The sequence below is a fragment of the Streptomyces sp. NPDC048441 genome (assembly GCF_043200235.1).
GTDB lineage: Bacteria > Actinomycetota > Actinomycetes > Streptomycetales > Streptomycetaceae > Streptomyces.
This window is the reverse complement of the sequence record NZ_JBICXM010000002.1, coordinates 519,657-634,999: the sequence shown is the minus strand read 5'-3', so window position 1 is coordinate 634,999 and position 115,343 is coordinate 519,657. Positions and strand designations below refer to the sequence as shown.

Sequence of the window (115,343 nt, the reverse complement as noted above, 5' to 3'; positions counted from 1 at the left end):
GGGACCTCACGACCGCCGTGCAGAGGCTGCGCCGGCTCTTCGACCTCGATGCGGATCCGTACGCGGTGGACGAGCGGCTGGGTGCCGATCCGCGCCTGGCTCCGCTGGTCGCGGCCCGTCCCGGTCTTCGCTCGCCGGGGGCCGCTGATCCCGAGGAGTTCGCGGTGCGGGCGCTTGTGGGGTGTGCGGAGGCGTCGCTCCTGGTGGAGCGGTACGGGAAGGCCCTGGACGCGCCCTGCGGTTCCCTCACCCATGTGTTCCCCGAGCCGGGAGCGCTTGCCGGGGAGCCCGGCCCCTTGGGGGAGCTTGCCGCCGCGCTTGCCGATGGGCGGGTCCGGCTTGATGCGGGGGCGGACCGGGAGGATGCGGAGGCGGGGCTGCTGGCTTTGGGTGGGGTGGATTCGGGGGTCGTGGGGGCCATTCGGATGCGGGCGCTCGGGGATCCCGACGTGGGGTTGCCGGGGGTGGGTGTGTCTGAGGGGTGGCGGCCGTGGCGGTCGTACGGGGTGCGGCATGTGCTGGCTGCGGGGTAGGGCATTTTCCTTCCCCAACCCCGCCCCTTTCCCGGCTGTGACATGTGCGGCTCCGCCGCGGGCGTCCTCAATCTCCCCCAAGCTCTTGAAGAGCAGGGGGGACCCCCATGACGGCTGAAAGATTTCAGCCCGTCCGGCGCTTGAGGGCAACCAAGGCCCCCGCGCCAGAGCGGGTTCTCGGGAAGGGGTGGGGTTGGGGAGAATTACTGCTCCAAGCCCCAGCTATGGATCCGCCGAGGATGAATCCGGATCAGCTCCTCGCTGAAGTCAGGGCCCAAGTCATGCGGCCCCGTGAGGAGTTCCGCGACCCCCCGGATGTCGACCCCCCGCACCTTCCACGGCCGCTCGCTCACCACATCATCGACAACCAGCGACACCTTCGGATTCTTCTGAAGGTTGCGCCACTTCTTCGTCGTGCCCAGCGCATAGCCACCGATCAGGATCGTCCCGTCGTCCTGCGGGAAGAATCCGACAGGATTCGCCTGCGGCTGGCCCGTCGCGTCGACGCTGGCCATCCTGCCCAGACGCTGGGACTTGAGGTACGCCCGCTCGGCCTCGCTGAATTCGGTCATGGCGCGAGCCTAAGCCGCGGGCAAGCCCCAGCGCGGCGCCTCCTCGTTCGGTTCGACGGGGGCGATCCGCAGGTCGGGCCGGTCACCCTTGGCGGTGATCAGCGCCGAATCGCCCCGCCCGAGGGCGATCCGCACCGCGCCCCCGCCCACATCCTCGTACCGCAGCGGACGCCCACGCCCGTCCCGGACGTCGATCGCCCCCGCGATGCCGTGCCGCACGACGCACGGCGCTCCCGCCTCACTCACGAGCCGCACCCACCGGGTCGCCCCGACCTGCCGCACCGCGCTGAGCAGGAACGCCCCCTGCGTACGGAAGTTGTGCACGGTCAGCTCCGCCCAGGCTGCGGGCAGCGCGGGGAATACGCGGATGACGTCGCCCCAGGACTGGCAGACCATGTCGTGCAGGGACTGCGCGGCGGAGAGCGGGGTCTCGATGACCGGGCCCGATTCCTTGTACATGGTGTTGGGCTGGATGAACCGGGTCATCAGCTGGCCCAGATACTTCAGTGCGTCCTCGCCCTTGCCGAGCAGCGCCGACATGGAAGCGGCACCCGTGAACGTATAGCCCTGGAGGGCGCCTTCGAAGCCCACCCAGTGGGCCAGGGACTTCTCGATCAGGGCGCGTTCGCCCGCCGTGCGGCCCGTCACCTCGTACAGGGGGTAGACCGCGAGCATGTGGGAGTAGTGGCGGTGCGACTTCGCGAAGGGGATGTCCGCGCCGATCATGTAGCCGTTCGTGTCGGTCGGATACGCCGTCAGCTTGCTCCCCACCTCGCGCCAGCGCGGGGCCAACTTGTCGTCTACGCCCAGGAGTTCCGCCGCTTCGAGGAGCGTTCGGCAGCCCCACTTAACCAGCATCAAGTCGTAGTTGCAGTCGCGTGAGTTGCCGCCGTACTCGGGCGAGAAGGTCGCCGGGAGATGCAGTTTTCCGTCCGTGCCCGGCTCCAGGAAGTGCAGGTAGTAGTTGATCGCTTTGCGGAGGAGCGGGAAGAGGACGTCTCGCAGGATCGTCCTGTCCATCGTGTGGCGGTAGCTCAGCCACACATTGTGCAGCGCCCAAGTCAGGTTGCCCACCTCGGGAGTTGGCGGGTCCTGGCCGGGGATTCCCACTCCATAGCCGCCGTCCGTCACCGATGCGCCGTTCACCAGGGACGGGTCCGTGGTGCGCGGGATGCCGAGGGAGTCGGCGCGATAGGGGGCGGCCATCTCCTTGGTGAGGTTGGACCGGAATTCGCTCAACGCCCGTGTGACGGCGTCGAGTTCGAGATGGTTGGAGCCGTGGATCAGCCAGTACTCCAGCTGGACGTTCAGGTTCCACCACGTGTTGGGCCAGGGGGTGGGCTCGAGCCAGGGTCCTGACGTCGCCATCACGGGGGCGTCGCGGCGGGCGGCCGAAGCCGTCTTGTAGAGCTGGATCCAGTAGAAGCGCTGCATCCGGGCGTCGGGCACCGAGAGGAAGCTCTTGCGGTAGTACGCGTGCCACCAGGCGCGGTGCGATGCCGCGAGACCGTCGTACGAGAGGCCCGCCGCACTCCGCACCGTGCGCACCGCACTGCCCTGGGCCGTCGTCTTCGGGTACGAGTGCGCCACGTTCACGTACAGCGTCCGGGCGGCGCCCCGCGTCCGCTCCCGCCACGCGGTGACATGCTGCCCGCCCGCGAGCAGCGGCTGTACGGCGGCCATGACACCGTCGTCCTCCTTGAGCTCGGCCGGCGGGTTGCCCGCGTATCCCTCCGGCAGCGGCTTGAACGCGGCACGCGGGCTGATCGCCTCAGCGGGGTTGAACACCCAGCGGAAGCCGCGCTCGCCCGCGCTCGGGGTGACCTCGACGGCCAGGACGGAGCGCGTGTTGTGCACCTGCGCGCGGAGCTCCAGCGTGCCCTTGTCCGTGGTGAGGGTGCCGGTCAGCTCGGCGTCGCGCAGCCGCAGGCGCCAGTCGATGCCGGTGATGGTGCCGACGGGCTCCAGCGTGAAGTGGCCGATGGGGAGGCGTGCCAGGCCGAAGAGGGAGCCGAACTCGGGGCGGTGGTCCTGCACCTCGGAGTGCTGGATGTTGAAGCGCAGCGCGGTGGGCCCGGCGCCCGGCTGCGTGCTCGGCTCGGCGTAGATGCCCGAGCCGAGGAAGCCGTTGCCGAGGTAGGGGCCCTCGTACCAGGTCTTCGGCAGCTTCTGCCAGACCAGGTCGGCGTCGTCGAGGACGGTGCGCCAGGGGTCGCCGGGTGCGCTCACGTCCGCCGCCTCCCGGGGCGCGGCGGTGGCCTGCGCGGGGAGGCCGCCGGCCATCAGCGCGCCGCCGACCGCGGTTCCGGTGGTGGCGAGCACGGTTCTTCTGGACGGGCTTGGCATCGCTTCTCCCGGAGTCGAGTCATCGGAGCTTTACCTCGCTGAAAGTTAGAGAGGGTGCGGCATTCAGTCAATGCGTCGGGAGAAAGTCACGAGAAGGCCGGGAGAGATCCGATGCTGGGATATGTATGTGAACTCGATCCGGGTACTCGATCCCGGTACTCAATCTGGGTACTCGATCCGGGTACTCAGCCCCAGATCACCGCCCCCAGCCACGCCCCCGCGATCAACAGGCACGCGAACAGCTCCGTGAGGACGCTCCAGCCGCCCGCCCGCATGGCCGTCCTCGTCGCCGTCACGGCCTCCCCGTGCCCGCCGAGCCGCAGCCGCTCCGACAGGTAGATCCCGCCTATGAACCCCGGCAGCGACCCGATCACCGGCACGACGCAGAAGCCGACCAGCGCCCCGGCGCCCGCGTATACCGCGGTTCGGCGCGTGGCCCCGCTCTGCCGGAAGCGCCGTGGCGGCAGCAGCCAGCGGATGCCTTGTGCCACCAGGAGCACGACGGTCGCGCCGACCAGGACGCCCCAGGCGACCGGCTCCGGGTCCTTCAGCGCCCACCAGAGAACCGCGGCCCACACCAGCCACGGTCCCGGCACGCCGGGCACAAGCACCCCGCAGAGTCCGAGCAGCAGCACTACTCCGACCAGCAGGAGTTCCCACACTCCCATTTGCCAAGCGTGCAGGAAACAGTAGAAAACCGCAGGTCGCGCGAGTCACGGCGCACCCCGCCGTGAGGCGTCAGCGCGCCACCCAGCCCCGCTCGTACGCATGCCAGCCCAGCTGGAGCCGCGTCGTCACGCCCGTCAGCTCCATCAGGCGCTTGACCCGGCGCTGCACCGTCCGCAGACCCAGGTCCAGCTGCTTGGCGACGCTCGCGTCCGTCAGGCCCGCGAGGAGCAGCGAAAGGATCTCCAGGTCGGCGCGGTCGGGGCCATCGGGTGCGTCCTCGGTGAGCGTCCGGCCGCCCTCGCCGAGCCGCAGCGGCAGCGCGTCGCGCCACACCGCCTCGAAGAGCCCGGCCAGGGATTCCAGCAGGCCGCTCGCGTGCACCACGAGCGCGGCGGGCTCCGCCGTGCGCGAGGTCAGCGGCACCATCGCGAGGGAGCCGTCGGCGATCACCAGCTTGGTCGGGACGCGGTCCACGACCCGCACCTGTTCGTTGCGGCCGATCGCCGTCGAGAGTTCGAGGAGCCCGGTGGGGAGCGCGAGGACGGAGCGTTCGACGACCACGCGGTAGATGACGCCGCGCCCCGCGGCCTGCTTCTCCGCGTCGTTCTCCGTTCCGGTGACCACCACGGGGTTGCCCGTCACCAGGGCGCACACCTCGTCGCTCGCGCCGAGCTGGAGCTGGAGGAAGCGCTGCGAGACCGCGCCCGCGCCGGTCACCACCTCGACCAGGTCGTGCACCGCGGGCTCCGAGGCCTGGGCGCGGTACTCCTCGGCGAGCAGTTTCGCCGCGAGCTCGGCCTTCTCCAGCTCGTGCCGCTGCTGGGTCAGGAGCGCGCCGAGGGCGACGCCCGGCGGGGCCGCCACCCACCGGCCCGCCTTGCCGGACGCCTGGGCGGCGAGGCCGTGCAGTTCGAGGCGGCGAAGGGCGCGCACCGTCTCCGGCTCGCCCAGCGTGAGCCGCCGCGCGAGATCGGGCACGTCGGCGGCGCCCACCGCCACCAGAGCGCGGTACGTCGATTCGTGCGTCTCGTCCAGGCCTATCGCTGCCAGCATCGGTGACGTCCCTCCCCAGGATCCGTTCCGACGGCGCCCTGGCGGAAAACAGCCACGGCGTAAACCCGCCCCAGGACATCATCCCCGCACCACCCGGCTCTCTGCCAAGGTGACGCCACCGCAGCACCAACGGCAGCCGCGAATTCGGCATTTGATCCGATTTCGGCTGTGGTTCCGTATGCCCGACAACCTTGGGGAGAGCGATGCGCCCGATATCGCGTACGGCGTTGGGGGTGGCGTCCGCCGCCGTCCTCGCCGTCACCGCTGCCGTGCCGTCCGTGGCCGAGCCACGCGCGGGCACGGCGGACACGAGACCGCTGGTGGGAAGCGAGTCAAGCGCCGCACGCGACGGAGGGAGCTCCGTCGTCACCCTCGTCACCGGCGACCGCGTCCTCGTCACGTCCGACGGAAAGGACCGCGCGGGCGCCACCGCCCTGCCCGCGGCCGACGGCACCGTGCCGCTCATCCAGACACGGCAGTCCGGCAAGGATCTGTACGTCTACCCCGAGGGCGCCGTCCACGCGATCGCCGACGGCAAGGTCGACGAGGAGCTCTTCAACGTCACCGGGCTCGTCCGCCAGGGCTACGACGACGCGCACGCCAAGAAGCTGCCGCTGATCGCCGTGTACGACAAGTCCGTCGACGTCACGCGCTCCCTGCCCGCCACTCCGCGCGGCGCCGAGCGCGGCCTCGTCCTCGAGCCTGTCGACGGTGTCGCGCTGAAGGCCGACAAGAAGAAGGCCGGCGACTTCTGGGCGGACATCACGTCGACGAAGTCCCGTTCGGCCTCCGACCTGAAGAAGCTCTGGCTCGACGCCAAGGCCGAGGCGACTCTCGACAAGTCGACGAAGCAGGTGCACGCCCCCGAGGCCTGGGCCGCCGGCTACGACGGCAAGGGCACCAAGGTCGCCGTGCTTGACACGGGCGCCGACGCCGAGCACCCCGACCTCAAGGGCCGGATCGGCGCGACGAAGAACTTCACCGACTCGCCGGACAACGAGGACCGCCAGGGCCACGGCACCCACACCACCTCCACGGTCGGTGGCACCGGCGCGGCGAGCGACGGCAAGAAGAAGGGCGTCGCGCCCGGCACCGAGCTGCTGCACGGAAAGGTCCTCAACGACAGCGGCTCCGGCGCCACTTCGTGGATCATCGCGGGTATGCAGTGGGCCGTCGACGAGAAGGCCGACGTCGTCTCCATGAGCCTCGGCAACCCGGCGCGGACCGACTGCACCGACCCGATGAGTACGGCCACGGAGGAGCTCGCGCAGTCGAGCACGGGCACACTCTTCGTCTTCGCGGCGGGCAACACGGGCCCGAGCCTCAACTCCGTATCCTCGCCCGGCTGCGCGCCGAGCGTCCTCACCGTCGGTGCCGTCGACCGCGACGACTCCACGGCCTCCTTCTCCAGCCGTGGCCCCGCATACGGCTCGCACACCCTCAAGCCCGAGATCGCCGCACCCGGCGTCGAGATCTCCGCCGCGGCGGCGGGCGGCCGTGGTGTCTACGCCTACCAGTCCATGAGCGGTACGTCGATGGCGACCCCGCACGTCGCAGGCGCCGCCGCCCTGGTCAAGCAGCGCCATCCGGAATGGACCGCGCAGCAGATCAAGTCGGCCCTCGTGTCGTCCGCCGACAGCGGCATCCCCGGTGACGTGACCGAGACGGGCGGCGGGCGGCTGGACGTGAAGGCGGCCGTCGACCAGCAGGTGCTCGGCTCACCCGCCGTGCAGGGCGGCAGCTTCGGCTGGCCGCAGGACAATTCCGACCGTACGGCTGTCGACGTCCCCTACACCAACACCACGGCCAAGTCAGTGGAGTTGAAGCTGTCCGTGCAGGGCGTCACCGGCAACGACGGATCGGCCGTGGGATCGGGCATCGCCAAGCTCGGCGAACGCTCGGTGAAGGTCGCCGCCGGGGCCACGGTCAAGGTCCCGCTGAAGCTCGACCCCGACGCGGACCTCAAGAAGGCCCAGTACGGCGATGTGACCGGCCGTGTCCTGGCGAAGGCCGACGGGGGCATCGCGGTCTCCACGCCCTTCTCCCTCTACGTACAGCCGGAGACGGTCAGTCTTCGCGTCAAGCTCATCGACCGTGCGGGCAAGGCCGCTGACGGTCCGTCATCCGTCGACCTCATCGGCACGGACGACGCGAGCGGCGAGCGCCGCTTCAACGAGGGCGCGAACGACCAGACGTACCAAGTGCGTCCCGGTTCCTACTTCCTGACCGGTTTCGTCGCGACACCGGATGCGGACGGCGGCACGCTGACCGACTCGCTCACGCACCTCGCCCGCCCGCAGGTCGAGGTGAACAAGGACACGACCCTCACGCTCGACGCCCGCAAGGCGCATCGCCTCGCGGTCAAGACGGACCAGGAGTCCGAAGTGCGTGGCGCCACGCTCGGTTTCGCCCGCACTTGGGGCACCGACCACTGGGTGCACGCGGGTACGGCATCGGGGCCGCGCTCCATCCGAGGCTTCTACCAGTCCGTCGAGGGCAAGGCGACCGACGGCACCTTCGAGTCCGGCAGCTACTGGCGCGCGGCGGCTCCCCTCCTCTCCGAACTGGCCGTGGTGGGCGGCAAGCCGCTGCACGTCGTGACCGCGTCCACCGGCTCCGCCAACCTCGACGGCACGGGCAAGGCCGCTCTCGTGGACGCCAAGTCCGGTACACCGGCGGAGCTCGAGGCCGCCGGGGTCAAGGGAAAGATCGCCCTCGTCAAGCTCCCGGACAGCGGCAGCGCGAACGCCGTCGCGACGAACGCGAAGGCGGCGGGAGCGGTCGCCGTCATCGCCCACCGCGCGGCCCCCGGCCGCTGGTACCCCGCGACCGGCTTCACCGGCTCCCCGCTCCCGGTGCTCGGCATCGAGACGGCCGAAGCGACCTCCTTGCTCGCCCAACTGGGATCGGGCCCAGTCGAGTTGAAGTGGAAGGGAACGGCGAAGAGCCCGTACGTCTACAACCTCGCCTTCCCCGAGACCGGCCAGATCCGCGACGACCGCACCTACCGGGTGCGGGACAAGGACCTCGCGGCGAACGAGGCGACGTACCGCGCCATCGGCACGGCAACGGACTATGTGGACCTGCCGTCCGCCGTCCGCCCCTCGGGCCTCGAGGTGTACTTCGCCGACATCGAGTCGGTCCCGGCCCCCGGCAAGCGCACCGAGTACTACTCGGCGGGCACGACCGGCTGGGGCCACCAGGTGTCGAGCAGCTTCCCGTTCGGGGAGTTCATGATCGACCCGGTGCGGACGTACGAGAAGGGGGAGCGGCGCGGCGAGAAGTGGTACCACGGAGTGCTGACGCCGGCCGCGCCGCGTGACGAGAAGGGCGGGCTCGCGCTCGCCGGGGAGCGGCAGGGCAATCTGATCGGGGTCGCTCCCGGATTCTGGGGCGACAACGAACACGCCGGAATCCAGGGCGGGTTCGGGGACATCGGCAGTGTGCGGCTGAAGCGGGACGGCGAGGTCGTGGGCGAATCCGGCTGGCCGAACGGGGTGTTCTCGGTCCCGGCCGACGACTCGGCGTACGAACTCACCCTCGACACGTCCAAGATCGGCTCGAAGGTCTGGCAGCGGTCCACGAGCACGCAGACCACCTGGGCGTTCCGCTCGCACCTCGACGAGGAGGTCTACTCGCAGGGCATCCCGATGCTGTTCCCGCGCTATGAGCTGCCGGAGGACGGCATGAAGACGCTGGCGGCCAAGGACGGCCAGCGGATTGGAATCACGGCGACGGGGCACTCGGGCTACAAGCCGGGACCGCTCACATCGGCGGCCCTGTCCTACTCGTACGACGAGGGCAAGACCTGGACGAAGGCGGAGACCACCGCCGACGGCGATGCCTGGACCGCCACCGTGAATCACGCGGGTGCGGCGGGCAAGCAGGTCTGGCTGAAAACCGAACTGACGGATGCGAACGGTAGTTCCGTCACCCAGACAGTGGCTCGCGCCTACGACGTGCGCTAGACACACAGACACCGCCGGGCGGTCCTCCCGTGGGGGGTGGGCCCGCCCGGCGGCTCTCATCACTCTTCCGGTGGCCGGAATTTCCGGATGCACCGTTTTCGTACGGCCATCGCGGTGGACAATAGGGGCATGAGCCAGCAGGGGGAGAGGCACCCGGGGATCTCCGGCCAGGAGGACGACTGGTGGGGTCAGCTGTACGACGACTCCGCACCCGACACGGGGCCGGCCGATGTGGCCGACACCCTCGACGACAGATTCGCCTCGGCGGTCTCCGCGGCGGCGGGCGACAGCGTGGCCGATCCCGCCCCCGGGGGCGCCGGCCCGGAAGGAACGCTTCCGCGCCCCGGCCCCTTGCCGGTTCCGGAGGCTCCGGCTCCGGCCCCGCCTCCGCCCACACCCGCCGCCCGCATCCGCCCCGATGTCGCCCCCTGGGAGCCCACCGCGCCCGCGGGGCCCGTCACCTTCCCGGCGGGGCCACCCAAGCCGTCCGGTGATCCGAGCCGCACCACCGCCGTCCCCGTGCCGCGCTCGCCCGAGGAGTCCGCGGCCCCGGTCCCGCGACCGGCCCCGGAACCGCGGGCACCCGCCCCGGTGGAACCGGTGGAACCGGGGAAATCGGCGGAATCGGTGGACCCGGAGCCGTCCGCGGCGTCCGCACCCGTGCCCACCGTGTCGTACGTGGGCGACGGCCCGCCCACCTACGACGCCGAGCCCACCGTCCTGCCCGCCGCCGACCCCGACGACCTGGGCGATCTGGTCGCCGACACCGTGCTCGACGGTGCTCGCTACGGAGCCTTCACCTTGCGGGCCGTCTCCGTGCGCGGTGACTCCGCGCGGTATCGGGGCGAGCCGCGGCGGGATTCCATGCTCACCGCCCGCTTCGGAACCGGCGAGAGCGCCCTCGTCCTCGTCGCCATGGCCACCGGCGCGCGGGCCACGCCGGGGGCCCATCGTGCCGCCGCCGAAGCCTGTGCCTGGATCGGGCGGGCCGTCGGCCGCAGCCATCAGCGGCTCTCCGAGGACATCAGGGCCGCCCGGCGCGGAGACCTCAAGAGCGGCCTCCACCGGCTCACCGACCGCAGCCTCGGCAAGCTCCGCGCGCACGCCGCCGACCTCGGCATCGAGCCCGAGGAGTATGCCGCCTCCCTGCGGTGCCTTCTCCTGCCCGCCGACCCCGAGTGCCGTACGCGCGTCTTCTTCGGCGTCGGCGGTGGCGGGCTCTTCCGGCTCAGGGACGGGGCCTGGCACGACCTGGAGCCCAGCGTCAGCGATGCCGCCGGTGACGCGGGACCGCCCGTCGTCGGGTTCGGGTCCGTGCCGCCGGAGACCCTCGACGGCGACCGGCTCACCATGGACATGGGGATCATCACGCCGCCCAGTCCGTACGAGCCCGCCCCCGGACTCGCGCCCCGCGAGCCTTTCCGCTTCCGTGCGTCCGTAGCCCGCCCGGGTGACGCCCTGCTGCTCTGTAGCGGCGGCCTCGCGGAGCCCCTGCGCGGCGAGCCCGACCTCACCGGCCATCTCACGCAGCGGTGGTCCAAGAGCGGCCCGCCGGGGCTCGCGACCTTCCTGGCGGACGTCCAGGTCAGGGTCAAGGGATACGCCGACGACCGGACGGCCGCCGCTGTTTGGGAGGCGTGAGCGCCCGCACTGTGAATTCATGGACCCCAAGAGAATCAAGGGGACTGAAGGGTTCGTGAAGCCATGGCCAAGCAGAACGTCGCCGAGCAGTTCGTCGACATCCTCGTCCGCGCCGGGGTCCGCCGGATGTACGGAGTCGTGGGCGACAGCCTCAACCCGGTCGTGGACTCGATCAGGCGCACCAAGGGCATCGAGTGGGTGCAGGTCAGGCACGAGGAGACGGCCGCGTTCGCGGCGGGCGCCGAGGCTCAGGTCACCGGCAGCCTCGCCGTCTGCGCCGGTTCCTGCGGCCCCGGCAATCTGCATCTGATCAACGGCCTCTACGACGCACACCGCTCCATGGCCCCCGTCCTCGCGCTCGCGTCGCACATCCCGTCGAGCGAGATCGGCCTCGGCTACTTCCAGGAGACCCACCCCGAGCAGCTCTTCCGCGAGTGCAGTCACTACAGCGAGATGATCTCCAACCCGAAGCAGATGCCGCGGCTGCTCCAGACCGCCATCCAGCACGCGATCGGGCAGTCAGGGGTCAGCGTCGTCACCCTGCCCGGAGACATCGCCGACAAGGCCGCCCCTGACAAGTCCCCCGAGAGCGCCCTCGTCACCTCGCGCCCCTCCGTACGCCCCGGCGACACGGAGATCGACAAGCTCGCCGCGATGATCGACGAGGCCGACCGGGTCACCCTCTTCTGCGGCAGCGGCACGGCGGGCGCGCACGCCGAGGTGATGGAGTTCGCCGAGAAGATCAAGTCTCCGGTGGGCCACGCCCTGCGCGGCAAGGAGTGGATTCAGTACGACAACCCGTACGACGTCGGGATGAGCGGGCTGCTCGGCTACGGCGCCGCGTACGAGGCGACCCACGAGTGCGATCTCCTCATCCTCCTCGGCACGGACTTCCCGTACAACGCGTTCCTGCCCGACGACGTCAAGATCGCCCAGGTCGACGTGCGCCCCGAACGCCTCGGCCGCCGCTCGAAGCTGGACCTCGCCGTCTGGGGCGACGTACGCGAGACCCTGCGCTGTCTCACTCCGCGCGTCACGCCCAAGGCCAACCGCAAGTTCCTCGACAAGATGCTGAAGAAGCACGCGGACGCGCTGGAAGGCGTCATCAAGGCCTACACCCGCAAGGTCGAGAAGCACGTCCCGATCCACCCCGAGTACGTCGCGTCCGTGGTCGACGAACTCGCCTCCGACGATGCGGTGTTCACCGTCGACACGGGCATGTGCAACGTCTGGGCGGCCCGCTATCTCACCCCGAACGGCAAGCGCCGCATCATCGGCTCCTTCAGCCACGGCTCGATGGCCAACGCCCTGCCGCAGGCGATCGGCGCCCAGTTCACCGACCGTAAGCGGCAGGTCGTGTCGATGTCGGGCGACGGCGGATTCTCCATGCTGATGGGCGACTTCCTCACCCTCGTCCAGTACGACCTGCCCGTGAAGGTCGTCCTCTTCAACAACTCCTCCCTGGGCATGGTCGAGTTGGAGATGCTGGTGGCCGGGCTCCCCTCGTTCGGTACGGCCAACCACAACCCCGACTTCGCCGCCGTGGCCCGCGCCTGCGGTGCTTACGGCGTGCGGGTCGAGAAGCCCAAGCAGCTCGCGGGCGCCCTGAAGGACGCCTTCGCGCACAAGGGCCCCGCCCTCGTCGACATCGTCACGGACCCGAACGCCCTCTCCATCCCGCCCAAGATCAGCTCCGAGATGGTGACCGGCTTCGCGCTCTCCGCAAGCAAGATCGTCCTGGACGGCGGGGTCGGCCGCATGGTCCAAATGGCACGCTCCAACCTGCGGAACGTGCCACGCCCCTGACGGCGAATCAGTGAATCAGTGGATCAGGCCGGCCGCAGTCGTAGCGTCAGGATCTGGAACGGACGCAGCGCGAGCACGAGTCCCGCGCTGTCCGTGTGGGCCGGTTCGAGCGGACGCTCCAGGAGGTCGGTCACCTCGGCCGTGCTCACCGCGAACGACGTGGTGAGCACGGCAGCCGCGCGCCCGCCCCGCGACTCGTAGAGCCGCACGACGACATCGCCGCTCCCGTCGTCGGCGAGCTTCACCGACTCCACGGTCACCGCCGGATTGTCGACGCTCACCAGGGACGGCAGTACGGGCGCATCGGCCACCCGCAGCGGCAGGTTGAGGGCGAGGCCCTCCGCGACCGCGTCACCTGTCGTCGCGCCGGGCAGCAGCGCGTAAGTGAACCGGTGCACGCCCTGATCCGTCTCCGGGTCCGGGCTGTGCGGGGCACGCAGGAGCGTGAGCCGCACGGTGGTGCCGAGCCCTTCGCCGTGCGGCGCGCGCGTCACATCGTGGCCGTACGTCGAGTCGTTGAGCACCGCCACGCCGTACGACTCCTCGGCGACCCGCAGCCAGCGGTGCGCGCAGATCTCGTAACGGGCCGCGTCCCACCCGGTGTTGGCGTGCGTGGTCCGGTGCACATGCCCGAACTGGATCTCGGCAGCCGACCGTTCGGCGTGCACGTCAAGAGGGAAGGCGGCCTTGAGTACCTTCTCCGACTCCCGCCAGTCGACGTCCGTGACGACATCGATCCGGCGGCTGCCCGCCGCGAGCCGGATCTCCTGGGTGATGCGGGATTCCCCGAAGACCCGCACCACGCGCACGGCGACCCGCAGCGGCCCGTCCTCGACCAGCTCGACGGACTCGGCGTCCGTGAGGTCGGTGTGCGTATTGCGGTAGTGCTTGTCCAGGTCCCAGGCGTCGTAGTGCGTGGGGTGGTCGGGATGCAGTTGGAGGAGGTTGCCGCGCGAACCGGGGGAGAGGACCTCGCGGTGCGCGTCGATGTCGTGCACGGAGGTCAGAAGACCGTCCGAGTCGATGGCGACCCGCAGGTGTTCGTTCACCAACTGGATCTCACCGTCGGCAAGGAGCGCCGTCGCCCCGGTGTCCCGGGTGTATCCGGCGGCCTCCGTCAGGCTCTGTGTCCCCAGAGCCGGCACATTGACGTGCACCTGGGCGCCCTCGCCGGTCGTGACGACCTCGCTGCGCGCGTACGGCGACGCGTTGAGCGCGGCGGGCTCGTGCGTTTCGGCCCCTTCCGCGCTTTCCGCGCCGAGGGAACGTACGGCGTCGGAGGTGATCTCGTCGAGCTCGGCCAGCACGCGTGCGTAGGTGTCGCGGGCCTCCCGGTGGACCCACGCGATCGACGAGCCGGGCAGGATGTCGTGGAACTGGTGCAGCAGCACCGTCTTCCACAGGCGGTCGATGGCGTCGTAGGGATAGGCGTACGCGGGGTCGCGCAGTGCGGCCGCCGTGCACCACAACTCGGCTTCGCGCAGGGCGTGTTCGGTGCGGCGGTTGCCGCGCTTGGTGGCCGCCTGCGTCGTGTACGTCGCGCGGTGCAGCTCCAGATAGAGCTCGCCCGACCAGACCGGCGCCCCCGCTCCGTACTCCTCCTCGGCGGCGGCGAAGAACGCCGAGGGCTTCTCGATCTCGACGCGCGGCGACCCCTCGAGGGAGCGCAACCGCCGTGCCCTCTCCAGCATTTCGCGGGTGGGGCCACCGCCGCCGTCGCCCCATCCGAACGGCACCAGGGAGCGGGAGGCGCGGCCCTTCTCGGCGAAGTTCTTCTCGGCGTGGGCGAGTTCGGCGCCGTGGAACTGGGAGTTGTACGTATCCACCGGCGGGAAGTGCGTGAACACGCGGGTGCCGTCGATGCCCTCCCACCAGAAGGTGTGGTGCGGCATCTTGTTGGTCTGGTTCCAGCTCAGCTTCTGCGTGAGGAACCAGCGGACGCCGGCGAGCTTCGCCAACTGCGGGAAAGCGGCGGTGTATCCGAAGGAGTCCGGCAGCCAGATCTCCTCCGTCTGAACCCCCAACTCCTCGCGGAAGAACCGCATTCCGTGTGTGATCTGCCGGGCCAGCGCCTCACCGCCCGGCATATTGGCATCCGACTCGACCCACATGGAGCCGACCGGAGCCCAATTTCCGTCTGCCACCGCCTTCTTGATGCGCTCCCAGATGTGCGGTTGGTGCTCCTTCACCCAGGCGTACTGCTGGGCCTGCGAACAGGCGAAGACCAGCTCGGGGTAGTCCTTGGCGAGAGCCGTCACATTGGCAAAGGTGCGGGACGCCTTGCGCACCGTCTCGCGCAGCGGCCACAGCCAGGCCGAGTCGATGTGCGCGTGCCCGGCCGCCGACACGCGGTGCGCGCTGGCATGGGCGGGGCTCGCGAGGACGTCCGTCAGCTCCGTGCGGGCCGCTGCCGCCGTGCCCGACACATCGTGCAGATCGAGCGCGTCGAGCGCGCGCTCCAGGGCGCGCAGAATCTCGTGGCGACGTGGACGGGCGGCGTCCAGTTCGTACATCAGCTCGGAAAGGACCTCGATGTCCAGGGTCAACTGCCATACGTCCTCGTCCAGTACGGCGAGATCGGCAGACGCGAATCGGTAGATCGGGCGATGGCCCGCGGTCAGTACGTCGCCGAGCGGTGTCGGCTCGAAGTCGTGCAGGACGGCCGGATTGGCCGCGGCCTCCAGGAGGAGATGCACCGGCTCGCCGCCTTGCGCGCAGGCCGCCACGGGGATGTGCCGGTTGCGGGGGTGAATACCCTTGAGGGGTACGCCCTTCGCGTCGTACACCAGACCCTCCGCCTGGAAGCCGGGTCCTTCACCGGTGAAGCCGGGGTCGACGACCACCTCGACATGGCGCCCGCGCCAGGCGTCCGGCACCTGCCCCCGCAGCCGGAACCAACTCGTTGACCAGGGCTTTCCCCACTCGGTGCCGGTCTCGAAGGGTGCGTACGACGCGTCGATGGCCTCGGCGACGGGGACCGGTTCGCCCGGCGCGTGCCAGACGGAGAGGCTGAGCGGCACCCGGTCCGCGTACTGGGCGGGGCGGATGAACTGCCGCAGGGCGCGCTCCAGGCGTCCCTCCACCAGCAGTCGGTCGTCGTGCACGGCGGCTCCTCGGAAAGATCGAACGGGCTTCTGCGGGGCGGACCGGCTCCGTCAGTTCAATCCGTCGGGATCAAGCAGGAACGGTCCACCGCTTCACTTCCCCGACTGGCCGTGCCGCACCCGCGCCAATGGTTGATGAATGGACATGAGTGCCGCCAACCGGGTGGGGAATGCATTCCGTGAGCACGTTCGAGCAGGGAGGAATGAACTCGTTTGTGGGCGGGGGTCATGACAAGGCAGGTAAGAGGGGACGGTCCCATCCATCGTGGGACTTCTTCGTCGAAGACAAGAGACGAGCCGATCGACGGCGTACCGGTGGAGCTCCATCGAGCTCAACTCCGGCGCAGATTGGGGCGATCAGACCTGCGAGCGGTCTCCGAGGTCCGGAGCGCGCTGCGCGAACTGCTCCGGTCCTGGGGGAGGCCCGGAAGATCCGAGATAGCCGAGCTGCTGACCAGCGAACTGGTCACCAACGCACTGGTGCACACGGACCGTGACGCCTTTCTGACGGCGACCGTGGGGCCGAGGGTGCTGCGGGTCGAGGTCAGGGATTTCGTGGGGCGTCGCCCCAAGCTGCGCGTACCGAACGCCGACGACGGTACGCACGGCAGGGGCCTGCTGCTCGTGCAGTCCCTCGCCGACGCCTGGGGCGTTCGGGCGCACGGGGTGGGGAAGGTGGTGTGGTTCGAGCTGGACGGCGGCCCGGCGTGATCCGGCCCGCCGCCCAACTCCCGTCCTGCGCTGCTGACATCAGCCGAACTGCTGCTCCAGATCCTTGAGCTTCTGCTCGAGGGAGTCGAGCCGCGGCAGCGTCTGGGTGTCGTCCTCGGCGGTGAGGTCGACGGTGACGGGTTCAGTGCCGCCCTTGACGGCCTGGAGGGAGGGACGGGCGCGCAGTGGCAGCTGGTCCTGCGCTGCTATGGCAGGGTCCGCGCCGACCTGCGCGGACCCTGTGGGCGGTGCGACGGCGGGCAGGTCGACCTGGCGCCCTCCGCCGCGCCCGGGGGAGCCGCGGTGACCGCGGCTGATCGCCTTGAGCTGCGCACGCTCCAGCTTCTCCCTGCCCCGCCTGCTGATCCGGGTGCGCTCCTTCTCGCGCCGGTCCTCGCGGACCTCCTCGACAGCCTCATCCAGGGTGCGTACGCCTTCGAGGAGCATCAGCGACCAGGCGCCGAAGGTCTCACGGGGTGCGCGGAGCCACCGCACGATCCGGATCTGCGGCAACGGCCTCGGCACCAGGCCCTGTTCGCGCAGCGCCGCCCGGCGTGTCTGCTTCAGCGCGCGGTCGAAGAGCACCGCGGCCGAGAGCGACATCCCGGCGAAGAACTGCGGGGCGCCCGCGTGGGCGATCCCCCTGGGCGCGTGCACCCAGTTGAACCAGGCGGCGGCACCGGCGAACGTCCACACCAGGAGCCGTGAACCGAGCGCCGCGTCGCCGTGGCTCGCCTCGCGCACCGCGAGTACGGAGCAGAACATCGCCGCCCCGTCGAGCCCGAACGGGACCAGGTACTCCCAGCCGCCGGTGAGATTGAGGTTCTCCCGGCCGAAGCCGACCAGGCCGTGGAAGGAGAGCGCGGCGGCGACCGCCGCACAGCAGAACAGCAGGGCGTACGAGGCCGTTCCGTAGATGGCTTCCTTGCGCCTGCGGCGATCCTCGCTGCGTTCCCAGGTGTCGTCGCTGGAATCAGCGGCGGCAGCCTTCTGCCCGGCGCGCTTGCCGCGTGCGAGTACCGCCAACGCCACCAGCATGCCCAGGAGCAGGACGCCGCCCGGAAGCAGCCAGTCCAGCGATATATCGGTCAGTCTCATCTGGGGTCCCTTGCGTCGCGGTAGGGCGTTCGGGCGCCATAGTGGCCCACTCCCGGTCGCCCTCAGAGGGGTTTCGGGGCAAGAGAACGCCAAGGGGGGTGCAAGGGGGTGCGGCGTGCGCCGTTTTACTCGAACTCAGGGGGCGAGGGCGGGAGTTGAGTTCGATTAAACGCGCACGAAAGAGTGGTTCAAGGGGGAGGGGTTGGGGTTTCGGTCCGCGGTGCAGCAGGGGTCGGGCTCCCGGGGCGGGGTCCGGTCAGGCCGCGGCGGCGGAGCTGAGCCGCGCGACGCGGTCCGCGTCACAGGTGCGCGGACAGGTCACGCAGGTGTCCTCGGGGCGCAGCGTGTAGAACATGCAGCAGCTCGCGCGGTCGCGGGTCGGCAGGGCCTCGCCGTCAGGGCCCCTCAGCTCACGGAACCCCGCCGTCCCGACGTACGGCTTGGTGGCGCCGGGAAGCAGCCGCTCGAGCTCGGCCGTGGCGCGCTGCTCCTCGCCGAGGAGGTGGGCGATGTACCAGAGTCCCTCGACGATCTCGTCCGTGGCGACGCTCCACAGGGCGCGCGAGCGGCGCCGCATACGGGGCCCGAAGGCGTCCAGGAGCGGTCCCAGATGCTCGGCGACGGCGGCCCGCACCTCACCGCGCAGTGCTTCCTCGTCCGGCACGACGCGGGCACCCGGCAGTGCGGCCGCCGGATCGCCCGGCAGGCAGGCGAAGCCCTCGCTGCGGACGGCCATGCGGCCCAGGGTGCGCTGGAAGGTGACGTTCTGTACGGGGTAGCGCGGGACGCGGCGGTGCAGGAACCACGGCACGGTGATGAGGAGCGTCGCGGGCCACGCGTAGCGGTGCAGGGCGAAACTGGCGATGACGTCGGGGCGTCCCGGCTGCCCGTAGTCCTTCCGTACCTGCGCCTCGTCCCAGGCCAGAAAGCCGTCGAGGCAGGCCCCGCCCTCCGTGAGCCGGGACGCGGTGACCCAGCCGCCGCCCTGCGGGGCCCGGTCCTCGTCGCCGAGCTCGGTGACGCGCAGTCCGGGGAACACTTCGGTGAGGCGGGCGTAGGCATCCGCGAGGGGGCTCGGGGTGTGCTGAGCCGCGGTGAGGGCGGACACGACGGGCATATGGGGACCACCGAATCGCGATCGATTGCAGGTAAGCCTAACCTTACCCAACTTGATCGAGGTTTCAACTGCGGGCCTGTCCGCCTATGGTGCCTCTCGTACCTTTCGGACCGAGCGGACTTTGGGGTGGACCTCGTGGAGCAGGCCAGAGCGCATGACGCGTACCGCCTCGCTGTCCGTGTGCCGGAGCAGGCACAGGCCGCGGCGCGGGGTGAGCACACGCACGGCGAAGCGGTGGTTCCGGTGGCGCCGGCGGTGCCCCCGTCTCGCAAAGTGGTGCAGCGGAACTCTGTCCGCGGCCAGATATTGAACGCGCTGCGGGCCGCGCTCGTCGGCGGTGACCTCGCGCCGGGCGAGGTGTACTCCGCGCCCGTGCTCGGCGAGCGCTTCGGCGTCTCGGCGACTCCCGTACGCGAGGCGATGCAGCAACTGGCGACCGAGGGCGCGGTCGAGGTCGTACCGAACCGAGGCTTCCGGGTCACCGAGCGGAGCGCGCACGAGCTCGCGGAGCTCGCGGAGGTGCGGGCACTGATAGAGGTGCCGGTGATGCTGCGCCTCGCCCGCACGGTCCCCGCGGCGCGGTGGTGCGAGCTGCGGCCGCTCGCGGAGGCGAGTGCGGTGGCGGCGGCGGGCGGGGACCTGGCCCGGTACGCGGACGCGGACCGGGCCTTTCACGGGGCGGTGCTTTCCCTTTCGGGGAACCGGCAGTTGGTGCAGGTGGCGGATGATTTGCATCGGCGGTCGCAGTGGCCCCTGGTGAGCGGCCCCGTCCACGCCCGGCGCGCAGATCTTGTCGCTGACGCGGCGGAGCACATGGCTTTGCTGGAGGCGTTGGTGGTGCGGGACTTGGGGGTCGTCCAGTCCTTGGTGCGGGAGCACTTCGCGGGGGCGGGGGGCTGAGGTTCGGGCGGTCCTACGGGGCTTTCCCCAACCCCGCCCCTTCCCGAAACCAGAGGGCTCGGCCCCCTGGACCCCCGACAAGACGTCCTCAAACGCCGGACGGGCTGAAACCACTCAGCCCGTCGTGGGGGTCCCCCCTGCTCTTTAAGAGCTTGGGGGAGTTTGAGGACGAACTCGGCGGAGCCGGTGATGACGGCAACCAAGGCCGGAGGCCTACGCCGCAGGCGCCGGCGGCGACAGATGCTGTGCCAGCCACGACGGCACCCCGCCCATCAACCGGAACAGCCGAGCCGCCTCGGCCCGAAGGCGCCCCGCCTCAGGCTCCGGCTCCGCATCGGCCAACGCGGCAAGCGCCGGAGCCGTACCCACCAAGTACCCCAGCTCCTCCCGAATCCGCAGCGACTCGGCGAAGCCGTGCCTCGCCTCCGCCAACTCCCCTTCCCGCAGGGCGAGTCCGGCCAGGTGGCGCCAGGTGAAAGAGAGCAGCAGGGAATCCGCGTGCACCGTCGCCCCCGCATGTGCCCGCCGGTAGGCGGCCCGCGCCGCCTGGGGGGAATCCGCGATGTGCTCGGCGATGAGGCCCCGGCGGAAGTCGAGGAGAGGGCGACCGGAGGCGTTGGGGGCGAGGAGTGCCGCCGCCCGCCCCAGCGCCGTACGCGCCTCGTCGGCCCTGTCCCGCACGGAAAGCACCGTCGACGCGTAGGCGAGCTGACCCCGCTCGCACGCCGCCGCCCCGCGGTCGTCGTCCGCCACGGCGAGCGCCTCCGCCGTCCGTAGTCCGTCCTCCGCCTCGGCCCAGCCCTCGCCCGTGAAGAGGCAGCGCTCGACCAGGAGCGAGGTTCTCTGGAGGGCGGGCCCCGGCCCCTCTCGCGAGGCGAGGAGCGCGGCCGCGTCGGTCCAACAGCCGCGCGAGCGCAGCCGCCATACCGCGGTCTGGAGTGGATCGTCCCCTGCAGTCGTTCCGGAACCAGACATGGCGGTATGCGCCACGTTGCCCTCCCCGAGCACGCCATTGAGCTGTTGAGTCGTGGGCGCATCTCAGCATGGATCAGCACACCGGGCCAAGGGGGTGGGTGAAAGAATTCACAAAGGGTGGGCAATGGATGACGCCCGGCGACCGGTCCCCGCGTCAGCTCATCCGCAGTGCCAGGAAGAAATCCAGCTTGTCCTCGAGGCGGGAAAGGTCACGACCCGTCAACTGCTCGATACGGCCCACTCGGTAGCGCAACGTGTTGACGTGCAGGTGAAGCCGCGCCGCGCACCGCGTCCACGAACCGTCGCAGTCGAGGAACGCCTCGAGGGTCGGAATGAGCTCCGCCCGGTGGCGCCGGTCGTAGTCCCGCAGCGGGTCCAGCAGGCGGGCCGTGAACGCCTTGCGCACGTCGTCCGGGACGAAGGGCAGCAGCAGGACGTGCGAGGCGAGCTCCTGGTGCCCCGCGGCGCAGACCCGGCCCGGACGCGCCGCCGCGACCCGGCGTGCGTGCCGTGCCTCCTCCAGGGCGCCGCGCAGGCCCTCCGCCGAGTGGACGGAGGCGCTGACGCCGAGGGTGAGGCGGCCGTCGCCGTCCAGGCCCGCTGAAAGAGGGTCGCGGACGGACTCGAGGAGCGAATCGGCGAGGAGGCCCGTCTCCGAGCCGTCGTGCTCCGATGACACCGCGGGCAGCGGCACGAGCGCGATCGCCTCGTCACCCGTATGGGCTACCGCGATCCGGTCGGACGGCTCGGGTCCCGCCGACAGCGGGTCCACGAGGATCTCCTCCAGGAGGGACTGGGCCACCGGGCCACCCTCGATCTCGCCGCCGTCCCACTCGACGCGAGCCACCACGACCTGCCAGTGCGGTGCCGCCCCGAGGCCGGGAAGCAGCACCGGGGCGGCGACCCGCAGGCGTGCCGCGATCTCCGCCGGGGCCGCGCCCGTCTGGACCAGTTCCAGGACCTCCTGGGCCAGCCTGCGCCGCACCGTGCGGGCGGCGTCGCGCCGGTCACGCTCCACCGCGATCAGCTGGGTCACGCCCTGCAACAGGTCGAGCCGCTCCTCGGGCCAGTCGCCCGCGTCGGCCTCGACCGCCAGGAGCCAGTCGGAGAGGACCGTCTCCCGGACGTCACGCAGCGGGCCCGCGGCGGCGGAGGCAGCGGCGGAACCCGAAGCCGTGCCGCGCCCGCTGCTCCGAATGGGGAACAAGGAGTACGTCGTGCCCTCCACCTGGACCCGGTGGGGCCCCCGCCGCCCCGTGCGGGCCGCCGCCAGATGCTCGGCCGCCAGCCGCGCGCACACCGCCCTGGAGAGGGCGGGGCCCGCCGCGCTCGACCCGGCGATGGCCCGGCCCGCGGGGGACAGGACCCAGGCCCGCAGGTCCAGGTCGGTGCCGAGGAGGTCGAGGACGACGTCGGGGCCGCCGCCGGTGGGGCCCGACGTCATCAGGCGGCGGTGCCGGTCGACCACGGCGGCCAGGTCACCGGCTCGCTCGCCGGAGACCTGACGTACGACGTGCTCGGTGATCGTCGCGAAGGCGACCGACTCGTTGACGGCGAAGAGCGGCAGGCGGTGCCGCGCGCAGGCTTCGACGATGTCGGCGGGGACGTCGCCGAGCTCGGCCTCGCCCGCGGCGAGCGCGGCCACTCCGGCGCTCGCCAGGATCCGTACGAAGGGTTCCGCGTCCGAGGCGTCGTGGCGCCAGGCGAGACCGGTCAGGACCAGCTCGCCGCCCGTCAGATAGCGGCTGGGGTCGCGCAGGTCCGTGGTCATCACACCGCGCACGGTGCGGTCGAGCTCTTCGTCGCCGCCGAGCAGCCGCAGGCCCAGCGCGTCGGTGTCAAGGAGTGCGCGCAGCCGCATGGTCGTCGCCGCCGATCTTGTCTCGAATGGGATGTACAGGGAGTGCAGATCTGTCGACCCTCTGTGGGCTCGGGCCCTTGTGTCCTGGGGTCCCTCCGGTTTCCGGGGGGAAGCCGCGAGGTTACTGGGGCCCGTTCTTCATACGAATCTACAAGACTCGCGCCTTGGCCAGCCAACTCCTTCATGGTTTCGGTGACTGACCCAGGTGGAGGGCAGAGCGGTGTACTTGCCCCACTCCGCGTTAACAGCACGTGAACGAGCAGTCGAGAGGCCACCGGCCCGACTTGGCTGGATCCTCTCGAACGAACGACCCAAGATCACGATACGAAGAAGAGAGCCTCATGGACTTCCTTCGCCCCGCCAGCTGGGAGGAGGCGCTCGCCGCCAAGGCCGAGCACCCGACAGCTGTGCCGATTGCGGGTGGCACCGACGTCATGGTCGAGATCAACTTCGACCACCGGCGTCCCGAGTACCTGCTTGACCTCAACCGCATTGGCGAGCTGCGCGAATGGGCGGTTGGCGAGGACACGGTCCAGCTGGGCGCCTCGGTCTCGTACACCCAGATCATGGAGGAGCTGCGCACCGAGCTCCCCGGCCTCGCTCTTGCCTCGCACACCGTCGCATCGCCGCAGATCCGCAACCGCGGCGGCGTCGGCGGCAACCTGGGCACGGCGTCCCCGGCCGGTGACGCCCACCCGGCGCTGCTCGCCGCCGACTGCGAGGTCGAGGTGGAGTCCGTACGCGGCTCACGCCTCATCCCGATCGACGACTTCTACACTGGTGTCAAGCGCAACGCGCTCGCCGCCGACGAGCTGATCAAGTCCGTCCACATCAAGAAGGCGGACGGCCCGCAGCAGTACTCGAAGGTCGGCACCCGCAACGCGATGGTCATCGCCGTGTGCGCCTTCGGTATCGCCCTGCACCCCGAGACCCGGACGGTACGGACCGGCATCGGCTCCGCCGCCCCGACCCCCATCCGGGCGAAGGCCGCGGAGGAGTTCCTGAACGCGGCGCTCGAAGAGGGCGGTTTCTGGGACAGCAAGAAGATCATCACCCCCTCGATCGCCAAGCAGTTCGCGGAGCTCGCCTCCGGTGCCGCCAACCCGATCGACGACGTCCGCGGCACGGCGAACTACCGCCGCCACGCCGTCGGAATCATGGCCCGCCGCACGCTCGGCTGGACCTGGGAGTCGTACCGCGGCGAGGGTCGCAGCACTGAGGGAGTCGCATAATGCGCGTGAACTTCACGGTCAACGGCCGTCAGCAGGAAGCCGACGACGTCTGGGAGGGCGAGTCCCTCCTCTACGTCCTGCGTGAGCGCATGGGGCTTCCCGGTTCGAAGAACGCCTGTGAGCAGGGCGAGTGCGGTTCCTGCACCGTCCGTCTCGACGGCGTGCCGGTGTGTTCGTGTCTGGTCGCCGCCGGACAGGTCGAGGGCCGAGAGGTCGTCACCGTCGAGGGCCTCGCGGACTACGCCAAGCACCGCGAGGACTCCCACCCGGGCGGCGCCTGCGGCTCCGTCTGCGGCGGCACCACCCTTCAGGAGGCCCGCCAGTGGCAGGCCAAGGGAACTGACGGTCAGACCGGTGAGGGCCGCCAACTCTCCCCCGTCCAGCAGGCGTTCATCGACGCCGGTGCCGTCCAGTGCGGTTTCTGCACCCCCGGTCTCCTCGTCGCGGCCGACGAGCTGCTCGAGCGCAACGCCTCGCCGTCGGACGCCGACATCCGTGAGGCGCTCTCCGGCAACCTCTGCCGCTGCACCGGTTACGAGAAGATCCTGGACGCGGTCCGCCTGGCGGCCGCCCGTCAGGAAGAGACGGTCTGATCATGGCTGGAACCAAGACCACCACCGGCGCGCCCACCGACGTCACCCAGAAGCACACCAAGGGCGGCATCGGCGAGTCCACGCTCCGTCCGGACGGCACCCTCAAGGTCACCGGCGAGTTCGCCTACTCCTCGGACATGTGGCACGAGGACATGCTCTGGGGCCAGACGCTCCGCAGCACCGTGGCGCACGCCGAGATCGTGTCGATCGACACCGTCGAGGCCCTCAAGACGCCCGGCGTCTACGCCGTCCTGACGTACGACGACCTGCCGGCCGAGATGAAGAACTACGGCCTCGAGCTCCAGGACACCCCGGTGCTCGCCCACGGCAAGGTCCGTCACCACGGTGAGCCGGTAGCCCTCGTGGCGGCCGACCACCCGGAGACCGCGCGCCGCGCCGCCGCCAAGATCAAGATCGAGTACCGGGAACTGCCCCTCATCACCGATGAGGCATCGGCGACCGCTCCCGACGCGGTCCTGGTGCACGAGGGCCGGACCGACGAATACATGAACCACGTCCCGCACCCGAACATCGTGCACCGCCAGCCGATCATCCGCGGCAACGCCGAAGAGGCCGCCAAGAAGGCCGACTTCGTCGTCAAGGGCGAGTACACCTTCGGTATGCAGGACCAGGCCTTCCTCGGCCCGGAGTCCGGCCTCGCCGTACCGTCCGAGGACGGCGGCGTCGAGCTGTACGTCGCCACCCAGTGGCTGCACTCGGACCTCGAACAGATCGCCCCCGTCCTCGGTCTGCCCGAGGAGAAGGTGCGCATGACGCTCTCCGGCGTCGGCGGTGCCTTCGGCGGTCGCGAGGACATCTCGATGCAGATCCACGCCTGCCTCCTGGCGCTGCGCACCGGCAAGCCGGTCAAGATCGTCTACAACCGCTTCGAGTCCTTCTTCGGCCACGTGCACCGCCACCCGGCGAAGCTCTACTACGAGCACGGCGCCACCAAGGACGGCAAGCTCACGCACATGAAGTGCAAGATCGTCCTGGACGGCGGCGCCTACGCGTCGGCCTCCCCGGCGGTCGTGGGCAACGCCTCGTCCCTGTCGGCCGGTCCGTACGTCATCGAGGACGTCGATATCGAGGCGATCGCCCTCTACTCGAACAACCCGCCGTGCGGCGCGATGCGCGGCTTCGGCGCCGTCCAGGCCTGCTTCGCCTACGAGGCCCAGATGGACAAGCTGGCCAAGAAGGTCGGCATGGACCCGGTCGAGTTCCGCCAGCTCAACGCCATGGAGCAGGGCACGCTCCTGCCGACCGGACAGCCGGTCGACTCGCCGGCCCCGGTCGCCGAGATCCTGCGCCGCGTCAAGGCCCGTCCGCTGCCGCCCGAGCAGCAGTGGGCGACCGCGGGCGGCGAGGCGGACGTCCGCGCCCTGCCCGGCGGCCTCTCCAACACCACCCACGGCGAAGGCGTCGTACGCGGCGTGGGCTACGCGGTCGGCATCAAGAACGTCGGCTTCTCCGAGGGCTTCGACGACTACTCCACCGCCAAGGTGCGCATGGAGGTCATCAACGGCGAGCCGGTCGCGACCGTGCACACCGCGATGGCGGAGGTGGGCCAGGGCGGCATCACCGTCCACGCGCAGATCGCCCGCACCGAGCTCGGCGTCCAGCAGGTGACCATCCACCCCGCCGACACCCAGGTGGGCAGCGCCGGTTCGACGTCCGCGTCCCGTCAGACGTACGTCACCGGTGGCGCCGTCAAGAACTCCTGCGAGCTCGTCCGCGAGAAGGTCCTGGAGATCGGCCGCCGCAAGTTCGGCTCCTACCACCCCGCGTGGGCCACCGCCGAGCTGGTCCTCGAGGGCGGCAAGGTCGCCACCGACGGCGGCGAGATCCTCGCGGACCTGGCCGAACTCCTTGAGGGCGAGAGCGTCGAGGTCGAGGCCGAGTGGCGGCACCGTCCGACCGTGGCCTTCGATCTGAAGACCGGTCAGGGCAACGGCCACGTCCAGTACTCGTTCGCCGCGCACCGCGCGGTCGTCGAGGTGGACACCGAGCTCGGCCTGGTCAAGGTCATCGAACTGGCCACCGCCCAGGATGTCGGCAAGGCGCTGAACCCGCTCTCCGTGGTCGGCCAGATCCAGGGTGGTACCACCCAGGGCCTGGGCGTCGCGGTGATGGAGGAGATCATCGTCGACCCGAAGACCGCGAAGGTGCGCAACCCGTCCTTCACGGACTACCTCATCCCGACCATCCTCGACACGCCGACCATCCCGGTCGACTACCTCGAACTGGCCGACCCGAACGCGCCCTACGGCCTCCGCGGCATGGGCGAAGCTCCGACCCTCTCGTCCACCCCGGCGGTCCTCGCGGCCATCCGGAACGCGACGGGCCTGGAGCTGAACAGGACGCCGGTACGTCCAGAACACCTCACCGGTACCTGATCCCACGATCTCTCCGGGCGGCGTGTGCCTCCCTCGGAACGTCACACTTCCTGTCGCCCGCGCCGTCCGGAGAACAGCAGTACCGCACCGCTCGCGGTCATGCGCAGTACCCCCGCAGCACCCACGCTCTTCGGAGCCCCAGTTCGTCTCGGGCCGTCCCCCGGGTCGTGCAGCCAAACGCACCATCCCAAATCCCGCAGTCTCCACAGGCCCCACTGAGGGAACAGCCTGTTGCGGGTGCCCCTTTGAACCTTGGGAGTTAGGCACCATGACCCAGCAGTCAACGGAGCCGAAGACCACGGCAGAGGACGCGGGCAACGGCTCACGCGTCCCGGCCGGCAGGTCCTGGCTCGACCGGTATTTCCACATAACCCACAGAGGATCGACGGTCGGCAGGGAGGTGCGCGGCGGCGTCACCACCTTCATGGCGATGGCGTACATCATCCTTCTGAACCCCGTGATCCTCTCGGTGCCCGATGCCACGGGACACCGGCTCGACGGTGATCAGCTGACCACCGCCACCGTCTTCGCGGCGGCCGCCACCACCATCGTCATGGGGATCCTCGGCAATGTGCCGCTGGCCCTCGCGGCGGGACTCAGCGTCTCCGCCGTCATGGCCTTCCAGGTCGCCCCGGAGATGACCTGGGGCAACGCGATGGCGATGTGCATCATCTACGGCGCCATCATCATCCTGCTGGTCCTCACCGGCCTGCGGACCCTGATCATGGATGCGATTCCCCTGGCGCTGAAGCACGCCATCACCATGGGCATCGGCATGTTCGTCACGCTGATCGGCCTGGTCCAGGCGGGCTTCGTCACCTCCATGCCGTCCAAGCACGGCGACATGTACTCGAAGCCGATCCAGCTCGGCGTCGACGACAAGCTCATGGGCTGGCCCGTACTCTGCTTCGCCGTCACCGTCCTGCTGATCTTCCTGCTCCAGGTCCGCAAGGTCCCGGGCGCGATCCTCATCGGCATCGTCGGCGGCACCGTGTTCGCCGCGATCGTCAACCAGGTCGCGGGCATGAGCCAGCAGGACTGGGGCCTGAACGCCCCGGTGCTCAACGGCTCCGCCGTCTCGTCCCCCGACTTCGGGCTCTTCGGCGAGGTGTCCTTCAGCGGCATCGGCGACATCGGCGGGATCACCGTGGGTGTCATCGTCTTCACCCTGGTCCTCGCCGGCTTCTTCGACGCCATGGGCACCATCATCGGCATCGGCCAGCAGGCCAACCTGGCCGACAAGGACGGCAAGATGCCGGGCCTCAACAAGGCCCTCGCGATCGACGGTGCGGGCGGTGTCGTCGGCGGTCTCGCCGGAGCCTCCGGCCAGACGGTCTTCGTGGAGTCCACCGCGGGCGTCGGCGACGGCGCGCGCACCGGCTTCGCCAGCGTCATCACCGGCCTCGCCTTCGCGCTGTGCCTCTTCTTCACCCCGCTCGCCCAGCTCATCCCGACCCAGGTCGCGTCGGCCGCCCTCGTCGTCATCGGCGCGATGATGCTGAGCAACGCCCGGCACATCGACTGGACCGACCAGGCCACCGCCATTCCGGTGTTCCTGACCACGGTCCTGATGCCGTTCACGTACTCCATCACGGTGGGTATCGCGGCCGGTGTCATCGCCCACGTCCTGATCAAGGCCGTGCAGGGCAAGGTCCGTGAGATCGGCTGGCTGATGTGGGTGCTCGCGCTCGTGTTCCTCGCCTTCTTCGCGCTCCATCCGATCGAGAACTGGATGGGCGTCAAGTAGCCCATCCTGTAAACACACACCCGATAGGAGACGGACATGCTGGACATCGCCGAAGAGTTGAACCGGTGGGTCGAGCAGGGACGCGACTTCGCCGTCGCCACCGTGGTGGCGGTCGGCGGCAGCGCGCCCCGGCAGCCGGGAGCGGCGCTCGCCGTCGACTCCGGCGGTACGGCGATCGGTTCCGTCTCCGGCGGGTGTGTGGAAGGCGCCGTCTACGAGCTCTGTCAGCAGGCGCTCGAAGACGGCGAGAGCGTCCTTGAGCAGTTCGGATACAGCGACGAGGACGCCTTCGCGGTGGGCCTGACCTGCGGCGGAATCATCGACATCCTCGTCACCCCGGTCCGCGCGGACTCCTCCGCGCGGCCGGTCATCGCCGCCGCGCTCGCGGCGGCGGCGTCGGGCGAGCCGGCTGCGGTCGCCCGGATCACGTCCGGGCCCGCGGAGCTCGTGGGCCGTGCCCTTCTCGTACGTTCCGACGCCGATGCCCCTCATGAGGGCGGGCTCGGCGGCCATCCCGAGCTCGACCGCACCGCCGCGGGCGAGGCCCGCGCGATGCTGGACGCCGGGCGCACCGGCACGGTGGAGATCGGCGAGGACGGCTCCCGCTGCGGGCAGCCCCTCACGCTCCTCGTCGAGTCGAGCGTCCCGCCGCCCCGCATGATCGTGTTCGGCGCGATCGACTTCGCGTCCGCCCTCGTCACCATGGGCAAATTCCTCGGCTATCGCGTGACGGTCTGCGACGCGCGGCCCGTGTTCGCCACGGCCGCCCGTTTCCCCGACGCCGACGAGATCCTCGTCGAGTGGCCGCACAAGTACCTGAAGCGGACGGAGGTCGACGGCCGCACCGTCCTGTGCGTCCTGACCCACGACGCCAAGTTCGACGTACCGCTCCTTGAGCTCGCCCTGCGCCTCCCGGTCGCCTACGTGGGCGCGATGGGCTCGCGCCGCACGCACCAGGACCGCAACGAACGACTGCGTGAAGTCGGCGTGTCCGAGCTTGAGTTGACCCGCCTCCGCTCGCCCATCGGCCTCGACCTGGGCGCGCGTACTCCGGAGGAGACGGCCCTTTCCATCGCCGCGGAGATCGTCGCGAGCCGGCGGGGCGGCAGCGGGGTCTCGCTGGCGGGTGCGCACACGCCGATCCACCATGACGGCTCACGTCCGCCGGCCGGCCGTATCGGGTCGGTCGCCTGACAGATTGGGGCAATCTGTTACGTTGCGTCGCAAACTGACCATTTTGTGACGCAATGGGAGCACGTGTGAAGGTCGCCTGCGTCGGCGGCGGTCCCGCCGCCCTGTATCTCTCGATCCTGCTCAAGCGGCAGGACCCGTCCCACGACATCACCGTCCATGAGCGGAACCCGGCGGGGGCGACGTACGGCTGGGGGGTCACCTACTGGGCCGGCCTCCTGGAGAAGCTCCGCGCCCATGACCTCGAATCCGCGCTCGCCATCAGCGAGAACTCGGTCCGCTGGAGCGACGGCATCGCGCACGTCGGCGCCCGCACGACGGTCCACCACGGCGACGAGGGCTTCGGCATCGGGCGCCACCGGCTGCTCGACATCCTCTCTCGGCGGGCCCGATCCCTGGGCGTACACGTCGAGTTCGAGCGTGAGATCACCGACGCGGCGCAGCTGATGCCGGAAGCCGATCTGGTCGTCGCCGGTGACGGCGTCAGGAGCCTGCTGCGCGAGCGGCACGCAGGGCACTTCGGCACGGAGGTCGCGGTCGGCAGGAACCGCTACATCTGGCTCGGCACCACCAAGGTCTTCGACTCCTTCACCTTCGCCTTCGTGGAGACCGCGCACGGCTGGATCTGGTGCTACGGCTACCGCTTCAGCGGCGAGCGGAGCACCTGCGTCTTCGAGTGCTCCCCGGAGACCTGGACGGGCCTCGGCCTGCACGAGGCGAGCGAGGCCGATGGCCTCGCGCTCCTGGAGCGGCTCTTCGACGGGCCGCTGGAGGGGCACCGGCTCATCGGCCGGTCACCGAGCCGGTCCCAGAGCGACGGCAGTGCGCAGTGGCTCAACTTCCGTACGCTGACCAACCGGACGTGGCACCGCGACAATCTCGTCCTGCTCGGCGACGCGGCGCACACCACGCACTACTCCATCGGCGCGGGCACGACGCTCGCCCTGGAGGACGCGATCTCCCTGGCGGGAGCGCTGCGGGGGAGCCCGGAGCTGGCGCCCGCCCTCGCGGGCTACGAGCGGGAGCGCAGATCCGCCCTCCTCTCCGTCCAGAGCGCGGCCCGCTACAGCGCCCAGTGGTACGAGAATCTGCCGCGCTACATCCGCCTCGACCCGCACCAGATGTTCGCGCTCCTCGGCCAGCGCCACTCGCCGCTGCTGCCGCACATTCCGCCGCAGCTGTACTACCAGATCGACCGGGCGGCCGAGCAGTTGGAGCCGCTGCGCAGGATGAAGCGGTGGCTGGGGCCGAGGGTGGCGAGGACGCTGCACGGGCGGGCGCAGGCTTCGCGGGACTGAGTCGCAGGCTTCGCGGGACGGAGGCGGGGTAGGGAGCCGGGAGGCCTAGGATGATCTTGATCTACGACGTTCCGTCCCCCCTCATTCCCCCTTGCTGGAGCCCCCATGTCGCAGTCACCCGTGCCGCCGCAGCCCACGACCATCGACCCCGCAGGCCGCGATCTCCACGGGGAGGCGGACCGATTGCGGCTGCACGGCTGTGCCGCCCTGGTCGAACTCCCCGACGGCATAAGGGCCTGGGCCCCCACCCAGTACGACGTACTGAAGCAACTCCTCGCTGACGAGCGGGTGTCGAAGGACCCGAACCAGCACTGGCCCGCCTGGATCGAGGGTGAGTTCCGCGAGACCTGGGTCAACTCCTGGGTGGGCGTGACCAATATGTTCACCGCGTACGGCACGAACCACCGGCGACTGCGCAAGCTGGTGTCGCCCGCGTTCACCAAACGGCGTACGGATGCGCTGCGGCCGCGCATCGAGGAGCTGACGGCGGGGTTGCTCGACGCGATGGCGGAGTCCGCGGACGGGGTGGTGGATCTGCGGGCCTCCTACGCCCATCCGCTGCCGATGCAGGTCATCTGCGAGCTGTTCGGCCTTCCGGAGGACCGGCAGGCCGACACCGCCCGTCTCGTCGAGTCGATCATGGATACGACCTCGACGCCGGAGCAGGCGGCGGCCACTTGGCAGGAAGTGCATCAGCTGCTCGCCGGTCTCGTGGCCCACAAGCGGGCGGAGCCCGGCGACGACATGACGAGTGTCCTCATCGCGACCCGCGACGAGGAGGGCTCGGCGCTCACCGAGACCGAGCTGATCGACACGCTGCTCCTCGTCATCGGGGCGGGGCACGAGACGACGGTCAACCTCATCGGCAACGCGGTACATGCGCTGCTGAGTCACCCGGAGCAGTTGGCGCGGGTGCTTGGCGGGGATGTGCCGTGGAGCGATGTCATCGAGGAGACGCTGCGGTTCGCGCCGTCGATCGCGAATCTGCCGCTGCGGTACGCGGTTGCGGACATCGAGCTGCCGGATGGGACTGTCATCCCTCGGGGTGAGGCGATTCTCGCCGCGTACGGGGCGGCGGGGCGGGATCCGTTGCGGCATGGCGACTCCGCCGGGCAGTTCGATGTGGACCGTACCGACAAGGAGCATCTGGCCTTCGGCCATGGGGTGCACTACTGCGTGGGTGCTCCGCTGGCCCGCCTGGAGGCGGGGGTGGCGTTGCCTGCGCTCTTCGAGCGGTTTCCTGGGCTGCGGCTGGATTCGGGGGCGGGGGTCGCCACTCCCGTGGAGTCGTTCATCGGGGACGGGTTCGCTTCGATTCCGGTGCGGTTGAAGTAAACGCGTCCTTCTCCCCAACCCCGCCCCCAGTTACGCGAAGGAGTGGGGTGGGGGAGAAGAAAGCAGTCCATCCACCGCCCTCCCGAACATCCACCGCGCGGCAGCGCCAAGCACCCCGTCGAACACCCCCGGCAGCCCCCGCACCCGCAGATCCTCCCGCCAGGCGACCGTCGAACCGGACGAGCCCGCCCGGGGAGTCACCTCGATCTCCGCCCACCCCGTCACGAACGCCCCCCGCTTCTCCAAGCGGCACAGGCCCCCGCCCGCACCGCCCGGCGGCCGCCACGTCACGACCTCCATCACGTCGTCGAACCCGACAGGGCCGACGCCGGTACGGGCGACGAACACCGTCCCCTCCCCACTCGGCGGCGGCGTGCGGACGGACACCCGAGTCAGCGGCACCACCGACGCATGGCGCTCCCACGCCGTGAGCCTGCGCCAGGCCTCGGCGGCGGGCAGGGACGATTCCCGGTCGATACGGAAGAGAGCCACACCAAGATCCTGCCAGGCCCCAGCGGTGAAACCCGCCCGCTACGGGCGGTAGACCTTCCCCGGCTCCGCCTTGCCCGGCGCGAGCAGCTGCGGCACCGTCACGAAGACGTATCCGCGCTTCTTCAACTCGTCGATGATGCCCGGCACCGCGGGCACCGTCCCCTTGTAGATGTCGTGCAGCAGGATGATGCCGTCCCGCTTCGTCTGATCGACGACCCGCTTCTTGATCAGGGCGGAGTCGTTCGTCGTGTAGTCCTTGGCGGTGACGCTCCACAGGACCTCCGAGAGGCCCTCCTTGCGCGAGATCTCGTTGACGTCGGGGTTGGTGCGCCCCTGCGGCGGACGCATCAGCGTCGGCTTGTGGCCGATGAGCTTCTCTATCGCCTCGTCGGGCTTGCGCAGCTCCTCGCGCGCTTCGTCCGGCGTGATGTCGGTGAGGATCTTGTGCGACCAGGTGTGGCTCGCGACCTCGTGACCTTCGGCGTCCATGCGCTTCACGAGCTCGGGGCGCTTGGCTATGTGGTTCTTGCCGAGCAGGAAGAAGGTGGCGGGCACCTTCTCCTTCTTGAGGATGTCGAGCAGTCGCGAGGAGTTCTCGCTGGGCCCCGCGTCGAAGGTCAGGGCCACGCACTTGGCCTTGCGGCAGTCGACCGTGCCGAACTTCGACTGGTTCTTACTGCTCGCGGACGCCGCGTCCTTGCGGACGGAACTCGGCGCCGTGGTGTCCACCTTGGTGCATCCCGTCAGAGCGACGGCCATGGCCGCGGAGGCCACGGCCGTCAAAGAAGCGGCTCGACGGAACCTTTTGGCGGAATTCTTCATCTTGCTTTTCGCAGCGGGCATGGCTGCACTATACATAAGATGTATACACGTGGTGCATAGAGGGGCCGCCGAACCCGTGCGCCGAAGGTGAGGGGGTTCTACAGCCCGCCCGCCAGGCCGCTCATCCAGGCCTCCACCGCGTCCGCGGCACGCGGCAGCCCCGCCGAAAGGTTCTCGGTGCCGTCGGCCGTGACGAGGATGTCGTCCTCGATGCGGACCCCGATGCCCCGGTACTCCGCGGGCACGGTGAGGTCGTCCGGCTGGAAGTACAGGCCCGGTTCGACCGTGAGCACCATGCCCTCTTCGAGTACGCCGCCGACGTACTCCTCGGTGCGTGCCTGGGCGCAGTCGTGGACATCGAGGCCGAGCATGTGGCCCGTGCCCGCCATGGTGAAGCGGCGTTGCAGGGCGAGCTCGAAGACGCGCTCCGGGTCGCCGTCGAGGAGGCCCCACTCGACGAGCTTGTACGCGAGGTGCCGCTGCGCCGCGTCGTGGAAGTCGCGGTACGCGGCGCCCGGCTTCACGGCGGCGATGCCCGCCTCCTGCGCCTCGTACACCGCGTCGTAGATCTTCCGCTGGAGCGGGGTGAAGGTGCCGTCGATCGGGAGGGTGCGCGTGACGTCGGCGGTGTAGAGGGTGTGGGTCTCCACGCCCGCGTCGAGGAGCAGGAGTTCGCCGGGGCGTACGGGGCCGTCGTTCTGCTCCCAGTGCATGATCGTGGCGTGTTCGCCCGCCGCACAGATCGAGCCGTAGCCGATGTGGTTGCCCTCCAAGCGGGCGCGGCGGAAGAAGGTGCCCTCGATCCAGCGCTCCGATGTGGCGATGGCCGTCGCCAACTCCCGCACCACATCGGTGAATCCGCGGACCGTGGAGTCCACCGCCTTGCGCAGCTCGCCGATCTCCCAGTCGTCCTTGACCAGGCGCAGGCCCGAGAGCGCCTCCTCGAGCTCGGCGTCGCGCTCCTCGTCCGTCGGCACGGCCGCTTCGAGTGCGGGGTCGTGGCCGCGCACGATGCGGGTCGGTACGGGGGGCGCGGCGGCCAGCTCGGCCGGGGCGTCTCGGACGTCGCGGCAGGGCAGGCCGAGGAGCAGTTCGGACTCGGCGAGGCTGCGCCTGCGGCCCATCCACAGTTCGGCCGTCATGCCGGTCCAGAACTCGTCACTGTCCCTGCCGTCGCGGGGGAGTTGGTAGAGGTGCGCGTCGTGGCCCGTGCCACCGGCGCGCGGTTCGAGGACGAGGGCGCAGTCCCTCGCCTGGTCGCCGGTCATGTGTACGTAGCCGGAGTAGGGGCGGAACGGGTAATGGCTGTCGTTCGAGCGGGTCTTGAGCTTCCCGGAGGGGACCACCAGGCGCTCTCCAGGGAACAGCGCGGACAGCGCGACGCGTCGGCGCGCGGCGTGCGGGGCCTGCTCGGCGGGGCGCAGGTCGCGCTGCTCGGTGTCGGCCCAGCCCGTCCTCATCAGGGCGGAGAGCTCATCGGAGATCTCCGGGTACAGGCCGTTCTTGCGCGCCTTGGACTTGGCCATGTGCGTCTCTTCTCTCCCCTGCCGGGGTCTCTGGGATCCTGCCGGGATGTCTGGCGGGTGTGCTCCGTAAGCGGTGACGCCAGCCTAGATACCCTTGGCGCATAAGGGAACATGTGACATAGTACTGATGTGACCAAGCGGCTGACCTGCGATGTTGTGGTGATCGGCGCCGGAATGGTGGGCGCCGCATGTGCGCTGTACGCGGCACGGGCCGGGTGCTCCGTCGTCCTCGTGGACCGCGGTCCCGTGGCCGGCGGCACGACCGGATCCGGCGAGGGCAACCTCCTCGTCTCCGACAAGGAACCGGGCCCCGAGCTCGAACTCGCCCTGCTCTCGGCCAGGTTGTGGACCGACCTCGCGGCCGAGCCGGGCGTCGGCCCGAGCGTCGAGTTCGAGGCCAAGGGCGGTGTCGTGGTGGCATCGTCGGACGAAGGGCTCGCGGCCCTCGGGGAGTTCGCCGCCGGGCAGCGTTCGGCCGGGGTCGACGCGCGGGCCGTCACGCCCGGCGAGCTCCACGATCTTGAGCCGCACCTCGCTCCCGGTACGGCGGGCGGCGTCTTCTATCCCCAGGACTGCCAGCTGATGCCGTCCCTGGCCGCAGCCCAACTGGTGTATCTCGCCCGGCCCTTGGGGGTCGAGCTGCGTACCGGACGGACCGTCACCGCCGTCCTTCGCGCCGCCGGCGGTGAGGTGCGCGGGGTCCGGACCGACCAGGGCGAGATCCACGCGCCGTACGTCGTGAACGCGGCGGGCACCTGGGGCGGCGATGTCGCCGCCCTCGCAGGGGTGCGGCTGCCGGTGCTGCCCCGGCGCGGCTTCGTCCTGGTCACCGAGCCGCTGCCGCGCCTGGTCCGGCACAAGGTGTACGCCGCCGACTATGTGGCCGACGTGGCCAGCGGATCCGCCGCGCTCCAGACATCGCCGGTGGTCGAGGGCACGGCCGCGGGCCCGATCCTGATCGGCGCGAGCCGCGAGCGGGTCGGCTTCGACCGCTCCTTCTCACTGCCGGTCATGCGGGCGCTCGCGGCGGGGGCGACGCGGCTCTTCCCCTTTCTGGAGAGCGTCCGGGCGATGCGGGCGTACGTGGGGTTCCGGCCCTACCTGCCGGACCATCTGCCCGCCATCGGGCCTGACGCCCGGGTGCCGGGGCTCTTCCATGCCTGTGGGCACGAGGGGGCGGGGATCGGCCTCGCGGCGGGGACCGGGCACTTGATCGCCCAGGTGCTGAGCGGCGTGGCCCCTGACCTGACACTCGAACCGTTCCGGCCCGACCGATTCCCCGAGGAGGCGTCGTGAGCAAGCGCACCCCCCTGCGACTGGTCCGGGCCCGGCCAGGACCCGCGTACACCGTCACCTTCGACGGCCGCGAGATCCCGGCCCTGCCCGGCCAGACGGTCGCCGCCGCGCTTTGGTCGGCAGGCATCACCGCCTGGCGCACCACGCGGCGCGACGGTGAGCCGCGGGGAGTCTTCTGCGGGATCGGCGTCTGCTTCGACTGCCTGGTGGAGGTCAACGGCCGGGCGAACCAACGGGCTTGCCTGCTGCCGACCGCCCCCGGTGACGAGATCCGGACGCAGAGCGGGAGCGGGCACGGCAAGGAGGCGGGGGAGCGGTGATGAGTACCTCTCGCGTGCTCGCCGTGATCGGCGCGGGTCCCGCGGGCCTAGCGGCAGTGCTCGCCGCGGCTCAGCGCGGCGTGCGGGTGACGCTGCTCGACTCCGCCGTGCAGGCAGGCGGCCAGTTCTACCGGCAGCCCGCCGGAGCGCTGCGCGCGCGCCGCCCGCAGGCGCTGCATCACCAGTGGCGGACATGGGAGCGGCTGCGGGACGGGCTCGCGGAACAGGTCGCGGCGGGCCGCATCACGCACTTGACGGAGCATCACGTCTGGTTCGTGGAGCGCCGCACCGGGGAAGCGCCGCCCGGAGAGCCGCAACCACGTGGCTTCACCGTGCACGCGCTCCTCGGCCCCGGGCAGGAGGAACCCGTGGCCGTGCACGCCGACGCGGTACTCATCGCGACCGGGGGGTACGAGAAGGTCCTGCCGTTCCCCGGCTGGACCCTGCCCGGTGTCGTCACCGCGGGCGGCGCCCAGGTCATGCTCAAGGGTGGGCTCGTGCTGCCGGGGCGCACGGCCGTGGTCGCCGGAACCGGACCGCTGCTCATGCCCGTCGCCGTAGGGCTCGCGGCGGCCGGTGCCGAGGTGGCCGCCCTGGTCGAGTCCGCCGACCCGAAAGCCTTCGCACGGCACGCGACGACCTTCGCCGCCCACCCGGACAAGCTCACCGACGGAGCCAGGTACGCCATCCAACTCATGCGCCACCGCGTGCCGTTGATGTCCCGGCACGCTGTCGTCGAGGCGCACGGCAAGGACACGCTCGACGCGGTGACCGTCGCCGCGCTCGACGCGGCCGGGCGCATCAGGCCCGGCACCGGGCGCCGCATCCCCTGCGACACTCTCGCCGTAGGTCACGGCATGGTGCCGCACACCGATCTCGCCGGAGGGCTCGGCTGCCGCGTCGACGGCCTGAACGTGGCCGTCGACGCCGAGCAGCGCACCGACGTCCCCGGCGTCTGGGCCGCGGGCGAGACCACCGGCATCGGCGGCGCCGCCCTCTCCCTCGCCGAGGGCCACATCGCGGGACGCTCCGCCGCCGCCCGGCTCCAGGGCAGACAACCCGACCCGCGGGCCTGGGCCGCGGCAGCCAAGTCCCGTACGAAAATGCGGGAGTTCGCCGCCGCACTCGACGCCGTGTACGTGCCGCCCGCGCACTGGGCCGAGCAGCTCCACGACGACACCCTCATCTGCCGCTGCGAGGAGGTCCCGGCGTCGGCGGTCCGCGAGGCCGTCGAGGAACTCGGGGCCACGGACGCGCGGACCGTGAAGCTGATGACCCGGGCAGGCATGGGCTGGTGCCAGGGCCGGATGTGCTCGGCGGCCGTCGCCGGGCTCACGGGCTGCGAAGAGCGGTCCGCGCGGCGGCCGTTCGCCCGGCCTGTGCCGCTCGGCGTACTCGCGCGGGCTTCCGACGACGACGACAACGACGAACAGACCTCCTCCTAGTCACCGCACCCGCACCCGCACCTCTCCGAAGGGACCACCCCCATGGCCACGCCCGAACACCACCGCCCCTGGCACGGCGTCCTCGTCGCCACCGCGCTCCCGCTGAACGACGACCTCTCCGTCAACTACGGCAAGTTCGCCGAACACTGCGCCTGGCTAGTCGAGAACGGCTGCGACGGCGTCGTGCCCAACGGATCGCTCGGCGAGTACCAGGTACTCACCCCCGAGGAGCGGGCCAAGGTCGTCGAGACCGCCGTCTCCGCCATCGGCGGGCAGCGCGTCATGCCCGGAGTCGCCGCCTACGGCTCCGCCGAGGCCCGCCGCTGGGCCAAGCAGGCCAAGGACGCGGGCTGCGCCTCCGTGATGCTGCTTCCGCCGAACGCCTACCGCGCCGACGAGCGTTCCGTGCTCGCGCACTACGAGCATGTCGCCGAGGCGGGCATACCGGTCGTGGCGTACAACAACCCCATCGACACCAAGGTCGACCTGGTGCCCGAGCTCCTCGCGAAACTGCACCGCGAGGGGTACGTACATGCCGTCAAGGAGTTCTCCGGAGACGTACGCCGCGCCTATCGCATCACCGAACTCGCCCCGGAGCTCGACCTGTTGATCGGCGCAGACGACGTCCTGCTCGAACTCGCCGTCGCGGGCGCCAAGGGCTGGATCGCGGGCTACCCGAACATGCTGCCCGCCGCGTCCGTCGAGCTCTACCACGCCGCAGTGGCCGGCGACCTGGCCACGGCGAGCAAGCTCTACCGGCAGCTCCACCCGCTCCTGCGCTGGGACTCCAAGCCCGAGTTCGTCCAGGCCATCAAGCTGTCCATGGACATCGCGGGACGCCACGGCGGCCGCTGCCGCCCGCCCCGCGTGCCGCTCCTCCCGGAGCAGGAGAAGGCGGTGCGCGCTGCCACCGAGCGGGCCATCGCGGCTGGCCTGTCGTAACCCCCGGCCCCCGCCACCCGTAGGACTCGCAGCCCCGTCGGACTCGTAGCCCTCGTAGGCCTCGTAGGCCTCGTACGAAAGGCACCGCCCATGCGCAGCAAACTCGTCCTGCACGCGGTCGACTCGCACACCGAAGGTATGCCGACGCGGGTGATCACCGGTGGCATCGGCACCGTCCCCGGCGCGACGATGAACGAGCGCAGGCTCCACTTCCGTGAGCATCGCGACGACATCAAGCAGCTCCTGATGAACGAACCGCGCGGGCACGCGGCGATGAGCGGCGCGATCCTCCAGCCGCCGACCCGCCCCGACTGCGACTACGGCGTGATCTACATCGAGGTCTCGGGCTATCTGCCGATGTGCGGGCACGGCACGATCGGCGTCGCCACCGTCCTCGTCGAGACCGGCATGGTCGAGGTCGTCGAGCCGGTCACCACGATCCGCCTGGACACCCCGGCGGGCCTCGTCGTCGCCGAGGTCGCCGTCGAGGGCGGCGCGGCGAAGGCCGTCACGCTGAAGAACGTGCCGTCCTTCGCCGTCGGCCTCGACCGTAAGATCACCCTGCCGGACGGCCGTGCGGTGACGTACGACCTGGCCTACGGCGGCAACTTCTACGCGATCCTGCCCCTGGAACAGTTCGGCCTCCCCTTCGAACGCGGCCGCAAGGACGAGATCCTCGCGGCGGGCCTCTCCCTGATGGAGGCGATCAACGCCGAGGACGAGCCGGTGCACCCGCAGGACCCCTCCATCCGCGGCTGCCACCACGTCCACCTCTACGCACCCGGCGCTACCGCCCGCTACTCCCGGCACGCGATGGCCATCCACCCCGGCTGGTTCGACCGCTCGCCGTGCGGCACGGGGACGAGCGCGCGGATGGCCCAGCTGCACGCACGCGGCGAGCTGCCCCTCGACACCGAGTTCGTCAACGAGTCCTTCATCGGTACGAAGTTCAGCGGGCGGCTGCTGGGCACCACCGAGGTCGCGGGCATCCCCGCCGTACTGCCCAGCTTCACCGGGCGCGCATGGGTGACCGGCACCGCGCAGTACCTCCTGGACCCGGACGACCCCTTCCCCGCGGGCTTCGTCCTGTAGCGGGCCGGGATACTTGAAGCACATCACCCAGGAGGCCCACCCCATGACCGCCCAGCGCACCAGCGTCCCGTCCGCCGCACCCGCCGCCCTGCCCAGCCTCGGCGGGACCCGCAGCAGCTACCGCGAGCGGGTCGCGGACGCGCTCCGTGCCGCGCTCATCGCGGGCGAGCTGCGCGCGGGCGAGGTCTATTCGGCGCCCACCCTCGCCGTGCGCTTCGGCGTCTCCGCCACTCCCGTGCGCGAGGCCATGCTCGACCTCGCCAAGGAGGGGCTCGTCGACACGGTCCCGAACAAGGGCTTCCGGGTCACCGCGGTCTCCGAGAAGCAGCTCGACGAGTACAAGCACATCCGTTCGCTGATCGAGATCCCCACCACGGCCGAGCTCGCCACCACGGCTGACCCCGCAGCGCTCGAAGCGCTGCGGCCGGTCGCACAGGAGATCGTGACCGCGGCGGCGGACGGCGACCTCATCGCGTACGTCGAGGCCGACATCCGCTTCCACCTCAGCCTGCTCAAGCTCTCCGGCAACGACCATCTGGTCGAGGTGGTCGGCGATCTGCGCAAGCGCTCCCGCCTCTACGGACTGCAGGCGCTGGTCGACGCCGGCCGTCTCGAGGCGTCGGCCGAGGAGCACCTGGAGATCCTCGACGCGTTGCTCGCCCGCGACGAGGACTCCGTACGCGCGGTGATGACCCGCCACCTCGGTCATGTACGCGGCCTGTGGGCGGCCGAGTAGCGCGATCGCCCGGCCGAACAGCTCAGTGGTTGTTGCCCGGGATCAGGAACAGGTGGATCGACTGGTCCTTCTCGCGGAACCGCTCGCTTTCCGCGCCCTTCTTCGCCCGGTCGGACACGATCACCACATGGTCGGCCGAGACCCAGGACACGCCCTCGGGGTTGCCGTAGACCGTACGGCCCTTGCTGTCGGTGGGGAGGGGATGGACCGTGCCCTCGTCCACCTGCCACTTCTTGGCCGAGATGCGGCCCACCCACAGCGCGGACGACGCCTGCGACAGGACGGCGATCCGTCCGTCGCGCACGGACACACTGCTGTAGTCCTCGAAGGGCAGCCACTCGGGCAGCCGGATCGTGGCCGTGTTGATCCAGCGCTTGCCGCCACGCCGGAAGACCTGGATGCGTCCGCCGCCCGGCGTCCTGCCCTTCTTGCCGCCCGCGCACCGGTTTCCCTCACACAGCGCGAGGAGGTGACCCGTGCCCGAGCGCTCCACCCACTCCAGGCCCTCCATGCCCTTGTTGGCGGCCGCCACATCGAAGTCGAGGTGCGCGGAGCCGACCGGACGCAGCTTCGCGTCGTACTCATGGACGCGGGCACGGAAGCCCTTGGGCTTGACGGGTTCGGCCTCGCTCAGCGTGTAGTAGCGGTCCCGCAGCTCGTCGTGGGCGAGATCCTCGTACCCCTCGCCGGACTCCGGACTCCGGGGCTTCTTCCCCTTGCCGGCGTTGATGACGCCGTTCTCCGGCGCCTTCGGCGACAGCTCGCTGCTGACCCGGATCAGGGAGGTCAGGTTGTCGCAGACGATCAGGAACGCCCCGTCGCGGTAGAGGACGCCGCTCGCCTCCAGGCGGGTGCCCGCGCTGTCGCCGATCAGGTCCTGGATCTTGGCTTCCTTGACCAGACGCAGTTCGCGCGGCGCATCGAGCTCGATCTTGACCGTCATCTTGTCCGACTTCTTGTCTGCCTTCTTGGCTGCTTTCTTGGGTGCGGTCATGAGGGCAGTACCTCCATCGCGCCGGGGAACGCCGCCCCGCTGGCGCCGTTGGGATAGGTCTTGCGCAGCTCGGCGAGCTGCTGGCGTGCGTTGTCGTAGCGCATACGCGTGTAGTGGAAGATCCCGTACGTGAACTGCGAGCCCCGGCTCAGCTCCCCCGCCGCCGCGTTGGCCCGTCCGGCGAGCTGCCGCCCCGTGCCCGAAGGCAGCGCGGAGAGCGCCACGACCTGGTTCTTGAACGCGTCCCGGAACGTGCCTTTCCCGATGGTCCTGTCCACGACGGCCTCCCTGGCGTCCCTGGGTGAACCTTCCTCTCTACGCCCGGTGCCACATGACCGCCAGACCGAGAACCGGCCTGGCGGTCATGTGGTCTTTCAGGCCCTGACGATCAGACCCCGAAGATCAGACCCCGAGGATCCTGATCGCCGGATGGATCGCCGTGTTCAGATACAGCTTCTCCTTCTTGCGCTCCTGCTCCAGCTCCATCACGAGCCGGTAGCGGTGCACGCCGGGCTTGGCATTGCTCAGGACCGTGCCCGCCCAGTAGTAGTAGACCGGCGTGAACGGGTCACGCATACGGTCCGGCATCCCGTAGATCTTCAGCTCGGTGAAGATCTTCCGCTCGGCCACGTCCTCCTCGTCACCCAGTTCGGTGTCGAGGAAGGTGATGTTGTTGATCTTCGGCATGGGGGGCCAGGTGCCGTCCGGGCGCTTCTCCATGTCGAGCGGGCGCACGATCCAGTTCAGGACCTGCCCCTGCTTACACACCGTTTCGAGGGACGAAGTGCCCTGCCCCTTGCCGCCGATGCTGTTGTCCATCATGTAGATCGAGTCACTCAGTGAGCCCGTTTCCGTCGCCCGCTCCATGTTGATGAGCGTGACGATGTTGAGCTGGACCGAGTTCAGCTGTCCGGGGTTCTGCTTCTGCTGCACGCTGCTGGTCAACGCTCCTCCTTCGCGTACGCCGCCATGCCGGGCCCTAGCCGACGAGGGACGACGACAGAGTGGTGGCGATCGGTTCGTCCCTCGTGCCCAGCTTGAACTTGATCTGGTACGTGACGTCGGCCGCGTCCTTCTTCAACGTCCCGATCCAGTAGGCGACATCGGTGCCGGGATAGACCCTGCGCTCCGGTTCACAGATGTCGGTGTCGATCTCGATGCCCTCGATGGCGACATACGCCTCGCACTCCAACGCGAGGGCGTTCCAAAGGAGTTGGTCGCCCTTCTTCGCGTGCGTCCGCAGTTCCTCGGAGCCGAATCCGGTGGATCCCGCGGCCTTGTTCGTGTCGTACATGTACAGGTGGCCCCGCATGTTGCCGGCCGCCAGAGCGCCCACGCAGTCCACTACGGCGGTGATGGAGATGGGCCGCTTCGCGGCGCCGTTCTCCCGCTGCCTCGGCTTGGTGGTCATCTGCTCCTCCTTCTCGCTGAGAGTCCTTGCCGGGTTCCTTGCCGGGTTCCTCGCCGGATCAAGGTGTGCCGGGGCGCGCCCCAGCGTCCGGCGGGATGGGGAGCAGGCCCATGCCCGCCCCTGTGAAGCCGTTGCGCCGCGGCTCCGCGGTGATCTTGAGGGTGGAAGGGCAGGTCAGGTCGACCGCCTCCCAGCGCAGTTCGCCGTTGAGGCCCACCAGCTTGTGCAGCTGGATGCGCATCATGTACGAGTACGTTCCCGGCCGTGACGTGTCGACCGTCGCGGACCAGTACCAGCCGTCGGTGACCAGGTCCGGGGAGCCGTACTCCGCCGGATACATGATCTTCGAGTCGACCGCCTCGCCGTAGATGTCGGTGATCACCGGGGCGGGGTAGGTGTACGCGGCCGTGCTGTCCCGGCTGACGACGTTGCCGGTGACGTCCAGGATCTTCTGCCCGGACATCCGGCCGCGCGTACGCCGCGTGGTCTTGACCCGGGTGCCGACGGTCCTGCGGATCTGGGCCAGCTGCTCGGCCTGATCCGTGCTGGCGGCCGATGACTTGCCCGCGAGCTCCGTGAGGTCTTCCAGGGCCTTCTCGTCGCTCTGCCGCGCACGGTCGAACTCGTAACCGCGGGGGACCGTCGGCGGGATGGAACCCAGGCTGTACGGGAGCCAGTTGAGCACCTGCTCGCTGGCCTGCGATCCGTCACTCCAGTAGGAGCCGTTGATCGCGGTCACGAGATCGCCGGTGCCCTGGTTCGTGGAACCCTGCAACTTCATGTTGTCGAACAGGTAGGTGTTGCCGTCGAGTGTCTCGGACTCCAGCGCATGGCCGACGTCCACGAGCACGATGATCGCCAGTTGTTGGGGCATGATTCCGCCTTTGTCGCCGTTTCTGTCGTTCCCGGCCCTTACCGTCGTGCTCCGGCTGCTACTGACACATCAGCGCGGGTGTATCGATGTGCATGACGCTGTTCCCGCCCTCGTACATCTGGAATTCCAGGCGGTACTTGTAGGGCACCCCGGGCGTCAGCCAGTTGGGCACCACGCCCGACCAGACGTCGAGGTGTTGCTTGTCGTCCTCTGTGGAGTGCTCGCTCGCACTCTGCTCCGCGCTCTGGTCCGGTACGAACGAGATGCTCTTGATCTCGACCGGTGTCTGCAGGTCAAGGGCCAGCGCGGACCAGGAGACGACCTGTCCCGGCTTGACGATGGTGCAGAGGTTCGGCGTGCCCTGATGGGCGCTGTCGTGCCCGCCGTCGTCCATCATGCAGAGATTGCCGTCGAGCAGCGTGCTGCCCGAGAGCGCTCCGATGACATCGACGACCGCGACGATGTTCACTTGCGGCTTCATCCTCACTCCTCTGGTAGGTGCTAACCCCGGTCCCGCACCAGCGGGACCTTGCCGACGGCCGTCCGCTCGATCTCGGCCGTGAGGCGGGGCACGAACTTGAGCTGGAAGCTGTACCCGGTCTTCTCGATCGACGCGGGATTCGCCTCCCCGTGGTTGAACAGCGAGAGGGAGCGCGGCAGGGCGTTCACGAACACCTGCTGGACTCCGTAGGGGCCAAGGGTCGTGTCCGTCCGGTAGGTCAGTCCGAGCACGTCGTCGACCGACACGTACAGCGTGATGGTCTTGCCCTCGCGGTTGTTCACGAACTGGACCTCGTGCGCCACCGCGTCCAGGTCCACCGCCTCGACGGCCTTCAGTTCGTCGCGCAGCGATTCGTAGGCGCGGGCGGCGGAGTACTGGCTGTCGTTGATGTGCAGTACGTCGCCGGTGCGCCCTGCGAACTCGAACTGCTGCGTCTTCAGGCCCGGCCCGTCGGTCCTGGGACGCCGGATCATGCGGTCGCCCAGCTTGAGCCGGAGCAGCGGCGCCTCGTGGGCGTGCAGGCGGGTGACGACGAGCTCGCCCTCCTGGCCCTCGGGGACCCAGCGGCCGTTCTCGTCGACGATCTCGATGAAGTGCAGGCCCGGCACCGCGGACAGGAAGGGTGACGCGGGGTCCAGTTGCAGGCCGATGGTCTCCGCCTGGGTGGCGGCGAAGTAGCTGAGGATCGCCAAGTTCGGGTAGAGCGCCTGGAGTTCGACCCGCTTGCGCTGCGAGAGCACGCCGCTGCCGTACAGGGCGACGCGGAAGCTCTCCCTGGACTCCTGGCGCATACCCGCACCGAGCTCGCTCAGGATCCCGATGCCCGCGGAGATCCCCATCAGGGCCTTGGGGCCCTTGTAGGAGAACATGTGCTCCAGGACGGGAGCCGAGACAGGGCCCGCACCGACGTAGTTCACGCCGGGCACGTGCTGGAGCACGCCGCCGACCATCGTGCCGCTGCTCCACATCTGGTAGTCGGCCAGGGTGGTGAACAGCCACTTGGGGTCGGCGCCCGCGAGGTACCTGGCGAGCTGGTAGGTACCCATGAAGCGTCCGGCGATCTGGTACGTGTCCTTCAACTCCCGCAGGGAGTACACGACTTCGAGCGGCCGGCCGCCGCTGGTGCCGCCGCTGGCCACGATCTCGAACTCGCCGCGGGTGAGAGGCACCACAAGGCCCGGCCGTGACTCCATGAAGAAGTCACGCTGGATGTCCTTGTCCGACAGTGGGATCCGCTGCCACGCCTCGTACGTCTCGGGGGCGCGCACGGTGCCCGTGCTGCGCAGGCGGTCGCGCCAGAGCGGGTTGAGCATTGCCGTGCTCACCATTTGCTGGAGGCGGCGCAGTACGACCGCTTCCTGAACCTCGTGCGAAACCTCGCTGTACGGCGTCTGACAGACCCGTTCGCATTCAAGCAATTTGCTGGCGAACGAGGGAAGTGCGGTTACGGCTTCAACTGATTCCGGTAGCAACTCCCAGTCCGGAATGAGCCAGTTGGCCAGTTCACGGGCGCCTCCGGGCGCCGGTGCGATCGGCGGAACGTGCGTGGCCTGTGGAACATGCGATGTACTCAACATCCGTCCCCTCTAAGCTGTTTCTGTTCCCTTTTCGCTGCCGAGCAGGTCCTGACCCGTTCTTCTGATTTCGGAGATCAGCATCCGGAAATGCTCGCCGGTGATCTGGTGGTTCATCATGACCACGCGCAGGGCGGCCACACCATCGACGTTCACTTTGGAGATGAAGAAGTTTCCCCGAAGCTTCACGGCGTTGCGTATGGAGATCTGGAGGCGGTGCAGATCCCCCTTCCTGATCCCGGTCGGGTGATATCGGAAGCACAGGATGTTCGCTTCCGGACGGTGCAGTACCTCGAAGTCGGGATCGGCCCGTACGATTCCGTGGGCCTCCTCCGTCAATTGGCAGAGATACTCGATCTTCTCCGCGAACAGGGCCCGTCCGTACATGGCCCAGAGTGACCACAGAGTCATGATCATCGGCCGTTTTGTGCACTCGAAGTTCTTGCCACCGCTGTCGTACGCGGTGTATATGTCCGGTTCCTCGTCGAACACATAACTGGCCTTCTGCCGGAACGCGGTGAGGCCCGCTTCCTTGTCCCGGTAGAAGAGCATCGTGCACGGCGAGGGCACGAACATCATTTTGTGCGCGTCCCAGGTCAGGGAATCTGCCCTGTCGATTCCCCGCAGCTTCTCGCGGAGCGTGTCCGACACCAGGAGACTCGCTCCGTGCGCACCGTCGACGTGCAGCCAGAGGTTCATATCCCTGGCCAGGTCGGCCAGTTCGTCGAGCGGGTCGAAGGCGCCGAACGTCGTGCTGCCCGCCGACGCGACCAGGCAGAACACCTTCAGGTTCTGCCGCTCGGCGGCCTCCAGGGCCGGACGGGCGTCGGCCACACAGATCTGCCCCCGGCTGTTCAGCGGAAGGCGTACGAGCTGTGCCTCGCCGATGCCCATCACGCCGGCCGCCCGCGCGACGCTGTAGTGCACGTCGGCGCCCACCGCGATGGCGGGCCGCGGCTGGCCGCGCAGGGCGGAACCGCCCTCCGACCAGTAGCCGGGCAGCTTCTGGTTCCGGGCCGCGAGGAGCGCGGTGAGGTTGGCGAGCGACCCGCCCGACGTGGTCACCATGGTGAAGCGTGCGGGGTCCCAGCCGATGTACCGGTTCAGTTCGTCGGCCATGATCCGCTCCACGGCGTTGGGCAGCTGGGCCGCCTCGTAGAACGACGCCGGCTGGTTGACCACCGAGCTCACGAAGTCGATGACGCCGGCGAGCGGGACGACGCCCGAGAACTGGCGGCCCATGTACCCCGGCGAGTGCACCTGGATGCCGGTCCTGATGTACAGGTCGATGATCGCTGCCAGCTTCTCCTCGTCGAACGCCGCCACACTCTCGTGCTCCGACGTCATCAGGGCCTTGGCGGCCTCCGACAACGTCGTGGGATCGGTCAGCTCGAGCCCCCTGATCGAGTGATCGGAAAGGTGCTTCTCCAGCTTCGCAAGAGCGGTTTCGGAGCTTTCCCGGAACAACTGAGCATCGAACGCCTCAAGCAGTAACCCGCTCCCTTCGGAAGCGGGATTGTTCGACCGAGATTCCGTCACGGGGGTCTCCTTCGGAAAGTCCCTGTGTTGCCCGACATTGTTGTGTGGGCGGACGCAACCTGCGCAGAGTCCAGTTTTTGAGCATGACGACGAGCAGAAGGACTTCCATCTCGATGCGACGGGCCGACTGGTCAAGCCGGACGGCGACATCTGTTCCGGCGACCCGCGTTCAGCGGCAGCCGCACAGAACCCCCTCGAAAGAACAGCCTTTGGTGTAACAGGGTGGCGCGTACCCCCCGGCTTTCGCACCACCCCCACACGACCGGCGTCTCCCCCCTCGTGCCCCTCGTGTTTCCCCCCCACGCAGAGCAACCGTAGGGCCTCATGTTTCGAAGAAGTGACATTTTCAGCGGTCTGTCCAAAAATAGTGCGGTCAGCCTGACGGACCGTCAATAACTCTTGGCCACAACTGTATTCACAGGTACCTCACACGTGAGGCTCCGTCCTCCATTTTTGGCCAGGGGTCATGCGGCCCGAATCCAAGGCGGGTGGGATGTGAAGAGCGGTAACGCCGACAGGAACAAGTCAAGGGCAGATGATTCTTGCCATTGTCATGTGACTGGCAAGTTCGTCTTGTTGCGGGCAGGGCGGAGTGGCTCATTCTGGGTGGGTGAAATTCTTGCCATGGTCGAGTTCGCGCGAACTGATCGCGAATTGATCGCGGATTCAACCGGTGGGGTATACGAAAGCCCGGTACCGCCGCGTGGCAGTACCGGGCAGGGACCTGCTGTGTCAGTCGTCGATCGCGTCGAGCACACCGCCCAGATCCACGAACTTGAAGTCCGTGGAGGGCCGCTCGGGGTCGCCGGGAGCGTCGTGGCCGTCCTGCACGACGAGCAGCCCGTGGGGGTACTTGTGGCCGAGCGGCTCGTTGAGGACCGCGGCGCCGTCGCACTCCTCGGACCCGTCGAGCGTGGAGGAGGCGGGGGTGACGCGGAACCCACCCTCGTACTCGTTGTGGTCGGACAGCTCACGGTCGTAGGCGGCGAACGTGTTGTCGCCCTGGCTCGAAGCCAGCAGATAGCCGTCGCCGTCGCCCTCGTTCAGGAGCGTCAGACCCTCGACATCCGACTTCAGCCGCGTGCCGCCGTAGCCCGGGTCGGCGCCCGCGACGCATTCCCCGGTCGACTCGTCGTACGACCCTGGAATGCCGTACTCCCGTACCTTGTCGACCAGTTGGGCCTTGCCCGTCAGATCGGCGCGCAGCCGCCAGATGCCGACGTCCTCCTGGCCCGCATACAGCGTGCCGTTGGCCGGGTCCACGACCATGCCCTCGACCTGCGGCAGTTCGCCCGGCTCCCCGCACGGCGACCACGAAGTGCCGTTCGGCAGCCGGAAGCCCGTGGGCAGGCCGATCGTGCGGACCTTGCGGTAGCCGACCGTGCCGTCGTTCTTCGCGGTCAGCTCGAGAAGCGCGAGCGTGGTCCGCTCCCGTCGGCTGACCAGGGCGTACGAACGGCCCGTTGACGGGTCCGTCCAGGTCGCGAGGCCGTACGCGGTGCGCTGCTCGTTCACCTCGTCCTGCGAGGAGGAGAAGACGTTCGGCGCGTGCGGGTCGGTCACGTCGGTGAGGGGGCCGTCGGCGCGGTCGCGGTCGACGCGGTAGAAGCGCAGCCGGTCGCTGCCGCGGTCGCTGGTCACGGCCAGGTCCGTGCGGCCCGACGGCAGGCGAAGGCCGTGCATCAGATCTACGTTGTTGAAGCGGCCGGGTGCGTCGTCGGGTCCTGGCGCGGCGGGTGCGGGCAGGGACTGCACCTCGCGCGCGTCGAGGTCGTACACGCGAAGCCCGCCCTGCTTGGCGGTGGCGATGACCAGGCTGCGGTCGGGGTCGGCGGGGTTGCGCCAGATCGCCGGGTCGTCGGCGTCCGCGTCGCCGCCCGCGTCGTCGTCGTGCAGGGCGGGGGTCTCGGAGCGCGGGGTGACGGCGGGCAGTTCTGTGGCGGCGACGGCGCCGGAGTTGAGGGGCACGGCCGCGGTGATCGCCGCGAGGGCCGTGACGAGGGCGAGCCGCCCGAGGGCGGTGCGAGGTCTGCGGGGCTTGGGCATGAAGGGGATTCCTCTCCTGTCATGTGTCATGAAGGCTTGTCATGGACGCTGCTGTCATGAGCACTGCATAGCGAATCCACCCTGCGATCTTGCCGTGAAGAGTTTCCGCCGGGTAGTGCGGCGGGCAGCGGGCCGTGCGGTGAATGGACGGTGTCGCGCCGCGGACTCGGACGGGCAGACGGCCCCTGGGGCAGGTCCGCGAAGAACCTGCCCCAGGGGCCGTCTCGGTGTCGCCTCGACTCCCGCGACTACAGCTGTATCCACTCCTTGGCCGTGGTCACCCGCTCGATGATCTCGGCGACCGGCTCGACGCCGAGCCCCGGCCCGGTGGGGACGTCGAGGTGGCCGTCGGTGAGCTCGAAGGGCTCCGTGACGTCCGTGGCGAAGTAGCGGCTGGAGCCGGAGGTGTCGCCGGGCAGGGTGAAGCCGGGCAGCGCGGCGAGCGCCACATTGGCGGCCCGGCCGATCCCGGTCTCCAGCATCCCGCCGCACCACACCGGGACGCCGTGGGCCACGCACAGGTCGTGGATGGCCTTGGCCTCCAGATAGCCGCCGACCCGGCCCGGCTTGATGTTGATGACCGAAGCCGCGCCGAGCGTGATGGCCGCTGCGGCGTCCTCGGCGGAATCGATCGACTCGTCCAGACACACCGGCGTCCGCAACAGCTTGGCGAGCGCGGCGTGTTGGACCAGGTCGTCGTCGGCGAGCGGCTGCTCGATCAGCAGCAGATCGAAGGCATCGAGCTTGGCGAGCTGGCGGGCGTCGGCCAGGGTGTAGGCGGCGTTGGCGTCCACCTGGAGCAGCAGGTCGTCGCCGAACCGCTCCCGCACCGCGCGGACGGGGGCAATGTCCCAGCCGTGCTCGATCTTGAGCTTGATGCGTACGTAGCCCTCATCGATGAACCCGCCCACCGCATCGAGGAGTTCGGGTACGGAGTCCATGATGCCGACCGAGACACCACACGGCACCCGCTCGCGCGCGGCACCGAGGAAGGACCCGAAGGACTGCCCCGAAGCGCGCAGTTGGGCGTCGAGTACGGCCGTCTCCAGCGCCGCCTTGGCCATCTTGTGGCCCTTGAACGGCTTCATGGCGCGCTTGACCGCGTGGACGTCCGCCACGGCGGGCAGCGCCGGGATGAGGAAGCGGCGCAGCACATCGGCCGCGCCCTCGACGTACTCGGAGCAGTAGCGCGGCTCGGACATGGCGACGCACTCGCCCCAGCCTTCGCTGTCGGGCGTGACCACGCGTACGAGAAGGACGTCGCGCGCGGTCTCGACGCCGAAAGAGGTCCGGAACGGCGCCCGCAGGGGCATCGCTATCCGGCGCAGCTCAATTCCGTTGATTTTCATGGTGCTTGGCTCCTGGTGGGGCTCGGGTCTCACGCGGTGGTGTCGCGCTCGACGACGTAGGAGGTCCTGTCGTGGAAGCCGGTGACGCGGGCGCCATCGGCAAGGAGGCCGCCGAGCACCTCGCGCATCGCGAGGCGCCACGCCTTGGCCGCGCCGGCGTCGGTACGGCGCAGCCCCTCGATGTCCGGCGGGACCTCGACCAGCAGGGTCGCGGCGTCACAGCGGCCGACGGCGGGCAGTCCTTCGCGCACGGACAGCGCGGTCGCGGCATCGTCGGGCACGACCACGGGGGCGGGTCGCGAGGCCGCGGCGGCGATCACCGCGGAGTGGTCCAGCTCCCAGGCGATGAGGGCCCGATCGGAGTCGTCGCCGCCGTTGATGACGTCGTCCATCGCCCCGTAGAAGCTGGGGAGGTACTCCACCGGGCGCGCGCCGAGCTTGGTCAGGTTGAAGTGGGCATTGCGCCGCACCAGCGGATCGTAGGTCCAGGTGATCCGTTGCAGCCCGCGGGCAAGGGCCCACTGGCGCTGGTGGAGTTTGAGGGCCAGGCCCGCTCGATGACCGGGCAGCGCGCCCGTGACGTGCGAGTGCAGGGCCTCTCCGGCGGGGGCCGCGAAGAAGGCGACGGACGCGCCGACCAGTTGGCCGTGGCCGTCGTCGCCCTCTTCAAAGGCTCCGGCGACGTAGTTGCCCGCATAGGAGAGCGCTCGCATCTGCTCGACACCCATGGGAGAGCTGCCGGGGGCGCTGCCCCAGATCTTCCCGAACAGCGCGTCGACGCTCTCGAGCTCGCGCAGTTCATGCAGCTCACGTATGACGAGGCCATGCGGCGTGTGCGGCTTCCGTACGTCGGTGACGCTCACCGTGCGACCTCCTCGACCAGGGCGGCGAGCAGCCGGGAGCGGGGGACCAGCTCGGCGACGACCAGGTGCTCGTGGTCGGCGTGCGCTCCGCCGCCGACGGCACCCAGACCGTCGAGGGTCGGGCAGCCGAGCCCGGCGGTGAAGTTCCCGTCGGACGCTCCACCGACCGCCGCCGACGACAGCGGGCCCAGGCCCTGCTGCCGGGCGAGACGCTGCGCCCGCTCGAACAGGCCGGCGGAGGAAGTCTCCTCCAACGGAGGCCGGTTGGGGCCGCCGCGCACATCCAGACGCGCCCCGGGCACGGTGGTCTTCAGCGCACGCATCGCCGCGTCCACCCGCTCCTGCGCCGCGAGGGTCGGGACGCGGGCGTCCACCGAGACGCGCGCCTCCGCGGGCACCGTGTTGGTCGTCGTACCGGCTCCGACCACCGTGGGGACCACGGTGGTGCACCAGTCCCGCGGGGCGCCGATGTTGATCTCCTCGGCCAGTGCGTCGAGGGCGAGGACCAGATGTGCGGCCTCCACCGCCGCGTTGACGCCCTTCTCCGGTTCAAGACCGGAGTGGGCCGCCTTGCCGTGCACCACCAACTCGTAGCCCGATGTGCCCTTGCGGCCCGTCTTCAGCGCGCCGCCGTCCGCCGACGCCTCCAGGACGAAGGTCGCCGCGCACTGCCGCGCGGTCTCCTCGATCAGCGCCCGCGAGGTGTCGGAACCGACCTCCTCGTCGCCGGTCACCAGGACACAGACCCCCTCCAGGGAGGGCAGCGAGGCCAGGGCGTGGAACATCTGCACCAGACCGGCCTTCATGTCGAAGATCCCCGGCCCGCGCGCGATGCCGTCCCGCACCGACCACGGATGCGTGGCAAGTGAGCCCATCGGCCACACCGTGTCGTGATGTCCGAGCAGCAGTACCCGGGGTGCGCCGAACGACCACCTCAGGTGCGTGACGCCCTCGACGACGATGCGTTCGGGCGGGGCGCCGAGATGGCGGGTCCCCTGCGCGGCCACGACGTCCGCGCTGTGCGCCACCGCGTCCAGGTCGGCGGAGTAGGACTCGCACACCACCAGTTCCTCGAGGTCCGCGAGCATCGAGTTCAACTGATCCGCGGGTAGCTCCTCGGTCACGTTCGACTCCTCCTCCGTATACATGCGTATGACGCTATGCGAGTCGAATGGATCACAGTTCGTCGCAGGGTCCCAACATCGACGAGGCCTTCCGTATCCCCGGACAAGCCGCCCGGCCCGGGGCCCGGCACGGGGCGCCCGCCGAAGGTCTGGACCACGTGGTCGCACCGCGTCGACCGCCACACCGGTCCGGGGGTGCTCGAAACCGCCCGCCCGAGTAGGGTCGGTGGCTGCGTGACGGCTGATGGCTGCGACCCGGCCTGCCTGCCCTGTGAGGGCACATGCGTACGTGGCTTTTCCGGCCCCACCCGGGAAGGGCGCAAGGCATACGCGCGTACGGCAACCTTCGTATGCGTCGGGCACCGGGATGCGGCTCCTGACGTCTCGCGTGTACGTGCAGTACAGCGGACCCCCGGGTCCGTACCCCCCACACAAAGAGTCGCGCGTGCGCGGCCGCAGATCAGGAGCACCAGTGCAGGGCATCCCCCACATAGCCAGCACACCGCACGGCGGGCGATTGTCGTCCGTACCCCTGCCCGCTCGGGCGCGCTCGGGCGCCGGGTGCGGCGAGGCGCTGTCATGACGAGGCAGCCGACCGCGCGCAGGGCACCGCTTCCGGGGCGGGACGTGACGCAGCACATGCCACACCGGGTGGCGGCGCCGCACGTGACCCCGGCGGCACGGCGTCCCGACCCCTCCGACCCTCAACTCCCCATCTTCATCGACCAGTCGGGCTGGCGCAGGCGGACCCTGCAAGGCCTGGCGCTGGCCGTGGGCTGCGTCTGCCTCGGGTACCTGCTGTTCGTCGGCCTGCTGGTCAGCGGCCTCCGGCAGCCCGTCGGCACGCACCCGCCGAGTACGAACGGACCGGCGTCCACCGGCTCGGACGCCGGCAAGTCGCTGCGCGGCACCGGCGAACCGGCCGGAGCCGAGGCCAACAGGCCACCTGCCAAGGCCCACGCGGACCGCGACAACCGCCGCCCGTCGGCCGGCAGATCCGTTCCGCCGGCCGGAGGCCCGGGGCAGTGAGCGGGCGCGCCGCTGTCCGCCGCCCGCCGCGTGGACACTGGCTCGTCCTCCTGCTCGTCCTCCTCGTGGTCACCGTCGCCCTCCTCTTCGAGGGCTGGACGACCCATCAGGTCGATGCCGCGCGCACCAAGCCGCCGTGCACCCGGCCGATCCCGCGCGAGGCGGACGACGGGAAGCCGATCCTCCGATTCGGCCCGAAGGGAGTCTCCACCGCGGCCATGCCGCCGAGGACCGCCGCGATCACCTTCGACGGCGGGTTCGACCCGGTGTGGACGCCGCGCCTGCTCGACCTGCTGCGCAGACACCACGCGCGGGCGACCTTCTTCATCTACGGGAAGGACGCCGCCGAGCACCCGAAGCTGATCCGGCGCATTCTGCGCGATGGGCACGAGATCGGCTCGTACACCTACAGCGGTGGCGACCTCGGTGTGGCGTCCCCGCTGCGCGCGCACCTCGAGCTGTCGCTCACCCAGAGCGCGTTCGCGGGCGCGGCCGGCATCAACACCACCCTGCTGCGGCTGCCGCACACCACGGCGGCGGACACGCTCTGCGGCCCCGAGTGGCCGGCCGCGCAGCGCGCGGCGGCGCAGGGATACCTGGTGGTCGCGTCGGACCGCAAGGACCGCAAGCCGTGGCGTGGGGTGGTGACGCAGCACAGTCAGACCGACCTCGGCTATCACGAGGCCCAGGACCTGCTGGAGGACCGCGGGGTGAAATGGTTCACCACCGTCAGCGGCGGCCTCGGCCGCCCTCCCTTCGTCGAACAGGCCCCGCTCGCCCAGGAGGTCAAGGGCGAGGGTCTCATCTGGTCGCAGCGGCTCGGGCACGCCTTCCTCACCGTGATGGTGTGGACGCTGACCCTCACGGGTGTGCTCGGCGTCCTGCGGATGCTCCTGTTCATGCTCTTCGCCCGGCTCCACGTGCGCAGGCTGCACCGGTACCGGCCCGGCGCACCACGGCTGCGCGAGGTGCGGGACCCGGTGACGGTCCTGGTGCCCGCGTACAACGAGGAGGCCGGTATCGCCTCCACCGTGTACTCGCTCCTCGCCTCCACCCATCCGCACTTCCAGATCATCGTGATCGACGACGGCTCGACCGATGCCACCGCCGACATCGCCGAGGAGATCGACGACTCACGGGTGACGGTGATCCGGCAGCCCAACGGCGGCAAGCCGAGCGCCCTCAACACCGGTCTGGCACACGCCAGGCACGACATCGTCGTCATGGTCGACGCGGACACCATCTTCGAACCCGAGGCGCTTGCCCGCCTCGTCCAGCCGCTCGCCCACCCGGCGGTCGGCGCGGTCAGCGGCAACACCAAGGTCGGCAACCGGCGCCACCTCCTGGGCAAATGGCAGCACCTGGAGTACGTACTCGGCTTCAACCTCGACCGGCGGATGTTCGAGGTCCTCGAGTGTATGCCGACGGTGCCGGGGGCGATCGGTGCCTTCCGCAGGGACGCGCTGATGGGCGTCGGCGGTGTCAGCGACGAGACCCTCGCCGAGGACACCGACCTCACGATGGCGCTCTGGCGGGCCGGCTGGCGCGTCGTCTACGAACAGTCGGCGGTCGCCTGGACCGAAGTGCCGAGCACCGTCCGGCAGTTGTGGCGTCAGCGCTACCGCTGGTGCTACGGCACCCTTCAGTCGATGTGGAAGCACCGGCAGGCGGTGACGGAGGTCGGCCCCGCAGGACGCTTCGGCCGCCGCGTGCTGCTCTACGTCACGCTGTTCCAGATCATCCTTCCGCTGTGTGCGCCGGTCGTGGACATGTTCGCCCTGTTCGGGGTGCTGTTCCGCGACCCTGTGGAAGCCGGCCTCGTCTGGTTCGGATTCCTCTCCATCCAGCTGGTCACCGCCGCGTACGCGCTGAAGCTCGACCGCGAACAGAAGCGCGTGCTGTGGGTGCTGCCGCTCCAGCAGTTCGTCTACCGGCAGTTGATGTACCTGGTGGTCATCCACTCCGTGGTCACGGCGCTGCTCGGCACCCGCCTGAAGTGGCACAGCATGAAGCGGACCGGCACGGCCGACCCGTATCTGCTCGAAGCGCAGCCGGAAACACGGCGGGAAGCGCCGTCCGAGGACCCGCTCGACGAGCCGCCCCCGCGGCGGAGTCTGTCGTCGCAGTGATCATCCAGAGGCCTGAGGGGGAACCGGCGAGCGTCCGCGCGAGTCGGACCTGGGACGTGACCAAGGGAGTCGACCATGAGAGACCCGCTTGACCAGCGGGCCGGACGCACCATATCCACGGGGGATCTGTGGCGCCCGGAGCCACGCGTCGATCCGGAGGTGTACGCCGACCCGGACCCCGGCTCCACCGCGCGTGAGCGGTTCGCCGAGCGCCCCAGCTCCCGCTACGGGCCCCGGCGCGCCCACGCCCGGCATCCGAAGAAGCGCAGGAGGCTGCGGCGGGTGGTGCTCGGGCTGCTTGCCGTCGTGATTGTCGCGGCGGGCGGCACGTACGGTTGGGCCGAGACGCGGCTCAACCGTGACGTCGACCTCGGCGCGTACGGGGACCGGCCGCCGCCAGGCAAGGGCACCAACTACCTCGTCGTGGGCTCGGACAGCCGCGACGGTCTCTCCGGGGACGACGTGAAGGACCTGCACGCGGGAGGGGGCGGCGGGCGGCGCACCGACTCGATGATGCTGGTGCACACCGGGGCCAACGGAACCAGCATGGTCAGCCTGCCGCGCGACTCCTGGACCGTCGTGCCAGGCCGCCTCGACACGATGACGGGCAAGGTCAAGCGGCCCGAGGGAGACAAACTCAACGCCTCCTTCGCCTATGGCGGCCCCGAACTCCTCGTGCACACCATCGAGAAGAACACCGGGCTGCGCATCGACCACTACGCGGAGATCGGCTTCGCCGGGTTCGTGAACATCGTCGATGCCATCGGCGGCGTACGGATGTGCCTCGATCGGGACATCAAGGACGAGAAGTCGGGTGCCGACCTGCGCAAGGGCTGTCACACCCTGAACGGCAAGCAGGCGCTCGCCTTCGTCCGCCAGCGGCACCAGGAGAAGGAGGGTGACCTGGGCCGGTCGAAGAACCAGCAGAAGTTCCTGTCGACCCTCGCCCACCAGGCCGCGAAGCCCGACACCCTCTTCGACCCGATGGAGATCGGCCCGGCCATGGAGGCCGGACTCGACACGCTCATCGTCGACAAGGGCATGAGCCTGCGCGACCTCAGCAAGATGTTCCGCGCCGTGCAGAGCGTGACATCAGGACACGGCAAGCAGATCAACGTGCCCGTGTCCGGTATCGGCGTCCCCACATCCAAGGGCAACGTACTGAAGTGGGACGCCAAGAGGTCGGCCAAACTCTTCGACGATCTACGGCACGACCGGCGGGTGACGGAGACGGGGAAGACGCGCCGCTAGGGCGCTAGCCACCTGGGCCGGTAGCCACATGAAGCCGCCCGCGAAGCGGAGTTGACGTGGTCTCAAATGTTTCCTCGGGTTCCGGTCGCGGCGGTACAGTCCGGCAAGGTCGGATCGGTGACCAGGGGAGGGGCCGACGTGCTGGAAGTTGTGGCGCTGAGCGCGCTGACCGCGTTTCTCACCGCGGCGGGCAACGGTGCCGCAGGGGAGATGGGCAAGCAACTGCTCCTGACGACCGGGGCATTGGCGAGAAGGACCATGGGGCGGGAGGCACCGCTGCCGACAGGACCCGAAGGATGGCAGTCACTGGCGGGCCAGGTGCACGCGCGTCTCGGCGATGACCCGCAGCGGGCGGGGGAGTGGGCGCTGCTCGTCCGCAGCCTCACGGAGCAGTCCATGGCACTGGTCCCGATCGGTGGACTGCCGCCCGCGTCAAGGGACTTCACCGACCGCCAGGGGGTGCTGAAGCGACTGAGGCGGGAGGCGACACGGCCCGCTGCCGGGCGGCCACGCGTCGCGCTGCTCCATGGGCCGCCCGGGATCGGCACCACGGCGGTGGTCCTGCGCTTCGGTGCCGAGCTCTACGCCCGCTTCCCCGACGGGCAGTTCTATGTCGACCTGCGTGACGCCTCGGGTGGACACGGCCTGGAACCCGCCGCTGTTCTGCTCCGCCTGCTGCGGAAGATGGGCGTCGCGCCGGAGCGGATGCCGCCCACCGCCTCGGGGCGCGAGGAGCTCTACCGGCAGCTGACCGCGGGCCGCAGGGCACTTGTGGTGGTCGACCACGCGTCGTCCGCCGCCCAGGTCCGCAACCTGATCCCGGCCACGCCCGATGTCTTCCTGCTGGTGGTCGTGTCCGGCCGGCCCTTCGCGTTGGAGGCCGAACGCGTCCCCGTCGCTCCCCTGACCGACCGGTACGCCGTACAGATGGTGAGGAAGGTGGCCGGACGGCAGGAGGTGGCGCGAGCCAAGGCCCGGCTTCCGCGGCTCCTCGCACACTGTGCGGGCAACGCTTTCGCACTGAGGACCGAGGCCATGGTCCTGCTGGCCGCGGAGGGCTCGGAGGACCCGGAGGCCGATGAGGCCGAAGCCGAGCGGCGGGCCGGGAGGCCGGGGTCGGGGAGCCATCCGGTACGCGATGCCGCCCAGCTCGCCTGCGACCGTCTCAGGCCGGAGACGGCGCGGCTCGTCCGGTTGACGGCGCTGGGCGGCTGGCCGTCCGTCGACGCCCGGCTCGCCGCCGCGGCGGCCGATGTCGCCCCCGAAGAGGCGGCTCGGATGCTCGGCGAGGCGGCGGACGTCCAACTCCTCGACCCCCTGCCCGACGAGCGCTACCGCTTCCGCCCCGAGGTACGGCGCTACCTGGCCGACACCGCGGGGCCGGAGCACGGCATCCCCGCATGTTCCGCCGCCGTGGAGCGCACGCTCGACGCCCTCCTGAACCGTGCCCTGCGCGCGGCCCATGCCGCCCTGCCGCAGAGCTGGCGCACCGAGCCCGCGCCGCCGGACGGGGACGGGGACGCGTACCGCGACGAGGCACAGGGCGTGGCCGTGCTGGCGGCGGAGGTGGGCAACCTGGTCCGAGCGGTCTCCGTGGCGGAGGAGTACCAGCACATCACGACGGCGTTGCGGCTCGCGCGGGCCCTGTGGCCACTTCAGTTGAAGGCGGGCTACTGGGACGAGGTGCTGCCCGCGCTGCGTGTCGCGGCCCGGTGCGGCGAGGAGCACCAACCGCGGTCGCGCACCGCGGCGGGGCTCTCCTTTCAACTGGCCCACTGTCTGGGCGAACTCGGGCGTGGGGACGAAGCCGAGCGTGCGGCTCATGCCGCCGTCGAGAGTGAGCGCGCGGCGGGTCACGTACGGGGTGAGGCGTCGTCCGTCGAGCTGCTGGGCCTCTTGAATCTCTACCGATGGCGGTACGAGGCCGCCTACGAAAGGTTCATCGAGGCTGAGCGCATCTACCGGCGGATCACTCCCGGCGAGGAAGGGGCGCAGGACGTGGCACGCGCCCTCGCACTCGCCGAGCGCCACCAAGGGCGTGCCCTGCGAGGCATGGGACGTCTGGCGGATGCGCGGCGCCTCCTGGAGTCCGCGACGGATTTCTTCAAGGAACAGGGCGAGAACTACAACCGGGCGCGCTCTCTCACGGACCTCGCCGAGACCCTTCACGACGCGGGCGAGAACGCCGAGGCGCTGACGAAGATCACCGAGGCGGAGGGCCTGCTCACCCCGGCGGCTGCTCCGCACCTGCGGTATCTCGCGGGGCTGCGGCTGCGCTGCGAAGAGGGCGGCTAGGGGCCTTGGTCCTCACAGGGCTCCACGGCCACCGGGTGCACGCCCCCGGCAGCGTGCACCCGGAGCGTGCTGCCTGCGGGCGGCACGCTGCCGCCGCCTGCCAGCCATGCGTACAGCGAAGAGGCGTACGCCGCCGGATCGGCATCCGCTCCTGGGCCCGCTGACAGCCGGAACAGACCGTGTTCCCGGCTGCGTACGGTGCAGTGGTCCGGGCCGCTGACGTACGCGGCGAGGGCGCAGAGTGGATGCCGGTCCAGGATCTCGGCCGTCCACACTCGCGGGCCGCCCAGCCGCGGGTCGTCCGGGGACCCCTCGCGCACGATCACGTCGGCCAGCTCCAAGGTGCCCGGATCCCGCGTGTCCTCGTGCACCGCGAGGTGCGTGTCACCGTCCGCGTCGTAGGGATGCTCGGTGGATCGCTCGATCACGATGTCCGTGTCGCGTACGCGGGTGAGCACGCGCAGCGGAGCCGTCCGCCGCGGCGGATCGTACGGAGGCAGGGGCAGCGGTTCAAGCAGGGCGGGAGCGGCGGGCTCGGGGAGGTCCAACAACCTGTAGAAGTGGCGCCGCAGAAGCGCTGCCGAGGCGCGCGGAGCCGAGGTGACGAACTCGGCGGGGTCGGCGGCCGGGCGGTGACCGGCGACCAGTTGCTCCACCTGAGCCCGCAACGGGCCGTACGGATCGAGCCGCGGCGCGTCCCGGACGAACGCGGCCAGCGGTGTCTCGGGGTCGAGCCGGTCCTGCCCGGTGGCCGCGAGGAGCACGGGGACGCCGAGCGCGGACGCGTAGTAGGAGACGGCACCGAAGTCGCCGAACACCGCATCGGCCGCCAGCAGGGCTTGCCGCCATGTGTGGGCGGGGTCGATCAGGGTCAGTCCGCTGCGGCGGGCCCGGTCCAGCCAGGCCCGGACCTGACCGGGGCCGTGTCCGTGCCAGATGTTGGGGTGCAGCACGACGGCAAGGCGATAGTCGTCGGCCGGCAACTCGGCAGTGAGCCGGGGGAGAAGACCAGGCAGGACGTCATGGCCGCCGCCTCCACCGGCGCCGCTGCCACCGTTGCCGAAGAACCCCTCCGGGTTCCAAGTGGAGTTCAGTACGACGAGCCGTTGGCCTCGTCGTACGCCCAAGGCCCGCCGGAAGCGGTCGCGGTACGGGCGCGCGGCGAGCATACGGTCGAAGCAGGGGTCGCCCGCGAGTACGGAGACGTCCTCCGCCTCCGGGCAGACACGGCGCAAGCGCTCCAGCTGTTCCGGATGTGACAACACGAGGCCGTCCATGAACGGTTTGCCGTCCACCAAGAGCCACTCGGGCGAAAGCCCGAAAGTCGGCTCCCGGCTCCCGGCTCCCGGCTCCCGGCTCCCGGCTCCCGGCTCCCGGCTCCCGGCTCCCGGCTCCCGGCTCCCGGCTCCCGGCTCCCGGCTCCGCCAGCTTCTTAGTGTATCCAACTCCATGCGAAATAATGGATAGTTTGCCTGAAATGCGCGATATGTGACCACCGAAGCTGGCGGAAACCGCGAGATCCACCGGCGTGGAGAGCGCCTGATCCCACGGCAGTACCGGGAGCCCCAACTCGGCGAAGAGCTCGTCGACTCCGCCCTGGAAGGCGGAGGATCCCGTTGAAGTGACGAGCAGTTGAACGCGGAAGTCGTCATGGAACAGCGAAAGCACATCCACCAGGCGACCGGCGGAGGTGGCGTTGTGGACGACGATCAGGACCCGCCGCTGAGTCTCGCGGCTGGTCCAGCGTCCGGACTCATGCCCTACCGGCACGCGTATCGGCAGGGGTTCGGCCCGCACTTGTGCCCCTCCTGAGCGTGAACGTGTGGTGTCGTCGCGCGATCACCTTGGCTATCGCGCGATCACCCTAGCCGCCGTAGATCCCTTGGGGCCCCGCGCCTTCACAGGTCCGCGCAGCCCGTCACCACCCGCGCGTACCCGAGGATCAGCCTGCGTGCTTCGTCCGGCGTGAGGCGCGTATTGCGGCTGACGATGTGCAGGCCGTATCCGTCCTCCAGCGCCACCAGGTTGCGGGCGAGGTCGGCGGGTGACTCGGTGAGCGTGAACGCCTTTGCCGCCGCGCCGATTTCGAGCACCGTCGTGTAGAGCGCGACCTCGCGTGCGAACAGCGACGCCATCAGTGCGGCATGTCCGACGCTGCGGTCCGCCCGCCGGTGCAGCTCGTACAGCAGGCTGTGCTGCGGGTCGGCCGCCCCGGTCGGCAGCCCGCCGCCGATCAGCGCGCGCAGCCGCTCGACGGGGTCGGCGACGCCGTCCGAATCGTCCTGGCGGGCGGCGAGATAGCGCTCGACGGCGCCCCGGTGCACCTCCAGGACCAGTTCGTCCATCTCCGGGTAGTAGTAGAGGACCGAGCCTGCCGACATCCCCGCCTCGGCCGCGATGTCCTTGATCCGCAGCCCTTCGAGCCCTCGTTCCGCTATCGCGCGTCCTGCCGCGTCGACGAGGGCTTCGCGGCGTGCCGTCTGGTTCTTCGGTCTCCCCATGGAGTCGATTCTCTGTCACGCGATTCAAATAAGGCAAGTTTCTGTGCCCAAGGCATTGACGGCCCCTTAAGCCATTGTTTGAATCCGTCATCAAAGAACGACGGAGGTGGCCAGATGGCCCGCAAGAGCACGGAACCAGCCCCAGGACCACTCCCAGGACCACTCCCGGAACCAGTCCTGGAACGGCGCACCATCGACGCCGTCCCCGCATCGGAACGGCACGGCCGGACCCGCGACCTCTTCACCATCTGGTTCTCCGCGAACCTGGGCCCGCTCACGGTCGTCACCGGCGCCCTCGCCCCCACCGCCTTCGGGCTCTCCTTCTGGTGGAGCCTCGCCGCCCTGCTCGTCGGACATCTCGGCGGCGGCTTCCTCATGGCGCTGCACTCGGCTCAAGGGCCGCAGCTCGGGGTGCCGCAAATGATCCAGAGCCGCGGCCAGTTCGGATCGGTCGGCGCGCTCGCCGTCGTCCTGGTCGTCATCGTCATGTACCAGGGCTTCTTCGCCTCCAACCTGGTCGTCGGCGCCCAGTCCCTGAACCAGGTGGCCCCCGCGGTCGGCCGCGACGAAGGCGTCGTTCTCGGCGCGCTCGTCAGCCTGGTCGTGGCCGTCGTCGGCTACCGGCTCATGCACCGCATCGGCGCGCTCACCAGCTGGGTCTTCGGCGCCGTACAACTCGCGGGCGCCGCCTGGCTGCTCTTCGGCGGCCTGCCCGACGGCTTCCTCGACCGCGGCGGCTTCAGCCTCGCCGGGTTCCTCGGCATGGTGTCGGTCGGCGCGCTCTGGCAGATCGCCTACGCCCCCTACGTCTCGGACTACTCGCGCTACATGCCCGCCGACAAGGCCGGAATCCGCTCCACCCTCTGGTGCACGTACGCGGGCTGCGTGCTCGGCAGCCTGCTCCCGATGGTCGTCGGCGCGGCCATCGGCCTGGCCGACGGGGGAGACCCGATCGCGGCGCAGGGCGACCTGCTCGGCTCTCCCCTCGGCCAGCTCACGCTGTGGAGCTTCGCGCTGGTCACGATGCTCACCAACTCGATGAACCTGTACGGCGCGGTGCTGTGCGCGGTCACCGCCGTGCAGACCTTCGCGCACCGGTGGCTGCCGCGCGCCACGGGCCGGGCCGTCATCGGCGGCGTACTCACCGCGCTGTCGGTGGTGCTCGCCCTCGCGCTCGCCGACTCCTTCATGACCAGCTATCTGAACCTGATCTACGTACTCCAGTACGTCCTGATCCCGTGGACCGCGATCAACCTCGTCGACTTCTATCTGGTCCGCCACGGCCAGTACGACGTGGCGTCGTTCTTCGCCGACGACGGCGGCATCTACGGCCGCTGGAACGTCACCGCCCTGGCCGTCTACGCCCTCGGGATCCTCGCCGAGATCCCGTTCATGGCCCAGTCCCTCTACACCGGGCCGCTCGCCCACGCCCTCGGCGACACCGACCTCGGCTGGATCGCCGGACTGGTCGTCACCGTCCCGGCGTACCTGCTCGCGGCCCGCCTGACCGCCCGTACCCGTAAATCCAAGGAAGAGGGAGAGGCACTCGCTACCTCCCCCGCCCCGACCTCCGGAGTCCCCGCCCCATGACCACGATGGACAGCTACGCCACCTGGCAGCAGCACGCCGCCGCCCTCGACCTCCGCACCCGCGCCTTCATCGACGGCCACTGGACCGACGCGGCGGACGGCGCCACCTTCGCCACCGTCAACCCCGCCACCGGCAAGACGACCGCGCGGGTCGCAGACGGCGGCGCGGCGGCGATCGACAGCGCGGTACGCGCCGCCCGCCGTGCCTTCGACGACGGCCGCTGGTCACGCACGGACCCCTCCGCACGCAAGCGCGTCCTGCTGCGCCTCGCCGAGCTCATCGAGGCGAACGCCCGCGAACTCGCGCTCCTCGACACCCTCGACATGGGCAAGCCGATCACCGAGTCGTACGGCACCGACGTGCCCGGCGCGGCAGGCTTCTTCGCCTGGTACGCGGAGGCCGCCGACAAGCTGTACGACGAGGTGGCGCCGACCCCGCCAGGAAACCTCGCGGTCGTCCGTCGTGCCCCGCTGGGTGTCGTGGGCGCGGTCGTGCCGTGGAACTTCCCGCTCGACCTGGCCACTTGGAAGCTCGCACCGGCGCTGGCCGCCGGAAACAGCGTCGTGCTCAAGCCCGCCGAGCAGTCCCCGCTGTCCGCTCTGCTCCTCGCGGAGCTCGCAGCCGAGGCGGGCCTGCCCGACGGCGTACTGAACGTCGTTCCGGGTCCTGGCGAGACGGCGGGGCGGGCGCTCGGGCTGCACGGGGACGTCGACGCGCTCGTCTTCACCGGCTCGACGGCCGTCGGGAAGCGATTCCTGTCGTACGCGGCGGAGTCGAACATGAAGCAGGTGTGGCTCGAAGCGGGCGGCAAGAGCCCCAACCTGGTCTTCGCGGACGCCGACCTGGACGCCGCCGCCGAACGCGCCGCGTGGGGCTTCCTCTACAACGCGGGCCAGGTCTGCTCCGCCAACACCCGCCTCCTGGTGGATGCTTCGATAGCCGACGAGTTCACCGCCCGGGTGGTCGAGCACGCGGCGGCGTACGTCCCCGGCGACCCGCTGGACCCGGCCACGCGTCTGGGCCCGCTCGTCGACGAGCAGCAGGTCACCCGCATCGTCGAGGCGGTCGCGGGCTCCGGCGGGCACATCGTCTGCGGCGGAACGCGGCCTGCCCGCGACGGCGCGTACCTCGACCCGACCGTCGTCACCGGCCTCGCGCCCGACGCGCCGCTGGCCCGCGAGGAGCTGTTCGGGCCGGTACTGACCGTGCTCCCGTTCGCCGACGAGACGCAGGCCATCCGTATCGCGAACGACTCGCCGTACGGTCTTGCCGCCTCCGTCTGGACCCGCGACCTCGCTCGCGCGCACCGCGTCGCCGACGCCTTGCAGGCAGGGATGGTCTCGGTCAACACGGTGGACGCGCTCAGCCCCGCGACGCCGTTCGGCGGCTTCAAGCAGTCGGGCTACGGGCGCGATCTGTCCCTGCACTCCTTCGACAAGTACACGGGCCTGAAGACGACTTGGATCGCTTACGCATGACCACCATCCCTCATGTACTGGCCGAGATCGACCGGCGTACGGACGACGTCGTCCGCCTCACCACCGACCTGGTGGCCTTCGACACGACTGTGCGCGGCGACGCGGCCGAACCCGCACGCGACGAGGCCGACCTCCAAGAGCAGCTGGCCGACCGCCTGCGCGCCGCGGGCGCCACCGTCGACGTCTTCACGCCCAGGCCAGGCGACCTGCCCGCATCCCCGCAGACGCCGCCGGGCCTCGGGTTCGACGGCCGCCCGCAGCTGATCGCCCGCTTCCCGGGCACGGGCGGCGGACGCTCGCTCCTCTTCAACGGCCACATCGACGTCGTGTCCGCCGAACCGAAGCGGGAATGGGCGAGTGACCCCTTCCGCGCGGAGGTGCGCGACGGACGGTTGTACGGGCGCGGCACCTGCGACATGAAGGGCGGCATCGCGGCGGCCGTCGTCGCCGCCGAGGCCCTCGCCGCGCTCGGCATCGAGCTGCCCGGAGACCTGCTGATCAACACGGCGACCGACGAGGAGTGGAACGGCGCGGGCACCCTCGCCTCCGTCGGCCACGGCGTACGCGCCGACGCGGCGGTCGTCCCCGAGCCGACCGACCTCGACGTGGTCGTCGCCCAGCGCGGCATCCTCGGCGGCACGGTCACGGTCGCGGGCCGCCCCGGACACGCGGAGTACCCGCCCGGCGACTGGCGTACGGGCGGCGCGGTCAACGCCATCGAGAAGACGATGCCGGTGCTCGCCGCCCTCCAGCGGCTGCGCGAACGCTGGGCGGCCGACCCGTCCCACGCCCACCCGCTCCTTCCTCCGCCGTCGATCGTCCCGACCACCATCAAGGGCGGGGAGTGGTGGGTGACGTACCCGGCGTCGTGCGAAGTCGCCCTGGACGTCACCTACTTGCCGGTGCAGGGCGACAGCGGCGGATGGGCGAGCCGGGTGCGCCGCGACATCGAGCAGGCGGTACGGGAGGCGTGCGCCGGTGACGGCTGGCTGACGGCCAACCCGCCCCGGTTCGCCTGGGACACCGAACTCCCGCCCGCGGAAGTTCCGTCCACGCACCCGCTGGTGCGGGCGTTGACCGCGTCCGCCACCGCACTCGGCCGCACGCCCCGGCTGCTCGGCGAACCGTCCTGGACGGACGCCGCGACGCTGACGCGCATCGGCGGCACCCCGGCCGTCTGCATCGGCCCCACGGCAACACGCCCCGACGGCTCCCCGACCCTCCACACCATCGACGAATACATCGAGATCAGCGACCTGGTGGCCACGGCCAAGGCGCTGGCGCTCGCAGCCGTCGACATGACGGCACCCGCGACCGCCGCCCCCTGAAAGGACGTACGACCATGAACAACCCGCTCACCCACGCACAACTCGCCGCCACCGACCGGGCGCACATCATCCACCCCTACCTGCCCGGCACCGCGGAGGAGCGCGTCATCATGACCGGCGGTTCAGGCTGCCGCCTCACGGACGCGGAGGGCCGCTCGTACCTCGACGCGACGGGCGGTCTCTGGCTGGCGCAGATCGGGCACGGCCGCGAGGAGATCGCGCAGGTCGCGTACGACCAGATGAAGCAGCTGGAGTACTTCACCAGCTTCTGGGAGTTCTCGAACGACCGCGCGATCGCGCTGGCGGCCCGCCTGGCCTCCCTCGCCCCCGAGGGCCTGAACCACGTCTACTTCACGTCGGGCGGCTCCGAGGGCAACGAGGCGGCCATCAAGATGGCCCGCTACTACCACCACCGGCGCGGCGAGTCCTCGCGCACCTGGATCCTGGCGCGCGACAAGGCGTACCACGGCATCGGCTACGGAGGCGGATCGGCCACCGGATTCCCCGTCTACCACGAGGGATTCGCCCCGATGATGCCGCACGTCTCGCACCTGACGCCGCCGTGGCCGTACCGCACCGAGCTGTACGGCGGCCAGGACCCCACCGACTTCCTCATCCGGGAACTGGAGGAGCGCATCGCGGAGATCGGCCCCGGCAACATCGCGGCCATGATGGGCGAGCCCATCATGGGCGTCGGCGGGATGCTGGTTCCGCCGGCCGACTACTGGCCCCGGGTCCGCGAAGTCCTCGACCGGCACGGCATTCTGCTGATCTTCGACGAGGTCGTGACGGCCTACGGGCGGGTGGGCGAGTGGTTCGCCGCCCAGCACTTCGGCGTGACGCCCGACATCATCACCACGGCGAAGGGCATCACCTCCGGCTACATCCCGCTGGGCGCGCTCCTGGTCGCCGATCACGTCGCCGAGGCGCTGCTCCTCGACCACGGCTTCCCGATGGGCTACACGTACAACGGCCATCCGGTCGCCGCCGCGGTGGCCCTGGCCAACCTGGACATCATCGAGCGGGAGGGGCTGCTGGGGCGGGCGGTGACGATGGGGGACTTCCTGCACCGTGAACTCGACGCCGCGCTGGGCGACTTGCCGATCGTCGGCGAGATCCGCTCGGTCGGGATGATGCTCGCGGTGGAGCTGGTCACGGACAGCGCATCGCGTACGCCCCTGCCGCTGGACCCCGCGCGGATGCCGCACGACGTGATCCGCCGCGAGACGGGCGTGATCGTCCGCGACTCGGCACACAGCCTGGTCCTTTCGCCCCCGCTGATCATGACGGAGGGCGAAGCGAAGGAAGCGGCGACGGCGCTGCGTTCGGTCCTTGAACGGACGCTCCCGACCGGCGAGATCCGCTCGGCCGGCTGACATTTCGAGCGGGTGGGCGGGGCTGCCGCGCGGGGGTTTCCCCTGCCCCCGGGCGGCGCGCCTCGCCCACCCCGCACCACCACCCCCACGCGTACGTACGTCCCCGTCCCCTCCCAGCCCCAAGGACCGACCGTGCCCGACAAGACGTCCCCCACCGAGTCCGAGCTCCGCACCCCGCACCTGCGCCGCAGCCTCCGCCGCTTCGACATCACGGCGATGGGCGTCGCCGCGGTCATCTCCTTCGACACCATCGGACAGATCGCGACCGGCGGTGGCGAGGCGGTCACCTGGACCGGCGCGATCGCGCTCCTCTTCCTCGTCCCGTACGCGCTCCTGTTCGCCGAGACCGGCGCCGCCTTCCCGCAGGAGGGCGGCCCGTACGTCTGGGTGAAGCGGGCCTTCGGCAGGCTCCCCGCCGCACTCACCACGCTCTTCTACTGGGTCACCAACCCCATCTGGCTCGGTGGCTCCCTCGTCTTCATCGCCGCCGAGACCTGGGACGGCTTCGTCCTGCCACTCGGCCAAGGCACACTCGCCGACTACACCTTCAAGCTCCTCTTCATCTGGATCGCGATCCTGACAGCCGTCGTCTCACTGCGCCGCGGCAAGTGGATCACCACAGCGGGCGCGGCGGTGAAGGTCCTCGCGCTCACGGTCTTCACCGGTACAGCCCTCGCGTACGGTGTGGCGCACGGCTTCCGCGGCCTCGACTCCGCCTCCTTCCCGCCCACTACCGCCGGTTTCCTCACCCTGGTCCCCGTCCTGCTCTTCGCGTATGTCGGCTTCGAAGCGCCCAACGCCGCGGGCGAGGAGATGCACGACCCGCAGCACGACGTGCCCGCCGCGCTCGGCCGCTCGGCGGCGATCGCCACCGCCTGCTACCTCCTGCCGGTCTTCGCGATCCTCGCCGTCGTGCCGGCAGGCCAGGTCACCGGCATCGGCGGCTTCATGGAGGGCGCCCGGATGGTCTTCGACATCTACGGACCGGCGAGCGGCGGGGCCCTCACCACCGTCGCCGTGATGTTCGTCTTCGCGCTGCTCACGCAGGGCAGCGCGTGGATGATCGTCAGCGACCGGATGCAGGCGATGGCCGCGGCGGACGGCGGGTTCTTCAGCCGGTCGCTCGGCGCGTTCCACCCCCGCCTCGGCACCCCGGTCCGCACGAACCTGCTCTCCGGGGTCATAGCGACGCTCTTCATGCTGGCCGCGATGCGGCTGGCGGCGGGGGACGCGGCGGCGGTCTTCGGTGTGGTCCTCACGGTCGCCGTGACGACCCTGCTGCTGTCCTATCTGGCGATCGTGCCGGCCCTTGTGGTGCTGCGGTTGCGCCACGCGCAGGTGCCGCGTCCGTACCGGGTTCCCTTCGGGACACCGGGGTTCATGGTCTGCGCGGGGCTCGTCTACGTCTGGATCCTGGTCGGCTCGTGGGCGGCGCTCTTCCCGGGGACGCTGGAGACCGTGCTCTCCATCCCGTACGACTTCCAGGAGGTCTGGGGTGTCTCGCGACTGTCGTTCGAGGTCTTCACCCTGGGCACGGTGGGCGCGCTCCTGGTGATCGGCACGGTGGGCCACACGGTGGCGGCCCGCACCCGCCACACCACTGTCACTGCCACCGCCGCCGAGCAGGAGACGGCGCTCCTGGTCGACACGCCGGACACCGGCAGTCCGGACCGCCAGGTTCAGTGACGTACGTGCAGACTGTGGCAGATCCCCATACAAGGGACGAGTACCACAAGGAGTACGTCATGAAGGCCGTCCAGTACCGAACCGTCGGCGCCGCTCCCGAGGTTGTGGACCTCCCCGTCCCGGAGCCCGGCCCCGGGCAGGTGCTGCTCAAAGGTGACCGCTGCCGGCGTGTGCCATTCGGACATCGCCGTGATGAGTCAGGCCGCCGACCAACTCGGTTTCCCCCTGCCGCTCACCCTCGGGCACGAGGGTGCCGGAACGGTCGAAGCCCTCGGCGGCGGCGTCGGCGGACTGACCATCGGGGACCCGGTCGCCGTGTACGGCCCCTGGGGCTGCGGAACCTGCCACAACTGCGCCCAGGGCAAGGAGAATTACTGCCTGCGCGCCGCGGAACTCGGCATCCGCCCGCCGGGCCTGGGGGCTCCTGGCGCCCTCGCCGAGTACATGATCGTCGACGACCCGCGGCACCTGGTGCCCCTGGACGGCCTCGATCCCGTCAGCGCGGTGCCGCTCACCGACGCCGGTCTGACGCCCTATCACGCCATCAAGACCGCACTGCCCAAGCTCACGCCCGGCAGCACCGCCGTGGTCATCGGCACGGGAGGTCTCGGTCACATCGCCATCCAGCTGCTGCGTGCGCTGACTCCCGCCCAGGTGATCGCCCTGGACGTGGCCGAGGACAAACTGCAGCTGGCGCGGGAAGTCGGAGCGCACGAGGCGCTGCTGTCCACCGCGGACGCGCCCGTCAAGATCCGCCGGTCCACCGGAGGCCGGGGCGCGGAGGCCGTCTTCGACTTCGTGGGTGCCTCGCCGACCGTGGCCATCGCGACGGCCTGCGCCGCCATGGAGAGCGACATCATCATCGTCGGAATCGGCGGCGGCAGCGCACTCGTCGGCTTCGGAGTCACCCCCTACGACGCCGCGGTGCGGGCCCCGTACTGGGGCACAAGGGCCGAACTGATCGAGGTTCTCGACCTGGCGCGGGCCGGTGCCATCGACGTGCACGTCGAGACCTACGCGATCGACGAAGCGCCCAAGGCGTACGAACGCCTCCGCGAAGGCAAGATCAACGGGCGGGCCGTGATCCTCCCGCACAGCTGAATCAATCTGAATCAATAAATCAGATCGGCTGCAACTAAAACATCTGTTGGACAGTACTTCGGGGGCACTCCAGGATTTCTCCTGCGGTAGCACGGTCGGCGCGACACCGGGATCCATGCGCCACCGGGTTGGACTACCGCAGGAGCGGAGGCTGAAGTGCCTAGTGAAGAGACTGAAGTAGTCGTCGTCGGGGCGGGCCAGGCAGGTGTGGCCATGAGCGAGCACCTGGGCGCCCATGGTGTACCGCACGTCGTTCTGGAGCGGCACCGGATAGCCGAGCGGTGGCGCTCGGAGCGGTGGGATTCCCTGGTCGCCAACGGGCCCGCCTGGCACGACCGGTTCCCGGGGCTCGAGTTCTCCGAGGTCGACGCCGCTGCCTTCGCCTCGAAGGAGCAGGTCGCGGAGTACTTCACCACGTACGCCGAGAAGATCGGCGCCCCGGTGCGGTGCGGTGTCGAGGTGACCTCGGTGCGCAAGCACGCGGGCAGGACCGGCTTCCGGGTCGAGACGTCGGAAGGTTCCATCGACGCGCGCTTCGTCGTCGCGGCTACCGGACCGTTCCAGCGGCCCGTGATCCCGCCCATCGTCCCGGACGGGGCCGTCCCCGTGCAGATCCACTCCAGCGGGTACCGCAATCCGGGGCAACTGCCCGAGGGCGCCGTCCTCGTGGTCGGGGCCGGTTCCTCCGGGGTCCAGATCGCCGACGAGCTGCGCCGGTCGGGACGCCAGGTCTTCCTCTCCGTCGGTCCGCACGACCGGCCGCCCCGCGAGTACCGCGAACGTGACTTCTGCTGGTGGCTCGGTGTGCTCGGGCGCTGGGACGCGGAGACGCCTCCTGAGGGCGCCGAACACGTCACCATCGCGGTCAGCGGCGCCCGCGGCGGCCACACCGTGGACTTCCGTGCCCTGGCCGCCGACGGCATCGAGCTCGTCGGCATGACCGGGTCCTACGACGACGGCGTACTGCGCTTCGCGCCGGACCTCGCCACGAACATCGCGCTGGGCGACGCCAAGTACCTCGAACTCCTCCAGGCTGCCGACGAGTACGTCGAACGCAACGGGCTCGACTTTCCCGAAGAGCCGCAGGCCCACGTCCTCGGCCCGGACCCGGAATGCGTGACCGACCCCCGTCTCGAGCTCGACCTGGCCGGAGCCGGCGTCACCTCGATCGTCTGGGCGACGGGCTTCGCCGCCGACTACAGCTGGCTCGAGGCCGACACGTTCGACGAGAAGGGCCGACCGGAGCAGCGCCGAGGCGTGTCCCGCGAACCCGGCGTGTACTTCCTGGGCCTGCCCTGGCTGTCCCGCCGCGGGTCGAGCTTCATCTGGGGCGTCTGGCACGACGCCAGGTACATCGCCGACCACATCACCACCCGGCGTGGCTACCTCGCGTACGGCCGCACGGACCAGGTCGACGCGGCGCAGGCCGACGCGGCACAGACCCCGTTCGTCGCCGGCGGGCACACCCGGATCCGGCCGTTCAACACCCGCGACACCTATCCCGAGCAGAGCCTCTACAACGACCTCTGCCAGGCCGTCGTGGCCGGTGACACTGTCTATGTCCGCGGCCAGATCGGCCAGGATCTCGACACCAGCGAGTCGGTCGGTGTCGGTGACGCCGAGGCCCAGGCCGAGCAGGCGATGGCCAACATCAAGATGCTGCTCGAAGAGGCGGGCAGCCGCATGGAGCATCTGGTCAAGCTGACGATCTATCTGATCGACCCGCGCTACCGCGAGGCCGTGTACCGAACGGTGGGCCGCTGGACCAAGGGCGTGCACCCCATCTCCACCGGCCTCGTGGTGTCGGCTCTCGCCCGCCCCGAGTGGCTGTGCGAGATCGACGCGATCGCCGTGATCCCCAAGGAGGAGCAGGCATGACGTTCTCCCTGGTGGTACGCGATGGTGAGCGGTTCGGCATCGCGGTCAGCTCGTCGAGTCCGGCGGTCGCGGCCCGCGTCGTCCATCTGCGGCCCGGCGTCGGCGCGGCGGCTTCACAGAACGTCACCGACCCCACGCTCGGCACGAGTCTGCTGGCCGGACTCGCGGAACACGGTGACGCGGGGCGCGCACTGGCCGATGTCACCGGTGCGGCGCGGAACGCGAAGACCATCGAGCACCGGCAGCTCACGGTCCTCGGCCGCTCAGGCCCCGGATTCGCCTACAGCGGCTCGGGGACGCTGGGCACGCACGCGTCGGCCACCGCTGACGGTGCGGTCGCGGCGGGCAACATGCTGGCCGGTGAGCACATCCCGCAGGTACTTCTCGACGCCTTCGCCCAGGCCACCGGCGAGCTGGAGGAGCGTCTGACCGCCGCCATGCGCGCGGCCGTTGCCGCGGGTGGCGAGGCGGGACCGGTGCGCTCCGCGGGCCTTGCCGTCGTCGCGGACGTGGGCTGGCGGGTGACCGACCTGCGGGTGGACTGGGCCGACGACCCTGTCGACCGCCTCGCGGAGCTGGTCGGACTCTGGCTGCCGCAGCGCGACGACTACGTACGACGCGGACTCGACCCCGCTGCCGCGCCCTCGTACGGCGTACCGGGTGATCTGTGATGGGCACGCTGCGAGAGGCCGCGCGGAGTGAGATCGACCGGCACGCCGACGAGTTGATCGCCCTCTCCGAGCGCCTGCACGCCGATCCGGAGACGGCCTGGGAGGAGCACCGCGCCGCCGCCGTGGTGCCGGAACTCCTGGACCGCGCCGGCTTCGACGTCACCTCTTCCTACCTGGGTCTGGACACGGCGTTCTCGGCGACGTTCGGCAGCGGTCCGACGCGGATCGCGCTGTGCGCCGAGTACGACGCGCTGCCCGGTCTCGGCCACGCCTGCGGGCACAACCTCATCGCTGCGACCTCCGTCGGGGCCGCGCTCGGACTTGCCGCCGTCGCCGACGAGGCGGGCCTCACCGTGGAGGTCTACGGCACACCCGCCGAGGAGGGCGGCGGCGGCAAGATCGAGATGCTCGATCGCGGAGCTTTCGCCGGAGTGGACCTCGCCATGATGGTCCACCCGGCGCCGGTCGACGTCGCCGAGGCCCGCCCGTTCGCGGTCAGCCACTCCAAGATCTCGTACACGGGGAAGTCCGCTCATGCCGCCGCCTACCCGGAAGCCGGGATCAACGCGGCCGACGCCTTCACCGTGGCCCAGGTCGCCATCGGCCTGCTCCGCCAGCAGCTGCCTGCCTCGGCCCGGGTGCACGGCGTGGTGACCCATGCCGGGAGCGCCCCGAACGCCATTCCCGAGCGGGCGAGCGGACGTTGGTACGTACGGGCCGAGACCCTGGCCGAGCTCGCCGAGCTCGAGCCACGTGTCATGAGGGCCTTCGAGGCGGGGGCCCTGGCGACCGGCTCCACGCTGGAGATCGAGCCGGAGAGCAGGCCGTACGCGGAGTTCCGCACCGACGAGACGGCACTCGGCAACTACCGCCGCAACGCCGTCGCGCTGGGCCGCGAATTCGCGCCGCCCGGTCAGGCCGCCCGGATGAACCGCGCCTCCACCGACATGGGCAACGTCTCCCAGGTGGTTCCGGCCATCCACCCCTACATAGGGATCGGCTCGCTGCCCGCCACCAACCACCAGCACGAGTTCGCTGCGTTCTGCGTGGGCGGCCAGGCACAACGGGCGCTGCTGGACGGGGCGGTCGCGCTGGCCTGGACCGGTATCGACCGGGCTGTGCCAGGCGGGGGAGCACCGCAATGACGGGGGCGATGGCGATCGGCGCGGCCCCCTCGACCCCCGACGAACCGGAGGACACCGATGTCCCTGACTCCTCACCGCAGGCATCGGAGTCCTCACCGAGCACTGCGTGCGGGGCATCACCGCCAACCGGCACCGACTCGCGGAGATCGTCGCCGGTTCCACCGGCCTGGTCACCGCGCTCAGTCCCACCATCGGTTACGAGACGGCCTGCGCCATCGCGCTGGAGGCTCACCACACGGGCAGGCCCGCCCTTGACCTGATACGTGAGCGCGACCTGCTGACCGAGGCGGAACTGACCGTGCTCATCAGCCCGGCCTCCCTGACCGGCCTGCCCGCACTCTGACGGCAGGCGCCGACCGCTCCCCCCCCCGCACCACAAAGGAGGCCCGCGTATGTCCACCCACAACACCGGCGCCACGACGCCCGAGGCCGAGGTGGCCACCGACGTGGTCGCATTGCGCACAAGCGTTGCCGCGGGCGCCATCGGCGTGTTCGTGCACTGGTTCGACTGGGCTGCCTACGCCTATCTCGCCGGCACCGTCGCGACCGTGTTCTTCCCCTCCGACGACAGCACCACCGGACTGCTCGCCGTGTTCGGCGTGTTCGCGGTGTCGTTCGGTATCCGGCCGATCGGAGCCATGGTCTTCGGGCCGCTCGGCGACAAGATCGGCCGCAAGCGGACGCTGTCACTGGTCATCTTCATGATGTCGGGTGCGACCCTCGCGATCGGCCTGCTCCCCGGCTACGACACGATCGGCATCGCCGCTCCCCTGCTCCTGCTGGTGCTGCGCCTGATACAGGGCTTCGCCGCGGGCGGCGAGTTCGGCAGCGCGGCCAGCTTCCTGGCCGAGAGCGCCCCCCGGCGCCGTCGCGGATTCGGGGTCAGCTGGCTGGAGGTCGGCTCCCTGCTGGGCTTCCTCGCGGGCTCGTTCGTCTTCCTGCTGCTTTCGGCGGGCCTCGACGAGAACCAGCTGACCTCCTGGGGCTGGCGCATCCCCTTCCTCATCGCCGCGCCGCTGGGCATCATCGGCTTCATCATCCGCAACAAGATCGAGGACACCCCCGAGTACCGGTCGCTCGAAGCCAACGACACCGTCCCCCGCAGCCCCGTACGCGAACTGCTCCGCTCGGAGAAGCGCCAGCTGCTCCAGGCGGCGGGCCTGATGACCGCCATGCACGTGCCCTTCTACACCGTGCTGACGTACCTGGTCACCTACCAGACCGACCAGTTGGGGCAGTCGGCCGACAGCGCCGCCCTGCTGACCACCGTGATCTCACTGCTCGGCCTCGTGCTCGTCCCGGTGTTCGGCCACCTGTCCGACCGCGTCGGACGCAAGCCGGTCTTCGTCGGGGCGACAGCGGCCCTCCTGGTGGGCTCCGCCCCTGCCTTCCTCCTCATGCGGACCGGTCCTGCCGGGACCTGGATCGCGGGTCTGCTGCTCGGCGTCGTACTGGCGGCGATCCTCGGCACCTACGCGGTGTGGTCGGCGGAGATCTTCCCCACCCGCACCCGCCAGAGCGGCCTGTCCATCGCCTACAACATCACCGCCGCCCTCTTCGCGGGCACGGTGCCGTACGTGATGACCGTGCTGATCTCCGCGACCGGCAGCACCCTGCTGCCCGGCTTCTACCTGATGGTGTTCGCCGCCGTCGGGCTCGTCGCCGCTCTGACCCTCCGGGAAACCGTCGGTTCTTCCCTGCTGCGTCCGGAGGACATGTCCGAGGATGTGACCTCGGATGTGACCGAGGACGTGACCGAGGACGTGATCGAGGACGTCCCCGATCACACGCTGGACACCGCGACACCGACATCGGCATAAGGTCGAGGGCGGACACGGACCGCAAGGCGCAGGGATCACGCATGACGTCACCGGTGGGTTTCACCCTCGTACAGCTCCGCTACTTCCTCGTCGCGGCGGAGCGCGGTTCCATGACGGCGGCGTCGGCCGAGCTCAACATCGCGCAGTCCGCGGTGTCCACCGCCATCCACAATCTTGAACACGACCTGCGGGTACAGCTGTTCATCCGCCGCAGGGGCCGGGGGCTGATCCTGACACCGGCGGGGGAGCGGCTCCAGCACCAGGCCCGCGAGCTCCTCGCCCGTGCGCGCGAAGTCGAAGGGGAGGCCCGCGGCAGCGGGGAGACACTGTCGGGTCCCGTGACCGTCGGATGCTTCGTCACACTCGCGCCGTTCTACCTCCCCGCCCTGTTCAGCGAATCCACCAGCCGATACCCGGCCATAGAGATCGACGTGGTGGAGGCGGAGGCCGAACAACTCCTCCAGGCACTGCACGCGGGACGCATCGACTTCGCCCTCACCTACGACCTCGGCCTGTCCGCGGATCCGGGAACGCACGGGGAGACCATCGCCCGCTTCCCGGCCTACGCCATCGTCCACGCCGGTCACCCCCTGGCCGGCCGCGGCACGGTGGAGCTGGCCGAACTGACCGCCGAACCCCTGGTCCTGCTCGACCTCCCCTACACGCGCGACTACTTCCGCGCGCTCGTGGCGGACAGCGGCACCGCACCCGACGTGCGCTACCGCACCCAGAGCTACGAGACCGTCCGCTCCATGGTGGCCAACGGACTCGGCTACTCGGTGCTGAACCAGCGTCCGGCCACCGGACAGACCTACGGCGGCGGCGAGGTCGTGGAGCTGGAACTCAGGGACGGACGTACGCCACTGGAACTGAAACTGGCCACGGTGCAGGGCGTGACACAGACCCCCCGAGCCCGAGCCGTCATGGAACTGCTGCGCGAGATCGCCACCAGACGCAGCCCGGCGACCTGAAGCGGCCCGGCGACCTGAAGCAGGCCGCCAGGCCGAACGGAACGGGTCGCGCGACGTTCACCAGCTGATCCCGGCTGCCACCGGCAGATGGTCGCTGCCGGTGGCCGAAAGGACCCGCGAGCTCTTCGGCTCCACACCGCGGACCAGGATCTGGTCGATCCGCACCATCGGGAACTTCGCCGGCCAGCTGAAGCCGAAGCCGTCGCCCGCCGTGTCCTGGACCGAGCGCAGCCGTGCGGTGAGGCCGTCGAACGCACGGTCGTCCGTGGTGCCGTTCAGATCGCCGAGCAGCACCACCCGCTCGTTCCGCTCGGCGGCGACGGCCTCGCCGAGCGCCTGCGCGCCTCTGTCCCGCGAGCCCGTCCAGAAGCCCGACCTGGGATTCACGCGTACGGACCCCAGGTGGGCCACGTACACGGCGAGGCGCCCGTGGTCCGTGGCCACCGTGGCGCGCAGTGCCCGGTTGTAGGGCAGCTTGACCTCGGCCGACTTGGCGTCTCCCAGTGGCCCGACGTCCTGCTTGATGTCTACCGGCTCGGTGTCGGACAGCGGCAGCTTGCTCCACAGCCCGACCGTGCCCTGGACCGTGCGGTACGGGTACGCCTTCGCAAGACCCTTCTCGTACGCACTCCGAGCCTCGGGGGCCAGCTCCTCCAGGGCCAGCAGGTCCGCGTCGGAGGCGGCAAGGTCGCGTGCGGTGCCTGCCGGGTCGGGGTTGTCGGCGCCAACGTTGTGGCTGACCACGGTGAGGTCACCGGCCGATGGGGACATGCCGCCCAGCAGCCCGCCCAGCAGCCCGCCGAAGAGGCTCAGCCACACGGCGACCGGTAGCAGCAGCGCGGCCACCGCGGAGGGGGAGCGGCGCCACAGCGCCCAGGCGAGCAGCACCGGGATGAACAGGCCGAACCACGGCAGGAAGGTTTCCACCAGGCTGCCGATGCCCCCGGTCCGGTTCGGGATCTTCGTGTGCAGCAGCATGAGCAGGCCCAGCATCAGCGCGAGCACCGCGAGCACCGGGCCGCGCTTCCACGGCTCCGCCGTGTTCATCCACGTCACTTCCGCATCCTCGGGTCCTCGGTGGGGTCGGCGTACAACCGCGGACACCCGAGGTCGATCGCCTCGGTGCGCAGTTCGTAGTGCCAGGGTTCGTTCCGGTAGATCTGGCACAGCCCGAACTCGGTGCCGTGCTCGGACAGCCACGCCGTCGCATCGGAGCGCCCGATGTCGACCGCGTCGCCCGACACATGAGGAGACGTCGCCGAGGTGGCCACCCATCGGGCGGCCTCTTCCTCGGACCCGTACTTGGAGACCGCTTCCTGAAGAAGCCGGTCCTGGTACTGCGGGGAGCGCCAGCCGCTGTTCACGTAGAACTCGACTCCGTCGTCCGCGGCGTCCTTCGCGGCCCGGCGAAGGGCCTTGAGCAGATCCGGGTCGAGGTCGGCCACCGCCGGAGTCGCGTCATCGAAGACCGTCACGCCGTCGTCGACGACACCGTCCGCCTCGCCGAGCGCACCACGGTGCTCACCGCGATCGGTGGACGAGGGCGGTGCGGCCGAGAGGGACAAGGAGCCCGAGGGAGGTGAGGAGGAAGAGGACCGCGATCCCTCATAGCCGAGGACCGCGATGATCACTGCTAGGACGACCGCCGGGCCGATGACGAGGAACCGGCGGATCCAGGGGGTCGTTGTTCGTGCCGGTGGTGGGATGCGAGTCATGCCGCCAGTCAAGGCAGCGCGGTGTTGCCGGCCCGTATGCGGTTTTCGATACGCCGACGATATGGGCCGACTCGTAACCTCAGACGATGCGTGTACTGATCGTCGAGGACGAGCCCTATCTGGCGGAGGCCATCCGCGACGGCCTCCGCCTGGAAGCGATCGCCGCCGACCTCGCGGTTGACGGCGACACCGCTCTGGAGCTGCTGAGCATCAACACCTACGACATCGCCGTCCTCGACCGCGACATCCCGGGACCGTCCGGTGACGAGATCGCCCGACGCATCGTCGCCTCCGGCAGCGGCATACCGATCCTCATGCTGACCGCTGCCGACCGGCTCGACGACAAGGCCACCGGGTTCGAGCTCGGCGCTGACGACTACCTCACGAAACCGTTCGAACTCCAGGAGCTCGCGCTCAGACTCAGAGCACTCGACCGCCGGCGCGCGCACCACAGGCCGCCCGTGCGGGAGATCGCGGAGCTGCGCCTCGATCCGTTCCGCCGCGAGGTGTACCGCGCGGGGCGCTACGTCGCGCTCACCCGCAAACAGTTCGCCGTGCTCGAAGTCCTCGTCGCTGCCGAAGGCGGTGTCGTCAGCGCCGAAGAACTCCTGGAACGCGCCTGGGACGAGAACGCCGACCCGTTCACCAACGCCGTACGCATCACCGTCTCGGCCCTGCGCAAGCGTCTCGGTGAACCCTGGACCATCGCCACCGTGCCGGGCGTCGGCTACCGCATCGACACGCGACCAGCGGCCGGAGCCGAGGGAGAAGACCGTGGATAGGGCACCCGGCCTGAGCGTTCGCCTCAAACTCACCCTCAGCTACGCCGGGTTCCTCATGGTGGCCGGTGGACTGCTGCTCGCGGCGGTGTGGGTGTTCCTCCTCCGCTACGTCCCCAACCGCGCGATGCTCTACAACCCCGACGACAAGCCCACGAGTGGTGTCTTCCCCATCCGGTCCGCCCTCCTGGAGGTTTTCGCTCCGAGGGCAGCAGCGGTCATGGCATTCCTGCTGGTGTTCGGCCTCGTCGGAGGGTGGATCCTCGCCGGCCGTATGCTCGCCCCCCTGACCCGCATCACGGACGCCACCCGCATGGCCACGAGCAGATCACTCTCTCACCGGATCCGGCTGCCGGGCCGCAAGGACGAGTTCCGCGAACTCGCCGACGCCTTCGACATGATGCTCGTACGGCTCGAAGCGCACGTCGCCGAACAGCAGCGATTCGCGGCCAACGCCTCTCATGAGCTGCGTACCCCGCTGGCGATCTCGAAGGCCCTGCTCGACGTGGCCCGCACCGACCCGAACCACGACACCGGCGAACTCGTCGACCGCCTCCACGCCGTCAACACCCGAGCCATCGACCTCACCGAGGCGCTGCTCCTGCTCAGCCGCGCCAACCAGCGGTCCTTCACCCGCGAACACGTCGACTTGTCCCTCCTGGCCGAAGAAGCAACCGAAACACTCCTTCCCCTTGCGGAAACGCATGGCGTCACCCTCGAAACCAGCGGCGACATCACCCCCACCACCGGCTCGCAGGCGCTCCTGCTGCAGCTGACGACGAACCTCGTCCACAACGCGATCGTCCACAACCTGCCCGCACAGGGCACGGTCCGGGTGAATACCGATACCGGCGTCCGCCCGAACACGGTGCTGCTCACCGTCGAGAACACCGGCGAGCAGCTCACCCCACAGCAGGTCTCCACACTCACCGAACCGTTCCGACGCGGCATCGAGCGCACACACACCGACCATGCAGGCGTCGGCCTCGGACTGGCCATCGTCAGAACCATCACCCAGGCACACGACGGCACCCTCACCCTCACGCCGCGCCCTGCCGGCGGGCTCCGCATCACTGTGGAACTGCCCCGCGGTGCGTACGAGTCCGCCGTGGCCGACGCGTGACGGTCCTATACTGACGGTCCGTCAGATCTGGAGGATTCCCTCATGGCGCTCACCGTAGAGACCCCACTCGGAGAACTGCGGCTCAAGAAGGAGGCGGAAACAGAATTCACCGTGGATGTCCTCAAGCCCCGCTAGCGTGCGGAGCATGACGATGACGCCGGGGACGCCCCGCACACAGGCACAAGCCAGGCCGCAAGCCGCCGCCCCCGTACTCGGCAACCGCGCCCTCAACCGTGCCACCCTCGACCGGCAGCTCCTCCTGCGCCGCTCGGGTGACCTCTCCGTCGCGGACGCCGTCGCCCATCTCCTCGGGCTTCAGGCGCAGAACGTGAAGCCGCCCTACTACGCGCTCGCCGCCCGGCTCGAAGCGTTCGACCCGGAGGAGTTGTCCGGGCTCCTTGCCTCGCGCGACCTCGTACGCATCGTCACCATGCGCTCCACGATCCACCTGCACACCGCCGATGACGCCCTCACCCTGCGCCCGTTGGTGCAGGCGGCGCGCGACCGTGAGCTGCACGCCTTTCGCAAGGGCCTGGTCGGCGTCGACCTGGGAGAGCTCGCCTCGCTCGCCCGCGCCGCCGTCGAGGAGGAGCCGCGCACGATGAAGCAGCTCCGGGAGGTCCTGCTGCCCCGGTGGCCCGATGCCGACTCGCAGTCCCTCGCCGTCGCGGCCCGTTGTTCGCTGCCGCTGGTCCAGGTCACTCCGCGTGGCCTGTGGCGGCGCAGCGGTCAGGTCGCGCTCACCACCGCCGAGCACTGGCTCGGCCGCCCGAGCGAGCCGGTGCCCACGCCCGACGCCACCGTCCTTCGCTACCTCGCCGCCTTCGGGCCCGCCTCCGTCAAGGACATGCAGACCTGGGCGGGCCTGACCCGGCTGCGGGAGGTCTTCGAGCGGCTGCGGCCCCAGCTGCGTACGTTCCGGGACGGGAGCGGCGTCGAGCTCTTCGACCTGCCCGACGCGCCACTCCCCGACGCGGACACCCCGGCCCCGGCGCGCTTCCTGCCCGAGTACGACAACCTCCTTCTGTCGCACGCCGACCGCGGCCGGGTCGTACCGCCCGAGTACAAGGGCCGCACATGGAAGGGGAACTTCGCCTACAGCGTCTTCCTGGTCGACGGATTCCTGGCGGGCGTATGGCGCCTGGAGGAGGGCATGGGCGCGGACAAGGACGCCGCCGTCCTCACGATCGAGCCGTTCGGCACCCTCACCAAGGCGCAGCGGCACGAACTGACCGAGGAGGCCGAGCGGTTGCTGAGCGGGCCCATGAGCGGGGCGCGTACGTACGACATCCGCTTCGGCACCGTCATGGAGCGCTGAGCGGCAGCGGCAGCCATCGAGCGCTGAACCGTGAAGGCCTCAGTCCGCCCTGCCCGTCGCCGCGACCGTCACGCCGAGCCCGATCATCGTGACGCCCCCGGCTCCTCCGATCAGCGACAGGCGCCGGTCCGAGCGCGCGAACCAGGAACGGGCAGCGGACGCCGTAAGGCCCCACAGCGTGTCCGTGACAAGGCCGATGCTGATCGGGACGAGACCGAGGAGCAGCATCTGGGCGGGCAGATGTCCCGCCGAGTGGTCGACGAACTGGGGCAGCACCGCTGCGAAGAACACGATGCCCTTCGGGTTCGTCACGCCGACGAGCGCGCCGTCCAGGACCGTGCGCAGATCGGTGCGCGCCTCCCCGGGCGACGCCGCTGCCATGGACTCGGCTTGCATCTCCTTGCGGTGCCGGAAGGCCTGAACCCCGAGGAAGACCAGATAAGCGGCCCCCGCCAGCTTCACCGCCATGAACACCGCGGCTGACCGCTCGACGAGCGAGCCGACACCGAACGCCACCGCGAGGACGAGGACGTACGACCCGAGGACGTTTCCGAGCGCCGTCGCCACGGCCGTGCGGCGGCCATGGGCCAGGGCCCGGCCGATCACGAACAGGACGCTCGGCCCCGGGATCACGATCACCAGCAGCGACATCGCCGCGAAGGCGAGAAAACGGTCTGTGGACACCATGCCCATCACCCCCTCCGTGGCCCATTCAACCTCTGCGCCCATTCAATCCGCAGGCCGAGCCGCTGCGTAAGGTGCCTGTCATGGAATTGCGGCAGCTCAACCCACCGGCGACGAGGAGAGCGCGATGACGACGACGGGGACCAGCGGCACGGAACAGTTCCGCAGGGCTCGGGACTTCCTGCTGCGGCATCGTGAGGATTACGAGGCCGCGTACGAGGGGTTCAGCTGGCCCCGGTTCGAGCGGTTCAACTGGGCGCTGGACTGGTTCGACGCGATCGCCGAGGGAAACGACCGTACGGCGCTCCACATCGCCGAGGAGGGCGGGGCTGAACAGCGGTTCAGCTACGCCGAGTTGTCGGCACGCTCGAACCAGGTGGCCAACTGGCTCCGGCAGCAGGGCGTCACGGCGGGCGACCGAATCCTGGTGATGCTGGGCAACCAGGCGGAGCTGTGGGAGACGGCGCTGGCCGCGATGAAGTTGCGTGCGGTGATGATCCCGGCGACCCCGTTGCTCGGGACGGTCGATCTGCGGGACCGTATCGAGCGGGGCAGGGCGCGGTATGTGATCACCCGTGGTGAGGACGTCGAGAAGTTCGACGGCGTGCCGGGCACGTACACGAAGATCGTGGTCGGGGACGGCGCTCCGAGCGAGGGCTGGCTGTCCTATGCGGACACGGCATCGGCCCCGCAGACCTTCGAGCCGGACGGCCCCACGGCGGCCGACGACCCGCTGATGCTCTACTTCACCTCGGGCACGACCTCTCAGCCCAAGCTGGTGGAGCACACCCATGTGTCGTACCCCGTCGGCCACTTGACGACGATGTACTGGATCGGGCTGAAGCCCGGCGACGTACACCTCAACATCTCATCGCCGGGCTGGGCCAAGCACGCCTGGTCCAACCTCTTCGCTCCGTGGAACGCCGAGGCGACTGTCTTCATCTACAACTACACGCGCTTCGACGCGGGCCGCCTGATGGCGGAGATGGACCGGGTGGGCGTTACCAGTTTCTGCGCGCCTCCCACGGTGTGGCGGATGTTGATCCAGGCGGACCTGGGCCAACTGCGCAAGCCGCCGAGGGAGATCGTGGCGGCCGGTGAGCCGCTGAACCCCGAGGTGATCGAGGCGGTGAACCGCGCCTGGGGCGTGGTGATCCGGGACGGCTTCGGCCAGACGGAGACGGCGGTCCAGGTGGCCAACTCTCCCGGCCAGCGCCTGCTCCCCGGCTCCATGGGCCGACCGAGCCCCGGCTACCGGGTCACGCTCCTCGACCCGGTCACCGGCGAACCGGGAGCGGCGGAGGGGGAGATCTCCCTGGACCTGTCGGCGGGGCCCGTCGGCCTGATGACCGGCTACCACGGGGACGCGGAGCGCACCGCCGAGGCGATGGCGGACGGCTACTACCGCACGGGTGACATCGGCTCGGTCGACGCCGATGGGTACCTCACCTATGTCGGCCGCAGTGATGACGTCTTCAAATCCTCCGACTACAAGGTGTCGCCCTTCGAGCTGGAGAGCGCGCTCCTCGAGCACGAGGCGGTGGTGGAGGCCGCGGTGGTGCCCGCACCGGATGAGCTGCGGCTCGCGGTTCCGAAGGCGTACGTCGTACTGGCCGAGGGCTGGTCGCCGGGCGAGGAGACAGCGGAGGCGATCTTCGGGTACACGCGGTCCGTCCTTGCTCCCTACAAGCGCATCCGGCGGATCGAGTTCACGGAGGAGCTGCCCAAGACCATCTCCGGCAAGATCCGGCGGGTGGATCTGAGGGGGCGGACGGCGGAGGGGTCGGCGGACGAGTGGCTGGAGCGCGGTAGGCGGTGAGGTGAAGGGGTGCGGGGGTCGACGCGGCGTCGACCCCCGGGTCACACTGACGCCGTGCTTCATGTGACGGGAACGCGGATCGCGGAGAACGGCATCACTCTGCCACCGCCGGAGAGCTGGGGGAGTGTGGATCCGCTGTGAGCGTCAGCGAACTGTCGTATGCCCATGGTGTCAGTACGACGCCGCTGCTCGGTGACACCATCGGGCGCAACCTCGACCGGGCGGTCGAAGCCTGGCCGGAGCGGGACGCGCTGGTGGATGTGGCGGGGGGTACGCGTTGGACGTACGCCGAATTCGGCGCCGCCGTGGACCAGTTGGCGCGGGGTTTCATGGGGGCCGGAGTCGCCAAGGGGGATCGCGTCGGCATCTGGGCGGTGAACTGTGCCGAGTGGGTGCTCGTGCAGTACGCCACCGCGCGGATCGGCGCGATCATGGTGAACATCAACCCGGCGTATCGCTCACACGAGTTGGAGTACGTACTCAAGCAGGCCGGGATCACGGTCCTGGTCGCCTCACAGGCCCACAAGACCACCGACTACCGGACGCTTGTTGATCAAGTGCGTCCCAGCTGCGGCGAGTTGAGGTCGGTTCATTACATCGAGGACGGCTCGTGGGATGCGCTGCTGGACGCGTCGGGGGCGGTCTCCGCCGCCGAACTGGCCTCCCGTGAGGCCGAGTTGAGCTGCGACGACCCGGTCAACATTCAGTACACGTCCGGTACGACAGGCTTCCCGAAAGGTGCCACCCTCTCCCACCACAACATCCTCAACAACGGCTACTGGGTGGGGCGGACGGTCGGCTACACGGAGCAGGACCGAGTGTGCCTGCCCGTGCCCTTTTATCATTGCTTCGGGATGGTTCTCGGCAATATGGCCGCTACGACCCATGGTGCCTGCGTCGTCATTCCGGCGCCGTCCTTCGATCCGGTCGCCACGCTGCACGCGGTCGAGCAGGAGCGGTGCACCTCGCTCTACGGGGTGCCGACGATGTTCATCGCGGAGCTGAACCTCGCCGACTTCGCGACGTACGACCTGAGTTCGCTGCGTACGGGCATCATGGCGGGCTCGCCCTGCCCGGTCGAGGTGATGAAGCGGGTGGTCGCCGAGATGCACATGGCGGAGGTCTCCATCTGCTACGGGATGACGGAGACGTCCCCGGTCTCGACGCAGACCCGCCGCACGGACGACCTGGACCGGCGGACCGGCACGGTGGGGCGCGTACTGCCGCACATCGAGGTGAAGGTGGTCGACCCGGTCAGCGGTGTGACTCTGCCGCGCGGCGCCTCCGGTGAGCTGTGCACGCGGGGCTACAGCGTGATGCTCGGCTACTGGGACGAGGCGTCGCACACGGCCGAGGTGATCGACGCGGGGCGCTGGATGCACACGGGAGACCTGGCGGTCATGCGGGACGACGGCTACGTCCAGATCGTCGGCCGCATCAAGGACATGATCATCCGGGGCGGCGAAAACATCTACCCCCGGGAGATCGAGGAGTTCCTGTACGGTCACCCGAAGATCGCGGACGTCCAGGTGGTCGGAGTCCCGGACGAGCGGTACGGCGAGGCGGTGCTGGCCTGCGTGATTCCGAGGGACGCCGATGATCCGCTGACGCTGGACGAGCTGCACGCGTACTGCGGAGAGAAGCTCGCCCGCTACAAGGTGCCGAGCCGGCTCCGGCTCATGGACGCGTTCCCGATGACGGTCAGTGGCAAGGTGCGCAAGGTGGAGCTGCGCCAGGTGTATGGGGAGTAGAAGACAGGTGTACGGGGAGCAGGCAGCCGCGCTGAGCACCGGAGTTCCGCCCCTACCGCACCCCCGTGGCCATCAGCTCGTCCGCCGGTGAATTCACCGGCTGCGGAGCGCCCGTGAGGTCGATGACGAACAGGGGGACCGACAGGGACTCCGCGCGGGCATGAGCCGCATCCTCGTAACCGGCGAGCGAGAAACAGAGGCAGGCCGTCGAGTCCGCCATGGCGGTGAGCCAGACGCACTCCACGTCACGCGCGGACAGGGGGCGTACGGACGGCTCTATCAGGGCGACCACGCCCTTCGCGGTAACCCGTATGCCGGACGGCGCCCGTGCGACCGCCCTGCCGATGTCCCGGTACCCCAGCCACCGCAGGTACAGCGCCGCCACGGTCACCACGTCCCGCGCCGTACGGACAGCGATCGGCTGGAAGGCGGGGCGCGGCACCGGAGCCGTCCGGGGCAGCGGGATGTGCGCCGGACCCACTGGCGGAGTCCGCCCCGGCGGCGTCCCCGGCGGTGGCCCCACCGGCGGCTGCCCCACCGGAATGCGCAGCACCGCCCCGCACCCGCAGTCCAGCTCCGGCTGCGGCCACTGCCCCGGGCGCCCGCACGCGAGGCACAGCACCGTCACCCACTCGTCCGCCCACGTCAGGTCCGTGACCGGCGACACCGCCGCGCCGCGCGTCACCGGAGGGATCACGGGGGCGCCGCACACGCAGGGATACGCCGGCGGTGCGTACGCATGTTCGCGGCGGCAGACGGGGCACCGCACCGGCACGCTGCTCTGCGTCATCACCCTCACCGTCCGCAGGACCCCGGCCGTGGTCCCGGCCGTGGAGTGGAGAGTCCATCGTCCACCAAGGGGGCTCACAGGGGCAGCCGATTGACCGGACCCGGACCCGGACCCGGACTCGGACCCGGACTCGGACTCGGACCCGGACTCGGACCCGGACTCGGACCCGGACCCGGACCCGCGTCCCCGGCCCCGCCCGGCGCAAGCAGCACCCCCGCCAGGGTGAGCAGGGTGCCCGCCACGGTGAACGCCCGGCGCCTGCTGCCCGGCAGCGGAAGCCCCGCCATGCGGGCGGCGGTGCGCGGGGTGGGCCTGGCGCCCGGGGTCCTCGCGAGGCAGGCGCTGATCAGCGGCAGCAGGTCATCCGGGGCGCCCGCAAGGTCCGGCTCGGTGTGCAGGGTGCGGTAGCCGACCGCGTCGGACGGGCCGTTGCCGAAGGGGGCGCGGCCGGTCGCGGCGAAGGCGAGGACCGCGCCGAGCGAGAACACGTCGGCGGCGGGCGTGGCGGCACCCCGCGTCAACTGCTCCGGCGCCGCGTACCCTGCGGCCCCCGGCGCACCGCCGAAGCCGGTCACGCGGGGTCCGGCGGGGGAGAGGAGCACCTTCGACGGTTTGAGGTCACGGTGCACGAGTCCCGCCCGGTGGATGGCGCTGAGGGCTCCCGCCAGGGCGCCGGCGAGGGAACGTAACTCGGACACCTGGAGAGGGTCGCCGTCGTCGCCCACCCGTGCGGCCAGCGTCGGCCCCGGAACGTACTCCGTGGCGAGCCAGGGCACGGCGGCACCGGGGTCCGCGTCCACGAGCGCCGCGGTCCACGGCCCGCGCACCGCGCCCAGGGCGGCCACCTCGCGCGCGAAGCCGGCCCGGAACGTGTCGTCCCCGGCGAGGGAACGGTGCACGACCTTGAGGGCGACCGTGCGGCCCGCTCCGTCGTACGCGACATGAACTCTGCCGTCGGCGCCCTGCCCGAGGAGCGGTCCGGTCGTCCAGCAGCCAAAACGTTGCGGTGATGCGGCCACGCTCGCCCCCTCGATGGTGTGGCCCCAATTCACCGATGGGGACGCCGCGTCGTGCGGCCCGGTTCCCGGACATCTCTTGACGGTCTCCACCGCACCCCCCTACATTGCTTCCATATAGCAGAACATAATTTCCACAATGCGGAAAACCAAAGCTCGCCGCGGGGCGCGACGGGAGCCGGATCCGCCAGCCGTATCCGTCAGCCGAAAAGCTTTCGAAGCTGTCGAAGCTGTTGTCGAAGCAGGAGAACCCCATGGCTCGTATGACCGCTGCCCGTGCGGCAGTTGAGATCCTCAAGCGCGAGGGCGTCACCAACGCGTTCGGTGTGCCCGGCGCGGCGATCAACCCGTTCTACAAGGAGCTCCAGCAGGGCGGTGGCATCGACCACACGCTCGCCCGCCACGTCGAGGGCGCCTCGCACATGGCCGAGGGGTACACCCGTGCCAACCCCGGCAACATCGGTGTCTGCATCGGTACGTCGGGCCCGGCGGGCACCGACATGATCACCGGTCTGTACTCCGCGACCGGCGACTCGATCCCGATCCTCTGCATCACGGGCCAGGCGCCGACGCACCTGCTCCACAAGGAGGACTTCCAGGCCGTCGACATCGCGACGATCGCGACGCCGGTCACGAAGATGGCCGTCACGGTCCTGGAGGCCGCGCAGGTCCCCGGCATCTTCCAGCAGGCGTTCCACCTGATGCGCTCAGGCCGGCCGGGCCCGGTCCTGATCGACCTGCCGATCGACGTCCAGCAGACGGAGATCGAGTTCGACGTCGAGACGTACGCGCCGCTGCCGGTCTACAAGCCGGCGGCGAACCGCGCCCAGATCGAGAAGGCCATCGGCTTCCTCCTGGAGTCGGAGCGCCCGCTGATCGTCGCGGGCGGCGGCATCATCAACGCCGACGCGAGCGACCTCCTCGTCGAGTTCGCCGAGCTCACCAACACCCCTGTCGTGCCGACCCTGATGGGCTGGGGCACGATCCCCGACGACCACGACCTGAACGCGGGCATGGTCGGCCAGCAGACCGGCCACCGCTACGGCAACGCGACGTTCCTGGAGTCGGACTTCGTCCTCGGCATCGGCAACCGCTGGGCCAACCGTCACACCGGCTACAAGCTGGACGTGTACACCGAGGGCCGCAAGTTCGTGCACGTCGACATCGAGCCGACCCAGATCGGCAAGATCTTCGCTCCGGACTACGGAATCGCGTCCGACGCCAAGGTCGCCCTCGAGCTCTTCGTCGAGGTCGCCAAGGAGCTCAAGGCCGCGGGCAGGCTGCCCGACCGCTCCGAGTGGGTCGCATCCCACCTGGAGCGCAAGGAGACCCTCCAGCGCCGTACACACTTCGACAACATCCCCATGAAGCCGCAGCGCGTCTACGAGGAGATGAACAAGGCCTTCGGCCCGGAGACGCGGTACGTCACCACGATCGGCCTCTCGCAGATCGCGGGCGCCCAGATGCTGCACGTCTACAAGCCGCGCCACTGGATCAACTGCGGCCAGGCGGGCCCCCTCGGCTGGACGATCCCGGCAGCGCTCGGCGTCGCCACGGCCGACCCGGAAACCCCGGTCGTCGCCCTGTCCGGCGACTACGACTTCCAGTTCATGATCGAGGAGCTGGCGGTCGGCGCGCAGCACCGCATCCCGTACGTCCACGTCCTGGTGAACAACGCCTACCTGGGTCTGATCCGCCAGGCGCAGATCGGCCTGGAGATCAACTTCCAGGTCAACCTGGAGTTTGAGAACCAGAACAGCCCCGAGCTGGGCGTCTACGGCGTCGACCACGTCAAGGTCGCCGAGGGCCTGGGCTGCAAGGCCATCCGCGTCACCGACCCGAACGAACTGGGCGCGGCGTTCGAGCAGGCCAAGAAGCTGGCTCAGGAGCACCAGGTCCCGGTCGTCGTCGAGGCCATCCTGGAGCGCATCACCAACATCTCCATGAGCCCCACGGCCGACATCAGCGCGGTCAAGGAGTTCGAGGAGCTCGCCACAGAGCCGGGCCACGCGCCCACGGCGATCAGGCCGCTGAAGGTCTGACACCCGCCAGCCAAGCCAGGGGCGGTCCACCCGAGCGGGGTGGACCGCCCCTTTGGCATGGAGCGAGGCGCCCCGCAGGAGATGAGCCGGGCAGAGGCGCCCTTCAGGGGCGCGGGGAACTGCGCGACCAGCTACAGCGCACCCGCAGACATACACAGCGCACCCGCAGAGATACACGGGCCCCAGCAGAGATACACGGGCCCCAGCATGGGCCCCACAGCGCCGCCGCCAGGGCCCGCGCACGCGAAAGAGCGCCGAGTACGGGACCGTCCGTACTCGGCGCTCTGATTGAAGCCGTCCGACCGCGCGCGACTGGCGGAACATGCATACGCGCTGCCGGACGGAGTCATATGGGTCAAGGCCCAGGGGCCCGAAAGCGGCTGGGACCGCGGCGGCTGCGAATGGACCGGCGGATTTCCCCTCCCTCAGGTCGAGAAGGGATCCGCCTGACCTTCACCACCGCACTGGCTCGCAGAGCCGCCGCGGTCCTCGTCCGGCACCCGTTACATCATGGGACCACCCCTCATCCGGGTTCCATGATGGCGCGGGCACGGCGCCGGAGAATTGACCTCCCGTCAAATCCCCGGCGCAGTCCAGGAGTTCTAGTCCTCGCGCAGGGCGCGGACCGCCTCTTCCACGCGCTTGCCGTACTCGGCGTCGGCGGCGTGGAAGTGGGCCAGGTTCTTCTCGATGACGTCGTCGCGAGTGACCTGCGAGAGGCCGCCGGCGATGTTCGCCACCAGACGGGACTGCTCCTCCGCCGACATCAGGCGGTACAGCTCACCCGCCTGGAAGAAGTGGTCGTCCTTGGTGTGGAGCGGGGCCTCGTGTGTGCCCGTGTGGCCGTTGACGGCCAGCGGCGCGGAGAGCGCCTGACCGGTCTCGGCGGGGCCGTCGTACGAGTTGGGCTCGTAGTTCTTGCGGTCACGGCCGTACGCGTTGGATGCCATCAGGCCGTCGCGGCCGTAGTTGTCAGCCTTCCCCCCAAGGACGGCCTTCGGCGCGTTCACCGCGAGCAGCGTGTGGTTGACGCCCAGGCGGTAGCGGTGCGCGTCCGCGTACGCGAACAGGCGGCCCTGGAGCATCTTGTCGGGGGACGGACCGATACCCGGAACGAAGTTGTTCGGGGAGAAGGCGGCCTGCTCGACCTCGGCGAAGACGTTGTCGGGGTTGCGGTCGAGGACCAGGCGGCCCACGCGCTGCAACGGGTAGTCGCTGTGCGGCCACACCTTCGTCAGGTCGAAGGGGTTGAAGCGGTAGTCCGCCGCGTCGGCCGCCGGCATGATCTGCACGTGCAGCGTCCAGGACGGGTTCACGCCGCGCTCGATGGCCTGGAGGAGGTCCGTCTGGTGCGAGTTCGCGTCCGTGCCCGCGAGCTCGGCGCCCTGCTCGGCCGACAGGCTGCGTACGCCCTGGTTCGTCTTGAAGTGGTACTTCACGAAGAAGGCCTCGCCCGCCTCGTTCGTCCACTGGTAGGTGTGCGAGCCGTAGCCGTTCATGTGGCGGTACGACGCGGGGATGCCGCGGTCACCCATCAGCCACGTCACCTGGTGCGTCGCCTCGGGGGCGTGCGCCCAGAAGTCCCAGACGTTGTCCGGCTCCTGCTTGCCCGTGAAGGGGTCGCGCTTCTGGGAGTGGATGAAGTCCGGGAACTTGATCGGGTCCTTGATGAAGAAGACCGGGGTGTTGTTGCCGACGAGGTCGTAGTTCCCCTCCTCGGTGTAGAACTTCAGCGCGAAGCCGCGCGGGTCGCGGACCGCGTCCGCGCCGCCGAGGCTGTCGGCCACCGTGGAGAAGCGCAGGAACGTCTCGGTGCGCTTGCCGACGGTGTTCAGGAAGTCGGCCGAGGTGTACGCGGTGACGTCGTCGGTCACCTCGAAGTAGCCGTAGGCACCGGAACCACGGGCGTGCACGACACGCTCCGGGATGCGCTCGCGGTTGAAGCGGGCGAGCTTCTCGAGGAGGTGCTGGTCCTGGAGGAGAAGCGGACCACCGACGCCGGCGGTGGCGGAGTTCTGATTGTCGGCGACGGGGGCGCCGGACTCGGTCGTGAGCACACGCTTCGACATGGTGGCGAGGTTGACCTTCCGTACGGACTACTGAAACTGCTGAGGTGACGCGAGCGTAAGTACGCCTGAACAGCTACGTCAACAGTTTGTTGAAGTTTTGGGGTGCGGCGATGCGGCGATGTGGCTTGAGTTCCGGGCCGCGGTGACGCCTGGGCGCGACAGGACAGGTGTCAGCGCCACCGCGACCCGGAAGTTGAGGGGAGCTCCCGTTGAGGGGAGCTCTTAGAGCTCGGCGCCCGACAGGCGCTCCACGCCGCGAAGCAGCGCGGAGTGGTCGAGGCCGCCGTCACCCTGCGTGCGCAGCGAGGCGACGAGCTGGGCGACCACGGCGCCGACCGGGAGCGAGGCACCGACATTGCGGGCGGCGTCGGTGACGATGCCCATGTCCTTGTGGTGCAGGTCGATCCGGAATCCGGGCTTGAAGTCGCGCTTGAGGAAGTTGTCCTTCTTGCGGGTCAGTACGGTCGAGCCCGCGAGCCCCCCGTTCAGGACGTCGAGGGCGGCGGTCAGGTCCACCCCGGACTTCTCCAGGAAGACGACGGCCTCGGCGCACGCCTGGATGTTCACGGCGACGATCAGCTGGTTGGCGGCCTTCACGGTCTGCCCCGAGCCGTGCGGACCGCACAGCACGATGGTCTTGCCGAGGGCGTCGAGGAGGGGCTTGGCCTCGTCGAAGTCGGCCTTCTCGCCGCCGACCATGATGGAGAGCACGGCCTCGATGGCACCGGCCTCGCCACCCGACACCGGGGCGTCCAGAACGCGGATGCCCTTGTCCTTGGCGGCCTTGGCCAGGTCCACGGAGGTCTGCGGGGTGATCGACGACATGTCGACGATCAGCGCACCGGACTTCGCGTTCTCCAGGATGCCGTTCTCGCCGTACGCGATGGCCTCGACCTGCGGAGACGCGGGCACCATCGTGACGATGACGTCGGCGTCCTTGACGGCCTCGGCGATCGACTTGGCGACGGAGCCACCGGCCGCGGCGAGGCGGTCCAGCTTGTCCTGCTCAAGGGTGAAGCCGGTGACGGAGTAGCCAGCCTTGATCAGGTTCTCGGACATGGGGGATCCCATGATGCCGAGTCCGATCCACGCGATCTTGGGAAGGTTGCTCATGGTGAGAGCCTCTCTAAAAGCTTGTCTACTTCGACGAATCGGGTGCTGGGTGCCGGGTGGGCGGGTGGGAGACATCCGCCGCGAAGCGGCGGTCTAGCCCGCAGCTGGCAGCCAGCCGAAAGCCTCAGCACTAGGACGGTCGCCCGCCTTGTACTCCAGCCCGACAAACCCCTCGTACCCGGCCTTCCGGAGCTGATCAAGCAGCTCCTCCAGCGGAAGCGCCCCCGTGCCCGGGGCCCCACGGCCAGGATTGTCAGCGATCTGCACATGCCCGGTCTGGGCCACGTACCGCTCGATGACGGCAGGCAGGTCCTCACCGTTCATGGACAGGTGGTAGAGGTCCATGAGGAACTTCGCGTTACCGAGTCCGGTAGCGGCATTCACCTTGTCCACCACGGCGATCGCCGCATCCGCGCTGACGATCGGGCAGAGCGGCGACTCGGGCTTGTTGAGAGCCTCGATCAGCAGCACGGCACCGACGCGGTCCGCCTCGCGGGCGGCAAGCACCAGGTTCTCCAGGGCGAGTTCGTCCTGGACGGCGGGGTCGACCCCCTCCACCCGGTTGCCGTACAGCGCGTTGAGCGCCTCGCAGCCGAGGGACTTGGCGAAGTCCGCCGCGACCGCGAGGTTCGCGCGGAACTTCTCGCTCTCCTCGCCCGGTATCGACAGCGCGCCCCGGTCGGGACCCGGCAGCTGCCCGGCATAGAAGTTCAGGCCCACCAGCTGTACGCCGGCGTCCGTGATCGCGGCCCTGAGGGCGTCGAGCTCGGACTGCTCGGGGGTGGGGGCGTCGACCCAGGGCCACCACAGCTCGACCGCCGTGAAGCCCGCCGCGGCGGCAGCCGCGGGGCGCTCCAGGAGCGGGAGTTCCGTGAAGAGGATCGACAGGTTCACATTGAAGCGCTGGTCGGAGTATCCCATGGGGCTTCCGCGCTCCTTCCGTATAGCGGAAGTTAATTTCTGTCTGATGGAAGATTGCCGTCGAGGATCCGCCCTTGTCAAGAGGGGGCTGCCGGAAAATCACCACACGGCAGTAGGTTGTGCGCGTGCGATTGAGAGTGGAGTTCACGACCGAACCCTTCGACCTGGACGAGGCGCCGCCCCATGCGCTGGTGGCGCGTGACGTCATCCAGGGGGCCGATCTCGACGCCGTGGACGTCGGCCCCTTCGGCAATACCGCGGAGGGCGGCTCCGACGAGGTCCTGACCGCCGTCGACGCGCTGCTGCGCAAGGCCCTGGCGGCGGGCGCCACCCGCGTCTCGCTCCAGGTGAACGTGCTCGGAGAGTCGGGGGAGGCCATCGAATGACCGGTGCCAGAGACGACCACGGCCCCTTCGTGGCCGCCGTCAAGCCGCTGGTGGACGCCATGGGCGGCGAAATCATGCCCCCTGACCAGGCGGGCACCGACGACGTCGTGCTCGCCTGGCAGGGCGAGGACGTGGTCGCCGTACGCCTTCCACAGCTCGCCGACTCCCTCGACCACATCCTGGTCGCCCTGGAGCGCAAGCGGGGGATGCCCTTGTCGGACCTCGACCGCAAGGCCAAGCAGGAGGTCGTACGGATACTCGAGGCGCGCGGCGCCTTCTCCGTACGGCATGGCGTGGAGACGGTCGCGGGCGCGCTCGGCGTCTCACGCTTCACGGTTTACAACTACTTGAACCGCTCGACCTGACGCCCCAAGGCCTGTGCGGGCCAGGAGGTCACCGGGAGGCCGTCGTCCGTTAACCGGGCGGCGGCCTTTGTTACCCGAAGTTTTCAACAAAGTGTTGACGTGGTGTTTCGGCTGGCGTTAGCTATCCGCAGCCCGTCCAGCACAAGGCCGTATGGCCACGGAGGCACCCGTGACTTCGAGCTCGACGCCGGGCCTTGCCCGGTTCAACGCCTCACCGGAGAGCGCGGCCACCGCCGCCCTCCACGAGGCCTGCGCGTCATCGGCCTGGGGAAGCAGACTGCTTTCCCAGCGCCCCTTCTCCACCGTCGAAGCCCTCTTCGCCGCCAGTGACGCCGCCATGGCCGAGCTGACCGCGGAGGATCTCGCCGAGGCGATGGCGGGGCACCCGCCGATCGGCCGCCCGAAGCCCGGGGATCCCACATCGTCGCGCGAACAGCGCGGCATGGCGGGAGCCTCCGAGGAGCTCAAGGCCGAGATGCTCGAACTGAACCTGGCCTACCAGGACCGGTTCGGACATGTCTTTCTGATCTGCGCCACCGGGGCCACCGGTGAGCAGATGCGCGACGCGATGAAGGCACGGATCGGCAACTCGGCCGAGGCGGAGCGCGAGATCGTGCGCACCGAACTCGGGAAGATCAACCGCATCCGGCTGACCCGTCTCGTAGAAACAGAAGAGGACAACGACTGATGAGCACTGACACCACCGCCTCGGTGTCCACGCACATCCTGGACACCAGCGTCGGACGCCCCGCAGAGGGTGTCGCCATCTCGCTCACGGCCCGCAGCGGCCGTGACGCCGAGTGGGTGGCGCTCGGTGGCTCCGCGACCGACGCGGACGGGCGTTGCAAAGACCTCCCGGCCCTGCCGGAAGGCACCACTCACGTACGACTCGACTTTGAGGTCGAGGAGTACTTCGTAAAGAAGAAGCAAGCCGAGGCGCAGCAGGACGCCCCCCGCGTAAGGGACAGCGGTGCGTTCTTCCCGGAGGTGGCGATCACTTTCGCCGTCAACCCGGGCGAGCACTATCACGTACCGCTGCTGCTCAACCCGTTCGGCTACTCCGTTTACCGAGGGAGCTAGCAGACATGCCCACGATTCTCGGCCAGAACCAGTACGGCAAAGCAGAGAACCGCGTCGTCAAGATCACGCGGGACGGCGACACCCATCACATCAAGGACCTGAACGTCTCGGTCGCGCTCTCCGGCGACATGGACGACGTCCACTACTCCGGCTCGAACGCGAACGTCCTGCCGACGGACACCACCAAGAACACGGTGTACGCGTTCGCCAAGGAGTACGGCATCGAGTCCGCCGAGCAGTTCGGCATCCACCTGGCCCGGCACTTCGTGACGTCCCAGGAGCCGATCAAGGTCGCGCGCATCCGCATCGAGGAGTACTCCTGGGAGCGCATCGCGACCTCGGACAACAACTCCAAGTTCATCGGCTCGGACGAGGTCAACCACTCCTTCGCCCGCAAGGGCCAGGAGCTGCGCACCACGCAGATCACCTTCGACGGTGAGAACTGGGAGATCATCTCCGGGCTCAAGGACCTCACGGTCATGAACTCCACCAACTCGGAGTTCTGGGGCTACGTCAAGGACAAGTACACGACGCTGAAGGAGGCGTACGACCGTGTCCTGTGCACGGACGTCTCCGCCGCCTGGCGTTACAACTGGACCAGCGACGCCGACCGGATGCCCAACTGGGAGAAGTCGTACGAGCAGGCCAAGAAGCACATGCTGCAGGCCTTCGCCGAGACGTACTCCCTCTCGTTGCAGCAGACCCTCTACCAAATGGGTTCGCGCGTCATCAACAGCCGGAGCGAGATCGACGAGATCCGCTTCTCGCTGCCGAACAACCACCACTTCCTGGTGGACCTCGAGCCCTTCGGTCTCAAGAACGACAACGAGGTCTACTTCGCGGCGGACCGCCCCTACGGCCTGATCGAGGCCACGGTTCTCAGGGACGGCGTCCAGCCGAAGATCCCGGTCGACATGACCAACCTCTGACGCGGGTCGCGCGCCCCCGTCCGTCCGCAGCGGACGGGGGCGCGCCACACCGGAGGGAACAGCAGCAATGCCACAGCCTGCCAAAGGGCCGACGAGCGGCCCGTGTTCCACCCCATCGGACATAGCCGACGGCGAGTCGACTTCCGGCGAGTCAATACCCGGCGAGTCAACTCCCGCCTGTCATCCGGTGGATGAGAAGCTCCACCCCTCGCGGCTCGTCCCCGCCGCGCTCCAGCACATCGCCGCCATGTACGCGGGCGTCGTCACTCCGCCGCTGATCATCGGCCAGGCCGTCGGCCTGGACACGGTCGCGCAGACGCGCCTCATCGCCGCGAGCCTGCTGATCGCCGGACTCGCCACGATCCTGCAGACGCTCGGCGTCAAGGGGTTCGTCGGCAACCGGCTCCCCTTCGTGAACGCCGCCTCGTCCGCGGGCATCGCTCCCATTCTCGCCATCGCCGAGAACAGCGCCAAAGGTCATCAACTCCCGGCCATCTACGGCGCGGTGATGGTCGCCGGCGTCTTCTGCCTCGCGGTCGGCCCCTTCTTCGGCCGGCTCCTCCGCTTCTTCCCGCCGCTCGTCACCGGCGTCGTCATCACGCTCATCGGCGTGACGCTGATGCCCGTGCCCGTCACCTGGGCGCAGGGCGGCGACAAGACCGCCGCGGACTTCGGCGCCATGAAGTACCTGGCGCTCGCCGCCTTCACGCTCGTCGTGATCCTGATCTTCCAGCGCTTCGGGCGCGGCTTTCTCAGGCAAGTCGCCCTACTGCTCGGCCTGTTCATCGGAACGCTCGCCGCGATCCCGTTCGGCATGGCCGACTTCGGCGCCATCAAGTCCGCGCCGGTGGCAGCGCTTCCGACGCCCTTCGCCTTCGGCGCCCCGGAGTTCCAGCCCGCCGCGATCCTCTCGCTCTGCATCGTGATGCTGGTCCTGATGACCGAGTCGTCGGCCGGAATGCTCGCCCTCGGCGAGATCTGCGAGCGCAAGAGCGACGGGAAGACCATCACCCGCGGCCTGCGCACGGACGGCATCGCGACGCTCATCGGACCCGTCTTCGGCGGCTTCCCGACCTCGGCCTTCGCACAGAACGTCGGCGTCGTCTCCCTGACACGTGTACGCAGCCGCTATGTCGTGGCCGTCGCGGGCGGTGCCCTCATCGTGCTCGGTGCCTTCCCGATGCTCGGCGCGGTCGTCAGCCTCGTACCGATGCCGGTCCTCGGCGGCGCGGGCATCGTCCTCTTCGGCTCCATCGCGGTGAGCGGCATCCGTACGCTCTCCGAGGCGGGCCTCGACGACAGCTCCAACATCATCCTGGTGGCCGTCGCGCTCGGGGCGGGCATCATCCCGCTCGCCGCGCCCACCTTCTACGCCGAATTCCCGGCCTGGGCGCAGACCGTCCTCGGCTCCGGAATCAGTGCGGGAGCGCTGACCGCGGTCCTGCTCAACCTGTTCTTCAACCATCTCGGCACCCGCAGCCCCGCGGCCGCGGCACTCAAATCTTCCTAGGGTCATGCCGTGCCCACATCGCCACCTGTAAAAGAAGGAAGAAGCACCATGGCAGCACCGGCAGACCCGCAGCGCATCGTCATCGAGAACTGTGCCATCGCGACCGTCGACGCCGACGACACCGAGTACGCATCGGGATACGTCGTCGTCGCTGGGAACAAGATCGAGTCCATCGGCGCGGGAAAGGCCCCCGAGGGCCTGGCCAACGTCGTACGCCGCGTGGACGGCACCGGTCACCTGGTGACCCCCGGCCTGGTCAACACGCACCACCACTTCTACCAGTGGATCACCCGCGGCCTGGCCACCGACCACAACCTCTTCAACTGGCTCGTCGCGCTGTACCCGACGTGGGCGCGCATCGACGAGCAGATGGCCCGCGCGGCCGCTCAGGGTTCCCTCGGCATGATGGCCCGCGGCGGTGTCACCACCGCCATGGACCACCACTACGTGTACCCGCAGGGTTCCGGTGACCTGTCCGGCGCGATCATCGGTGCGGCGAGCGAGATGGGTGTCCGCTTCACCCTGGCCCGCGGTTCCATGGACCGCAGCGTCAAGGACGGCGGCCTGCCGCCGGACTTCGCCGTCGAGACCCTCGAAGGCGCGCTCTCCGCCACCGAGGAGACCGTCAAGAAGTTCCACGACGCGTCCTTCGACTCGATGACGCAGGTGGCCGTCGCCCCTTGCTCGCCGTTCTCCGTGTCGACCGAACTGATGCGGCAGGGCGCCGAGTTGGCCCGTCGCCTCGGCGTACGTCTGCACACCCACGGCAGCGAGACGGTCGAGGAGGAGCAGTTCTGCAAGGAGCTGTTCGGCATGGGTCCCACCGACTACTTCGAGTCGACGGGCTGGCTCGGTGACGACGTGTGGATGGCGCACTGCGTCCACATGAACGACTCCGACATCGCCGCGTTCGCCCGTACCGGTACGGGAGTCGCGCACTGCCCGTCCTCCAACGCGCGGCTGGCAGCGGGCATCGCCCGCGTACCCGACATGCTGAAGGCGGGCGTCCCGGTCGGCCTCGGTGTCGACGGCACCGCGTCCAACGAGTCCGGCGAGCTGCACACCGAGCTGCGCAACGCACTCCTCATCAACCGCCTCGGCGCGCACCGCGAGGCAGCCCTGAACGCGCGTCAGGCGCTGCGCCTCGGCACCTTCGGCGGCGCCCAGGTCCTGGGCCGTGCCACGCAGATCGGGTCGCTCGAAGCGGGCAAGCTCGCCGACCTGGTCCTCTGGAAGATCGACGGCATCGGGCACTCCTCGATCGCCGACCCGGTGACCGCCATCGTCTTCGGTGCGGCGGCCCCGGTCACGCTCTCCCTCGTCAACGGCCGCCCGATCGTCGAGGACGGCCGCCTGCTGCACGTCGACGAGGACGCCATCGCCCGGTCGGCGCGGGACGAGGCACAGCGCCTCGCGCGGATCACCGCCGAGAGCTGAACCCACGAACTCCGGTCAGGGGGGACGGCCCCTGACCGGACTTGAGCAGCCGAGCGGGTTGCTCAAGTGCCGCCCCGGAACGTGGCCCAAAGCTTCACGTTCCCGGGGCGGTCAGCACTACCTGGGCGCACCACTCACAACTTCACATCGAGCAAGCCCTTGCACCACGCACCACCTCCCTGAAGCGAAAAGTGCCGGCAGTCCTGCCCGCACTGGAAAACAACCGGAGGAGCCACAGTGGCCACTCAGCCCAGGTTCACCAAGCAAGGCACCACCCCAGAAACTTCCGAAACCGACGGTGAGAGCGACATAGCAAACGTTCACCCCGTCGACGAGAAGCTCCCGCCCCTGAAGATGGCGACCACCGGCCTCCAGCACGTGGCGGCCATGTACGCGGGTGTCGTCGCCCCGCCGCTCATCGTGGGCGCGGCGATCGGCCTCTCCCCGAAGGAACTCACCTTCCTCACCGGTGCGTGCCTCTTCACCGCGGGTCTCGCCACCTTCCTCCAGACGCTCGGCATCTGGAAGATCGGCGCCCGCCTGCCCTTCGTCAACGGCGTCACCTTCGCCGGTGTCGCGCCGATGCTCGCGGTCGTCGACTCGACCAAGGACAAGGACGACGCGCTCCCCATCATCTTCGGGGCGGTGATCGTCGCGGGCCTGCTCGGCTTTGTCGCGGCCCCGTTCTTCTCGAAGATGGTCCGCTTCTTCCCGCCCGTCGTGACCGGTACCGTCATCACCCTCATCGGTATCTCACTGATGCCGGTGGCCTTCGGCTGGGCCCAGGGTCCGGTGCCGGGCGCCGATGACTACGGCTCGATGAAGAACCTCGGCCTCGCGGGCATCACCCTCGTGATCGTCCTGCTCCTGCGCCGCTTCACGACCGGCTTCGTCAAGCAGATCGCCGTACTCCTCGGTCTCGTCGTCGGCACGCTCATCGCGATCCCGTTCGGCGTCACGGACTTCAGTCCGGTCGGCGACGCGGACGTCATCGGCTTCCCGACGCCGTTCCACTTCGGCGCCCCGCAGTTCGCGGCGGCGGCGATCGTCTCCCTGTGCGTCGTCATGGTCGTCTCGATGACGGAGTCGACGGCCGACATGCTCGCCCTCGGCGAGATCGTCGACCGCCCCGCCGACGAGAAGACCATCGCGGCAGGACTGCGCGCCGACACCCTCGGCTCGGCGATCAGCCCGCTCTTCAACGGCTTCATGTGCAGCGCCTTCGCGCAGAACATCGGCCTGGTCGCGATGACGAAGATCCGCAGCCGGTACGTGGTCGCCACGGGCGGCGGCTTCCTGGTCCTGATGGGCCTGTGTCCGATGGCCGCCTCGCTCATCGCCGTCGTACCGCGTCCGGTGCTCGGCGGCGCGGGCGTCGTGCTCTTCGGCTCGGTCGCGGCGAGCGGCATCCAGACGCTGGTCAAGGCGAACCTGGAGAAGGACAACAACGTCCTGATCGTGGCGGTCTCGCTGGCCGTGGGCCTGATCCCGATCGCGGCGCCGGAGTTCTACCACGCGTTCCCGGAGACCGCGAAGATCATCCTCGACTCGGGCATCTCGACGGGCTGTGTGGCGGCCGTCCTCCTGAACCTGGTCTTCAACCACATCGGCGGACGCAAGGACGACGACGATGTGACGGCTCCGATGGAGGCGGGGGGAGAAATAGCTGAACAGCGGGTGCACGAAGGGTCTTCCGCAGCGGGGGCCCACTGACGTGACGTGCGTGACGCCGGGCCGACCTCCTGCGTCACGCACTAGCTCTGCGCGGTGGGCCGGACGACGATGTCGCCCACGTCGACGCCGTCCGGCTGCTCGACGGCGAAGGCGATGGCGCGGGCCACCGCGTCCGGCGGGATCGCGACCTTTTCCATCTGGCCGGAGATCCGGGCCCGGATCTCCGGTTCCATGCGCTGTCCGAAGTCCGTACGGACATAGCCAGGTGAGACGACGGTGACGCGCAGCCGCTCACCCGCCTCCTGGCGCAGCCCCTCGGAGACGGTGCGGACGGCGTTCTTGGTGGCGGCGTACACCGACTGGAGCGGCACGATGCGCAGCCCGGCGGTGGACACGGTGTTGACGAAGTGTCCGAAGCCCTGCTCCCGGAAGACGGGCAGGGCGGCGGCGATCCCGTACAGCACGCCCTTGAGGTTGACGTCGATCATCTCTTCCCAGTCATCGACGCGCAGGTCGTCCAGGGGGGAGATCAGGCCGACCCCGGCATTGCTGACGAGGACGTCGAGCTTGCCGAACCGGTGGCGGGCGAGCTCGACAAGGGCGGGCAGGTCCGCGCGTCGCGTCACGTCCGTGCGGACCCAGGCGGCTTCGCCGCCGGCCGCTTCGATGCGGGCGGCCAGGTCCTCGAGGCGGTCCGGGCGACGTGCCCCGAGGACCACCTTCGCGCCACGCTCCGCGAGCAGGAGCGCGGTGGCCTCGCCGATGCCGCTGCTCGCGCCCGTGATCGCCACGACTTTGCCTTCGATTCCCGACATGGGGCAGTCCTTTCGTAGGGAGGGGTCGGGGCTTGCGGGCGTGAGATGCTCGAGCCCATGAGTGAAGTGGAGGCGCCGCCACTTCACTCAGCCTAAGTGGAGGCGCCTCCACTTAGCAACCGTGGAGTGAGGAGAGCCGCCCATGGCCCGAGAAGCAGGACGCCCGCTGCGGGCCGACGCCCAGCGCAACCGGGACAAGATCCTGGCCGCTGCGGTGAGCGTCTTTACCGAGGACGGGCTCGACGCGCATTTCGAGCGCATCGCCAAGGAGGCGGGCGTGGGAACCGGCACCCTCTACCGCAACTTCCCGACCCGCGAGGCCCTGATCGAGGCGGCGTACCGCAACGAGGTGGCCCGGCTGTGCGACGCCGTCCCCGGCCTCCTGGATACGCTGCCGCCGCGCGAGGCCCTCCGCGCATGGTTGCGCCGCTTCATCGACTACGCCACCGCCAAGCTGGGCATGGCCGAGGCGTTGCGCGCCGTCGTCGCCTCGGGGACCAACCCCTACGGCGACAGCCGCGAGCTGATCCAGTCCGCCCTCTCCGAGCTCATGGAGGCCGGTTCCGAAGCCGGGGCGATCCGGTCCGACATCCGGCCGACCGACATGTTCGCCGCCCTCGCCGGTATCGCCCTCACCTCGGCACGGCCCGAACAGCGGGAGCAGGCCGAACGCCTCCTCGACCTCGTCCTGGACGGACTGAGCACTACGCCGGGCGAACGTTGACGTCGAATTCACGCCAGACGGGGAAGGGGCTGTGCTGCTGAAGTCGGCAGTATGCCCGCACCCACCACATCGGCCTCGCCCGGCAACCCCGCCGCTCTCCCCACCCGTTCGCCCCTGGTCGGCTGGCTGGCCGTCCTCTCCCTGACCATGGGGATCTTCTCCATCGTCACCACCGAGATCCTGCCGATCGGCCTGTTGACCCCCATCGGCGACACCTTCGGCATCTCGGACGGCACGGCAGGCCTGATGATGACCCTGCCCGGCATCCTCGCCGCAGTCGCCGCACCGACTGTGACGGTCACGACCGGACGAATCGACCGGCGCCACATGCTCTGCGCCCTGATTCTGGTGCTCGCCCTCGCGAACTTCCTCGCAGCGGTCGCGCACGCCTACTGGCTGTTACTCGCCTCCCGGGTTCTGGTGGGCCTCGTCATCGGGGCCTTCTGGTCCATCGGGTCGGGCCTTGCGGCGCGCCTGGTCCCCGAGGCGCAGGCCGGCCGGGCAACTGCCGTGATCTTCTCCGCCGTCCCGCTGGGCTCGGTGCTCGGCGTACCGGCGGGGACGCTGCTGGGTCAACTGGCGGACTGGCGCGTGGTGTTCATCGCGATGGGTGTCCTGACGCTGGCCGTACTCGCCGCGCTCGTGCTGACCGTGCCACCTCTGCCGCCGGAGCAGGTCACCCGGCTGACGGTCCTCCGGGACCTGCTCGGCAGGCCCCGCGTCAGGGTCGGTCTGGTCGCGACCTTCCTCATCGTGACGGCCCACTTCGGCACGTACACCTACGTCACGCCGTTCCTGGCGGACGTCACCCACGCGGGCCCCCGGCTCATCACCGTATTCCTCCTGGCGTACGGCGTTGCGGGCATCGCCGGCAACTTCCTCGCGGGTGCGTGGGTGAGACGCAAGCCGCGCCTCACGTTCACGGTGGCCGCGTGCCTGCTGGCCACCGCGACGCTGCTACTGCCCGTTCTCGGCACGGGGAAGGCGGGCGCGCTCGCGCTGCTCCTGGTCTGGGGCGTCGCGTACGGAGCGGTGCCGGTCTGCTCGCAGACGTGGTTCGTGACGGCGGCACCGGGTGCGCCCGAGGCCGCGTCCGTGGTGTTCACATCATCGTTCCAGGCGACGTTCTCGTTCGGCGCGCTGGCAGGCGGAACGCTGGTGGACGCGACGTCCACCAGCGTGGTGATGGTCCTCGGGGGGATCGCCGCGGTGTTGGCGGCGACGGTTGTTGTGACGGGGTGACGTGCGGTCCTCAGCTCGCCGCCGCCGACGGAGCGCGATCCGTTGCCAGGTGGAGGGCCAGCGCCCCGAGCACCGTGCCCATCACGTACCGCTGGATCCGCAGCCAGGTCGGGCGGCGGGCCAGGAAGAGGGCGATGGTGCCGGCCGCCATGACGATGGCGAGGTTCACGCCCAGGCTGATGGAGATCTGGATGCCGCCGAGCACGAAGCCCTGCATGAGGGTGTGGCCGGAGGCCGGGTCGATGAACTGCGGTATGAGCGAGACGTACATGATGGCGACCTTCGGGTTCAGGAGGTTCGTCAGCATTCCCATGGAGAACAGCCGCCGGGGCGAGTCCGGGGTCAACTCCTGCTGGGTGAAGGCCGATACGCCGCCCGGCTTCAGCGCCTTCCAGGCCAGCCACGCCAAGTAGGCCGCCCCCGCCAGCTTCACGGCCACGTACAGCTGGGGGACGGCGAGGAAGACCAGGGAAAGGCCGAGGTTGGCGGCGCTGAGGTAGACGAGGAACCCGACGGCGACCCCCGCTAGGGAGATCGTTCCGGCCCGCCTGCCCTGGGTGATGCTCCGCGAGACGAGGTACATCATGTTGGGGCCCGGCGTGAGCACCATGCCCAGGGAGACCACTACGACGCCGAGGAACGCGTTCATTCCGATCATTGGGCAAGGATCGGTCGGCGGCGCCGTCGAGCACCAGCGAAGAGTTCTTCACGTATCGCGTTAGCGCTGCTACATCGGCGCGAGGGCGCGGGGTCGTGGCACCCCCGCGCCGATGAGGAGCACTCAGAGCCTGTGTCATATCCCCGGTCGGGCGCGCGGGGATATGACACAGGCTCTCAGCCGATCCGGTACGGATCCCCGTACACCTTCCACTCCAGCGGAGTGTCCAGGTTCAGGTTGCCCTTCTTCAGGAACACCCGCTGTGCCGTGTCGACGCGGCTGGTGTCCTCGTGGGCCTCCTCCTGCTTCATCGCCCAGACCCGCGCGTCCAGGAAGGCGTTCAGATAGTCCGTCTCGTCGCCGCCGTCGGCCGGCGTCTTGGCCGAATCGAGCGCGCGCTTGCGGATGTTGCTGAAGCCGGTGCTGTCGCCGCCGTCGCCGTGCATGACGATCGCGTCGTAGTACGCGAACTGGCCGAGTACGCCGATGCCGTCCGCCTTGCCCTGCTTGACCGCCGGGGTGAAGTAGACGCGGTCACGCTCGTCGTTCTGCGCCTTCTGGAATTCGGGGTCCTCGGCGGCCTTCTCCCAGTCGGGCTTGTAGTTGGGGTCCAGGCCCTCGTGGGAGTCCGTGCCGTCGACCTCGCGCAGTGCGGGCAGGTACTTGGCGAGGATGTTGTCCGGCTTGCGCTTGGTGTACAGCTCGACGAGGTCGAGCATGTCGCCGGTGCCGGAGCAGAAGCCGATGATCCCGGCGGTGTAGCCACGGCCGTCGCCGATGTCCTCGCAGTAGCGGTAGTAGTCCTTCCAGTTGAGGTCGGAGTTCTCCGCGCTGCACACGATCTTCATGGCGATGTCCTTCTTCGCCGGATCGTCGAGTCCGCCCGCCTTGGCGGTGGGGGAGGCGCCCGCCGTCTGGGAGGCGATCACCGGGCCCGCCACGAGGGCGGCGCCGACGAAGGCGAGCAGGGTGCGGCGCGAGGTGTGTATGCGGGGTGCGGGGCTGTGCTGGGGGGTGGGCACGGGACCTCCAGGGTGGGGGGAGTTCGTCGTTCCGATTTCTCTTCCGCGGGCTGCGCGTCGGAGTGCACGTACTGTTAGGAAAGTTTCCTACCAGAGTTTCGGAGTGACGTATACCCGTCAATGGAGGGCGAGTTGATGATCTTGGAGGCCGTGCCCCCTCCGGCTATCGCGTTCCGGTCAGCCGTTCGTGCACCTGAACAGCGATTTTGTACGTGTCTCCGGTCGGCCGGGTGGCCAGATCGCCCGGGTCACGAATCCAACCGTCTTCGAGCTCGAACCAGTCGATGGCCTTCGGCGCCCGGCCCTCGCCGAGCGCCGACCGCAGCTCCTTGAAGTACGTTTCCCAGCGCAGCCGGTAGAGCCCGCCGACAAGCCCGGCCCACTCCCGGTTGGCGTAGTCGCGCAGCCCCGCGTCCGCCCCGGAGCGCGTGCCCCAGACGGTGAGCAGCGACAGCTGGTCGTACGCGAGCCGGTCCCGCTCGGTCGCGTCGGCGCCCCAGGAGCGGGCATCGGCGACCCAACGGCCGAGGAGGTGGCGGGAGTCGGTGGCCACCAGCTTGTCGAGCAGGTCCATGTGCCCGAGCCAGCTGCGGGTCAGCTCGTCGAAGCGGGTGCTGTCCTCGGCGTCGTACGCCTGCTTGAGCTGGGGGAGGAGTACCCGGCTGCGGTTGGAGAGGGACTGCCGTGCCACGTCCAGTACGTCCTGGCGGTAGGCGCGCGAGTTGCGCAACTGGCTGCGCACCGCGAGGAGTTCGGCCAGCGCGGGCTCGAAGTCGGCGGGCTCGTACCGCATCGCCTTCGGCGACCAGGACGCCGCCGACTTCGCCGCCAGGTCGGGGCGCGCGCCGAAGAGGCCGTCCGCGCCCTCGGCCCACTCGTCGGCGCGGGTCGTGCCGTACGCGGTGCGGCGCAGGACGTCCCAGGCGGCGGCCGCGTGCGGGTCGGCCGCGCCGTAGCGGGACTCGGACCACTCGGTGAACCAGGCGTCGAGGTCCAGGTCGCCTGTGCGCCAGGCAAGTTCGGAGAACAACTCGAAGGCGGCAGGGTTGTTGTCGGCCGCCTCCGGCATCAGGGAGATGCCGCACTGCGTGCTGCCGTCCTTAGTGCGCCACTTCTCGTAGAGATCCGCCCAGTCGGGGGTGTTGGCGCCGAGGGTGGTGTGGCCGCCGAAGTTCCAGATCGAGCCGAAGGTGTACGGGGTCGAGTTCCAGTCGGACTCGCGGTCGGTGATCTTCGGGAAGCGGTCGGAGAGCCCGTCGACCACGAGCATCCTCGACTTGTCGATGGCGTCCACGATGGCCTTGGGTGGATTGCTCTGCCAGCCGAGGATCACCCAGGTGGCACCGGGATGCGCGGTCTGGAGGGCCTTCTCGACGGCCTTCGCCGCGTCCGGGACCGGCACGTCGCCCGGCTTCCCGCCCTCGTGGAGCAGGTCCATTTTGTACATGGTGGACGTGCCGAAGAGCTCGTCCTGGGCGCGGTAGAACGCTGCGGCCACGCGGGTGAAGTGCTCCGTGCGCGGGTCGAGCCAGTCGGGCCGGGTGAAGCCCACCCAGTCGCCCTGAGGCACGGTCTTCGCTCCGGGGTTCTTCGCGGCGAAGCCGGGCGGGACCGTCCCGAAGTAACCGGGGAGGACCGGTGTCATGCCGAGCTCGCGCACCCGGTCCGCGATACGGCGGCCCAACGCGGCTCTCTGGTCAAGGAGTTGGCGCGAGACGGGGTACGGGAACGCGGACATGTTCTGGAGCAGCCACCACGGCTGGTGCGCCGGGGCCGGTATCCATGCGCGCAGCTCCTGGTCGGAGTAGCCGAACTCCTTGAACAATCGGTGGTAGAGCGCGTCCGCGCCGACGTACACGAGGACTTCGTTGTAGCCGTGCAGCGCCAGCACGTCGAGCTCGCGCTCCCAGTACGACCAGTCGTGGTACGCCCCCGTGTAGCCGTCGTTCGTGTCGTTGAGCACGAAGCGGTGCGGGGCGTTCGCGCGTCCGCTCACCGGCTTGTCCAGGCCCGGCAGCCGGTCGGGAAGGTCCAGCTGGTCGCCGGCCCAGGTGATGTTCGCGTGCGCGGTGTGCTTCAAGTAGTGGCGGAGTCCGGTCAGTTGGGCGGCGGGGCCCGCACCGGTGACGGTGATGTGCCCGCGCCGCCCGGATATCCGGAAGGCGTCGGCCGGTCCCGCGGTCTCGAAGGTGAGCTGTTCCCAGTGCTTGGGGAGCAGCCGCCGGGCGGCTTCGAGCGCGGCCGGCTCCTTGGCGTGGGCGCCGTCCGCGGCGGCTCCGGAACAGGCCACGGCGGCGCCGGTCGTACCGGCGATGGCGGTGAGGAAAGTGCGGCGGGCCAAAGGCATGGTTGGGGGATACCCTCCCGGTTCGGCGGTGCACGACCAGTGCTGGACGGCGCCCCACGATGAACCGCGCGGGAATCATGGTCAAGATGGCCCGAGCGTCAGCGCCGACTCGGCAGTGGGTCGGCGATGAGCGCGTCGCGCATCTGGTGAACGGCGGTCGTCAGTGTGCCGAGTGGCCGGATCAGCAGGGTCGCTTCCACCAACTGCCCCTGCTCATCGACCTGTTGCACGAACGTGCCGTAGACGGACTCCTCCCCGACGCGGGCGGTGAAGGCGGTCACGCTGTGCGGCCCTTTCGGCTGCTCCTGCGCCGAGTCGGTGAACTCCCGCAGCGGTTCGATCCCGGTCAGGCACTGCCCGATCTTCGAGAACAGGTGCCCCACGTCGTCCCGCCCGGAGTAGTCGGCGACGGGACTGTGGAAGGCGACGTCCCGCGCGAGCAGGAGCCGGGTCTTGTCGGGGGCGCCGGGCGCCAGTACGTCACGTACGTCGAGGCTCATCGGTATCGCTCCTCCTGAGTACTGCCCTTGCTTCGGGTGATTCGATTTTCGAAGCGTACCGGCCTTCGGGACTTTGTCCCACCCCCGTGGGCCGATATCCCCGACCGGTCCGGCCCCATGTCCCGACGTCAGCGGCGGTCCATGCCCATAGATGGGCCCGGCACAGCTGACTTACGTTCGATTGCGGCGCCGGTGAAAGCAGTGGAGAGCACTGGATGCACTTGAACGCACGGTGCAGGCGCCCAGCGAACGGCGCCCGCTCGATGGCGCCCACCCCATCCGGAGGAATGCAGCACATGAAGCGTGTGCACAGGACCACGGTCAAGGCCGAAATAGTCCGTGAACCGGGAGCGAAGGAGACCACCCACCGGAAACTCATCGACACGCCGGACGGCGCCGACCGCTTCGTCCTCACCGAATTCGAGGTGTCACCGAACGGCTCCACACCGCCCCACTACCACGAGTGGGAGCACGAGATCTATGTGCTCGAAGGCTCGATGGGGCTCGTCATGCCCGAGCTCGGCAAGACAGAGGAAGTCGGCCCCGGCGACGCCATCTTCATCCCCCGCAACGAACCCCACGGCTTCGTCACGGGACCTGACCAGACCTGCCGGTTCCTGGTCGTCGCGCCGTGCGAGCGGCCCCCGGTACGGAACGTGTTCCTCTCCGAGGACCCGTACGAGTACACACAGAATCCCGAGTACGTGAGCCTTCTGGAGGGCGGCAAGTGAGTGCGCCGACGGAACAGCCGATGGCACAGCCGACGGAGGAGTCCTCCCGAGTCCACTCCATCCTGACCGCCTACCTCCAGTCCAAGGCCGTGTTCACGGCACTCGAGCTCGGCGTCTTCGAAACCCTTGAGGAAAGCCCGCGCACGGTGCCGGAACTGGCCGCGCGCCTTGGGCTCGAACAGCGCCCCACCCGTGCTCTCCTGACCGCGCTCCGCGGCCTCGAACTGGTACGGACCGAGGGCGTGGAGTACGGCAACACCCCGGAGGCCGCCCGCTTCCTGATCGCCGGGCGGCCCGAGTACATGGGTGGTTTCGCCGAGCACCAGAACGCGCACTTCGGCCACTTCGCCCGCCTGGGAGATGCCGTACGTACGAACGCGTCCCTCAATCAGCGGGTCCTGAAGAAGGGATACCGCGACCAGGGCGCGGCGGCCGGCGAGGGCCGGGAGGGCACCGGACGGCTGATCCAGGCCATGCGGGTCAGCTCCCGGCTCCAGGCGGACAAGCTGGCCGCCACGGTTCCGCTGGACGACGTGCGCAGCGTCATCGACCTGGGCTGCGGCTCGGGCGACTACTCCATCGCCCTGGCGAAGCACCACCCCGAGCTGCGGATCACCTCCCTCGACTATCCGGCCGTATGCGACCTGACCCGCGCCAATGTGCGGGAGGCCGGGGCCGGGAACCAGGTCGAGGTCCGGCCGACGGACATCATGGAAGACCCCTGGCCGGAGAGTGACGCCGTCCTGCTCTCGCACGTGCTCGACGGATACGGCCCGGAGCGCGCCACCCATCTGATCCGGCGTATCCACGCCCATCTGCCCGACGGCGGGCGGCTGTTCGTGCACGCCCATATGCCGTCCCTGGCGACCGGCGTCTTCCCGTACCTGTTCGGCCTGATCCTGCTCGTCAACACCGAGGAGGGCGAGGTCCGCGACGAGGACGACATTCGCGGCTGGGTGAACGAGGCGGGCTTCCGGAAGGTCGAGACCCGCAATGTGTCGCTGCTCTCGGGACTTCTCGTGGCGACCAAGTAGGCGACCAAGTAAGCGGCCCGGACTGCTAAGTGACCAAGTATCAGGTAAAGGCTCCAATGACGAAGACGAACGTGAACGTGAACGTGCCCGACAAACACGCACTCGCGCGCTACGAAGACGCCCCCGACCCCGGCCCGTTGCTCGCGCTCAACTTCGGGTTCGCCCGCGCCAGAGTCCTTGGCACGGCCCTGGAACTTGGCGTGTTCACCGGGCTCAGCCGGGGCCCGCGCGACGTGTCGGGCCTCGCCGCCGAGCTGGGCTGCGAAACAGCGGCCCTGCACGGACTGCTCGCCGCGTTACAGGAGTTGGGCCTGGTGGCGGGCGGCGACGAGGAGAGCTGGACGCTCACCGAGCTGTCCCGCGCCTATCTGGTCGAGGGCGGCCGGGGGTATCTCGGCGACCACTTCGCCGAGGTGCTCGACGAGTGGGACCAATGGGCGGGCCTGACGCCGCTCATGCGCTCGGGCGGGCACGGTGACGGTCAGCTGGGGGCGCTCGGGGACCGGGGGCGGTATCCCGGCATGTTCTGCGGGATCTTCCCGGTCGCCGTGCGGACCGCCTTCCGTGTGGTGGACGAACTGTCACTGCCGGAGGCCGGCCGCGTCCTCGACTTCGCGGCCGGCGCGGGGGAGTGGGGGATCGCGCTCGCCGCCGCCGATCCCGAGGCGAGGGTGGTGGCCCACGACCATCCGGCGCTGCTCGACGCGGCTCGCGAGCGGGCGGCGGAGTTCGGCGTGGCGGAGCGCTTCCGCTTCGTTCCCGCCGACTTCGCCCCAGCCGACCTGGTCCCCGCCGACTTCGCGAGGGCCCCCTTCCCGGACGGCTGTTTCGACACCGTCGTCCTGGCGCACGCGAGCCGCTTCGCGGGACCGGCGACCGCAGAGCGGCTCGTCCCGGAGTGCGCCCGGCTGCTGCGCCCCGGCGGCACTCTGCTGCTCGTGGACGTCATGGGCCAGGAGCCGGGGAAGCCCGCCCTGCACCGCCCGATGATCGGGCTCAGCCTGCTCGTGAACACCGAGGCGGGCGGGGTCGAGCCGGAGGCCGCGTACCGCGCGCTCATGGAGAAAGCCGGTGTGACCGTCAAGGAGTCGGTGACGCCGGGCCTCATCACAGTCCTGACAGGAGAAAGGCGATAGTCGTGCGAGAAGTGGTGGTGACCGGGCTCGGCGTTGTGAGCCCCGGTGGAATAGGAACAGCGGCGTTATGGGAGACGATCTCCGCCGGTAAGAGCGTGACGAAGTCCCTCTCCGACATCACGAGTTCGGCGCTCTTCGGTGACTTCGACTTCGTGTCGGACTCGATCGCCGAGGTCTCCGGATTCGAGGACCAGATACCGGGTCTGCCGCCCGAGGTCCAACGGCTCGACCGATACACGCAGTTCGCCGTCGCGGCAGCCTTCCAGGCCGTCCGTGACGCGGGACTCGAGCAGGGCGGATACGACGCCGAGCGCGCCGGGATCTCGCTCTCCACGGCGATCTGCGGCACCCCGAAGATGGAGGAGGAGTTCCTCCGGGTCACGGACGGGGGCCGCAAGCCCATCGACCCGGCCAAGGCGGGCCGCGACCTGTACCTCGCCTCGATGTCGAACACCCCGGGGACGATCCTCTCCGCGCTGTTCGGTATGCAGGGGCCGTGCGTGACCTTGTCCACGGGCTGCATCGGCGGTGTCGACGCGGTCGGCCACGCCTATGACGCGATCCGCCACGGCGACGCCGACGTGATGATCGCCGGGGCCACCGAGGCACCGATCACGCCGGTGACCGTGGCGTCCTTCGAGATCATCAACTGCCTCTCGCGCGCCCATATGGACCGCCCGGAGGCGGCCTCACGCCCGTATGACGCGGGCCGCGACGGCTTCGTACTCGGCGAGGGCTGTGGAGTCCTCGTCATGGAGTCGCGCGAACACGCCGAGCGTCGCGGCGCGACCCCGTACATGACGATCAACGGCTTCTCGCACACCTCCAACGCCGCCCACATGACCGACCTGCTCTCGGACGGCGCCGATCTGACCCGCTCCATGACCCAGGCCATCGAGGAGGCGGGCCTGCGCCCCGACGAGATCGACCACGTCAGCTCGCACGGCAGCTCTACGCCGCAGAACGACACGTGCGAGACCAGCGCACTCAAGCTCGCCCTCGGCGAGCGCGCCCACGCCATCCCGGTGAACTCCGCGAAGTCCATGCTCGGCCACGCGCTCGCCGCGGCGAGCGCCATGGAGATCGTGCTCTGCGCACTGGCCTGCAAGCACTCCTTCGTGCACCCCACGGCCAACTACGAGAACCCCGACCCGACCTGCGATCTCGACTACGTACCCGGCGTCGGCCGCCCCTGGGACGGCGAGACGATCCTCAAGGGCGCCAGCGGATTCGCGGGACTGCACGCGGCCATGGTCGCCCGTGCCGTACGGGAAGTCGTACAGGAAGTCGTACCGGAAGGGGCGTCCTCATGAGCGCCCCCATGAGTGTCGTCATCACCGGCATCGGCGCGCGCACCCCGGCGGGCGAGGGCATCGAATCCCTCTGGGACAGCGCGCGCGAAGGCACCCCGCAGATCACCGCCATCGACCGCTTCGACGCCTCCGAGTACGCCACCGACGCGGCGGGCCAGGCAGACTTCGACGCGAACGTCGAACTGCCGTCCCGCTTCGTCAAGCGCACCGACCGCTTCACTCATCTGTCCGTGCACGCCGTGCGCCAGGCTCTGAAGGACGCCGGGGTCACGGTGGGCAGTGAGGTCGCCCCCGAACGGACCGGCGTCATGGTCGGCAACGTCCTGGGCGGCTGGGAGTTCGCCGAGCGCGAGCTGCGCCGCCTGTGGACGGACGGGCCGCGCGCGGTCAGCCCCTACCAGGCGACCGCCTGGTTCCCGGCCGCCCCGCAGGGCAACATCTGCATCGACCAGGGCATCAAGGGCCCGGCGCGTACGTTCGTCGCCGACCGGGCAAGCGGCGCGTACGCGCTGATCGGCGGCGCCGAGTCGCTCCTTCGCGGCCGGGCCGACGTGATCGTCGCCGGAGGGGTGGAGGCACCCCTCTCGCCGTACGGCTGGCTCTGCGTGGAGACCAGCGGTCTCGGCGCCAAGTCCCGTGCCTCCCTCGCCCCGCACGAGCTGTACCGGCCCTTCGACGCGGGCCACGGCGGCAGCGTCTTCGGTGAGGGCGCGGTCTTCCTGGTGATGGAGCTCCGCGAGCACGCCGAACGGCGCGGCGCCACCATCCTCGGCGAACTGGCCGGCTGGGGCGTCAGCACCGACGGCTACATGCCGTACTACACCGTCGAACCGACCGGGCAGGTACTCGGCCGCGCCATGCGGACCGCCACCGAACGCGCCGGGATCACCGGCGGCGACCTCGGCGCGGTCTTCGCGCACGGCTCGGGCATCCCCTTCGAGGATGTCACCGAGGGCTACGCACTGCACGAGGCTTTCGGCCACGCGGCGACCCAACTCCCCGTCACCGCACCCAAGTCGGGGTTCGGGCACCTCCTGGGAGCGGCGGCGCCCGCCGACGCGGCGCTCGCTCTGCGGGCGATGCGCGCGGGACTCGTACCGCCGACTGTGAACCTGGAAAGGACCGCACCCGGGATCGACCTGGACCTGGTGCGCCAGGAAGCGCGGCCCGCACCCGGATGGGAGCACACGCTGGTGGTCTCCCGCGGTCTGGGAGGTGTCAACGCATGTCTGCTCCTGAAGCGTTGACCGCTGCTGAAGTGCTGACCGCCGGGGCGGCCCTGCCCGCGTCGCTCGGGGTGCGCGCCGTAGGCATCGACGTCGTCGACGTCGAGCGGCTGCGCGCCATGGTGGAGCGGCGCGGACAGCGCCTGCTCGACCGCCTCTTCACCGTCCACGAACAGGCCCTGTGCGAAGGCAGGTCGGCGCGCTACCGGGCGTCCTGCATGGCAGGCCGGATCGCGGCCAAGGAGGCCGTGCGCAAGGCACTCGGCGGATACGGCGAAGGCTGCGGCTGGCTGGACGTGGAGATCTGCCGCGAGGCGTCGGGCGCACCGCTGCCGCGCTTCAGGGGCCGGGCCGAAGAGGCCTTCAGGCTCGCTTCGTACAGCGGTCTGCACCTGAGCATCACGCACGAGGCGGGCGTGGCCATCGCGATCGCCGTCGCCGACTGAGACAGCACAACCCCGGTGAGACAGCACGACTCCAGCAACTATCCGAAGGATTACGTGAGTTACATGGACGTACGAGAGAACGTGGTCACCGTCATGCGCGGTGCGGGCTTCGAGAGCGAGGAGCTTTCCGACGGCCAGCGCCTCGCCGCGGACCTCGACATCGACTCGACCGAGCTCGTGGAAGTGATCGTCGCACTGGAGCAGCACTTCGGCATCAGCGTCGACGCCGACGCCGAAGGCGGCTTCGCGACCTTCCGCGACCTCGTCGACTGCGTGGAGCGCCTGC

At 69.7% G+C, this 115,343-nt stretch carries 96 protein-coding genes and 1 pseudogene (2 of these 97 cut by a window edge); 58 read left to right on the top strand and 39 right to left on the bottom strand.

The window, feature by feature from the left end:
• Positions 1–533: the end of a DNA-3-methyladenine glycosylase 2 family protein gene (locus ACGFSB_RS07120; RefSeq protein WP_393395824.1), read on the top strand. It extends 820 nt beyond the left edge of the window; the window shows 533 of its 1,353 coding nt (coding positions 821–1,353); its start codon lies off the left edge, out of view; it ends in the stop codon at positions 531–533.
• 203 nt (positions 534–736) lie between these two features.
• On the opposite strand, the gene ACGFSB_RS07115 is transcribed toward ACGFSB_RS07120, so the two are convergent.
• The 4 genes from ACGFSB_RS07115 to ACGFSB_RS07100 all read right to left on the bottom strand — a co-directional run bounded on the left by ACGFSB_RS07115 (position 737) and on the right by ACGFSB_RS07100 (position 5,173).
• Positions 737–1,105, bottom strand: coding sequence for a PPOX class F420-dependent oxidoreductase (locus ACGFSB_RS07115; protein ID WP_393395285.1), 369 nt, complete (start codon positions 1,103–1,105; stop codon positions 737–739).
• Between the two features lie 9 nt (positions 1,106–1,114).
• The gene (locus ACGFSB_RS07110; protein ID WP_393395282.1) at positions 1,115–3,451 is read right to left on the bottom strand and encodes a Tat pathway signal sequence domain protein; all 2,337 of its coding nucleotides are present in this window, start codon (positions 3,449–3,451) and stop codon (positions 1,115–1,117) included.
• A gap of 185 nt (positions 3,452–3,636) precedes the next feature.
• Positions 3,637–4,119: a DUF456 domain-containing protein gene (locus ACGFSB_RS07105; protein WP_393395279.1), complete on the bottom strand. Its 483-nt coding sequence runs from the start codon at positions 4,117–4,119 to the stop codon at positions 3,637–3,639.
• Positions 4,120–4,189: 70 nt separating this feature from the next.
• Complete coding sequence (locus tag ACGFSB_RS07100; protein WP_393395277.1) at positions 4,190–5,173, bottom strand: helix-turn-helix transcriptional regulator; 984 nt, start codon at positions 5,171–5,173, stop codon at positions 4,190–4,192.
• Positions 5,174–5,376: 203 nt separating this feature from the next.
• On the opposite strand from ACGFSB_RS07100, the gene ACGFSB_RS07095 reads away from it, so the two are divergent.
• The 3 genes from ACGFSB_RS07095 to ACGFSB_RS07085 all read left to right on the top strand — a co-directional run bounded on the left by ACGFSB_RS07095 (position 5,377) and on the right by ACGFSB_RS07085 (position 12,588).
• Positions 5,377–9,141: a S8 family serine peptidase gene (locus tag ACGFSB_RS07095; protein ID WP_393395274.1), complete on the top strand. Its 3,765-nt coding sequence runs from the start codon at positions 5,377–5,379 to the stop codon at positions 9,139–9,141.
• Between the two features lie 129 nt (positions 9,142–9,270).
• Complete coding sequence (locus tag ACGFSB_RS07090) at positions 9,271–10,782, top strand: protein phosphatase 2C domain-containing protein (RefSeq protein ID WP_393395272.1); 1,512 nt, start codon at positions 9,271–9,273, stop codon at positions 10,780–10,782.
• Between the two features lie 63 nt (positions 10,783–10,845).
• Positions 10,846–12,588: a pyruvate dehydrogenase gene (locus tag ACGFSB_RS07085; RefSeq protein ID WP_393395269.1), complete on the top strand. Its 1,743-nt coding sequence runs from the start codon at positions 10,846–10,848 to the stop codon at positions 12,586–12,588.
• Positions 12,589–12,611: 23 nt separating this feature from the next.
• On the opposite strand, the gene ACGFSB_RS07080 is transcribed toward ACGFSB_RS07085, so the two are convergent.
• The gene (locus ACGFSB_RS07080; protein WP_393395266.1) at positions 12,612–15,692 is read right to left on the bottom strand and encodes an alpha-mannosidase; all 3,081 of its coding nucleotides are present in this window, start codon (positions 15,690–15,692) and stop codon (positions 12,612–12,614) included.
• A 228-nt stretch (positions 15,693–15,920) separates the two neighbouring features.
• On the opposite strand from ACGFSB_RS07080, the gene ACGFSB_RS07075 reads away from it, so the two are divergent.
• Positions 15,921–16,403 (top strand): ATP-binding protein, encoded by a 483-nt coding sequence (locus ACGFSB_RS07075; RefSeq protein ID WP_393395263.1) that lies wholly within the window; start codon positions 15,921–15,923, stop codon positions 16,401–16,403.
• A 39-nt stretch (positions 16,404–16,442) separates the two neighbouring features.
• Here the strand turns inward: ACGFSB_RS07075 and ACGFSB_RS07070 are convergent, their stop codons facing one another.
• Both ACGFSB_RS07070 and ACGFSB_RS07065 read right to left on the bottom strand, forming a co-directional pair.
• Positions 16,443–17,501, bottom strand: a complete 1,059-nt coding sequence (locus ACGFSB_RS07070; RefSeq protein ID WP_393395260.1) for a DUF2637 domain-containing protein — start codon at positions 17,499–17,501, stop codon at positions 16,443–16,445.
• Between the two features lie 256 nt (positions 17,502–17,757).
• Entirely contained in the window at positions 17,758–18,618 is an 861-nt protein-coding gene (locus tag ACGFSB_RS07065) for a (2Fe-2S)-binding protein (RefSeq protein WP_393395257.1), read from the bottom strand.
• A 135-nt stretch (positions 18,619–18,753) separates the two neighbouring features.
• Between ACGFSB_RS07065 and ACGFSB_RS07060 the strand changes: the two genes are divergently transcribed.
• Complete coding sequence (locus ACGFSB_RS07060) at positions 18,754–19,518, top strand: GntR family transcriptional regulator (protein WP_393395254.1); 765 nt, start codon at positions 18,754–18,756, stop codon at positions 19,516–19,518.
• A gap of 213 nt (positions 19,519–19,731) precedes the next feature.
• Here the strand turns inward: ACGFSB_RS07060 and ACGFSB_RS07055 are convergent, their stop codons facing one another.
• On the bottom strand, positions 19,732–20,508 hold the full coding sequence (locus tag ACGFSB_RS07055; RefSeq protein ID WP_393395251.1) for a hypothetical protein: 777 nt from the start codon (positions 20,506–20,508) through the stop codon (positions 19,732–19,734).
• 139 nt (positions 20,509–20,647) lie between these two features.
• Positions 20,648–22,354: a PucR family transcriptional regulator gene (locus tag ACGFSB_RS07050; protein WP_393395249.1), complete on the bottom strand. Its 1,707-nt coding sequence runs from the start codon at positions 22,352–22,354 to the stop codon at positions 20,648–20,650.
• Between the two features lie 341 nt (positions 22,355–22,695).
• Between ACGFSB_RS07050 and ACGFSB_RS07045 the strand changes: the two genes are divergently transcribed.
• The 7 genes from ACGFSB_RS07045 (at position 22,696) to ACGFSB_RS07015 (ending at position 32,146) form a co-directional block, all read left to right on the top strand.
• Positions 22,696–23,586, top strand: a complete 891-nt coding sequence (locus ACGFSB_RS07045; RefSeq protein ID WP_393395246.1) for an FAD binding domain-containing protein — start codon at positions 22,696–22,698, stop codon at positions 23,584–23,586.
• Entirely contained in the window at positions 23,586–24,179 is a 594-nt protein-coding gene (locus ACGFSB_RS07040) for a (2Fe-2S)-binding protein (RefSeq protein WP_393395244.1), read from the top strand. The genes ACGFSB_RS07045 and ACGFSB_RS07040 overlap by 1 nt, the downstream gene beginning before the upstream one ends.
• Positions 24,180–24,181: 2 nt before the next feature.
• The gene (pucD, locus tag ACGFSB_RS07035; RefSeq protein ID WP_393395241.1) at positions 24,182–26,575 is read left to right on the top strand and encodes a xanthine dehydrogenase subunit D; all 2,394 of its coding nucleotides are present in this window, start codon (positions 24,182–24,184) and stop codon (positions 26,573–26,575) included.
• 268 nt (positions 26,576–26,843) lie between these two features.
• Positions 26,844–28,322 carry an NCS2 family permease gene (locus ACGFSB_RS07030; protein ID WP_393395239.1) on the top strand — a complete coding sequence of 493 codons (1,479 nt, stop codon included), beginning with the start codon at positions 26,844–26,846 and terminating at the stop codon, positions 28,320–28,322.
• Positions 28,323–28,358: 36 nt separating this feature from the next.
• The gene (locus ACGFSB_RS07025) at positions 28,359–29,516 is read left to right on the top strand and encodes an XdhC family protein (RefSeq protein WP_393395237.1); all 1,158 of its coding nucleotides are present in this window, start codon (positions 28,359–28,361) and stop codon (positions 29,514–29,516) included.
• Between the two features lie 65 nt (positions 29,517–29,581).
• Positions 29,582–30,811 carry an FAD-dependent monooxygenase gene (locus tag ACGFSB_RS07020; RefSeq protein ID WP_393395821.1) on the top strand — a complete coding sequence of 410 codons (1,230 nt, stop codon included), beginning with the start codon at positions 29,582–29,584 and terminating at the stop codon, positions 30,809–30,811.
• A gap of 105 nt (positions 30,812–30,916) precedes the next feature.
• Positions 30,917–32,146: a cytochrome P450 gene (locus ACGFSB_RS07015; protein ID WP_393395234.1), complete on the top strand. Its 1,230-nt coding sequence runs from the start codon at positions 30,917–30,919 to the stop codon at positions 32,144–32,146.
• A 30-nt stretch (positions 32,147–32,176) separates the two neighbouring features.
• On the opposite strand, the gene ACGFSB_RS07010 is transcribed toward ACGFSB_RS07015, so the two are convergent.
• The 3 genes from ACGFSB_RS07010 to ACGFSB_RS07000 form a co-directional block, all read right to left on the bottom strand.
• A complete protein-coding gene (locus tag ACGFSB_RS07010) occupies positions 32,177–32,638 on the bottom strand; it encodes an SRPBCC family protein (RefSeq protein ID WP_393395231.1) in 462 nt (153 codons plus the stop codon).
• 39 nt (positions 32,639–32,677) lie between these two features.
• On the bottom strand, positions 32,678–33,460 hold the full coding sequence (locus tag ACGFSB_RS07005; RefSeq protein WP_393395819.1) for a polysaccharide deacetylase family protein: 783 nt from the start codon (positions 33,458–33,460) through the stop codon (positions 32,678–32,680).
• A 98-nt stretch (positions 33,461–33,558) separates the two neighbouring features.
• Positions 33,559–34,986, bottom strand: a complete 1,428-nt coding sequence (locus ACGFSB_RS07000; protein WP_393395228.1) for an aminopeptidase P family protein — start codon at positions 34,984–34,986, stop codon at positions 33,559–33,561.
• A 129-nt stretch (positions 34,987–35,115) separates the two neighbouring features.
• Here ACGFSB_RS07000 and ACGFSB_RS06995 point away from each other — a divergent pair, with 129 nt between their 5' ends.
• The 6 genes from ACGFSB_RS06995 to ACGFSB_RS06970 all read left to right on the top strand — a co-directional run bounded on the left by ACGFSB_RS06995 (position 35,116) and on the right by ACGFSB_RS06970 (position 40,817).
• Positions 35,116–36,282 carry an NAD(P)/FAD-dependent oxidoreductase gene (locus tag ACGFSB_RS06995; protein ID WP_393395225.1) on the top strand — a complete coding sequence of 389 codons (1,167 nt, stop codon included), beginning with the start codon at positions 35,116–35,118 and terminating at the stop codon, positions 36,280–36,282.
• Complete coding sequence (locus tag ACGFSB_RS06990) at positions 36,279–36,602, top strand: (2Fe-2S)-binding protein (RefSeq protein WP_393395222.1); 324 nt, start codon at positions 36,279–36,281, stop codon at positions 36,600–36,602. The genes ACGFSB_RS06995 and ACGFSB_RS06990 overlap by 4 nt, the downstream gene beginning before the upstream one ends.
• Positions 36,602–38,047, top strand: a complete 1,446-nt coding sequence (locus ACGFSB_RS06985) for an FAD-dependent oxidoreductase (RefSeq protein ID WP_393395220.1) — start codon at positions 36,602–36,604, stop codon at positions 38,045–38,047. Before ACGFSB_RS06990 ends, ACGFSB_RS06985 begins: the two co-directional genes overlap by 1 nt.
• Before the next feature lie 42 nt (positions 38,048–38,089).
• Entirely contained in the window at positions 38,090–38,989 is a 900-nt protein-coding gene (locus tag ACGFSB_RS06980; protein ID WP_393395217.1) for a dihydrodipicolinate synthase family protein, read from the top strand.
• Between the two features lie 90 nt (positions 38,990–39,079).
• Positions 39,080–40,081: a proline racemase family protein gene (locus ACGFSB_RS06975; RefSeq protein WP_393395214.1), complete on the top strand. Its 1,002-nt coding sequence runs from the start codon at positions 39,080–39,082 to the stop codon at positions 40,079–40,081.
• A gap of 43 nt (positions 40,082–40,124) precedes the next feature.
• Complete coding sequence (locus ACGFSB_RS06970) at positions 40,125–40,817, top strand: GntR family transcriptional regulator (protein WP_393395211.1); 693 nt, start codon at positions 40,125–40,127, stop codon at positions 40,815–40,817.
• Between the two features lie 22 nt (positions 40,818–40,839).
• Here ACGFSB_RS06970 and ACGFSB_RS06965 read toward each other — a convergent pair whose 3' ends face one another.
• From ACGFSB_RS06965 to ACGFSB_RS06910, 12 genes are all read right to left on the bottom strand, one after another.
• Positions 40,840–41,811: a hypothetical protein gene (locus ACGFSB_RS06965; RefSeq protein ID WP_393395208.1), complete on the bottom strand. Its 972-nt coding sequence runs from the start codon at positions 41,809–41,811 to the stop codon at positions 40,840–40,842.
• Complete coding sequence (locus ACGFSB_RS06960; protein ID WP_393395204.1) at positions 41,808–42,089, bottom strand: hypothetical protein; 282 nt, start codon at positions 42,087–42,089, stop codon at positions 41,808–41,810. Before ACGFSB_RS06960 ends, ACGFSB_RS06965 begins: the two co-directional genes overlap by 4 nt.
• Positions 42,090–42,213: 124 nt before the next feature.
• On the bottom strand, positions 42,214–42,756 hold the full coding sequence (locus ACGFSB_RS06955) for a hypothetical protein (RefSeq protein WP_393395201.1): 543 nt from the start codon (positions 42,754–42,756) through the stop codon (positions 42,214–42,216).
• Between the two features lie 34 nt (positions 42,757–42,790).
• A complete protein-coding gene (locus ACGFSB_RS06950) occupies positions 42,791–43,222 on the bottom strand; it encodes a hypothetical protein (RefSeq protein ID WP_393395198.1) in 432 nt (143 codons plus the stop codon).
• Between the two features lie 58 nt (positions 43,223–43,280).
• The gene (locus ACGFSB_RS06945) at positions 43,281–44,096 is read right to left on the bottom strand and encodes a hypothetical protein (RefSeq protein ID WP_393395195.1); all 816 of its coding nucleotides are present in this window, start codon (positions 44,094–44,096) and stop codon (positions 43,281–43,283) included.
• A gap of 58 nt (positions 44,097–44,154) precedes the next feature.
• The gene (locus ACGFSB_RS06940) at positions 44,155–44,577 is read right to left on the bottom strand and encodes a hypothetical protein (RefSeq protein ID WP_393395193.1); all 423 of its coding nucleotides are present in this window, start codon (positions 44,575–44,577) and stop codon (positions 44,155–44,157) included.
• A gap of 20 nt (positions 44,578–44,597) precedes the next feature.
• The gene (locus ACGFSB_RS06935; RefSeq protein ID WP_393395190.1) at positions 44,598–45,926 is read right to left on the bottom strand and encodes a hypothetical protein; all 1,329 of its coding nucleotides are present in this window, start codon (positions 45,924–45,926) and stop codon (positions 44,598–44,600) included.
• Between the two features lie 258 nt (positions 45,927–46,184).
• The gene (locus ACGFSB_RS06930; RefSeq protein WP_393395187.1) at positions 46,185–47,711 is read right to left on the bottom strand and encodes a pyridoxal phosphate-dependent decarboxylase family protein; all 1,527 of its coding nucleotides are present in this window, start codon (positions 47,709–47,711) and stop codon (positions 46,185–46,187) included.
• 732 nt (positions 47,712–48,443) lie between these two features.
• The gene (locus tag ACGFSB_RS06925; RefSeq protein WP_393395184.1) at positions 48,444–49,757 is read right to left on the bottom strand and encodes a phytase; all 1,314 of its coding nucleotides are present in this window, start codon (positions 49,755–49,757) and stop codon (positions 48,444–48,446) included.
• A 248-nt stretch (positions 49,758–50,005) separates the two neighbouring features.
• Complete coding sequence (menC, locus tag ACGFSB_RS06920) at positions 50,006–51,106, bottom strand: o-succinylbenzoate synthase (RefSeq protein ID WP_393395181.1); 1,101 nt, start codon at positions 51,104–51,106, stop codon at positions 50,006–50,008.
• Between the two features lie 29 nt (positions 51,107–51,135).
• Entirely contained in the window at positions 51,136–51,969 is an 834-nt protein-coding gene (locus tag ACGFSB_RS06915; RefSeq protein WP_393395178.1) for a GNAT family N-acetyltransferase, read from the bottom strand.
• A complete protein-coding gene (locus tag ACGFSB_RS06910) occupies positions 51,966–53,057 on the bottom strand; it encodes a M20 family metallopeptidase (protein WP_393395816.1) in 1,092 nt (363 codons plus the stop codon). Before ACGFSB_RS06910 ends, ACGFSB_RS06915 begins: the two co-directional genes overlap by 4 nt.
• Before the next feature lie 615 nt (positions 53,058–53,672).
• Between ACGFSB_RS06910 and ACGFSB_RS06905 the strand changes: the two genes are divergently transcribed.
• From ACGFSB_RS06905 to ACGFSB_RS06890, 4 genes are all read left to right on the top strand, one after another.
• Complete coding sequence (locus ACGFSB_RS06905) at positions 53,673–54,122, top strand: hypothetical protein (protein WP_393395175.1); 450 nt, start codon at positions 53,673–53,675, stop codon at positions 54,120–54,122.
• A complete protein-coding gene (locus tag ACGFSB_RS06900; protein ID WP_393395172.1) occupies positions 54,119–56,251 on the top strand; it encodes a bifunctional polysaccharide deacetylase/glycosyltransferase family 2 protein in 2,133 nt (710 codons plus the stop codon). Before ACGFSB_RS06905 ends, ACGFSB_RS06900 begins: the two co-directional genes overlap by 4 nt.
• A gap of 75 nt (positions 56,252–56,326) precedes the next feature.
• Positions 56,327–57,502: an LCP family protein gene (locus tag ACGFSB_RS06895; RefSeq protein WP_393395169.1), complete on the top strand. Its 1,176-nt coding sequence runs from the start codon at positions 56,327–56,329 to the stop codon at positions 57,500–57,502.
• Between the two features lie 138 nt (positions 57,503–57,640).
• Complete coding sequence (locus ACGFSB_RS06890) at positions 57,641–59,797, top strand: ATP-binding protein (RefSeq protein ID WP_393395167.1); 2,157 nt, start codon at positions 57,641–57,643, stop codon at positions 59,795–59,797.
• On the opposite strand, the gene ACGFSB_RS06885 is transcribed toward ACGFSB_RS06890, so the two are convergent.
• Positions 59,794–61,062, bottom strand: coding sequence for a hypothetical protein (locus ACGFSB_RS06885; protein ID WP_393395164.1), 1,269 nt, complete (start codon positions 61,060–61,062; stop codon positions 59,794–59,796). The genes ACGFSB_RS06890 and ACGFSB_RS06885 overlap by 4 nt on opposite strands.
• 633 nt (positions 61,063–61,695) lie before the next feature.
• The gene (locus ACGFSB_RS06880) at positions 61,696–62,298 is read right to left on the bottom strand and encodes a TetR/AcrR family transcriptional regulator (protein WP_393395161.1); all 603 of its coding nucleotides are present in this window, start codon (positions 62,296–62,298) and stop codon (positions 61,696–61,698) included.
• 114 nt (positions 62,299–62,412) lie between these two features.
• Here ACGFSB_RS06880 and ACGFSB_RS06875 point away from each other — a divergent pair, with 114 nt between their 5' ends.
• The 12 genes and pseudogenes from ACGFSB_RS06875 (at position 62,413) to ACGFSB_RS06820 (ending at position 77,342) form a co-directional block, all read left to right on the top strand.
• A complete protein-coding gene (locus ACGFSB_RS06875) occupies positions 62,413–63,888 on the top strand; it encodes a purine-cytosine permease family protein (RefSeq protein WP_393395158.1) in 1,476 nt (491 codons plus the stop codon).
• On the top strand, positions 63,885–65,366 hold the full coding sequence (locus ACGFSB_RS06870) for an aldehyde dehydrogenase (RefSeq protein ID WP_393395155.1): 1,482 nt from the start codon (positions 63,885–63,887) through the stop codon (positions 65,364–65,366). The genes ACGFSB_RS06875 and ACGFSB_RS06870 overlap by 4 nt, the downstream gene beginning before the upstream one ends.
• Positions 65,363–66,694, top strand: coding sequence for an ArgE/DapE family deacylase (locus ACGFSB_RS06865; protein ID WP_393395153.1), 1,332 nt, complete (start codon positions 65,363–65,365; stop codon positions 66,692–66,694). Before ACGFSB_RS06870 ends, ACGFSB_RS06865 begins: the two co-directional genes overlap by 4 nt.
• 14 nt (positions 66,695–66,708) lie before the next feature.
• A complete protein-coding gene (locus ACGFSB_RS06860; protein ID WP_393395150.1) occupies positions 66,709–68,070 on the top strand; it encodes an aspartate aminotransferase family protein in 1,362 nt (453 codons plus the stop codon).
• A 132-nt stretch (positions 68,071–68,202) separates the two neighbouring features.
• On the top strand, positions 68,203–69,756 hold the full coding sequence (locus tag ACGFSB_RS06855; protein ID WP_393395147.1) for an APC family permease: 1,554 nt from the start codon (positions 68,203–68,205) through the stop codon (positions 69,754–69,756).
• A 59-nt stretch (positions 69,757–69,815) separates the two neighbouring features.
• Positions 69,816–70,857, top strand: a pseudogene (locus tag ACGFSB_RS06850) (NAD(P)-dependent alcohol dehydrogenase).
• A 156-nt stretch (positions 70,858–71,013) separates the two neighbouring features.
• The gene (locus ACGFSB_RS06845; protein WP_393395144.1) at positions 71,014–72,735 is read left to right on the top strand and encodes an NAD(P)-binding domain-containing protein; all 1,722 of its coding nucleotides are present in this window, start codon (positions 71,014–71,016) and stop codon (positions 72,733–72,735) included.
• Positions 72,732–73,406 (top strand): DUF1028 domain-containing protein, encoded by a 675-nt coding sequence (locus tag ACGFSB_RS06840; RefSeq protein WP_393395141.1) that lies wholly within the window; start codon positions 72,732–72,734, stop codon positions 73,404–73,406. The genes ACGFSB_RS06845 and ACGFSB_RS06840 overlap by 4 nt, the downstream gene beginning before the upstream one ends.
• Positions 73,406–74,551: a M20 family metallopeptidase gene (locus ACGFSB_RS06835; RefSeq protein WP_393395138.1), complete on the top strand. Its 1,146-nt coding sequence runs from the start codon at positions 73,406–73,408 to the stop codon at positions 74,549–74,551. The genes ACGFSB_RS06840 and ACGFSB_RS06835 overlap by 1 nt, the downstream gene beginning before the upstream one ends.
• Positions 74,552–74,657: 106 nt before the next feature.
• A complete protein-coding gene (locus ACGFSB_RS06830) occupies positions 74,658–74,894 on the top strand; it encodes a hypothetical protein (protein ID WP_393395135.1) in 237 nt (78 codons plus the stop codon).
• A gap of 49 nt (positions 74,895–74,943) precedes the next feature.
• Complete coding sequence (locus ACGFSB_RS06825; protein WP_393395132.1) at positions 74,944–76,371, top strand: MFS transporter; 1,428 nt, start codon at positions 74,944–74,946, stop codon at positions 76,369–76,371.
• Positions 76,372–76,412: 41 nt separating this feature from the next.
• On the top strand, positions 76,413–77,342 hold the full coding sequence (locus tag ACGFSB_RS06820; protein ID WP_393395129.1) for a LysR family transcriptional regulator: 930 nt from the start codon (positions 76,413–76,415) through the stop codon (positions 77,340–77,342).
• A gap of 57 nt (positions 77,343–77,399) precedes the next feature.
• Here the strand turns inward: ACGFSB_RS06820 and ACGFSB_RS06815 are convergent, their stop codons facing one another.
• Together ACGFSB_RS06815 and ACGFSB_RS06810 are read right to left on the bottom strand one after the other, a co-directional pair.
• On the bottom strand, positions 77,400–78,389 hold the full coding sequence (locus ACGFSB_RS06815) for an endonuclease/exonuclease/phosphatase family protein (protein ID WP_393395813.1): 990 nt from the start codon (positions 78,387–78,389) through the stop codon (positions 77,400–77,402).
• Between the two features lie 5 nt (positions 78,390–78,394).
• Entirely contained in the window at positions 78,395–79,057 is a 663-nt protein-coding gene (locus tag ACGFSB_RS06810) for a M15 family metallopeptidase (protein ID WP_393395126.1), read from the bottom strand.
• Positions 79,058–79,143: 86 nt separating this feature from the next.
• Between ACGFSB_RS06810 and ACGFSB_RS06805 the strand changes: the two genes are divergently transcribed.
• The 3 genes from ACGFSB_RS06805 to ACGFSB_RS06795 all read left to right on the top strand — a co-directional run bounded on the left by ACGFSB_RS06805 (position 79,144) and on the right by ACGFSB_RS06795 (position 82,277).
• Positions 79,144–79,839: a response regulator transcription factor gene (locus ACGFSB_RS06805; RefSeq protein WP_393395123.1), complete on the top strand. Its 696-nt coding sequence runs from the start codon at positions 79,144–79,146 to the stop codon at positions 79,837–79,839.
• Entirely contained in the window at positions 79,832–80,959 is a 1,128-nt protein-coding gene (locus tag ACGFSB_RS06800; RefSeq protein ID WP_393395120.1) for a sensor histidine kinase, read from the top strand. Before ACGFSB_RS06805 ends, ACGFSB_RS06800 begins: the two co-directional genes overlap by 8 nt.
• 145 nt (positions 80,960–81,104) lie before the next feature.
• Positions 81,105–82,277, top strand: coding sequence for a winged helix DNA-binding domain-containing protein (locus ACGFSB_RS06795; RefSeq protein ID WP_393395118.1), 1,173 nt, complete (start codon positions 81,105–81,107; stop codon positions 82,275–82,277).
• A 39-nt stretch (positions 82,278–82,316) separates the two neighbouring features.
• Here the strand turns inward: ACGFSB_RS06795 and ACGFSB_RS06790 are convergent, their stop codons facing one another.
• Positions 82,317–82,964: a LysE family translocator gene (locus tag ACGFSB_RS06790; RefSeq protein ID WP_393395115.1), complete on the bottom strand. Its 648-nt coding sequence runs from the start codon at positions 82,962–82,964 to the stop codon at positions 82,317–82,319.
• Positions 82,965–83,088: 124 nt separating this feature from the next.
• On the opposite strand from ACGFSB_RS06790, the gene ACGFSB_RS06785 reads away from it, so the two are divergent.
• On the top strand, positions 83,089–84,780 hold the full coding sequence (locus ACGFSB_RS06785; RefSeq protein ID WP_393395112.1) for an AMP-binding protein: 1,692 nt from the start codon (positions 83,089–83,091) through the stop codon (positions 84,778–84,780).
• Between the two features lie 137 nt (positions 84,781–84,917).
• Positions 84,918–86,531, top strand: a complete 1,614-nt coding sequence (locus ACGFSB_RS06780; protein WP_393395109.1) for an AMP-binding protein — start codon at positions 84,918–84,920, stop codon at positions 86,529–86,531.
• Positions 86,532–86,583: 52 nt separating this feature from the next.
• On the opposite strand, the gene ACGFSB_RS06775 is transcribed toward ACGFSB_RS06780, so the two are convergent.
• Together ACGFSB_RS06775 and ACGFSB_RS06770 are read right to left on the bottom strand one after the other, a co-directional pair.
• Positions 86,584–87,321, bottom strand: a complete 738-nt coding sequence (locus ACGFSB_RS06775; protein WP_393395106.1) for a hypothetical protein — start codon at positions 87,319–87,321, stop codon at positions 86,584–86,586.
• 74 nt (positions 87,322–87,395) lie between these two features.
• Positions 87,396–88,340: a serine/threonine-protein kinase gene (locus ACGFSB_RS06770; protein WP_393395103.1), complete on the bottom strand. Its 945-nt coding sequence runs from the start codon at positions 88,338–88,340 to the stop codon at positions 87,396–87,398.
• Positions 88,341–88,600: 260 nt separating this feature from the next.
• On the opposite strand from ACGFSB_RS06770, the gene gcl reads away from it, so the two are divergent.
• Entirely contained in the window at positions 88,601–90,379 is a 1,779-nt protein-coding gene (gene gcl / locus ACGFSB_RS06765; RefSeq protein ID WP_393395810.1) for a glyoxylate carboligase, read from the top strand.
• Positions 90,380–90,981: 602 nt separating this feature from the next.
• Here gcl and ACGFSB_RS06760 read toward each other — a convergent pair.
• The 3 genes from ACGFSB_RS06760 to ACGFSB_RS06750 form a co-directional block, all read right to left on the bottom strand.
• A complete protein-coding gene (locus ACGFSB_RS06760) occupies positions 90,982–92,448 on the bottom strand; it encodes a catalase (RefSeq protein ID WP_393395100.1) in 1,467 nt (488 codons plus the stop codon).
• Between the two features lie 222 nt (positions 92,449–92,670).
• Positions 92,671–93,561: a 2-hydroxy-3-oxopropionate reductase gene (locus ACGFSB_RS06755; protein ID WP_383330381.1), complete on the bottom strand. Its 891-nt coding sequence runs from the start codon at positions 93,559–93,561 to the stop codon at positions 92,671–92,673.
• Between the two features lie 93 nt (positions 93,562–93,654).
• Entirely contained in the window at positions 93,655–94,482 is an 828-nt protein-coding gene (locus ACGFSB_RS06750) for a TIM barrel protein (protein WP_393395097.1), read from the bottom strand.
• Positions 94,483–94,607: 125 nt separating this feature from the next.
• Between ACGFSB_RS06750 and ACGFSB_RS06745 the strand changes: the two genes are divergently transcribed.
• The 8 genes from ACGFSB_RS06745 to ACGFSB_RS06710 all read left to right on the top strand — a co-directional run bounded on the left by ACGFSB_RS06745 (position 94,608) and on the right by ACGFSB_RS06710 (position 101,902).
• Positions 94,608–94,868, top strand: a complete 261-nt coding sequence (locus ACGFSB_RS06745; protein WP_393395094.1) for a hypothetical protein — start codon at positions 94,608–94,610, stop codon at positions 94,866–94,868.
• A complete protein-coding gene (locus ACGFSB_RS06740) occupies positions 94,865–95,233 on the top strand; it encodes a helix-turn-helix domain-containing protein (RefSeq protein WP_393395092.1) in 369 nt (122 codons plus the stop codon). Before ACGFSB_RS06745 ends, ACGFSB_RS06740 begins: the two co-directional genes overlap by 4 nt.
• 169 nt (positions 95,234–95,402) lie before the next feature.
• On the top strand, positions 95,403–95,921 hold the full coding sequence (uraD, locus tag ACGFSB_RS06735; RefSeq protein WP_393395090.1) for a 2-oxo-4-hydroxy-4-carboxy-5-ureidoimidazoline decarboxylase: 519 nt from the start codon (positions 95,403–95,405) through the stop codon (positions 95,919–95,921).
• A complete protein-coding gene (gene uraH / locus ACGFSB_RS06730; RefSeq protein WP_393395087.1) occupies positions 95,921–96,313 on the top strand; it encodes a hydroxyisourate hydrolase in 393 nt (130 codons plus the stop codon). The genes uraD and uraH overlap by 1 nt, the downstream gene beginning before the upstream one ends.
• A 5-nt stretch (positions 96,314–96,318) precedes the next feature.
• A complete protein-coding gene (gene pucL / locus ACGFSB_RS06725; protein ID WP_393395084.1) occupies positions 96,319–97,242 on the top strand; it encodes a factor-independent urate hydroxylase in 924 nt (307 codons plus the stop codon).
• A gap of 67 nt (positions 97,243–97,309) precedes the next feature.
• On the top strand, positions 97,310–98,752 hold the full coding sequence (locus tag ACGFSB_RS06720) for a nucleobase:cation symporter-2 family protein (protein ID WP_393395081.1): 1,443 nt from the start codon (positions 97,310–97,312) through the stop codon (positions 98,750–98,752).
• A gap of 48 nt (positions 98,753–98,800) precedes the next feature.
• Positions 98,801–100,189, top strand: a complete 1,389-nt coding sequence (locus ACGFSB_RS06715; RefSeq protein ID WP_393395078.1) for an 8-oxoguanine deaminase — start codon at positions 98,801–98,803, stop codon at positions 100,187–100,189.
• A 354-nt stretch (positions 100,190–100,543) separates the two neighbouring features.
• Positions 100,544–101,902: a nucleobase:cation symporter-2 family protein gene (locus ACGFSB_RS06710; RefSeq protein ID WP_393395807.1), complete on the top strand. Its 1,359-nt coding sequence runs from the start codon at positions 100,544–100,546 to the stop codon at positions 101,900–101,902.
• A gap of 41 nt (positions 101,903–101,943) precedes the next feature.
• Here ACGFSB_RS06710 and ACGFSB_RS06705 read toward each other — a convergent pair whose 3' ends face one another.
• Positions 101,944–102,678, bottom strand: a complete 735-nt coding sequence (locus ACGFSB_RS06705) for an SDR family oxidoreductase (RefSeq protein WP_393395075.1) — start codon at positions 102,676–102,678, stop codon at positions 101,944–101,946.
• Positions 102,679–102,820: 142 nt separating this feature from the next.
• Here ACGFSB_RS06705 and ACGFSB_RS06700 point away from each other — a divergent pair, with 142 nt between their 5' ends.
• Positions 102,821–103,402 carry a TetR/AcrR family transcriptional regulator gene (locus ACGFSB_RS06700; RefSeq protein ID WP_393395072.1) on the top strand — a complete coding sequence of 194 codons (582 nt, stop codon included), beginning with the start codon at positions 102,821–102,823 and terminating at the stop codon, positions 103,400–103,402.
• A 51-nt stretch (positions 103,403–103,453) separates the two neighbouring features.
• On the top strand, positions 103,454–104,644 hold the full coding sequence (locus tag ACGFSB_RS06695) for an MFS transporter (RefSeq protein ID WP_393395069.1): 1,191 nt from the start codon (positions 103,454–103,456) through the stop codon (positions 104,642–104,644).
• 10 nt (positions 104,645–104,654) lie between these two features.
• Here ACGFSB_RS06695 and ACGFSB_RS06690 read toward each other — a convergent pair whose 3' ends face one another.
• The 4 genes from ACGFSB_RS06690 to ACGFSB_RS06675 all read right to left on the bottom strand — a co-directional run bounded on the left by ACGFSB_RS06690 (position 104,655) and on the right by ACGFSB_RS06675 (position 109,171).
• Positions 104,655–105,302 (bottom strand): LysE family translocator, encoded by a 648-nt coding sequence (locus ACGFSB_RS06690; protein ID WP_393395066.1) that lies wholly within the window; start codon positions 105,300–105,302, stop codon positions 104,655–104,657.
• A gap of 176 nt (positions 105,303–105,478) precedes the next feature.
• Positions 105,479–106,324 carry a chitosanase gene (locus ACGFSB_RS06685; protein ID WP_393395063.1) on the bottom strand — a complete coding sequence of 282 codons (846 nt, stop codon included), beginning with the start codon at positions 106,322–106,324 and terminating at the stop codon, positions 105,479–105,481.
• A 163-nt stretch (positions 106,325–106,487) separates the two neighbouring features.
• The gene (locus ACGFSB_RS06680; protein ID WP_393395060.1) at positions 106,488–108,671 is read right to left on the bottom strand and encodes an alpha-N-acetylglucosaminidase; all 2,184 of its coding nucleotides are present in this window, start codon (positions 108,669–108,671) and stop codon (positions 106,488–106,490) included.
• A gap of 98 nt (positions 108,672–108,769) precedes the next feature.
• Complete coding sequence (locus tag ACGFSB_RS06675) at positions 108,770–109,171, bottom strand: hypothetical protein (protein WP_393395057.1); 402 nt, start codon at positions 109,169–109,171, stop codon at positions 108,770–108,772.
• A gap of 296 nt (positions 109,172–109,467) precedes the next feature.
• Between ACGFSB_RS06675 and ACGFSB_RS06670 the strand changes: the two genes are divergently transcribed.
• The 7 genes in view from ACGFSB_RS06670 to ACGFSB_RS06640 are tightly spaced (at most 56 nt apart) and all read left to right on the top strand, a layout consistent with a single transcriptional unit that may run on beyond the window.
• Positions 109,468–109,902, top strand: coding sequence for a cupin domain-containing protein (locus ACGFSB_RS06670; RefSeq protein ID WP_393395055.1), 435 nt, complete (start codon positions 109,468–109,470; stop codon positions 109,900–109,902).
• A gap of 20 nt (positions 109,903–109,922) precedes the next feature.
• Positions 109,923–110,936 carry a methyltransferase gene (locus tag ACGFSB_RS06665; RefSeq protein ID WP_393395052.1) on the top strand — a complete coding sequence of 338 codons (1,014 nt, stop codon included), beginning with the start codon at positions 109,923–109,925 and terminating at the stop codon, positions 110,934–110,936.
• 56 nt (positions 110,937–110,992) lie between these two features.
• Complete coding sequence (locus ACGFSB_RS06660) at positions 110,993–112,072, top strand: methyltransferase domain-containing protein (protein WP_393395050.1); 1,080 nt, start codon at positions 110,993–110,995, stop codon at positions 112,070–112,072.
• 2 nt (positions 112,073–112,074) lie between these two features.
• Entirely contained in the window at positions 112,075–113,385 is a 1,311-nt protein-coding gene (locus ACGFSB_RS06655) for a beta-ketoacyl-[acyl-carrier-protein] synthase family protein (RefSeq protein ID WP_393395047.1), read from the top strand.
• Positions 113,382–114,632 carry a beta-ketoacyl-[acyl-carrier-protein] synthase family protein gene (locus ACGFSB_RS06650; RefSeq protein WP_393395044.1) on the top strand — a complete coding sequence of 417 codons (1,251 nt, stop codon included), beginning with the start codon at positions 113,382–113,384 and terminating at the stop codon, positions 114,630–114,632. The genes ACGFSB_RS06655 and ACGFSB_RS06650 overlap by 4 nt, the downstream gene beginning before the upstream one ends.
• A complete protein-coding gene (gene acpS, locus ACGFSB_RS06645) occupies positions 114,611–115,057 on the top strand; it encodes a holo-ACP synthase (protein WP_393395041.1) in 447 nt (148 codons plus the stop codon). Before ACGFSB_RS06650 ends, acpS begins: the two co-directional genes overlap by 22 nt.
• 15 nt (positions 115,058–115,072) lie before the next feature.
• Positions 115,073–115,343, top strand: partial view of an acyl carrier protein gene (locus ACGFSB_RS06640; protein ID WP_393395039.1) — the 5' portion only. It continues 32 nt past the right edge of the window; 271 of the gene's 303 nt are visible here — the first part of the coding sequence; its start codon is at positions 115,073–115,075; its stop codon lies beyond the right edge, outside the window.

What these genes read in the sequence shown, in the direction of transcription:
- pucL (WP_393395084.1), top strand. Translation starts at nt 96,319, where the DNA reads ATGCCCACGATTCTCGGCCAGAACCAGTACGGCAAAGCAGAGAACCGC.
- ACGFSB_RS06710 (WP_393395807.1), top strand. Translation starts at nt 100,544, where the DNA reads ATGGCGACCACCGGCCTCCAGCACGTGGCGGCCATGTACGCGGGTGTC.
- ACGFSB_RS06945 (WP_393395195.1), bottom strand. Translation starts at nt 44,096, where the DNA reads ATGCCCCAACAACTGGCGATCATCGTGCTCGTGGACGTCGGCCATGCG.
- ACGFSB_RS06670 (WP_393395055.1), top strand. Translation starts at nt 109,468, where the DNA reads ATGAAGCGTGTGCACAGGACCACGGTCAAGGCCGAAATAGTCCGTGAA.
- ACGFSB_RS06840 (WP_393395141.1), top strand. Translation starts at nt 72,732, where the DNA reads ATGACGTTCTCCCTGGTGGTACGCGATGGTGAGCGGTTCGGCATCGCG.
- ACGFSB_RS06860 (WP_393395150.1), top strand. Translation starts at nt 66,709, where the DNA reads ATGAACAACCCGCTCACCCACGCACAACTCGCCGCCACCGACCGGGCG.
- gcl (WP_393395810.1), top strand. Translation starts at nt 88,601, where the DNA reads ATGACCGCTGCCCGTGCGGCAGTTGAGATCCTCAAGCGCGAGGGCGTC.
- ACGFSB_RS06715 (WP_393395078.1), top strand. Translation starts at nt 98,801, where the DNA reads ATGGCAGCACCGGCAGACCCGCAGCGCATCGTCATCGAGAACTGTGCC.
- ACGFSB_RS07025 (WP_393395237.1), top strand. Translation starts at nt 28,359, where the DNA reads ATGCTGGACATCGCCGAAGAGTTGAACCGGTGGGTCGAGCAGGGACGC.
- ACGFSB_RS07075 (WP_393395263.1), top strand. Translation starts at nt 15,921, where the DNA reads ATGACAAGGCAGGTAAGAGGGGACGGTCCCATCCATCGTGGGACTTCT.
- ACGFSB_RS06950 (WP_393395198.1), bottom strand. Translation starts at nt 43,222, where the DNA reads ATGACCACCAAGCCGAGGCAGCGGGAGAACGGCGCCGCGAAGCGGCCC.
- pucD (WP_393395241.1), top strand. Translation starts at nt 24,182, where the DNA reads ATGGCTGGAACCAAGACCACCACCGGCGCGCCCACCGACGTCACCCAG.
- ACGFSB_RS06665 (WP_393395052.1), top strand. Translation starts at nt 109,923, where the DNA reads ATGGCACAGCCGACGGAGGAGTCCTCCCGAGTCCACTCCATCCTGACC.
- ACGFSB_RS06810 (WP_393395126.1), bottom strand. Translation starts at nt 79,057, where the DNA reads ATGACTCGCATCCCACCACCGGCACGAACAACGACCCCCTGGATCCGC.
- ACGFSB_RS06925 (WP_393395184.1), bottom strand. Translation starts at nt 49,757, where the DNA reads ATGCCCAAGCCCCGCAGACCTCGCACCGCCCTCGGGCGGCTCGCCCTC.
- ACGFSB_RS06775 (WP_393395106.1), bottom strand. Translation starts at nt 87,321, where the DNA reads ATGACGCAGAGCAGCGTGCCGGTGCGGTGCCCCGTCTGCCGCCGCGAA.
- ACGFSB_RS06795 (WP_393395118.1), top strand. Translation starts at nt 81,105, where the DNA reads ATGACGATGACGCCGGGGACGCCCCGCACACAGGCACAAGCCAGGCCG.
- ACGFSB_RS07095 (WP_393395274.1), top strand. Translation starts at nt 5,377, where the DNA reads ATGCGCCCGATATCGCGTACGGCGTTGGGGGTGGCGTCCGCCGCCGTC.
- ACGFSB_RS06910 (WP_393395816.1), bottom strand. Translation starts at nt 53,057, where the DNA reads ATGCTCGCGGACCTCGAGGAACTGGTGGTGTGCGAGTCCTACTCCGCC.
- ACGFSB_RS06895 (WP_393395169.1), top strand. Translation starts at nt 56,327, where the DNA reads ATGAGAGACCCGCTTGACCAGCGGGCCGGACGCACCATATCCACGGGG.
- ACGFSB_RS06940 (WP_393395193.1), bottom strand. Translation starts at nt 44,577, where the DNA reads ATGAAGCCGCAAGTGAACATCGTCGCGGTCGTCGATGTCATCGGAGCG.
- ACGFSB_RS07000 (WP_393395228.1), bottom strand. Translation starts at nt 34,986, where the DNA reads ATGGCCAAGTCCAAGGCGCGCAAGAACGGCCTGTACCCGGAGATCTCC.
- acpS (WP_393395041.1), top strand. Translation starts at nt 114,611, where the DNA reads ATGTCTGCTCCTGAAGCGTTGACCGCTGCTGAAGTGCTGACCGCCGGG.
- ACGFSB_RS06905 (WP_393395175.1), top strand. Translation starts at nt 53,673, where the DNA reads ATGACGAGGCAGCCGACCGCGCGCAGGGCACCGCTTCCGGGGCGGGAC.
- ACGFSB_RS07065 (WP_393395257.1), bottom strand. Translation starts at nt 18,618, where the DNA reads ATGCCCGTCGTGTCCGCCCTCACCGCGGCTCAGCACACCCCGAGCCCC.
- ACGFSB_RS07090 (WP_393395272.1), top strand. Translation starts at nt 9,271, where the DNA reads ATGAGCCAGCAGGGGGAGAGGCACCCGGGGATCTCCGGCCAGGAGGAC.
- ACGFSB_RS06650 (WP_393395044.1), top strand. Translation starts at nt 113,382, where the DNA reads ATGAGCGCCCCCATGAGTGTCGTCATCACCGGCATCGGCGCGCGCACC.
- ACGFSB_RS06835 (WP_393395138.1), top strand. Translation starts at nt 73,406, where the DNA reads ATGGGCACGCTGCGAGAGGCCGCGCGGAGTGAGATCGACCGGCACGCC.
- ACGFSB_RS07045 (WP_393395246.1), top strand. Translation starts at nt 22,696, where the DNA reads ATGGACTTCCTTCGCCCCGCCAGCTGGGAGGAGGCGCTCGCCGCCAAG.
- ACGFSB_RS07030 (WP_393395239.1), top strand. Translation starts at nt 26,844, where the DNA reads ATGACCCAGCAGTCAACGGAGCCGAAGACCACGGCAGAGGACGCGGGC.
- ACGFSB_RS07040 (WP_393395244.1), top strand. Translation starts at nt 23,586, where the DNA reads ATGCGCGTGAACTTCACGGTCAACGGCCGTCAGCAGGAAGCCGACGAC.
- ACGFSB_RS06985 (WP_393395220.1), top strand. Translation starts at nt 36,602, where the DNA reads ATGAGTACCTCTCGCGTGCTCGCCGTGATCGGCGCGGGTCCCGCGGGC.
- ACGFSB_RS06970 (WP_393395211.1), top strand. Translation starts at nt 40,125, where the DNA reads ATGACCGCCCAGCGCACCAGCGTCCCGTCCGCCGCACCCGCCGCCCTG.
- ACGFSB_RS06935 (WP_393395190.1), bottom strand. Translation starts at nt 45,926, where the DNA reads ATGGTGAGCACGGCAATGCTCAACCCGCTCTGGCGCGACCGCCTGCGC.
- ACGFSB_RS06740 (WP_393395092.1), top strand. Translation starts at nt 94,865, where the DNA reads ATGACCGGTGCCAGAGACGACCACGGCCCCTTCGTGGCCGCCGTCAAG.
- ACGFSB_RS06750 (WP_393395097.1), bottom strand. Translation starts at nt 94,482, where the DNA reads ATGGGATACTCCGACCAGCGCTTCAATGTGAACCTGTCGATCCTCTTC.
- uraH (WP_393395087.1), top strand. Translation starts at nt 95,921, where the DNA reads ATGAGCACTGACACCACCGCCTCGGTGTCCACGCACATCCTGGACACC.
- ACGFSB_RS06675 (WP_393395057.1), bottom strand. Translation starts at nt 109,171, where the DNA reads ATGAGCCTCGACGTACGTGACGTACTGGCGCCCGGCGCCCCCGACAAG.
- ACGFSB_RS07105 (WP_393395279.1), bottom strand. Translation starts at nt 4,119, where the DNA reads ATGGGAGTGTGGGAACTCCTGCTGGTCGGAGTAGTGCTGCTGCTCGGA.
- ACGFSB_RS07070 (WP_393395260.1), bottom strand. Translation starts at nt 17,501, where the DNA reads ATGAGACTGACCGATATATCGCTGGACTGGCTGCTTCCGGGCGGCGTC.
- ACGFSB_RS06695 (WP_393395069.1), top strand. Translation starts at nt 103,454, where the DNA reads ATGCCCGCACCCACCACATCGGCCTCGCCCGGCAACCCCGCCGCTCTC.
- ACGFSB_RS06755 (WP_383330381.1), bottom strand. Translation starts at nt 93,561, where the DNA reads ATGAGCAACCTTCCCAAGATCGCGTGGATCGGACTCGGCATCATGGGA.
- ACGFSB_RS06965 (WP_393395208.1), bottom strand. Translation starts at nt 41,811, where the DNA reads ATGACCGCACCCAAGAAAGCAGCCAAGAAGGCAGACAAGAAGTCGGAC.
- ACGFSB_RS06825 (WP_393395132.1), top strand. Translation starts at nt 74,944, where the DNA reads ATGTCCACCCACAACACCGGCGCCACGACGCCCGAGGCCGAGGTGGCC.
- ACGFSB_RS07085 (WP_393395269.1), top strand. Translation starts at nt 10,846, where the DNA reads ATGGCCAAGCAGAACGTCGCCGAGCAGTTCGTCGACATCCTCGTCCGC.
- ACGFSB_RS06690 (WP_393395066.1), bottom strand. Translation starts at nt 105,302, where the DNA reads ATGATCGGAATGAACGCGTTCCTCGGCGTCGTAGTGGTCTCCCTGGGC.
- ACGFSB_RS06790 (WP_393395115.1), bottom strand. Translation starts at nt 82,964, where the DNA reads ATGGTGTCCACAGACCGTTTTCTCGCCTTCGCGGCGATGTCGCTGCTG.
- ACGFSB_RS06805 (WP_393395123.1), top strand. Translation starts at nt 79,144, where the DNA reads ATGCGTGTACTGATCGTCGAGGACGAGCCCTATCTGGCGGAGGCCATC.
- ACGFSB_RS06980 (WP_393395217.1), top strand. Translation starts at nt 38,090, where the DNA reads ATGGCCACGCCCGAACACCACCGCCCCTGGCACGGCGTCCTCGTCGCC.
- ACGFSB_RS07110 (WP_393395282.1), bottom strand. Translation starts at nt 3,451, where the DNA reads ATGCCAAGCCCGTCCAGAAGAACCGTGCTCGCCACCACCGGAACCGCG.
- menC (WP_393395181.1), bottom strand. Translation starts at nt 51,106, where the DNA reads ATGAAAATCAACGGAATTGAGCTGCGCCGGATAGCGATGCCCCTGCGG.
- ACGFSB_RS06700 (WP_393395072.1), top strand. Translation starts at nt 102,821, where the DNA reads ATGGCCCGAGAAGCAGGACGCCCGCTGCGGGCCGACGCCCAGCGCAAC.
- ACGFSB_RS06975 (WP_393395214.1), top strand. Translation starts at nt 39,080, where the DNA reads ATGCGCAGCAAACTCGTCCTGCACGCGGTCGACTCGCACACCGAAGGT.
- ACGFSB_RS06880 (WP_393395161.1), bottom strand. Translation starts at nt 62,298, where the DNA reads ATGGGGAGACCGAAGAACCAGACGGCACGCCGCGAAGCCCTCGTCGAC.
- ACGFSB_RS07015 (WP_393395234.1), top strand. Translation starts at nt 30,917, where the DNA reads ATGTCGCAGTCACCCGTGCCGCCGCAGCCCACGACCATCGACCCCGCA.
- ACGFSB_RS07115 (WP_393395285.1), bottom strand. Translation starts at nt 1,105, where the DNA reads ATGACCGAATTCAGCGAGGCCGAGCGGGCGTACCTCAAGTCCCAGCGT.
- ACGFSB_RS06705 (WP_393395075.1), bottom strand. Translation starts at nt 102,678, where the DNA reads ATGTCGGGAATCGAAGGCAAAGTCGTGGCGATCACGGGCGCGAGCAGC.
- ACGFSB_RS07005 (WP_393395819.1), bottom strand. Translation starts at nt 33,460, where the DNA reads ATGAAGAATTCCGCCAAAAGGTTCCGTCGAGCCGCTTCTTTGACGGCC.
- ACGFSB_RS06820 (WP_393395129.1), top strand. Translation starts at nt 76,413, where the DNA reads ATGACGTCACCGGTGGGTTTCACCCTCGTACAGCTCCGCTACTTCCTC.
- ACGFSB_RS06870 (WP_393395155.1), top strand. Translation starts at nt 63,885, where the DNA reads ATGACCACGATGGACAGCTACGCCACCTGGCAGCAGCACGCCGCCGCC.
- ACGFSB_RS07100 (WP_393395277.1), bottom strand. Translation starts at nt 5,173, where the DNA reads ATGCTGGCAGCGATAGGCCTGGACGAGACGCACGAATCGACGTACCGC.
- ACGFSB_RS06720 (WP_393395081.1), top strand. Translation starts at nt 97,310, where the DNA reads ATGCCACAGCCTGCCAAAGGGCCGACGAGCGGCCCGTGTTCCACCCCA.
- ACGFSB_RS06680 (WP_393395060.1), bottom strand. Translation starts at nt 108,671, where the DNA reads ATGCCTTTGGCCCGCCGCACTTTCCTCACCGCCATCGCCGGTACGACC.
- ACGFSB_RS06785 (WP_393395112.1), top strand. Translation starts at nt 83,089, where the DNA reads ATGACGACGACGGGGACCAGCGGCACGGAACAGTTCCGCAGGGCTCGG.
- ACGFSB_RS06660 (WP_393395050.1), top strand. Translation starts at nt 110,993, where the DNA reads ATGACGAAGACGAACGTGAACGTGAACGTGCCCGACAAACACGCACTC.
- ACGFSB_RS06815 (WP_393395813.1), bottom strand. Translation starts at nt 78,389, where the DNA reads ATGAACACGGCGGAGCCGTGGAAGCGCGGCCCGGTGCTCGCGGTGCTC.
- ACGFSB_RS07050 (WP_393395249.1), bottom strand. Translation starts at nt 22,354, where the DNA reads ATGCGGCTGCGCGCACTCCTTGACACCGACGCGCTGGGCCTGCGGCTG.
- ACGFSB_RS06760 (WP_393395100.1), bottom strand. Translation starts at nt 92,448, where the DNA reads ATGTCGAAGCGTGTGCTCACGACCGAGTCCGGCGCCCCCGTCGCCGAC.
- ACGFSB_RS06875 (WP_393395158.1), top strand. Translation starts at nt 62,413, where the DNA reads ATGGCCCGCAAGAGCACGGAACCAGCCCCAGGACCACTCCCAGGACCA.
- ACGFSB_RS06865 (WP_393395153.1), top strand. Translation starts at nt 65,363, where the DNA reads ATGACCACCATCCCTCATGTACTGGCCGAGATCGACCGGCGTACGGAC.